Consider the following 115,343-nt stretch of genomic DNA (forward strand, 5'->3'; position numbering starts at 1 on the left):
ATGACTTTAACGATTTTGGACATTAGATTTTCCTCAGTACAAGTTAAACTAAAACTCCAGACAAACAACGCGTACCAAAGGTACGCGTTGCCGTTCTAACTTTTTTTACTTCGCCTGACGCTTCTGGTACTCGCTGGCGGCTTTCACGAAGCCTGCAAACAGCGGATGCCCGTCACGCGGCGTTGAAGTAAATTCCGGGTGGAATTGGCAGGCCACGAACCACGGATGGTTAGGCACTTCGATGATCTCGACTAACTGATCATCCCCGGAACGGCCCGCAACACGCAGACCCGCAGCTTCAATTTGTTTCAACAACATGTTGTTGACTTCATAGCGGTGACGATGGCGCTCGGTGATGACCGGCTCGCCGTACAGCTTGCGTACCACGCTATCGTCGGACAGCTGGCAGGCCTGTGCGCCAAGACGCATGGTGCCACCCAGATCGCTCTTCTCGGTACGGACTTCGACGTTACCGTCTTCGTCGCGCCATTCCGTAATCAGCGCCACAACAGGGTACTTACAGTCTGGCACAAATTCCGTAGAGTTCGCGTTTTCCATTCCCGCTACGTTGCGCGCAAATTCAATCAGCGCAACCTGCATACCCAGGCAGATACCGAGGTATGGAATATTGTTTTCACGCGCATAGCGTGCAGTGGCGATCTTGCCTTCAACACCACGGTAGCCGAAGCCGCCAGGGATGAGAATCGCATCCAGATCTTTGAGAATTTCGACGCCGCGCGTCTCCACATCCTGCGAATCAATCAGCTTGATGTTCACAGAGACGCGATTCTTCAGACCACCGTGTTTCAGCGCTTCGATAACTGACTTATAGGCATCTGGCAGTTCGATGTACTTGCCGACCATACCGATAGTCACTTCGCCGCCCGGATTGGCTTCTTCGTAAATCACCTGCTCCCATTCAGACAGGTTAGCTTCCGGACAGTTCAAGCTGAATCGTTTACAAATATAATCGTCCAGACCCTGTGATTTCAACAGGCCCGGAATTTTATAAATGGAATCGACATCTTTCATTGAAATAACGGCTTTTTCAGGCACGTTACAGAACAATGCAATTTTCGCACGTTCGTTCGCCGGAATCGCGCGATCGGAACGGCAAACCAGGATGTCAGGCTGAATACCGATGGAGAGCAGCTCTTTAACAGAGTGCTGAGTCGGTTTGGTTTTCACTTCACCTGCTGCCGCCATGTAAGGCACCAGCGTCAGGTGCATGAACAGCGCGTGCTCACGACCAATATCTACCGCCAGCTGACGAATCGCTTCGAGGAATGGCAGGGATTCGATATCCCCCACGGTACCGCCGATTTCAACCAGCACAACGTCATGCCCTTCGCCACCGGCAAGGACACGCTCTTTAATGGCGTTAGTGATGTGTGGGATGACCTGCACGGTCGCGCCCAGGTAGTCACCACGGCGCTCTTTACGCAGAACGTCAGAGTAGATACGACCAGTCGTAAAGTTGTTACGACGGGTCATTTTGGTACGGATGAAACGCTCGTAGTGGCCAAGATCCAGATCGGTTTCAGCGCCGTCTTCAGTAACGAACACTTCCCCGTGTTGGGTTGGGCTCATGGTGCCAGGATCGACGTTGATGTACGGATCCAGTTTCATCATGGTCACATTGAGGCCACGGGCTTCAAGAATGGCTGCGAGGGAGGCTGCGGCAATGCCTTTACCCAGAGAGGATACGACCCCGCCGGTCACAAAAATATAGTTCGTTGTCATGCTGAACCTGAGAAGTTAGGGTGAAACGATGGAATAACCAGGACGGGAAAGTAGTATACCCGAACACGACGAGCGCCACAAACTTTCATTCTCCGTCTCCATTCCAGGCCATGACAAACATAAGGAGTGAGAAAATAGCCCCTTTTGGGTAAATGTTTTTGACGCAAATCAAGCGCTTGTCATTTAAAAAATCACACAAATTGCGCTTGATCGCAAAATCTCGTTAGAGATCATGTTCCTGGCGTTTTACTTCCTGCCAGACTTCTTCCATCGCGTCGAGGTCAATCCCGCTCATTTCCAGGCCGCGCGAGGCCACAATCCGCTCAACTTCGCGAAAGCGTCGTTCGAATTTAATGTTCGCTTTTTGCAGGGCGGTTTCCGCTTTTACACCGAGGTGGCGTGAAAGGTTGACGGTTGCAAACAGCAGATCGCCCATCTCCTCTTCCAGCTTTGCTTCATCCACAACGGCCTGCTGCGCTTCATGCATCACTTCGTCGATCTCTTCGTGTACTTTTTCCAGCACCGGGCCGAGAGAGGTCCAGTCAAACCCTACCGCCGAGCAGCGCTTTTGAATTTTGTGCGCGCGCATCAGCGCGGGAAGGTTCAGGGGAATGTCGTCCAGCGCCGAGTGCTGGGATTTTTCAGCGCGTTCAGCGCTTTTTATCTGCTCCCAGCGCGCCAGCACTTCCGCACTGTTGCCTGCGGAGGCATCACCAAAGATATGCGGATGACGACGCTCCAGCTTGTCGCTGATAGCGGCGCAGATATCGTCAAAGTTAAAGCGCCCCTCTTCCTGCGCCATCTGCGCGTAGAACACCACCTGGAACAGCAGGTCGCCCAGCTCACCGCGCAGATCGTCGAAATCCTCGCGTGAAATGGCGTCCAGCACTTCGTAGGTCTCTTCCAGCGTGTAAGGCGCAATGGTGGCGAAAGTCTGCTCTTTATCCCACGGGCAGCCGTTTTCCGGATCGCGCAGGCGTTTCATGATGCCAAGCAGGCGGTCGATTTGAGTCATAACAGATTCCATTAAATGCCTGAGCCGGGTGGCGGCGTTGCCTTACCCGGCCTACAGAAGAGGATGTTTAGCCACCGTGCAGACGACGCGCGTCAATCACATCCGGCACCTGATTCAGTTTGCCGAGTACGCGGCCCAGCACCTGAAGGTTATAGATTTCGATAGTCATATCGATGGTGGCAAGCTGCTCGCGGGTATCGCTGCGGCTGGCAACGCCCAGCACGTTGACCTTCTCGTTGGCGAGAATGGTGGTGATGTCGCGCAGCAGGCCGCTGCGGTCGTTGGCAGTGACGCGCACCACCAGCGAGTAACCCGCCGAGTAGCTCTCCCCCCAGACGGCTTCCACGATACGTTCCGGCGCATGCGATTGCAGCTCTGCAAGCTGATCGCAGTCGGAGCGGTGAATCGAGATCCCACGCCCCTGGGTGATAAAGCCGACAATATCGTCTCCCGGGATCGGCTGGCAGCAGCGGGCAATATGGTGCATGAGGTTACCCACCCCTTCAACCACCACGCGGCCATTGTCCTTGCTGCGCTGCTGCGGAGCGTAGGTTTTCTGCTGGAGCTGTTTCAGCGCCGCCGCATCCTGCTCCGCTGCGCTTGGCTTGTTGAACTGCGCTTGCAGGAAGTTCACCATCTGGTTCAGGCGGATATCGCCGCCACCAATCGCCGCTAACAGTTCGTCGAGCTCGTTGAAGTTGTAGCGTGGCAGCAGGAACTTCTCCGCCTCTTTCAGGCTTATCCCGATATGTTCCAGCTCGTCGTCCAGGATCTGACGACCGGCAAGGATGTTCTTGTCACGATCCTGCTTGCGGAACCAGGCGTGGATTTTAGAGCGCCCACGGCTGGTGGTAACGTAACCGAGGTTCGGATTCAGCCAGTCGCGGCTTGGGTTTGGCTGCTTCTGGGTGATGATTTCAATCTGATCGCCCATCTGTAGCTGGTAGGTAAACGGTACGATACGTCCGCCGATCTTCGCCCCGATGCAACGGTGCCCCACATCGCTGTGGATGTGGTAGGCGAAATCGAGCGGCGTGGAGCCTGCCGGCAAATCAACCACGTCCCCTTTCGGGGTAAAGACGTAGACGCGATCGTCGAAGACCTGACTGCGCACTTCGTCGAGCATTTCGCCGGAGTCGGCCATCTCTTCCTGCCACGCAATCAGCTTACGCAGCCAGGCGATACGGTCCTCGTGACCGGAGCGACCTCCACCGGAGGTACCCTCTTTGTATTTCCAGTGCGCCGCCACGCCCAGCTCGGCGTCTTCGTGCATCTGTTTGGTACGGATCTGAATTTCCACCGTTTTGCCGCCAGGGCCGAGCACCACGGTATGGATAGACTGATAGCCGTTCGGTTTCGGGTTCGCGACGTAGTCATCGAACTCATCCGGCAGATGGCGGAAATGAGTATGCACTATCCCCAGCGCGGCATAGCAGTCCTGAAGACGCTCCGCCACGATACGCACCGCGCGCACGTCAAACAGCTCGTCAAAGGCGAGGTGTTTCTTCTGCATTTTGCGCCAGATGCTGTAGATGTGCTTTGGACGCCCGTAGACCTCGGCGCGCACATTCTCCTCTTTCATCGACTGGCGCAGCCCGCTGACAAATTCCTCGATATAGTGCTCGCGGTCAATGCGGCGTTCGTGCAGCAATTTTGCAATGCGTTTGTATTCCGCCGGATGCAGGTAGCGGAAGCAGTAATCTTCCAGCTCCCACTTCAGTTGCCCGATACCCAGACGGTTCGCCAGCGGCGCATAGATATTCGTACACTCTTTGGCGGCCAGGACGCGCTCGTCTTCCGGCGCATCCTTTACTTCACGCAGATGGGCAACCCGTTCGGCCAGCTTGATCACCACGCAGCGGAAATCATCTACCATCGCCAGCAGCATACGACGAACGTTATCCACCTGCTCGGAAGAGACAGAGTCAGTTTGCGCGGCTTTAAGCTGACGAATGGCTGCCATATCACGTACGCCGTGGATAAGCGCCACGACGGACTGGCCGACGCTTTCACGCAGGACGTCTTCCGTCACCACGTCGGCGTCCGCCAGGGGGAACAGCAGTGCGGCCTGTAGCGTTTCGATGTCCATGTTCAGCATGGAGAGAATTTCAACCATCTCCACGCCGCGCCACAACAGCAGTTCAGCGTCCGGATGCCCCTGCGTTGTGCGTAAACAATAGGCCCAGGTTTCGGTTAAGCGTTCACACGACTGCTGGCTGGAAATCCCCAGACTTGCGATCCATTTTTGAGGGTCAAACTCACCAGCTTTATTTAAATGTGCACTTCTTACCGCAACCATCGTCCTCTCCTTTAGGGACAAGGGCCTGTCGAAGTCGACAAGCCAAACTCATTAGATGTGCTCGAACAACACCATCGATTCCAGATGACCAGTGTGCGGGAACATGTCCAGCATTGCCAGACGCCGAATCTGGTAACCCCCGCTCAATAATGCTTCGCTGTCACGGGCAAGCGTCGCCGGGTTACAGGAAACATAGACCACGCGTTCAGGCGCGAGTTTAATTATATGCTGCATCACGCCCGGCGCACCTGCGCGCGCCGGATCGAGCAGGATCTTATCAAAGCCCTGCTTAGCCCACGGTTGCTGAGTGACATCATCCTCAAGATTTTGATGAAAGAATGTCACATTTTGCAAACCGTTCTGTTGGGCGTTCTCCTGGCCTTTCGCCACCAGCGCCTCAACGCCTTCCACTCCGACCACGCTTGCTGCTCTGCGGGCCAGCGGCAGGGTAAAGTTCCCCATGCCGCAGAACAGATCGAGCACCCGGTCAGTGGGCTGTACGTCGAGCCATTCCAGCGCGTTCGCCACCATCTGTTGGTTCACGCCGTCGTTGACCTGGATAAAATCCCGCGGGCTGAACGTTAAGCGTAGCCCGTGTGACGCATACCAGGGCGCTTCTCCGCTGACCTGCTCAAGTATCTCGCTTTGCGGCGCGAGGAAAAGCGCAAGCTCATGAGAATGCGAAAAGCGTTCCAGTTTTTCGCGATCCGCCTTTGACAGCGGCGCGGTGTGGCGCAGCACCATCAGCGGGCCACTGTTGGCCAGCACCAGTTCGACATGGCCGAGCGAACGCACGCCATCCAGCGATGCAAGACAGTGGTGCACGTCCGGGAGCAATGCCTCAAGATGGGGCACCAAAACAGGGCACTGCGTGACAGAGACGATATCGCTGGAGCCGGCTTTGCGAAACCCCATCTCCAGCCGCTCGGTTTTGGGCTGGTAGCTGAGGCTCAGGCGAGCGCGGCGACGGTAGCCCCAGGGCCGATCGGCAATGATGTCATTCACGTCGTGTCCGACCAGGCGGGCCAGCGCGCTGCTTTTACTTTTTTGCTGTAATTCAGTGCTGGCATGCTGTTGCTGGCAGCCACCGCAGACGCCAAAATGGGGGCAGCGAGGCGTCACGCGCTCCGGGCTATCATTAAGACGGCGCTTGACCTGACCGCGCGCATACTGACGTTTGTCTTCCGTCAGCGTAATATCTGCACGTTCTCCTGGCAGCAAACCTGTGATAAACAGTGTTTTACCCTTGTGACGCGCCACCCCCTGTCCAAAAGGATCGAGGTCAGAGGCTTCAACAGTTATGATCTGACGCGTCGTCACGCGTCGTTTTGCAGAGTAGAATTGCGCCATCGCCGAGATTGTTCTCAAATAAACATAATTAGCCTGATTGTCCCATAACGGAACTCCATGACCAACTACAGCCTGCGCGCGCGCATGATGATTTTGATCCTCGCTCCTACCGTTCTCATCGGTTTGCTGCTGAGCATTTTCTTTGTGGTGCATCGCTATAACGATTTGCAGAGACAGCTTGAAGATGCCGGGGCCAGCATTATCGAACCGCTGGCCGTCTCCAGCGAGTACGGTATGAACCTGCAAAACCGTGAATCCATTGGTCAGTTAATCAGCGTGCTGCACCGCCGTCATTCAGAGATTGTGCGCGCCATTTCCGTTTACGATGAGCATAACCGTCTGTTCGTCACCTCGAATTTCCATCTGGATCCCACGTCGCTGAAAATCCCGGATGGTACCCCCTTCCCGCGTCATCTTACGGTGTTGCGGCGAGGCGATATCATGATCCTGCGCACGCCGATTATCTCCGAAAGCTATTCACCCGATGAATCCGCCCAGTCCGATGCGAAGTCCAGCAATAATATGCTGGGATATGTGGCGCTGGAGCTGGATCTTAAGTCGGTACGGCTCCAGCAGTACAAAGAAATATTCATCTCCGGCGTGATGATGCTGTTCTGCATCGGCATAGCGCTGATCTTCGGCTGGCGACTGATGCGCGACGTCACGGGGCCTATCCGCAACATGGTGAATACCGTTGACCGGATCCGCCGGGGTCAGCTCGACAGCCGCGTGGAAGGCTTTATGCTCGGCGAGCTGGATATGCTGAAAAACGGCATCAACTCAATGGCGATGTCGCTGGCGGCTTATCACGAAGAGATGCAGCACAACGTTGACCAGGCCACCTCTGACCTGCGCGAAACGCTGGAGCAGATGGAGATCCAGAACGTGGAGCTGGATCTGGCGAAAAAACGTGCTCAGGAGGCGGCGCGTATTAAGTCTGAATTCCTGGCGAACATGTCGCACGAGCTGCGCACGCCGCTGAACGGGGTGATTGGCTTTACCCGTCTGACGCTCAAAAGCGAGCTTAACCCAACCCAGCGTGACCATCTGCATACCATTGAACGCTCAGCCAATAACCTGCTGACCATTATTAACGACGTACTGGACTTCTCGAAGCTGGAAGCGGGCAAGCTGATTCTGGAGAGTATTCCCTTCCCGCTGCGCAGCACGCTGGATGACGTGGTCACGCTTCTTGCCCACTCATCGCATGATAAGGGTCTGGAACTGACGCTCAATATTAAAAATGATGTGCCGGATAACGTCATTGGCGACCCGCTGCGCCTGCAACAGGTCATTACCAATCTGGTGGGCAACGCGATTAAGTTCACCGAGAGCGGCAACATCGACATTCTGGTCGAAAAAAGGGCGCTCAGTAATAACAAAGTCCAGATTGAAGTGCAGATCCGGGATACCGGCATCGGTATTCCGGAGCGCGATCAGACGCGTCTGTTCCAGGCTTTCCGCCAGGCCGATGCGAGCATTTCCCGTCGTCACGGCGGAACGGGCCTGGGGCTGGTGATCACCCAAAAGCTGGTGAAAGAGATGGGAGGCGATATCTCCTTCCACAGCCAGCCTAACCGGGGCTCAACCTTCTGGTTCCATATCAACCTTGATCTTAACCCGAACGTGCAGACCGACGGCCCGGTCACCGGCTGCCTGAAAGGGATGCGTCTGGCCTATGTGGAACCGAACGCCGCGGCGGCGCAGTGTACGCTGGATGTATTAAGCAGCACGCCGCTGGAGGTCATCTACAGCCCGACCTTCTCCGCGCTGGCGAACGATCATTACGATATCCTGTTGTTGGGGATTCCGGTGACGTTTACCGGAGAACTGACCATGCAGCAGGAACGCCTGGCGAAGGCGGCCTCAATGACGGACTACCTGCTGCTGGCGCTGCCGTGCCACGCCCAAATCAACGCCGAAGAGCTGAAAAACGACGGAGCGGCGGCGTGTCTGCTGAAACCCCTCACCGCCACACGGCTGTTACCTGCGTTGACTGAATATTGCCGTCTGACGCATCAGTCCCTGCCGCTGGAAAATGACGAACATAAGCTGCCGATGACGGTGATGGCCGTGGACGATAACCCGGCGAACCTGAAGCTGATTGGCGTGCTGCTTGAGGATCAGGTTCAGCACGTTGAGCTGTGTACCAGCGGCGCCGAAGCCGTGGAACAAGCCAAACAGATGCAGTTCGACCTGATCCTGATGGATATTCAGATGCCGGGCATGGATGGCATCCGCGCCTGCGAGTTGATTCGCCAGCTTCCGCACCAGCAGCAGACGCCGGTGATTGCCGTGACGGCGCACGCGATGGCGGGGCAAAAGGAGAAACTGCTGGGTGCGGGCATGAACGATTATCTGGCGAAACCGATCGACGAAGAGAAGCTGCACAGCCTGCTGCTGCGCTACAAGCCGGGGCACATTGGCGGGACATACACCATTACAGCTGAATCGCCGGAGATCAGCGTTAACCAGAATGCCACGTTTGACTGGCAACTGGCGCTGCGCCAGGCGGCAGGCAAACCCGATCTGGCCCGCGATATGCTGCAAATGCTGGTGGACTTCCTGCCTGAGATCCGTAACAAGGTTGAAGAACAGCTGGTGGGTGAAAACCCCGAAGGACTGCTGGAAGCTATTCATAAACTGCATGGCAGCTGCGGCTACAGCGGCGTACCGCGGTTGAAAAATCTCTGCCAGTTGCTTGAACAGCAGCTCCGCGCGGGTACGCCAGAATCCGATCTCGAACCGGAGTTCCTGGAGCTGCTGGACGAGATGGACAACGTGACGCGGGAAGCAATGAAGGTGTTGGGGAGCTAAGACCAAAGCCCGGTGGCGCTTCGCTTACCGGGCCTACAGGAGCACGAACGTTAACGCGACATCCCCTGCCCCATCTTTATCACCGCCGCAATATTCCTTGCGGCCATCTGTACATTCTGTTGCGCATTTTCCAGCGCATCCTCCAGCGAGCAGATGGTGTAAATCACGCTGAATACGGCATCCAGTCCGTGCTCATGCACCACGCCAACATCCGCCGTCAGGCTGCCGGCAATGCCAATAACCGGCTTGTTATAGCGTTTCGCGACTCTCGCCACGCCAACGGGCACTTTTCCGTGGATCGTCTGGCTGTCGATACGCCCTTCGCCCGTGATCACCAGATCGGCGTCCGCGACCTGTTCATCGAGATGCAGGGCATCGGTGACAATCTCAATCCCCTGACGGAGCTGTGCGCCGCAAAATGCATACAGCGCCGCCCCCATTCCGCCAGCCGCACCGCCGCCCGCCAGGTTTAAGACGTCAATATCCAGATCCCGGGCGATAATTTTTGCGTAATGCGCAAGCGCGTTGTCCAGCGTCCTGACCATCTCCGGCGTCGCCCCTTTCTGCGGACCAAATACCGCAGAAGCGCCAGTCTCGCCGATCAGGGGGTTGGTTACATCGCAGGCCACTTCAATTCGACAGTCTGCCAGCCGCTTGTCCAGCCCGCTAAGATCGATATGCGCAAGGCTTGTCAGTTCGCCGCCGCCCGGCCCAACGGGCTGCGCTTTCGCATCCAGCAGTTTTACGCCCAGCGCCTGCACCATGCCTGCGCCACCGTCATTGGTCGCGCTGCCTCCAATGCCAATAATGATATGCTTAACGCCCGCATCCAGCGCATGACGGATCAGTTCCCCAGTTCCCCAGGAGGTGGTGATTAACGGGTTACGCTTTGCAGGAGCAACAAGCTCCAGACCGCTCGCTGCCGCCATCTCGATAAAGGCGCTTTTCCCGTCTCCGGATAACCCGAAAAACCCTTCCACGCGTTCACCCAAAGGCCCGGTAACAGGAACATGGACAAGACGCCCATGCGTGGCTGCCACCATCGCTTCCACCGTCCCTTCGCCACCATCGGCAACCGGTAATTTGACATAGTGCGCTGACGGGAAAATTTCGCGAAAACCGACCTCTATCGCTGTCGCCACCTCCAGCGCGCTCAAGCTTTCCTTATACGAGTCCGGAGCGATAACAATTTTCATAAGCCATCCTTACGCATGTTAGTTACGTTAAGCATACACCACGTAAGGGATCACTCATGGGAGCGGTCCCAATGAGCTTATCGTACCATGCACGGACGTTTATTGTCGAATCTCCACTCTGGGATCAGGTATTGCATCGCCAGCGCGTCATCACGCGCGCCCAGGCCGTGTTTCTGGTAAAGCTCATGCGCTTTCATGACCTGGTCCATATCCAGCTCAACGCCCAGCCCCGGCGTAGCTGGAACTTGCACCATGCCGCCTTTGATTTCAAACGGCTGTTTGGTCAGGCGCTGGTTGCCCTCCTGCCAGATCCAGTGGGTGTCGATGGCGGTAATGTTGCCCGGCGCAGCGGCCGCCACGTGGGTGAACATCGCCAGCGAGATGTCGAAGTGGTTGTTGGAGTGGGAGCCCCAGGTCAGGCCGAACTCATGGCACATCTGCGCCACGCGAACCGAGCCCTGCATCGTCCAGAAGTGCGGGTCTGCCAGCGGAATGTCCACCGATTGCAGCGAGAGCGTGTGCCCCATCTGACGCCAGTCGGTCGCGATCATGTTGGTGGCGGTTGGCAGCCCGGTGGCGCGACGGAACTCCGCCATTACTTCACGTCCGGAGAACCCCTGCTCGGCGCCGCACGGATCTTCCGCGTAGGCCAGCACGCCTTTAAGCTGCTTACCGATTTTGATCGCCTCATCAAGCGACCAGGCACCGTTCGGATCCAGCGTGACGCGCGCCTGCGGGAAGCGCTTCGCCAGCGCGGCGATCGCCTCTGCTTCTTCTTCACCCGCCAGTACGCCGCCTTTCAGCTTGAAGTCATTAAAGCCATATTTTTCATACGCGGCTTCCGCCAGGCGCACCACCGCGTCCGGGGTCATCGCTTCATCGTGACGCACACGATACCAGTCGCATTTTTCGTCCGGCTGGCTCTGGTACGGCAGCGGGGTGAGTTTGCGGTTGCCGATAAAGAACAGGTAGCCGAGCATTTCCACTTCGCTGCGCTGTTGGCCGTCGCCCAGCAGGGAGGCGACATTGACGCCCAGATGCTGGCCCAGCAGATCCAGCATCGCGGCTTCAATGCCCGTGACCACATGGATAGTGGTGCGCAGATCAAACGTTTGCAGACCACGGCCACCCGCATCACGATCGGCAAAGGTCGTGCGCACGCGAGTCAGCACATTTTTGTACTCGCCCAGCGTTTTACCCACCACCAGCGGAATGGCGTCCTCCAGCGTTTTACGGATCTTCTCCCCGCCCGGGATTTCACCGACACCGGTATGCCCTGAGTTGTCCTTGATCACCACAATATTACGGGTGAAGAACGGCGCATGGGCGCCGCTCAGGTTCATCAGCATGCTGTCATGTCCCGCGACAGGAATGATCTGCATGGAGGTAACTACAGGGGTAGAAAATGTGCTCATCGTTCGATCCTTTTATCAGTGACGTCCAAATACAGGGCGCTTACGGTCAAATGTCCAGCCGGGGATAAGGTACTGCATCGGGCCTGCGTCGTTGCGCGCGCCGCCCGGCAATTTTTTATACGCTTCATGCGCCTTGTGGATCTGATCCCAGTCAAGCTCCACGCCCAGCCCCGGCGCATCCGGTACGGCAATTGTGCCGTTTTTGATTTCAAGTGGATTTTTGGTCAGGCGCGCTTCGCCTTCCTGCCAGATCCAGTGCGTATCGATGGCGGTCGGGTTGCCCGGCGCCGCCGCGCCAACGTGGGTAAACATCGCCAGCGAAATGTCGAAATGATTATTGGAGTGGCAGCCCCAGGTGAAGCCCCAGTCATCGCACAGCTGCGCCACGCGCACCGCGCCGGAAAGGGTCCAGAAGTGCGGGTCCGCCAGCGGTATGTCCACCGCATTCAGCATCACCGCATGGCCCATTTCGCGCCAGTTGGTGGCGATCATGTTGGTCGCAACCGGCACCCCGGTAGCGCGGCGGAATTCGGCCATCACCTCGCGGCCAGAAAAGCCCTGCTCGGCACCGCACGGATCTTCCGCGTAGGTCAGCACGTCGCCCAGCCCTTTGCACAGCGCGATAGCTTCATCCAGCAGCCAGGCGCCGTTCGGATCGACGGTGATGCGTGCCTCCGGGAAGCGTTTTTTCAACGCGCGCACGCTGTCAATCTCCTGCTCGCCCGGCAGAACGCCGCCTTTCAGCTTGAAGTCTTTAAAGCCGTAGCGATCCTGCGCCGCCTCTGCCAGGCGTACCACCGCCTCGCCAGAGAGCGCCTCCTGATGACGCAGGTGATACCACTCGTGGGTACCCGGCGAGCGTTCCAGATACGGCAGATCGGTTTTAGTCCGGTCGCCAACGTAGAACAGATAGCCCAGCACCGTTACCGCATCACGCTGTTTGCCTGGCCCCAGCAGTTCGCAGACCGGCACGTTCAGCGCCTTGCCCAGTAAATCGAGGAGAGCCGCCTCCAGCGCCGCCACCGCGTTAACGCGCAGTTCAAACGTCCAGGCACCTTTGCCGAAGGTATCAAAATCCGCCGACTGGTTGCCCTTATGCACCCGCTGAACCACCTTGTTGAGACGGGCGACCTCCTGCCCAACCACCTGCGGGATGGCGTCGACCAGCGTCTGGTAAATCACCTCTCCGCCAGGCGCTTCCCCGACGCCGGTGTTCCCTGCGCTGTCGGTCAGCACCACAATGTTGCGGGTGAACCAGGCGTTATGCGCGCCACCAATGTTGAGCAGCATGCTGTCCTGCCCCGCCACCGGGATGACCTTCATCTCCGTCACGATCGGGCGTGATTGCGTTGTCATCATCCGCGCTCCCCAACAGGTTTCAGTTCGATTCGTTTGATGTCACCCACCAGCACCAGGTAACTGAGTACCGCCACCAGCGCATGGACGCCTACATAAATCAGCGCACCATTGAAGGAGCCGGTGGTGCCGACGATGTAACCGATAGCGATTGGGGTGACAATGCCGGAAATGTTGCCAAACATGTTGAACAGACCGCCGCTCAGGCCGCTGATCTCTTTCGGCGCGGTATCTGCCATCACCGCCCAGCCCAGTGCGCCAATGCCTTTACCGAAGAAGGCCATCGCCATAAAGCCGATAATCATCCACTCCGCGCTGACGTAGTTACAGAACACCATGGTCATGGAGAGCAGCATGCCGAGCACGATTGGCGTTTTACGCGCAATATTCAGCGAACCGGTACGACGCATCAACCAGTCGGAGATGACCCCGCCAAGCACCCCACCCACGAAGCCGCAGATGGCCGGCACGGAGGCGACAAACCCCGCCTTCAGAATCGACATGCCGCGCGCCTGCACCAGGTAAACCGGGAACCAGGTGATGAAGAAGTAGGTTAAGGCGTTAATGCAATACTGGCCGAGATAGATACCGATCATCATTCGTGAGCCGACGAGTTGTTTGATCTGCCCCCATTTCTGGCTGAACGGGACCTTAGCTTTCTGGGTTTTCTGATCCATGTTGATCAGCGCCCCGCCTTCAGCAATGTAGTCCAGCTCTTTCTTGTTCACGCCCGGATGCTGGTTTGGTTCGTGGATCACTTTCAGCCAGATGAAGCTGATGACGATCCCCAGCCCGCCCATGAAGAAGAAGACGTGTGACCAGCCCACCTCATGCGTCAGCCAGCCCATGATTGGCGCGAAAATAACCGTCGCAAAGTATTGCGCCGAGTTAAAGATCGCTACCGCCGTACCCCTCTCCTGCGCCGGGAACCAGGCGGCCACAATACGGCTGTTGCCAGGGAACGATGGCGCTTCCGCTAAGCCCACCAGGAAGCGGAGGGTAAAGAGCGCAATGATAATGCCGAAGCCGCTAAAGATATCCACGAAGCCCTGTAACAGGGTAAACATCGACCAGATGAAAATGGACCAGAAATAGACCCGTTTTGAGCCAAAGCGGTCCAGCAGCCAGCCGCCAGGGATTTGGCCGATTACGTAGGCCCATGAAAATGCGGAGAAAACATACCCCATACCCACCGGATCAAGTCCGATGTCCTTTGCCATCTCAGAGCCGGCAATGGATAACGTGGCACGGTCGCCGTAGTTGAAAGAGGTGACGATAAACAGCATCACCACTATCCAGTAGCGGGCGTTGGTGCGCTTCTCAGCGCTGCTCGCCGCGTGGCTTAATGTACTCATTGTTGCACTCCTGAAACATAGCTTTCGCCTGGTTCATTCTGTACAGCACCTGTAGGGTAATCAGAATGAGAGATTTGTGTTTGGTTTTGGTACGGCCAGAAGCCGTTTTATAGTGACGGGAAAAGTATATGAAGGAGTGACCGGTTCTCTCACCGTGCAGGAACACAACATTGACGGGCGTGGGGAACGTGGTTTGGGGCATAAGCCCAAAGTGGTGGAAGATACTTCACGGAATTGAGGATAGGGTGCGGCTTCGTTGCCGGGTGGCGGCTTCGCCTTACCCGGCCTGGCGTTCGTTTAGTACAGGGTTAGTTCAGGAGCGTGGCCCAGTGTTCAACCCAGGGATTTGACTCGCTTTCTGGCTCAGGGTGTTCACCTGCATCAATCAGCAACATCTCTCCGACGCGCTGAGCGCTCTGTTCCTGCAACAGCGCGTCGAACTGCTTACCGCCGCCGCAGAAATTGGCGTAAGAGCTATCGCCGAGGGCAATGATGCCATAGTGAACATCTGGCTGATAACCAAGCTGGTCTTTAATGCCCTGGAAAAGCGGGACGATGCTGTCCGGTAGATCGCCCTGCCCGGTGGTGGAGGTCACCACCAGGATGTATTTATCTTTATATTTTTCCCAGTCCGCCAGCTCCGGATCTTCATAGACCGTTGCTTTATGGCCCTGGTTTACGAGGATTGCTTCCGCTTCCTCCGCCACCAGCAGCGAGTTGCCGTACATTGTCCCGACAAAAATGCCTACTTCAGCCATGCTTTGCTCCCGTAATTATTGCGCTTGCTGTTCATCCTGAACGTTGCCTGCGGCAAACTCAACCCTTTCATTTTCGGGGAGTTGTCCCAGCCAGCCAAACTGTGACAGCGCCTGCATCCAGACCTTGTCCAGCCCCGCGCGAATAGTCAGCGGTTCGCCGGTAAACGGGTGCGTCAGGCGTAGCTCGCTGGCGTGCAGCATCAGCCGGTTACAGCCAAAGTGCTCGGCCGCGCTGCGGTTCTGGCGCAGATCGCCGTGCTTGCTGTCGCCGATAATGGGGTGGCGCAGATGTGCAAGGTGACGGCGAAGCTGGTGCTTGCGCCCGGTTTTGGGCAAAAGCTCCACCAGACTGTATCGCGTGGTCGGAAATTTGCTGGTCGCCACCGGCAGTTCTGTGGTCGCCATACCACGATAGTCGGTCACCGCTGGCTGCGGGCCTTTATCTTCGCGGGCAAATTTATCGGCGATTTTATCCAGTTCCTCCACCAGGGGATAATCAAGCGTGGCGGAATCCATCAGCCAGCCACGCACGATGGCGTGGTAGCGTTTCTGGATCTGGTGCTGTTCAAACTGCTGCGCCAGCAGGCGCCCGGCCTCACTGGAAAGCCCCATCAGCAGAACACCAGAGGTTGGCCGATCGAGACGATGGGCAGTAAAAACGTGCTGACCGATTTGATCGCGCACGGTTTGCATGACCACCACTTTCTCATCGCGATCGAGCCAGCTACGGTGCACCAGCCAGCCGGACGGTTTATTCACCGCCACTAACCACTCATCCTGATAAAGGATCTCAAGCGTCATGCATCGTCACCGGCGAAAAGCGCATCCAGCTTCTCCAGCTCCACCAGCATCATGGCACGCGCCGGGTGGGTCGCTTCCAGCGCCATTTCGTAATAGGGAGAGACGGCAAAAGACGCGGGCAACGCGTGGCCACCTTCCAGCAGCGCATGCATACGCGGAATTAAGACCCACTGGAGCCACTCGAACGGGTCCAGCGTATCCAGACAAAACGGTTGGGTGCTGGCGAACGCGTCTGGCTGCGGCGCGTTATCCTGCCACAGCTGATGCTGGCGCATAAGGGCTTCGATGGCGTGCAACTGCGCACGAACGCTGTCATGATGCGACATATATACCTCAACTGAAAAACGGAATGGCGCGAAGCATAGCATTGCGGAAGACAGAAATAAAAAAGGGAGCACTGTAAAAACAGTGCTCCCGGTTCGTTTCGCAGCATTCCAGCTACAATACGTGCTCCCTGCTCATCCGTGACAACTTTTCCTGATGCCCGAAGGCCTGGTCATCCCTTTACCTTTTGCTTCCTGCTCACATCGTCCTGATGTGTAGGTTTCATCCTGAAACGTCCTGGCCATCCTGACCCACCGACCATCCTGACCGGCTCTCGTTCTCCTTCCTGGAGGTGTCCCTTACGCATCCTGCGTGATCCACTTTGCTTCATCCTGAAGCCTTCCTGCGGCGTCATCCTGACGTGTCCCTGGTAAGAAACGCCATCATCCTGATGTTCGTTTCTCGTGTCGGCATCCTGTCGACACAGATAGAATCCGCTATTCTGCTTCGTCTTACAACCCACCTTGTGAGCAATGTAAGCCAGGCGAAACGGGGGATTTCCTTTCAGAAAACCACTAACTTATTGAAAGAGAAGTTAATATTAATCTGAAATTCCTAAGACAATGCTAATTGTTTCGGCGATGTCTCACAGCGCGTGTAAGAGATCTCTCACACGCCCAGTAGCATCATGGATTACAGAAGAGGCTCAATTCGGGTAAGGAAATCCGCAAGTGAAGGCGCGAGAACGTCGCGATTGCGGGTGCCGAGCGTCTCTTTAATGACCTCGCCAGACAGGTTGCAGACAGAAATGACGTCCAGTTCACTGTCGAGCGTCGCAATAAAGAGAGTCGGAGAGAGCTTAAGCCGTTTTTGCGTGACCAGGTGACCAATGAGGTTTTCCTGAACGCGTTGCAGATCGTCTTCGCTCCAGGTTTGCAGCAGCGTCAGCGGCTGTCCTGCAAAACATGCAGTCATATCCCCGGCAAACTGCGTGGTATAAAATGCATGAAGCGCAGGTTGTATCACAAGGTCCATCGCGCGTTCAACAGCATTTACATTCTGCTCGCCCATGAACGGTTTCGGTTGCCAGATAACGTAATCATCCTGCGAAGCGATAATGCACGGTGACGGCACGCCATATAAGTCAGTACTTTGCGGCCACGTCCCCCGCTTTTCATGCCAGGCATCGCAATAGCGGGTCGTGAAGGACGTCAGGGCATTTGCAGTTTCGATATCCACCGATTTCTCTCTTCTTGTAAGACAGGATAAACTCAGCCCATAAGTGTACCTGTAAAGTGGCTATGAAACATGTCTTACGAAAATCATCAGGCGTTAACGGGCTTAACGCTGGGAAAATCGACCGATTACCGCGACACCTACGATGCAAGCCTGTTGCAGGGCGTGCCGCGCAGTCTGAACCGCGATCCGCTCGGGCTGCACGCTGACGCGCTGCCGTTTGTCGGCGGCGACATCTGGACGCTGTACGAACTCTCCTGGCTGAATGCGCGCGGTCTGCCGCAGGTGGCCGTGGGCCACGTTGAGCTGGATTACGCCAGCGTAAACCTGGTCGAATCCAAGAGCTTTAAGCTCTATCTCAACAGCTTTAACCAGACCAAATTTAACAGCTGGGACGAGGTGCAACAGACGCTTGAACGTGATTTAAGCGCGTGCGCGCAGGGGAACGTAACCGTCTCGTTATACCGTCTGCATGAGCTGGAAGGTCAGCCCATCGCCCATTTCCACGGCACCTGCATCGACGATCAGGACATTGAGGTGGAAAGCTATGAATTTAGCAGCGACTACCTGGAAAACGCGGCGGGCGGAAAAGTGGTCAACGAGACGCTGGTTAGCCATCTGCTGAAATCCAACTGCCTTATCACCCATCAGCCGGACTGGGGCTCGGTACAGATCCAGTACCGCGGCCCGCAGATTGACCGTGAAAAGCTGCTGCGTTACCTGGTGTCATTCCGTCATCACAACGAATTCCACGAGCAGTGCGTGGAGCGCATCTTCAACGACATCCAGCGTTTCTGCCAGCCCGAAAAGTTGAGCGTTTACGCCCGCTACACCCGTCGCGGCGGTCTGGATATCAACCCGTGGCGCACCAATACCGATTTTGTGCCTGCCACCGGACGACTTGTGCGCCAGTAAGATAAATATTTTCACAATATGCGGGCGGTATTCCGCCCGAAGTGTTGTGAAACGTCATAAGCCAGGGCTATTGTAATCAACAGGGAAAGACGATAATCGTCCCATAAGGAGCTCACTTGATTACACATATTAGCCCGCTTGGCTCTATGGATATGTTGTCGCAACTGGAAGTGGACATGCTTAAACGCACCGCCAGTAGCGACCTTTATCAACTGTTTCGTAACTGTTCACTTGCCGTACTGAACTCCGGAAGCCTGACCGACAACAGTAAAGAGCTGCTGTCCCGCTTCGAAAGTTTTGATATCAACGTGCTGCGCCGCGAGCGCGGGGTGAAGCTCGAAGTGATCAACCCGCCGGAAGACGCTTTTGTCGACGGGCGTATTATTCGCTCACTTCAGGCCAACCTGTTTGCCGTGCTGCGCGACATTCTGTTTGTTAACGGACAGATCAGCAATGCCGGACGTTTCCAGCATCTTGACCTGGAAAGTTCCGTTCATATCACCAACCTGGTCTTCTCCATTCTGCGTAACGCCCGTGCCCTGCACGTGGGCGAAGCGCCGAACATGGTCGTCTGCTGGGGCGGTCACTCCATTAACGAAACCGAATACCTGTATGCCCGCCGCGTAGGGACGCAGCTCGGCCTGCGCGAACTGAATATCTGTACCGGTTGCGGTCCTGGCGCGATGGAAGCGCCGATGAAAGGCGCGGCAGTAGGACACGCACAGCAACGCTATAAAGAAGGCCGTTTTATCGGCATGACCGAGCCATCGATCATCGCCGCTGAGCCGCCTAACCCGCTGGTTAACGAACTGATTATTATGCCGGATATCGAAAAACGTCTTGAGGCGTTTGTCCGTATCGCGCACGGCATCATCATCTTCCCGGGCGGCGTAGGCACGGCGGAAGAGCTGCTTTATCTGCTGGGGATCCTGATGAACCCGGCTAACAAAGATCAGGTTCTGCCGCTGATCCTGACCGGCCCGAAAGAGAGCGCCGACTACTTCCGCGTGCTGGACGAGTTTATCGTGCATACGTTGGGCGAAGATGCGCGCCGTCACTACCGCATTATTATTGACGATGCCGCAGAAGTGGCCCGTCAGATGAAAAAAGCGATGCCGCTGGTGAAAGAGAATCGTCGTGATACCGGGGATGCCTACAGTTTTAACTGGTCCATCCGTATCGCACCGGATCTTCAGATACCCTTCGAGCCGTCGCATGAGAACATGGCGAACCTCAAACTCTATCCGGATCAGCCGGTGGAAGTGCTGGCTGCCGACCTGCGTCGCGCCTTCTCTGGCATCGTGGCGGGGAACGTGAAAGAGGTAGGGATCCGCGCAATTGAAGAGTTCGGGCCGTATAAGATCCACGGTGACCCGGAGATGATGCGCCGCATGGATGACATGTTGCAGGGCTTTGTCGCTCAGCACCGCATGAAGCTTCCAGGCTCTGCCTATATTCCGTGTTACGAAATCATCAAGTAAAGCGACATTTCTCTCCTCTCAAGCCGGATCGTCATCCGGCTTTTTTATTAGTGATGCAATTCATAGCGATCTTCAATGTTATTAACAAATCTGACGCCTGCGCAAACGATTACCTCGATTTTGAAACCGTAAATAATCAGCCTTAATCGAAATTACCCGCCAGAAAATCCTAAAATCCCATTTCTTTACAGCGAAAGACACCTATCTCGCGGGTCGACCTTTTCGAAAACATGTCGTTAATGGTAGCCTTCGCGCCCGTAAATTCTCTTTGATGTTTTTTTAACAGATAAATGGTCTAAAGATACCCACATCACAAGTGGATTATTGCATTTGGGATCGCGATCACTGATAGATTCATAACTAGAATGTATCTTTCCGCCCGCCAATAGTTACGGGCAAAAATTATTAAAAAACCGTCACTGAACGAATTTCATATTACCGTCAGGCACTTTTTCATCGGATTTGACTAAAAACCTGACAATTTGCTTCCTCCAGGAGATACAGATGGAAACCACTCAAACCAGCACCGTTGCTTCGATTGAATCCCGAAGCGGTTGGCGCAAAACGGATACCATGTGGATGCTTGGCCTGTACGGCACAGCAATCGGCGCTGGTGTACTGTTCCTTCCTATCAACGCAGGTGTCGGCGGTATGATCCCGCTGATCATCATGGCCCTCATCGCTTTCCCGATGACCTTCTTTGCACACCGCGGCCTGACCCGCTTCGTGCTGTCCGGTAAAAATCCGGGCGAAGACATCACTGAAGTCGTTGAAGAACACTTCGGCGTCGGCGCAGGTAAGCTGATTACCCTGCTCTACTTCTTCGCGATTTACCCGATTCTGCTGGTGTACAGCGTTGCTATCACCAACACCGTTGAAAGCTTTATGATGCACCAGCTTCAGATGACCCCGCCGCCGCGTGCGATTCTGTCCCTGATCCTGATCGTCGGTATGATGACCATCGTGCGCTTCGGCGAGCAGATGATTGTGAAAGCGATGAGCGTGCTGGTGTTCCCGTTTGTTGCGGCTCTGATGGTGCTGGCTCTGTACCTGATCCCACAGTGGAACGGCGCTGCGCTGGAAACCCTGTCTCTGAGCAGCGCATCCACGACCGGCAACGGTCTGATGCTGACCCTGTGGCTGGCGATCCCGGTGATGGTATTCTCCTTCAACCACTCGCCAATCATCTCTTCCTTCGCAGTAGCGAAGCGTGAAGAGTACGGCAATGGCGCAGAGAAGAAGTGCTCCAGCATCCTGGCTCGCGCGCACATCATGATGGTACTGACCGTAATGTTCTTCGTGTTCAGCTGCGTGCTGAGCCTCTCCCCGGCGGATCTGGCGGCGGCGAAAGAGCAGAACATCTCTATTCTGTCTTACCTGGCAAACCACTTTAACGCACCGCTGATTGCGTGGATGGCGCCGATCATCGCGATTATCGCCATCACCAAATCCTTCCTGGGCCACTACCTGGGCGCACGTGAAGGCTTCAACGGCATGGTGATTAAATCTCTGCGTGGTAAAGGCAAGACCATTGAAATCAACCGTCTGAACAAAATCACTGCACTGTTCATGCTGGTGACCACCTGGGCGGTAGCCACCCTGAACCCAAGCATTCTGGGCATGATTGAAACCCTGGGCGGCCCGATTATCGCGATGATCCTGTTCCTGATGCCGATGTACGCGATTCAGAAAGTGCCTGCGATGCGCAAATACAGCGGCCATATCAGCAACGTGTTCGTTGTTGTGATGGGCCTGATTGCCATCTCCGCTATTTTCTACTCGCTGTTCAGCTAATACCTCCTGCGCCGTCTGCGGACGGCGCACTTCTCCCCTCTGACTGAAGCAATGGACGCATCATGATTAGCGTATTCGATATCTTCAAAATCGGTATTGGTCCTTCCAGCTCTCACACCGTCGGACCAATGAAAGCCGGTAAACAATTCACGGATGACTTGATTGCACGCGGCATTTTGCACGACATCACCCGCGTGGTTGTCGATGTATATGGTTCCCTTTCCCTGACCGGTAAAGGCCACCATACCGATATTGCCATTATCATGGGGCTGGCGGGTAATCTGCCGGATACCGTTGATATTGATGCAATACCTGGCTTTATCCAGGACGTGAACACCCACGGTCGTTTGCTGCTGGCGAACGGCGAGCATGAGGTTGAATTCCCGGTTGATCACTGCATGAATTTCCATGCGGATAACCTGTCGTTGCACGAGAATGGCATGCGCATTACCGCGCTGGCCGGCGACAAAGCGGTTTACAGCCAGACGTATTACTCCATCGGCGGCGGGTTTATCGTCGACGAGGACCATTTTGGTCAAAGCACCAATTCTGCTGTTGATGTGCCGTACCCTTACAAAAACGCGGCCGACTTACAGCGTCACTGCCAGGAGACAGGGCTTTCTCTCTCCGGCCTGATGATGAAAAACGAGCTGGCCCTGCACAGCAAAGAGGAACTGGAACAGCACTTCGCTAACGTCTGGGAAGTGATGCGCAGCGGCATTGAGCGCGGGATCACCACCGAAGGCGTGCTGCCGGGTAAACTGCGTGTTCCGCGTCGTGCGGCTGCGCTGCGCCGCATGCTGGTCAGCGCCGACAAAACCACCACCGATCCGATGGCCGTCGTCGACTGGATCAACATGTTCGCGCTGGCGGTGAACGAAGAGAACGCCGCGGGCGGCCGCGTCGTCACCGCACCAACCAACGGGGCGTGCGGCATTGTTCCGGCGGTCCTGGCGTATTACGACAAGTTTATCCGTGAAGTGAACGCAAACTCACTTGCACGCTACCTGCTGGTCGCCAGTGCGATTGGCTCACTGTACAAGATGAACGCCTCAATTTCTGGCGCGGAAGTAGGCTGTCAGGGTGAAGTGGGCGTAGCCTGCTCTATGGCGGCGGCGGGTCTGGCCGAATTGCTGGGCGCAAGCCCTGCGCAGGTTTGTATCGCGGCGGAAATCGGCATGGAACATAACCTGGGGCTGACCTGCGATCCGGTCGGCGGACAGGTCCAGGTGCCATGCATCGAACGTAACGCCATCGCCTCGGTGAAAGCAGTGAACGCGGCCCGTATGGCGCTGCGTCGTACCAGCGAACCGCGCGTCTGCCTCGACAAGGTTATCGAAACCATGTACGAAACCGGCAAAGATATGAATGCCAAATACCGCGAAACCTCCCGCGGTGGCCTGGCGATGAAGATCGTCACCTGCGATTAAGCCTCTCAGGAAGCCTCGTTTTGCGAGGCTTCTTCCTGTTTTCCCCACCATTCATAGTTTCATGCTGCGCTCAGTGTTACCCTTCACCCATTAGACAGAAGGGAGATTATCTGTGGCCGTTCATTTGCTTATCGTCGATGCTCTTAACCTGATTCGCCGTATTCATGCGGTACAGGGCACACCCTGCAAGGACACCTGTTTACACGCGCTGGAGCAGCTTATCCGCCACAGTGAACCCACCCATGCGGTCGCGGTTTTTGATGACGAAGCCCGCAACACGGGCTGGCGGCACCAGCGCCTGCCGGACTACAAAGCCGGGCGTGCGCCGATGCCGGACGATCTGCACGCAGAAATGCCCGCTATCCGCGCGGCCTTTGAGCAGCGCGGCGTTCCGTGCTGGGGCGCCCACGGTAATGAGGCTGACGATTTAGCCGCAACGCTGGCGGTTAAAGTCGCGAGCGCCGGACATCAGGCGACTATCGTTTCAACCGACAAAGGCTACTGCCAGCTGCTCTCCCCCACTATCCGTATTCGCGACTATTTTCAAAAACGCTGGCTGGACGCGCCGTTCATTGCCAGCGAGTTTGGCGTATCGCCTGAGCAACTGCCGGATTACTGGGGGCTGGCGGGGATCAGCAGCTCTAAAGTGCCGGGTGTCGCCGGTATTGGACCCAAAAGCGCCGCACAGCTGCTGACGGAGTTTCAGAGTCTGGAAGGGATGTACGCCCGGCTGAACGAGGTGCCGGATAAATGGCGCAAAAAGCTGGAGGCGCATAAAGAAATGGCGTTTATCTGCCGGGAGGTGGCGACGCTACAGACGGATTTACAACTGGACGGGAATTTACAGCAGTTAAGGTTAGAGCGTTAAAACAACTACACGATTTTGTAGGCCCGGTAAGCGCAGCGCCACCGGGCGTTACAAACGTTATCGCTCGTCGCGACGCCCCCCCACGGCCGCCCACCAGCGACGGATATGCACCGTCACTTCTTCGCGGTCGTGATAAAGCTGACGCGCCTGGATTTCCGCGTTAATCCCGTGTTCATCCAGCTGCTGCTGAATGTAGGCCAGGTTCTGCGACACCTCCTCATAGCGCTTTTTCATCGGCAGCTTGAGGTTGAAAATGGTCTCGCGACACCAGCCGTTCACCAGCCAGGAGGCCATCAGCGCGGCCACTTTCGCCGGTTTCTCAACCATGTCGCACACCATCCAGGAGATGTTGTTGCGGTTCGGGCGATAGCGGAAACCGTCTTCACGCAGCCAGGTGACCTGTCCGGTGTCCATCAGGCTTTGCGCCATTGGGCCGTTATCAACGGACGATACCCACATGTTGCGTTTCACCAGCTGATAGGTCCAGCCGCCCGGGCACGCGCCAAGGTCGACGGCATACATGCCGTTTGCCAGCCGTTCGTCCCACTCGTCCGCCGGGATAAAGACGTGAAACGCCTCCTCCAGCTTGAGGGTTGAACGGCTCGGCGCATCTGCCGGGAAGCGCAGACGCGGGATCCCCATAAAGAACGGCGAGTTATTGGTGGTATACGAGTAGCCTGCGTAACAACATCCTGGCGCAATAAAGAAGATATGCACGACTGGGCGCTTTGGCGTTTCGTAGTTTGTCAGCACACCCGCATCACGCAGCGCCGCGCGCAGCGGCACGGTGAACTTACGGCAGAACTTCATCAGCTCTTTGCTTTCGTTGGTGTCGGCCACTTCCACGCGCAAATCGCCGCCCTTCTCCACCACGCCCTGCAACAGGCCAACAATCGGCGTGATGCGATCTTCCGGCGGAAGATCTTTCAGCAGTTCACCCGCGACAAACATCTGACGGGCGAAAATCAATGAGCTGAACGGCAGTTCGCGCGCCAGCTTGTCGGCATCATCAGGCTGATAGCATTCAAATACCACATAGCCCGCGTTCTCTTTGACGCGAGCGAATCCAAAGACTTCACGCTTCGCCGCTTTATCGGTGATTTCCGCGGCGCACTCTTTCTCAAACCCCGGGCGACAATATAAAACAACCTTATTCATGAACAACGCCCTTGCGTTTCAGACGGATAGCTCCGATAAACATTAACACCCAACCCGCCAGGAAGCTGACGCCGCCGACAGGTGTAACAAACGCCCACAGGCGTAAATGCGACAGCGCCAGACAGTAAAGACTGCCGCTGAACAGTACGGTACCCAGCGCCAGAAAGACGCTGCTCCAGTAAAACCAGATGCTGATGCGGCGCTGCATCGCCACCGCCAGCCCAAAAATTGCCAGCGTGTGGAACGCCTGATATTCAAGGCCGGTCTGGATCCACCCCATCTCCACAACGCCCAGAGATTTGCTTAAGACATGCGCGCCAAACGCGCCCAGAGCTACAAAAATAAAGCCACTCACCGCGGCGAAAATCAGCATGAATCGGCTGGTCATGTTTAAGTCCTGAATTGATGCGTGCCCGGCACACAAACGTTATTGTTCATACCTGAAGCGGAATTTTTCTTGCTCGCTTGCCGCTTTCGCCAGTATCCACTGCCGGAAAGCGGCTATTTTACCCAGTTCTGCCTGACTGTCATGACAAACCAGATAAAATGCATTCTTGCTGACCAGTACATCGTTAAATGGGCAAACCAGACGGCCTGCCTCAATTTCGGACTGCGCCATAACGTTGTTTGCCAACGCCACGCCCTGCCCGTGAATGGCAGCCTGTAGCACCATCGCGCTGTGGCTAAAAATGGGCCCCTGCTGCACGTTTATATGATTAAGACCTAACTGGCGGGTATAAGTTTGCCAGTCGCGACGCGACGCATCGTGCAAAAGCGTATGTTGCGCCAGATCGGCGGGCGTTTTGAGCGCTTTATCCCCCGTCAGCAGCAGCGGTGAACAGACCGGCAACAGATATTCTGCGTATAATTTTTCCACACGCAAGCCCGGCCAGTTACCGCGACCGTAAAAAATCGCCACGTCCACATCATCTGCAAGCTTGTCTTCCTGACGGTCCACCGCCTGGATTCGGACATCGATTCCCGGATAAGTTGAGTTAAAGCTTGAGAGTCGCGGCACCAGCCACTGAATGGCAAAACTGGGCAATAAACTCACAGTCAGAGCGCCTTTTGCGCTCCGGGCCTGAAGCTTGCGAGTGGCTTCCGTCAGCTGGGAAAAAATCTCTTTAATATCCTGAAAATAGCTCTGCCCCTCTTCGGTCAACAGCAACGAACGGTTGCGTCGACGGAACAGCTTAAGCCCCAGAAAATCCTCCAGAGATTTGATTTGATGACTTACTGCGGCCTGTGTCACAAAAAGCTCATCGGCTGCGCGGGTGAAGCTGAGGTGGCGTGCTGCTGCATCAAAAACACGTAATGCATTTAGGGGTGGCAATCGCTTGGACATGGTTATCTGGCTTAGATGTTAACGAGATTTAACATATAGGAAACAACGTTTAACCTATTAGTTTTTTTTATCTGAGCCATTATAATTTGTCCGTTGAGGAACTACCAGCAAATACCTATAGTGGCGGCACTTCCTGAGCCGGAACGAAAAGCTTTTTTTGGAATGCGTGTTCTGAAGGGCTTTTGGCTTACGGTTGTGATGTTGTGTTGTTGTGTTTGCAATTGGTCTGCGATTCAGACCACGGTAGCAACGCTACCAATTTTTCACTTCCTGTACATTTACCCTGTCTGTCCATAGTGATTAATGTAGCACCGCCAACTTGCGGTGCTTTTTTTTCGCTTATCTAACTGTTAATGCTCGATTTCCTTCATCTCTTTCACGTCACTGCGGTTGATCTGCTGTTTGTTCCCGTTAGCATCTTTGTAAGAAATCATCCCGGTATCATTATCGGTTGTCGGTTTCCCTTCAGAGACGATAGATCGACCATCGTTGGTATGCATTACGTAGTTATTACCAGAACAGGCGCTCAGGGCAAAGGTCAACGCACAGGCAGAAATGATTGCAGCTGTCTTTTTCATGATTATCTCCTTTAGCAATTAATGCTATTCAAACCTCGATTTATAACAGGCTAAAACATCCGCCTAACACTATTTAGCATAACCTGCTTTTTCAGACTCGCCAGGATAAGCAGACAAATCTGATAGATATCAACTTCCTTGCCCTGCCGATGAATTTGCGCGACGATCGTAGAATCGATATGAGGAATTCCATGAACGCTTTCAGTCCTGCGCAGTTTCGCGCACAGTTTCCCGCGCTGGCCGATGCCGGCATTTATCTTGATAGCGCTGCCACGGCCCTTAAACCGCAGGCGGTGATTGAGGCAACCCGCCAGTTTTACAGCCTGAGCGCCGGGAACGTGCACCGCAGCCAGTATGCCGACGCGCAGCGCTTAACGGCGCAATACGAAGCCGCACGGGATCAGGTCGCGCGCCTGATCAATGCTGACAGCGGTAAGAACATCGTCTGGACGCGGGGCACCACCGAGGCCATTAACATGGTTGCGCAATGTTACGCGCGTCCGCTGTTGCAGGCCGGGGATGAGATCATCGTCAGCGAGGCGGAACACCACGCCAACCTGGTGCCCTGGCTGATGGTGGCCGAACAAACCGGGGCACAGGTTGTAAAGCTCCCGTTGGGTGCGGACTTCCTGCCTGACGTGGCGCGTCTGCCTGAGCTGATTACGCCGCGCAGCCGTATTCTGGCGCTGGGGCAGATGTCCAACGTCACCGGCGGCTGTCCGGATCTGGCTCGCGCCATTGAGATTGCCCATGCCAGCGGCGTGGTGGTGATGGTCGACGGTGCGCAGGGTGTGGTGCATTTTCCGGCTGATGTGCAGGCGCTGGATATCGACTTCTATGCCTTCTCAGGGCACAAATTGTACGGGCCAACCGGTATCGGCGCGCTGTACGGCAAACCTGAACTGCTGGCCCGGATGACGCCGTGGCTCGGCGGCGGCAAGATGATTACCGAAGTCACCTTCGACGGTTTTAAAACGCAGGATGTGCCCTACCGCCTGGAAGCCGGTACACCGAACGTGGCCGGGGTTATTGGCCTGAGCGCGGCGCTCGAATGGCTGGCAGAAACGGACGTGGTTCAGGCTGAAAGCTGGAGCCGGGGTCTGGCGACGCTGGCGGAAGAAGAACTGAAAAAACGTCCGGGTTTTCGCTCGTTCCGCGTGCAGGACTCCAGCCTGCTCGCCTTTGATTTCGCGGGCGTGCACCATAGCGACATGGTAACGCTACTTGCCGGATACGGCATTGCCCTGCGTGCCGGACAGCACTGCGCCCAGCCGCTGCTGGCGGCTATTGGCGTGAGCGGTACCCTGCGCGCCTCGTTTGCACCGTACAATACAAAAAGTGACGTCGATGCGCTGGTTTCCGCCGTCGACCGCGCCCTGGAATTACTGGTGGATTAATGACAAGTTCAGCTTTAGCCGGACACCCGTTCGGCACCGTTATTACTGAAGAGACGTTAAAACAGACCTTTGTCCCGCTCACGCAGTGGGAAGATAAATATCGTCAGCTGATCCTGCTGGGCAAACAGTTGCCTGCACTGTCAGACGAGCTGAAATTACAGGCGAAGGAGATCGCAGGCTGCGAGAACCGCGTCTGGCTTGGGTTTAGCGTATCCGGTGAGAAACTGCATTTCTTCGGCGACAGCGAGGGACGCATTGTTCGCGGTCTGCTGGCGGTGCTGTTGACCGCAATCGAAGGGAAAAGCGCCGCAGAGCTGCTGGCACATTCTCCGCTGGCGCTGTTTGATGAGCTGGGACTTCGCGCACAGCTTAGCGCCTCGCGCGGTCAGGGACTGATTGCGCTAAACGACGCGGTGCTGGATGCCGCCCGTCAGGCTCAGGCCTGACGTTCCGCCTTCGCCATCATCTTCTTCAGGGCGTGAGAGACCGCCACAAAGCCGAAGGAGGCGGTCACCATGGTGGCCGCTCCAAACCCAGAGGCACAATCCATCCGCTTTGGCCCTTCCGCCGTGCTTTTCATCGCACAAACTGAACCATCCGCCTGCGGGTAGACCAGCGCTTCGGTGGAGAACACGCAGTCGACGCCCAGCTTGCCCTTGCTGTTCTTCACCACATTGAAGTCGCTCTTCAGGCGTTCACGCAGCTTGGCAGCCAGCGGATCCTGAATGGTTTTCGCCAGATCCGCCACCTGGATCTGCGTCGGATCGATTTGCCCGCCCGCGCCGCCGGTCGTGACCAGCGGCACCTTGTAACGACGACAGTAAGCGATCAGCGCCGCTTTTGGCCGCACGCTGTCGATGGCGTCAATCACATAGCTGTAGCCTTTGCTCATGTACTCCGCGACGTTATCTGCCGTCACAAAGTCGTCGATCACCGTCACCCGGCACTCCGGGTTGATGAGACGAATACGCTCCGCCATCACCTCGGACTTCGCCAGACCGACGTTATCACGCAGGGCGTGGATCTGACGGTTAGTGTTAGTCACGCAGACATCATCCATATCAATCAACGTAATTGCGCCAATGCCGGTTCTCGCCAGCGCTTCTGCCGCCCACGAACCCACGCCACCAATGCCCACCACGCAGACATGCGCATCCGCGAACAGTTGCAGGGCTTTTTCACCATATAACCGTGCCGTGCCGCCGAAACGCTGGCGCCAGGCATCGCTGATTACCACAGACATAAAACCTCAGATGTAAAAAGGGTGAGGTATTCCTCACCCTGAACCGTAATCCGTCTTGCGCTCAGAATACCACAATCAGCCGCTGAATACGTTTCCGGTACCCGGCGCTGTCTTCAGCACCCACACGCGTCCGTAGTGGTTATACCAGCCTGCACGATGGCCGGCATCCGGGCCGATGCCCTGATAAATGTCGAAGTGCTGGCCTTTAATCGCCCCACCCACGTCCAGCGCCACCATCAGGCGTAATTCATACTTGCCGTTGAATTTGCCGTTGTTGTCGAGGAGTGGAACTTCCGCCAGCAGAGTGGTACCCGCCGGAATAATCGAACGATCCGATGCCACAGAAGCGCGGCCAATCAGCGGGACGGCGCTCGCCCCTTTCACCGGCGCAAAGTTCTGCGGTTTGAAGAAAACAAACGATGGGTTCTGCTCAAGCAGCTCACGCACTTCCGCTTCGCTGTGCTTTTCGCCCCATTCGCGGATAGCCTGCATCGACATATCTTCTCGTTTCACTTCGCCACGGTCGATCAGCACCTTACCGATGCTGCGATAGGCATGGCCATTTTTACCGGCATAGCTAAAGAAGTTCAGCGGCGAGCCGTCGCCAAAATCAATATAGCCGCTGCCCTGCACGTCCATAATGAAGTTGTCCATCAGCGAGTTGCTGTAGGCCAGAACATAATTTTCGCTCAGCGCGCCGGCGTAGATCTCGGCGCGGGACGGCAGACGACCGCGTTTCGGCGGCATACGGTAAATGGGATACTGGAACTCGCCCTGGCGCGTGTGTCGCGCCTGGACAACCGGGGTGTAGTAACCGGTAAACTGGACGTTACCGTAGTTATCCGCCCCCTCCATCTGCCAGGCATCGATACCAAACTGGCGCATATTGCGGGTATCACCGCCTGCACGCAGCCAGTCCTGCACGGCACTATAAACGTTGTTCTGTGCGCCATACAGGCGCGGCGACGCTTTGCGGATCTGGTACACCTGCTCGGAGAAATCCCCGGCATTGATTGGAGCACCCACGGCATCGGGCTGGTTAACTAAAGAGAAAGGCTGGGATAATTTCCCGTCTTTATACTGTTGACCGCGATCGGTCGGTTTGGAAGAGCAGGCCGCAAGAATCGCCACCATTGCGCCTGTCATCAGATACTTCGCCCAACGTCCTTTCATTATATCTCGTCTTTTAGTTGCCCAATTCCGCGAGATGAAGATAACAAACCCACCGTGTTAATGAAATGCAATCGCCTTCCCTTTGGCAAATTCTGCACAAAAAATAGTCCAAAGTGGCTTTTGCCGTTCATTTTGCATACAAAATAATGAATTATGTGAAAAAGGGGTTGCATCACAAACCTATCCGAGTATAGTGCGCTTCCACGGACGCGGGGTGGAGCAGCCTGGTAGCTCGTCGGGCTCATAACCCGAAGGTCGTCGGTTCAAATCCGGCCCCCGCAACCAATTAAAATTTGATGAAGTATCTTCTACGACTGTAGAAGTTTTTGCGAAGTAGTTCGAATCACAGCAAGGCGACGACGCAGTGAATCCTTAGGAGCTTACTCCAGTAAGTGACTGAGGTGAACGAGGAAAGTCAACGCAGATGTGGTTTGAAATACGAAGCAAAAAGACGGACGCGGGGTGGAGCAGCCTGGTAGCTCGTCGGGCTCATAACCCGAAGGTCGTCGGTTCAAATCCGGCCCCCGCAACCAATCAAATTTGAAGAAGTAAGTTTCTACAAGTGTAGAAAGACGGACGCGGGGTGGAGCAGCCTGGTAGCTCGTCGGGCTCATAACCCGAAGGTCGTCGGTTCAAATCCGGCCCCCGCAACCAACACTTCTTAAAACAATAAACACCCTGAAGGGTGTTTTTTTGTATCTGGCGTTTGTGAAAATGCCGGGCATGATACCCGGCTTAATGCCCTACCCCCGCCGCGCCAGCGTTTCCCCGTCTGAGAAGTAGGCCCGGATCCCCGCCAGAATCGACTCCGCCACTTCCTGCTGGAATTTAGCCGTCTTGAGCTTACGTTCCTCTTCCACGTTACTGATAAACGCGGTTTCGACCAGAATGGAAGGAATATCCGGCGCTTTCAGTACCGCAAATCCGGCCTGCTCGACGCTGTTTTTGTGCAGCTTGTTGACCCGGCCCAGTTTGCCCAGCACCGCTTTACCAAACTTCAGGCTGTCGGTAATAGTCAGCGACTGCACCATATCAAACATCGTATGGTCGACGTAACGGTCGCCACTTTTGCTCACACCACCGATTAAATCCGAGGCGTTCTGCGTGTCCGCCAGGTATCTCGCCGCGGTGCTGGTCGCCCCTTTTGTTGACAGGGCAAACACTGAGGATCCGCTCGGCTGGCGGCTGGTGAAGGCATCCGCATGAATAGAGACAAACAGATCCGCGCGCTGCTTTTGCGCTTTTGCCACGCGGACCTTCAGCGGAATAAAGACATCTTCGTTGCGCGTCATATAGGCGCGCATATTGCCCTCTTTGTCGATCAACGCCTTCAGACGACGGGCAATTTGCAGCACCACATCTTTTTCGCGGGTGCGATATTTCCCGACGGCGCCGGAATCTTCTCCGCCGTGGCCAGGATCGAGCATGATCACAATCGGGCGATCGCGCCCCGCCTTGCCAGGCTTTGGACCACTTTGCGCTGGCGGAACCTGGCTGTCGAGATCGCCTTTGTTGTAATCCTCAAGTAATGCCAGGAGCGGATCCTGAATATCCGTCGCATTCGCCGGATAGAGATCCATCACCAGACGCTCCTTAAAGGCGGCAACAGGCGCAAGGGCAAAGAGCTGCGGTTTCACGTTCTGCTTCAGCTCAAACACCATGCGCACGGTTTGCGGATCGAACTGCCCGACGCGCGCCGATTTGATAAACGGATCGTCGCCACGGATTTGTGCTGCCATGCCTTTAAGCACGGAGTTGAGGTTCACACCTTCGAGATCAACCACCACACGTTCAGGATTGCTGAGGGCAAATTGCTTGTATTTCAGCACGCGATTGGACTCGACCGTCACGCGCGTATAGGTCGACGACGGCCAGACGCGCACCGCGACTACCTGGCTTGTGGCGGCAAGACCCACCTGGCTGACGCTAAGCAACCACATCGCCCCGGCCCCTTTTAACAGGCGGCGGCGGCTTATTGCTGAATTGGATCCCGACATGCTTCTCCCGAGCAAGAAATCTGATTGATGAACAAAACGCCCAAATTGACCGAAAACTTTAACGAATGACGCATAAACTGTCATCTATAAAAGGGTAAACAATCATACGTTAACGCACGGATTACTTATTATTTTCTGTGGGTCGCAGAAAATTTAGGCTTGCACACGCGGCCAAGATCGAATAAAAATACATAAATTACGAATAAACATTCACTAAGGGTTGTGTCATGGTTAAGGAACGCAGAACCGAACTGGTCCAGGGATTCCGCCATTCTGTTCCCTATATCAACACCCATCGGGGAAAAACGTTTGTCATCATGCTTGGCGGCGAAGCCATTGAGCATGAAAACTTTTCCAGCATCGTCAATGATATCGGCCTGCTGCACAGCCTCGGCATCCGTCTGGTGGTGGTGTATGGCGCACGTCCGCAAATCGAAGCCAACCTGGCCGCCCATCACCATGAGCCGATCTACCACAAACACACGCGCGTGACGGATGCGAAAACCCTCGAACTGGTCAAACAGGCGGCGGGTCTGTTGCAGCTCGATATCACCGCCCGCCTGTCGATGAGCCTGAATAATACGCCGTTGCAGGGCGCGCACATTAACGTGGTGAGCGGCAACTTTATCATCGCTCAGCCGCTCGGCGTGGACGATGGCGTGGATTACTGCCACAGCGGTCGCATCCGCCGTATTGATGAAGACGCCATTCACCGCCAGTTAGACAATGGCGCGATCGTCCTGATGGGGCCCGTTGCCGTCTCCGTAACGGGTGAAAGTTTTAATCTGACCTCAGAAGAGATTGCCACCCAGCTGGCCATCAAGCTGAAAGCGGAAAAAATGATCGGCTTTTGCTCCTCGCAGGGTGTCGTGAACGATGAGGGCGTAATTGTGCCAGAACTTTTTCCGAATGAAGCCCAGGCGCGCGTGGAAGCGCTGGAAGCAGAAGGCGATTACTATTCCGGTACCGTGCGTTTTCTGCGCGGCGCCGTTAAAGCGTGCCGCAGCGGGGTGCGCCGCAGCCACCTGATCAGCTATCAGGAAGACGGTGCGCTGTTGCAGGAACTGTTCTCCCGGGACGGGATCGGTACGCAGATCGTCATGGAGAGCGCCGAGCAGATCCGCCGTGCCACCATCAACGATATCGGCGGCATTCTGGAGCTGATCCGTCCGCTGGAGCAACAGGGCATTCTGGTTCGCCGCTCCCGGGAGCAGCTGGAGATGGAGATCGACAAGTTCACCATCATTCAGCGCGATAACCTGACCATTGCCTGTGCGGCGCTTTATCCGTTCCCGGAAGAGCAGATTGGCGAAATGGCGTGCGTTGCCGTGCACCCGGATTACCGTAGCTCCTCGCGGGGGGAACTGCTGCTTGAACGCGTGGCGGCACAGGCGCGCCAGATGGGTCTGAGCAAGCTGTTCGTGCTCACCACGCGCAGCATTCACTGGTTCCAGGAGCGCGGCTTCACGCCGGTGGATATTGATTCCCTGCCGGAAAGTAAGAAAGAGATGTACAACTACCAGCGCCGCTCGAAGGTGTTAATGGCGGACCTGGGATAACAGTCACCCTCTCCTGTTGGAGAGGGCGTTCACTCAGACAGATTCAAATATCGCGCTTAATCCGCTTCTGCGCTCGGTACGGGTGGCAATAGCCTGGCTCAACACGCGCTCATCCGCATACAGCGACAGGCGCTGGCGCGCACGGGTAATGGCTGTGTAGACCAGTTCGCGGGTCACTACCGGCGACAGCTGTGTCGGCAGGATCAGCGCCGCATGGTTGAACTCGGAGCCCTGAGATTTATGTACCGTCATCGCCCATGCCGTTTCATGCTCTGGCAGGCGGCTGGGCTGGACGGACTTCACGCTACCGTCCGGTAGCTGGAACCAGACGCGCAGACCGTTACCACGATCGAGCGCAATGCCGATATCCCCGTTGAACAGCCCCAGCGCACTGTCGTTGCGGGAGATCATCACTGGCCGGCCTTCATACCATCGCGAATGCAGCTGACGGTTAATTTTGCGTTTCTGCACCAGCAACTGCTCCAGCCTGTCGTTCAGGCCCGTGACGCCAAACGGCCCTTCCCGCAATGCGCACAGAAGCTGGTATTCGCCAAATGCGGCGATGACCTGTCCGGGCTCACTGCGCTGCTGCACGCAGCTCAGAAAATGCTGGTATCCCTGGAGAGCCTCCTCAAGCATAGCCTGATACTCTTCCCCGCTTTGCAGCGATTTCTTTTCAATGTCAGTGAAGGTACCGTCAAACACCGTGCGCGTGGCGTGCCTGTCGCCACGGTTGACCGCCGCAGCCAGCTGGCCGATGCCGGAGTCGCTACCGAAACGGTAGCTTTTTTGCAGCAGGCAGAGGCTGTCACGCAGTGCGCCCGCGATCGGCGTGTGATCGGGTTCAAGCGAGCAACCGGTCAGACGGGCGAGCTCCTGCGCCCGCGCGGCGGTATAACCGTAACTGGCGTAGGTACAGATATCTCCCAGCACCGCCCCGGCTTCTACAGAGGCGAGCTGGTCGCGATCGCCCAGGAAAACCACCCGCGCATGGGGTGGCAGAGCATCAATCAGGCGCGACATCATGGTCAGGTCGATCATGGAGGCTTCATCCACCACCAGCACGTCCAGATGCAGCGGATTACCCGCATGGTAGCGCAGCCGCTGGCAACCCGGCTGCGCGCCGAGCAGACGGTGCAGAGTACTTGCTTCACCCGGGAAAAGCGCAAGCTGCTCCTGAGTGAGCGGCAGCTGTTGCATCGCGCCGCCCAGTGATTCGGTCAGACGCGCCGCAGCCTTCCCGGTGGGCGCCGCCAGACGAATACGGCATCGCTGCTCTCCTGAAAGCTGTATCAGGGCTGCCAGCAGCTTTGCGACGGTCGTTGTTTTCCCCGTTCCCGGGCCGCCGGATATCACCGAGATCCGCCGCGTCAGGGCGACGGCCGCCGCCACTTTCTGCCAGTCTGTGTCCTCACCGGAGTCAAACAGCCTGTCCAGCGTCTGGCGAAGCTGTGCTTCGTCGCAGGGAAGCGGCGCATTGGTCTCACTAAAGAAACGCGCTACCGTCAGTTCATTTCGCCACAGGCGGTTCAGGTATAAGCGCTCCCCCGTCAGGATCAGCGGTGCCTGGTTGTCTCCCGGCCCAACGGCTGACGATTCCCGCAAGATTTTCTGCCAGTCCACCTTATCTCCCAGCAGCGCAAAGCAGGACTGGAGGACAGGCGGCATTTTCTCGTCAACCACCAGACGCGAGAGCGGCAGACACACATGCCCCTCTCCGGCATCTATACTCAACAGGGCAGCGGCAAGCATCACGGCGGGCTGGTCAGCGGCAATCATCATGGCAAACTGCACGTCCAGCTGACGCAGCACGCGTTGCTCTACCGCATCCAGCAATAAGTCCTGCATCGTCATGCCATCTCCTCCGTGTTTGCTGCAAACAGGTTATCCATTTTATTAATCAATTCCGCATCCGGACGAGTGCTGAAGATCCCGGAGCGCGGATCGGCAGCATCAACCCCGCGCAGGAACAGGTAGATGACACCGCCAAAATGATCGTCGTAGCGATAATCCGCAATACGGTGGCGCAAATAGCGGTGCAGCGCCAGGGTATAGAGCTGATATTGCAGATCGTAGCGATGCATTTGCATGGCGGCCGCCATCGCCTGCTGGGTATAGGCTTCGCTGTTCTCGCCCAGCCAGTTTGATTTGTAATCCAGCAGGTAGTACCGTCCTTCGTGACGGAAGACCAGGTCGATAAACCCTTTCAGCATGCCCTGCACCTGACGGAAGTTCAGCGGCGGGCAACCGGCTGACAGCGGATCGTACTGACGGATAAGCGCATCGAGCGCGTCGGCCTTAAGCGGGCCTGCGACGGGCAGATAAAACTCCATCTCAACCTGCTTATTTTTGGCCGTTAACTGGCGAAGAGAGAAGCCCTGCGCCGTCAGCGGCGCCTGCAAAATGGCGTTGATCCAGTCAGTGAGAACGGGCTGCCAGTGCGCGTCATAGCCTCCGCTCTGCAACATCTTCAGCACCCACTCCTCACTGACAGGCTGGGTGAAATCAAGCTCTTCAAAAAGGCTGTGCAAAAAGGTGCCCGGCGACGCGCCGCGTGGGAACTGATGCGGAGTTAACGTCGGTTCAACCGGAACATCGCCTACCCCTGCGGCATCCACGTCCAGCTTCGGCATGAGATCCTGCGCAATACTTTGCCCGTGCTGTTGCAGGCCAGAATAGCTGGTGACGCGCCAGTCGTCGGCAAGCACCCGTGTGATCTGGCGCGCGTTAAGATCGGTCACGGGCTCTTGCGCCATTTCCCAGCGGCTGTTGTCTGGCAGAGAAGGGATATGCAGGGCGATATCGTCTCCGCAAAGCGACTCGATACAGAGGCGCAACCCCGCCGCATCTTTCGGCTCACCACGCTGAATAAGCCGCCCTAAGGCGCTTAAATGGAAATCGCTCTCCCCTGTTTTCTCCCCGCGACGGCGGAAAACCGGCGCGACGCCCAGGCTGCAATGCCAGACAGAACGGGTCAGCGCCACGTAAAGCAGGCGCAAATCCTCCGCCAGACGCTCCGCTTCCGCCAGCTCAACGCTGGTTTCCGCCTTGCTGAGATCGAGCACCGCATCGAAAGTCTCGCGGTCATGATAATAGGCCTGATCCTGAACGCGGTAGTTGGCGATAAAGGGCAGCCAGACCAGCGGATACTCGAGACCTTTCGATTTGTGAATGGTGACGATTTGCACCAGATGCTTATCGCTCTCAAGACGCATCTGCTGGCTTGAGGCGTTACTGTTTGGATCCGCGATTTGCTGCGCCAGCCAGCGCACGAGGGCATGTTCACTTTCAAGCTGGGTGCCGGCTTCCTGCAACAGTTCGCTGATGTGTAAAATATCGGTAAGACGCCTTTCACCGCCGGATGACGCCAGCATATTTTCGGCAATCTGACGCCGCGTCATCAATTCGCGCAGCATCGCCATGACGCCGCGTTTTTGCCAGCGTTCACGGTAATGGACAAACTCTTCAACCACCGCATCCCATGCGTTTTCGTCATGGTTGAGCTCATCAATATCGCGCGCGTTCAACCCCAGCATAGAGCTGGCCAGCGCGCTTCGAAGCGTATTTTCGCGCTCCGGCGCCAGTACCGCCTGAAGCAGCCAGAGCATTTCCTGGGCTTCCAGCGTGTCGAACACGCTGTCACGGTTAGAGAGATACACTGACGGAATATCCAGCAATGTTAGCGCATCGCGGATTAACGCCGCTTCCTGACGACTGCGCACCAGCACGGTAATATCAGAGGCTTTAACAGGATTTGCCTGTTCCCCCTTCCACAGCAGCGCCTCGCCGCGGTTGCCTGCGCTCAGCCAGTCACGGATTTGCGCGGCGCAGTGCTGGGCCATCGCCGCCTGATAATCAGCAACGCCATAGCCTTCCCCTTCAAGCAGCCAGAAGGTCATGGCGGGCTGCTCCGCGCCACTGACTTCGAAGCGCAGGGATGCGTTTTTTGGGGCGGATTTCACCGGCAGAAAAGGGATTTCCTTGAACATGAACGCCGTCTCCATACGGCTGAACAGCGCATTGACGCTCTCAACCATCCCCGGAGCGGAACGCCAGTTGGTGTCTAACGTGTAATGCGCGACAACTTCACTACGGGCTTTCATATAGGTGAAGATATCTGCCCCACGGAAGGCGTAAATCGCCTGTTTAGGGTCGCCAATCAACAACAGGGCAGTGTCGGGCTGCTGTCGCCAGATGCGGCGAAAAATGCGGTACTGCTGGGGGTCGGTGTCCTGAAATTCGTCAATCATCGCCACCGGAAAACGGGTACGGATCGCGCTGGCGAGCGCTTCACCATTCTCGCTGGACAGGGCTTCGTCCAGGCGGCTCAGCATGTCATCAAACCCCAGCTCGCCCCGGCGACGTTTTTCGCGCGCGACGGCCTGGCGGATCTCCGTCATGGCGCGGGTGATCATCAGGTCATTGAGCGTTAATGGCTCCGCAAGCAGCGCTTCAATCGCCACAAACAGGGGATGCTCAGGCACAATACCGTCGGCTTTGGTTCGCTCGGTCAAAAAGCGTTGCGAAAATTTTTCCAGTGCGTCCGGAAGCTGGTAACCCCGCGTCTCCTCCTGGGCCCAGGCGCTGATCTTTTCGATCCACTTCCCCTGGTTCCCACGGTTGAACTTGCGTCTGTCGATGCCTGAGTTTTCGATGATTGCATCAATTTCACCGACCGACTCATTCCACTTCTGCTTAAGCGCGGCAATTTTGGCGACGATCTTTTCATGGCGCGAGGCCAGCGTTTCATCGGCAGGCGGAGGAGATTTAATGACCGGCGCCTCGCCTTGCAGGTAACGGTCGATGGCGCGAAGAAGCTCTTCCGGACCTTTCCACAGGGCGTGAACCGCTTCGGCAATGTCGCGCTGCAACGGATAACAGTGTCGACGCCAGAAATCCGCACAGGCCTGATAGCGAAGCTCGGATTCATCTTCAATAAGCTGCTGCTCAAAGAGCATGCCGGATTCAAACGCATTCAGGCTCAGCATGCGCTGACAAAAACCGTGAATGGTGAAGACGGACGCTTCATCCATTTGCCGTTCGGCCAGCAGCAGCCATTGCGCAGCCTGTTGCTTATCCGCAATCTCGTCCAGCAGGCTCGCGTAGAGGGGGTTATCCGTCGTCTGACGCAGACAGGCGATGCGCAGCTCATGAATGTTGCTGCGAATACGGCCACGCAGCTCGGCAGTGGCCGCTTCGGTGAAGGTTACCACCAGCAGCTCTTCCACGCTTAACGGGCGCGAAAAAGCGGCGTTGCCGCCGAGCCCCAACAGCAGACGCAGATAGAGCGCGGCGATGGTATAGGTTTTTCCCGTTCCCGCTGAGGCTTCAATCAGTCGCTCACCCTGTAGAGGTAAACTTAGGGGATCAAGCGGCTCAGCGGTATGGGTCATTCTTTCTTACTCCAGGGCATTGTTTGTTGCAGCGCGCTGACGCTCTTCCAGACGGTCCACTCTTTTGATTTTACGTAGTCCGTTTTCCCGTTCTGGCTGCCAGAAACCTGAGACAGGATGGCCATACCCTGCGGTTTTACTACCGCCTGATGGAAGAAATCGGCAACCTTTTGTGGCGTCAGCTGTTTTATTTCGGCCACTATTTTATCACGCGAATCAAATTTCATATTACCGCGATCAAAATCTTTGCTCAGCTGCGAGGCCTCTTCACCCAGCGTCTGCGGCGGTTGCATCACCTGGGCGATAACCGCCTGCTGGATTTGGGCAAACTCTTCCGGCTTCATGGCGCGCAGTTTTGCTTCCGCCTGCGGGAAGAACGCCTGATAACGCTGCCACAGGTAAGCGGGTTGCTTGTCACTGCTTTGCAGAAGGAAGCCCAGCCCCCACTGACGGCCCACATTCATGGAGAAAGCGAACACCGCATAGCCCAACTGCTCTTCGGTCCGCAGCTGGTTGTAAAACCACGGCTGAATAATTTGACCAAGCACCGCACTCTGGGCAGAGCTGGTAAATTCGTCATAACCGACAGGGACAAACACCGCGGCCAGCGCGGAATCCGTGCTGCTTCCCGCTTTTTCGAAGATCACGTTCTGCTTTTTCTCTACCAGCACATCCTGGTTACGGCACCACTCATCGCCTTTTGAACCCAGTTGCGCACGGACGTTTTGCGCCAGTGTTTTAGCCTGATCTTCGCTCATATTCCCTACAACCAGGAACTCCGGACGGGTATTAGTTTTCAGCGCATCACGGTAAGCCAGCACCTCTTTTAAGGTGACTGAGGGCAATATCGCGCGGCGATCTTCGCGCTGGAAGTACGGAATTTGCGACAGCATCTGTGCTGGCATAATCGCCTGATCGTAGGCTTTACCCTTCTCGGCAGAATCCATCATCTGGGCATACCAGGACTTAGCCTGCTCGAGCTGTTCTTCCGTAGGCGTATAGCTGAAATAACCGTCCAGCAGCGCCTGGAACAGCTGCGGCAAACGCTGGGTATAGCCGTTGGCATTCACCATCAGGCCGTTATTGGCGTTGGTGGAGAAACTGATACCACCAACGGCAGCCTGGTTGCTGAGCTGATCGAGGGCAATACCGGCCAGATAATCATTAAGCGCAAACAGCACCTGGTTTCTGGCGCTGTCCATTGCTTTGGGGTTACGCAGCACCACGCTGACATCCGCTTTTGGCTCGTCGGCGAAATAGCGGCTTGGGGTATAGACCACGCGCAGCGTCGGCTCATCAACAATCAGCTCCGGGTGCGGATACGCCTTTGCGGGTTTGATCAGCGAGAAATCGTCCGGAATGTAGGGGTTAAGCTCCGGTAACTTCAGCGCAATTTCCCCCGCCTTTTTCTGCCAGCCCGCGAAGGTCTGTTCGCTGATTTTTTCAACCTGATACGGGGCATCAACGAAGTAGGCCATTTTGTTATGCGGTTCGTTCGGGCTGATATACCAGACGCGGGCATTCTGCGGAGTCATCATCGCCAGACGCGCTTTGAGCGCTCCGGCGTCAAACTGGTCGGCAATATTTACCGCATCCAGCGTATGTTCCACCGGCACGCGGATCATGGTATCTGCCAGCCACTCAACGTAGTCCATATCACGCGTGATAGAGGGATAGCGGAAATCGAGATCCAGCACGTGCGCCAGCTCGTCAAAGTAGCGTTTATCGACGCCTTTGTCGCGCAGCAGAGAGAGGTAACTGAAAATGGCCGCAACGACGTCGTCCCGGTGAGCCAGCCCTTTATCGGTCAGCGTCGCGGAGATGGCCAGCACGCCGCTATTCCCATTTACAACGGGATCGGAGTCAGCGCGAATACCTTCCACCAGCCCCTGCTTTTGCAGCCAGTCGGAGAGCGTACCCGGGCTGCGATTGCCGATAAGATACGTCACCAGCTCGTCGGTTTTGCTGCGGAACTGCGCAGTGTTGTTATCAATACGGAATTCAACGCGTAACACCTTGCGCGGCAAGGCCGGCACATAGTGAATAACAATGCCTTTTTGCGCGTCCGTGACAACTGGCACGTTAATCTGCGGCAGATCGATATTTTTATTTGGCACCCTGCCGTAGGTCTGCGCGGCCATGTTTGCCAGCGTCGGCAACGGTTTATTGCTGTAGATAACCGCTTTCATCAGATTGGCGGAATAGTATTTTTCACGAAACGCATGCAGCGCATCGAGCACCGGGCTACCTGGCTTGTCGCTCAGCGTTTCAAGGTTGCCGCCTGAGAAGCGCGAACCCGGGTGCGCCGGATTGATGGTTTCAGCACTAACCTGCGCCATGCGCATACCGTCTCGCGTGCGCGCCATCGTCAGTTCGGCGTTCACGGCATTACGTTCACGGTCAGCGTATTTTTTATCCAGCAGCGGTGCGGCGATGGCATCCGCCAGACGGTCCACTGCCCCATCAAGCGCATCATTTTCCACTTCCAGGTAAAACGCGGTGCGATACGGCGCGGTACTGGCGTTGTGGCTGCCGCCATGCATTTTCAGAAATTCGGACAGGCTGTCAGGCTGTGGGTATTTTTTAGATCCCATCAGCGTCATGTGCTCAAGGTAGTGCGCCAGTCCCGGATGGGCGTCAGGATCTTCCAGCGAACCCACCGGCACAACCAGCGCGGAGAGCGATTTCACCGCCTGAGGATCGGAAACCAGCAGTACGGTCATCCCGTTATCAAGACGAATCGCCTGATACTGACGGGTGTCCTTATCGCTCTTACGGATTGTTTCCTTGACAGGTTGCCAACCGGAATCGGCCTGAGTGACGGGAGCCCAAAGGGCGATAAACAAAACAAACGCTTTGAACAAGGTGCTGCCTGGCATTACGACCTCTTTATCACGGCTACATCATTAACAACGTGCGTGCTGGACACGCCAGCATCTCTTTCTTTGGGTACATCAGTCCGTGATAAGAGGTGCATCATAAATGAACACCTCATACTGCGCAATTTTTATACAGCACTCAGGACTGATTAAATTTGTATAACGGTAACAGGTAGCGTTGCGCCTCCTGGGTGATAATGTCGAAATATTCTGGCTCCAGCGTTCGCCATAAACGTTGATACCAGACATCGTCACCTTCGCCACGTACCATCATGTTCCCTTCGTAGGCCTGCAAAAACTTGCTGCGCGCTTTCTGGAGCGAAGCCTCATCCGTTAACATGGCATCATTCTGCGCGTCATAACAGGCTTTTATCCATGCCCCCCCACTTTCAGGCAGCAAAAGCAGGGGTTTGTTCATGCCCTGACGGTAACCTTCAATATAAAGCGACAGGTACGTCAACGCCTGCTCAGGCTCCATCCGCGGGAAGCGCCATTCGCCGTCCTTACGTACAAACAACCGGCTTTCACCTTCGTGACCACTCGCACTGTAGACAAGATGTTCGAGCCAGAGTTGCAGGCCATGTGAAACGCTGAGCATGGATGGGCGCCAACGCAGCAGCCCGTCAGACTGCACGTGCGTGAGCCAGCCGCTAAGGTGCATACCGTTACAATCGAGATCGATTTCAATGCTGCTCGCCGGCTGCCGACACGCGATAACGCGGTCAGCTAGCGCTCGCATCTCCTCGCACTGGGCATCCCAGACGATTTCGCCGAATGCACCATACGGAAGTAATCCCGACGCCCTGTAACGTCGAAACAGTTTACTGGCGTCTTCTTCGTCAACCAGCGCATTCAGAAGCTGGGAATTAAGCTTAAAACGCTCCAGCCCATCAAGAATAAACGGTTCCGCATCGGGGATTTCGCTCTCTTCAGAGCGGAAATTCACCTGCAAGCGTTGCTGGAAAAACGCCCGAACCGGGTGTGCCCAAAAGCGCTGTAGCTGCTCAAACGTGAGGGTGTCTATAGCGCGCGGTTCGAGCGCCTGAATAAAATCGGTTTGCGGCGTCCCCGCTTTCTTCGCGGCGGGAAGCCACTCGCGGGCATAGCTTTGCAGTTCATCAGGAACGTAGTTGACAGGATCGAACGGCATACGGCTATGGTGGCAAGTGATATGCGCTATCACCCGACGTTCGCTTTCGTCGCAGTTGCAGGCTTCATCGCCCGGCAGATAGTGGCTCTGTCCAATGTAGTCCACTAGCTCCTGCACCAGCACAGACGGGAAACGCTCGCTGTTATCCTGAATTGAACGTCCGATATAGCTGATATACAGCCTGCTTTGCGCAGACATCAGCGCCTCAAGGAAGAGATAACGGTCATCATCGCGGCGGCTGCGGTCACCCCGCTTCGGTTGTGCGCTCATAAGATCAAAGCCCAGAGGCGGCAGCGCACGCGGATAAATACCGTCGTTCATGCCAAGCAGACAGACCACTTTGAACGGGATTGAACGCATTGGCATCAGGGTACAAATATTCACCGGCCCCGCAAGGAAGCGCTGGCTGATGCGCTCCTGATCGAGACGTTGCGTCAGCTCATCACGCAGAAGCGAAAGGGGAACCGCCTCGTGATAGTGCGAATTAACCCCTTCATCAACGATGGCCTGCCACTGCTTCTCGATAAGCGCCATGGCGGCTTCAGTTTCGCTGTCCGGCAGGAAGAAATCATTCAGCATTTCGCGGCAAACTGGCAGCCACTCTTCGAGCGGGCGGGGCTGCATCAATGCACGGCGCCAGCGGTTGAGCTGCATAAGCAGCGAGGCTAAGTGACCAACCAGTTCCGCGATCAACCCACTGGATTCATCGTACGGCAGCACGTCATTCCATTCGCCGTGGATGCTCTCCATTGCATACCCCAGCAGCATGCGCGTCAGCCCAAACTGCCAGGTATGCTGGCCGGTTGCTGGCAGTTCGAACTCCTGGACGTTATCATCGTCGATACCCCAGCGGACACCGGATTCGTTGACCCACTGGCGCAGATAGCGCAACCCCTCTTCGTTAATGTTGAAACGTGCGGCCAGAACTGGCACATCCAGCAGTGCCAGCACATCCTCAGAGATAAACCGGCTATCAGGCAGCGAAAGCAGGCTGATAAAGGCCTGTAGCGCCGGGTGTGACTGACGAGCGCGACGGTCAGAGATTGCGTAGGGCAGATAGCGGTCGCCCGTTGCGCTGCCAAATACCGCCTGAATAAACGGGCTGTAGCTGTCGATATCCGCCACCATCACCACGATATCGCGCGGTGTCAGGGTTGGGTCGTCATGCAACATGGCCAGCAGGCGGTCATGAAGAATTTCAACTTCACGCTGTGGGCTGTGACAAACGTGGATCGCGATACTACGATCGTCAGGATCCAGTTTTCGCTTCTTATCGCTTCGCGCAAACTCCTCGGCAGTGATCCCGGCAACGGCACGGTTCTCTAAATCCAGAATATCAAGCTGAATATTGTGCAGCAGGCTATCCGGCGTAATATCGGCAAACGCATCCACATCTCCTTCTCCCGAGGAGGTGATATCTGAAAGCAGATAAATATAGTCACGTCCGAGCTTGCCCCACGAGGCAAGCAGCGGGTTCGGCAGGTTCTGAATCCCCTCTTCATCAAAAAGCTGCGCCGCGTTTTCACTGTCTTTAAACAGCGGCACCGCGCGTTCTTCAAAGAGACGTTTTCTCTGACGGGTGACCAGCCGTGAAAGCCAGCGCGGATCCTGAATATCCCCCCAATAGTGCCGACACGGGTTGGTAAAGAGGATATGGATATCAGTGTGCTTACCGAGCGCTTTTAGCGCGTTCAGGTAGACAGGCGGCAACGCGGAGATACCGCAAATGAACACGCGTGACGGCAAACGGGCTGGCCGTTCTGCGCTGTTCTCAAGTATCGAGATAAAGCGATCGTACAAGTTAGCACGGTGCCACTTAGGCTGACCGAGTTTCCCGGTATGCTCGACCAGCGCTTTCCAGAGCGGCGCCTGCCAGATTTGCGCTTCCGGTAACCCATCGACTAATTCTCCCGCTTCCCAGCGAATCAGCCAGTCTGCACGGTAAACCAGATACTGGTCATAGAGGTCGGCAGTACGTGAGGCCAGCTGGAAAAGTTTACGCTTGTCGGTGTCGTCATTCAGGTAGTGCCGCAGCATGGCAAACTCATCACGCGCCAGCATGTCCGGCAGCAGCGTCATCAGTTTCCAGGCCATGCTTTGTTTGTTGAAGGCGCTCTGCTCAGGGATGTCCGGCAGGACGCGAACAAACATCTCCCAGATAAAGCTCGCGGGCAGCGGAAAATCGATGTTCGCCGCAATGCCAAATTTCTGCGAAAGGGACATTTGCAGCCACTGCGCCATACCGGTGCTCTGCACCAGCACCATTTCTGGCTCAAACGGATCGTCAAGACGCTCTTGCTCAACGATATACTCCATCAGTGCTTCCAGCACATCCAGACGATTTGAGTGGTAAACCCTTAGCATAAACGCTCCCGACTAGCGGCTAACCGGGCAGTGCAGACGCGTTAACGCGCCCTGCCGCCCCATAGGAGAAATAAGTGTGACCGTGATGCTGACACATCCGGACTGTGTTGTCTGCCCCCGACTGACCTGCCAGCCCGGCGGGAGCGTTAATGTTGAGATCTGCGATTGATTCCACGCATGATGCCATAGCTGACGATACTGGCTAAGCGCCGCATACCGGGCTGCCAGCGCGCGATGATATCCGGATAACGCCGTCACAACCACAACCAGCAACATCATTGCCAGCAAAACCTCAACCATGCTAAATCCTTTTTGTCTGCTCAGGGTAACTGACATAGCGTACTTTCCTTAAGGGGGCAGAAATCACTCCAGCCGTGGGCGGAAAAGCGTATCTGCCCTTCCGCGATGTCCCCGCCTTGCCATAGCAACAGATCGTCATTGCCGGCAATAAGCAAAACACGCTCCCCAAACAACCTTACACAGACCCGCAAACGCTGTGTCTGTTTGCACTGAACCTCTGGCTGTAAAGCCCATTCCTGAACGCGCCCCCACTCCAGTGCAGATTGCACGGCAGCCTGCTGGCGAACAGACAAACTCTCGCCACTTACCAGCGTGCTAAAGGTTTGCAACTGCTGATTTAATCCGGTGAGGATCAGCGTGCCGAGCACCAGCAATAGCAGGACCAGCGCCAGCGATGACATGCCCCGCTGACGATTCACAGATTAAACCCCGTTACGGTATGGCGAGCCGAAAAGGGGGCGGTCAGTTCACCTTTACGGCGGGCACGCAGCTCGATACTGATGACCGGCGCAAAGCCAGCACGATCGGTTTTAGTGACCATAAATTGCTCTATCAGGACCCGATCCGGGTCGGTGAGCTTATCCCATCCCTTACCGTCACAGGATGTGGCGCCCCGCAGCGTTTCAAGCGATCCGGACTCAAGCCGGAATCCCGTACTGTCGTTTTCTGACGCGGTGCTATCCCACTGGCCGTTGCTGTTCGCATCCCATTGCACAATCGCACATCGTCCTTGCCTGCCGATGATCATCCCCTGTCCCTGGCAATGCCCTGCACAGTATCCTGCTCTCTGAAACTGTTTACCGACCGCGAACAGACGTTGCCAGACCTCATCCTGCAGCTCCTGCTGCCCGGATTGCAGTAAAACCCCCCGCTGTAGCCCCGGTAAAAAACGTGACGTGCTGAGTAACAGAATGCTGCTTATCGTCATCGCAATCAGCACTTCCAGCAGGGAAAACCCTTTTCGATTTACTGGCATGCACCTTCTCCTGCGGCATTACACAGCCTGATACGTCCGCCATTTGAGACAATAACCCACCACCCACCAGCGCGGCTCTGCACCCGGATATGTCCGGCCCACGCGGTATCTCTTAAACCGTAAAATCCCAGCGCAGGTGTTATGTCGCTTATCGTGACCCCTGGCCACATCGGCTTCATCACGAACGGTCCGCCGCTGTCACAACCGGTCACCGCTGAACTGGCCAGACAGTTCTTTTCACCGTCGTTATACAGCGCGATCCTGTGCTCGCTGTTGTGACGGTTGGCGTCATTGCGCAAAAACACCAGGTAATCCCGCACCTGGCAGGCGGTTTGCCAAAGCCGCTGCCGCTGCTGCCAGCTGTCCCAGCCATAGAGTCCTGTGGCGCTGAGGATCACTGCCAGCGAAACGGCGATAAGGGTTTCGATAAGCGTAAAGCCTTGTTCGTTTTTCATGGCGGGAGTGTGGAGGAATAGCAGAAAGGGTGCGAGCGTCAAACCAGAACTTTACGAGCCGCTTTCAGGAGAATTTCACCCGTTGCAACGCGTTGCATCATCTCTGGAAACAGGCTCGAAAAACAAAACGGGCGTGAAAAAAAACCGGCGCTAAAGAGCACCGGTTGTGTCAGGATTTGCCGTATCAGATGGCGACAGGAGCTTTAATGCCGGGATGCGGGTCGTAACCCTCAATCTCGAAATCATCAAAACGGTAATCGAAGATCGAGTCCGGTTTACGTTTGATCACCAGCTTCGGCAATGCACGCGGTTCGCGCGTCAGCTGGAGATGCGTCTGTTCCATATGATTGCTGTAGAGGTGGGTATCACCGCCCGTCCAGACAAAATCGCCCACTTCAAGATCGCACTGCTGCGCCATCATGTGCACCAACAGCGCGTAGCTGGCGATGTTAAACGGCAGGCCGAGGAACACGTCGCAGGAGCGTTGATAGAGCTGGCAGGAGAGCTTGCCGTCCGCCACGTAAAACTGGAAAAACGCGTGGCAAGGCGCCAGCGCCATTTTATCCAGTTCACCCACGTTCCAGGCAGAGACAATGATACGGCGCGAGTCCGGATCATTTTTCAGCTGGTTTATGACGGTCGTGATCTGGTCGATATGGCGGCCGTCCGGGGTAGGCCACGCGCGCCATTGCTTGCCGTAGACCGGACCCAGGTCGCCGTTCTCATCTGCCCACTCGTCCCAGATGGAGACATTGTTTTCATGTAGATAAGCAACGTTGGTATCGCCTTGCAGGAACCAGAGCAGTTCATGAATGATCGAGCGCAGATGGCAGCGCTTCGTTGTCACCAGAGGAAAGCCTTCTTGCAGATTGAAGCGCATCTGGTGGCCAAAAATGGAGAGCGTACCGGTGCCGGTGCGGTCGTTTTTCGGCGTGCCCTCGTCGAGCACTTTTTTCATCAATTCAAGATACTGTTTCATGATTCCTCAGGAAAGTTGTTGCTGTGGACGACGACGATACGCCCAAATCATCATAATGGCACCCGCGACAATCATCGGGATGGAGAGGATCTGCCCCATGCTGATGTACTGTACCCATTCACCGGTAAACTGCGCATCCGGCTGGCGGAAGAACTCGACGATGATACGAAACGCGCCGTAGCCAATCAGGAACAGACCGGAGACAGCCCCCATTGGACGCGGTTTGCGGATATAAAGATTCAGGATGATGAACAGCACCACGCCTTCCAGCGCCAGCTCATAGAGCTGTGACATATGGCGCGGCAGGACGCCGTAGGTATCGAAAATGGACTGCCACTCAGGATGCGAAGGCAGCAGCGCGATATCCTCTGCGCGGGAGCCCGGGAACAGCATGGTAAACGGCACGCTCGGATCGACACGCCCCCACAGCTCACCGTTGATGAAATTGCCCAGACGCCCTGCGCCCAGCCCAAACGGGATTAACGGCGCAATAAAATCAGCCACCTGGAAGAAGTTGCGTTTGGTGCGTCTGGCGAAGATCACCATCACGAGGATCACACCAATCAGTCCGCCGTGGAAGGACATACCGCCGTCCCAGACGCGGAACAGATAGAGCGGGTCGTTCAGGAATACCGGGAAATTATAGAACAGGACATAACCGATGCGACCTCCCAGGAATACGCCGAGGAAGCCGGCATAAAGCAGGTTTTCCACTTCGTTCTTCGTCCATCCACTGCCCGGACGACTGGCGCGACGGCCAGCAAGCCACATGGCAAAAACGAAGCCCACCAGGTACATCAGACCGTACCAGTGCAGCGCTACAGGTCCTATTGAGAAAATAACCGGATCGAATTCCGGAAAATGCAGATAACCACTGTTCATCTGTCACCACAAGATGTTGTTATTCCGCTGAAAGTGGACAGCGGGTGAATTGCATTCCCGCCGTTGGCAGGTGCTCCAAAGTTGCGAATCATAGCATAAGGCAGGCGCGGAGGATGCGCCTGAGATGTAAAAGATGTGTATAGGGTTTTACGCGCGCTGTTCTCCCTCACCCCATCCCTCTCCCTCAAGGGAGAGGGGTCGTCCGAGCAGTCATTATTTTGTGGGGATCAGCGGCCGCCGCGGATCAAACCGCCCATGCCGCGTCGCTCCATAAACGCAGCCACCTGATGGCGCACTTCGGCTGCCAGCTGTGCTTCCAGGCTACGCGCGGCCAGTTCGCGCGCCTCATCTTGTTCGATGTGACGTAACAGGTATTTCACACGCGCAACGGAACGTCCGTTCATTGACAGGTGACGGAAACCGAGACCAATCAGGATCGCCACGCACATCGGATCGCCGGCCATTTCACCGCACAGGCGCAGGTCGATATTATGCTGCTCGGCTTCGCGGGCGATCATCGCCAGGGCACGAAGCATCGCCGGGTGCAGGCTATCGTAGATGCTGGCAACACGCGTATTGTTGCGATCGACTGCCAGAATGTATTGCGTTAAGTCGTTGGTACCAACGGAGATAAAATCAACGCGGGTCGCCAGCTGCGGCAACATAAAGACCATCGAAGGCACTTCAAGCATCACGCCGATACGGGGTTTAGGGATCGCATAGCCGATCATCTCTTCCACTTCGCGCCCTGCACGTTCTATCAACCGCCGCGCTTCGTCGATCTCGTCAATACTGGTGACCATCGGCAGCAAAATGCTGAGATTCCCCGTGGCCGCGTTGGCACGCAGCATGGCACGAACCTGGATAAGGAAGATTTCCGGCTGATCGAGGGTTATGCGGATCCCACGCCAGCCGAGGCAGGGATTCTCTTCACTGATGGGCATATAGGGCAGTTGCTTATCCGCGCCGACGTCCAGGGTGCGCAACGTGACGGGTTTGTCATTAAACATCTGCAACATGCCCTGATACTGCGCCACCTGCTCCTCTTCTGACGGGAAGCCGCTTTGCAGCATAAACGGTATTTCAGTGCGGTAGAGGCCGATGCCATCGATGCGGCTGCCGAGCTTCTCTTCATGCTCGGGGCTTAAGCCAGCGTTGAGCATCACCTTCACCCGCTCACCGCTCTTGAGCTGCGCGGGCAGGTTGACGTCATCTTCCGCCAGCTTGCTTAATTCATTCTCTTCGCTGATAAGACGCTGGTACTCCTGAAGGAGAACCGGTTCAGGATCCACCAGCAACTCACCACGATATCCGTCCACCACCAGCGTACGGCGATGCAGTACGGAGGGCTGAATATCCGCCCCCATCACGGTCGGAATACCGAGCGCGCGCACCATAATGGCGGCATGGGAGTTAGCAGCGCCATCGCGCACCACCACGCCCGCCAGCCTGTCCTGCGGTAATTCAGCCAGCGTCGTCGCTGAGAGTTCATCGGCCACCAGCACAAACCGGTTCGGCCAGGCGTTCGCCCCCTGAATAGTATCATCGAGGTGGAACAGCAGACGTTGCCCAAGCGCGCGTAAATCGCCGGCGCGCTCTTTCAGATAACCGTCAGTCAGCACCGCAAACTGCTCAGCAAATTTTTCAATGACCTTTTTAACCGCCCATTCTGCCACCGAACCTTTATCGACCTCGGCAAATAACTCACGACGCAAACGCGCATCGGAAAGCAGGTGTGAGTAGAGATCGAAAATAGCCGCCGTCTCTTTTTGCGCGCCAGCGGCAAAGCGTTTGCTGTAGCGACGAAACTCATTCGCCGCCTCTTCCAGCGCAGCGGTAAGCCGTTCGCGCTCAAGCGCTTCATCCAGCGTCGAGGCTTCGTAGACCTGCTCCATCAGCGGGAGCGTGGCATCCATCCAGCCTTCGGCAATCGCGACGCCCGGCGAGGCCGGAAGCGCGCGGATGCGGGTATGACGATACTGCCCAAAAAGGGCTGCCAGCTGAGACTGGGAGAGGATAGCAGCCATCTGCGTTGCCAGCGTGACGAGGAAAGACTCCTCGCTTTCGTCGTACTGCCGCAACTCTCGTTGCTGGACAACAAGCACGCCAAGCAGTTGGCGGCGCTGAATAATAGGCACGCCAAGGAAAGCGCGGAACCGCTCCTCTTTGACGGAAGGGATATATTTGAAGCTGGGGTGTTTTTGCGCATCGGCAAGGTTGATTGGCTCCGCCAGTCGCCCGACCAGGCCAACAATACCTTCATCAAACGCGAGCGTGACGGTGCGTCCCCGTGGTTTTTTTAAACCGCGGGTTGCCATCAGGTAGTAGCAACGTCGGTCATGATCGGCCAGGTAGACCGAACAGACCTCGGTTTCCATCGCAAGACAGATGTCCGTCACCAGAATATTCAGCGCCTCGTTGAGGCGAGGCGCACTGGCAACCTTTTCAACTATTTCTCGCAAGCGGGTGAGCATGATTTGCGTAGCTTAACCTCTTTTACGTCGCCAGGCAGGTGCGCTCTGTGGCTTCGGAGGCGTCTCCTGAAGCTGCATCACGACACTTGCGAACTCTTTCATCACCCTACGATATACATCGCGCTTAAATGACACGACCTGACGAACCGGATACCAGTAGCTTACCCAGCGCCAGCCATCAAACTCTGGCGTGCTGCTGGTTTGCATATTGATATCTGAATCGTTGCCCACCAACTGCAAAAGAAACCACTTCTGTTTCTGGCCGATACAAACCGGCTTTGTGTCCCAACGCACCAAACGTTTCGGTAACTTGTAACGCAACCAGTTGCGGGTCGAAGCCAGAATACGAACATCTTTTCGGCTTAAACCAACCTCTTCAAACAGCTCCCGGTACATCGCTTGTTCTGGGGACTCTCCAGGATTGATCCCGCCTTGCGGGAACTGCCAGGAGTGCTGACCATATCGCCGGGCCCACATCACCTGGCCCTGACGATTACAAATTACTATTCCTACGTTTGGGCGGTAGCCATCGTCATCAATCACCGGACTACCCCAAACTAAATCTGATATATGAATGATTGTTTCACACTACAGGGAGGCGGTAAACCACTCTCTTACAGGCCTGCAACCTAATAACATTTGAATAACTCACAATTTAGTGAGGAGTTATAAACAGATGCGGGCGACAGAGACCATTTTTATTCACCTTTTCTGTGGATATAGTTGTGAAGAAGTGCGGAATTACCGATGAACAACCTTTTAACCCGACGAAACGCCAATTTACCCTGCCAATAATAAATCATTTAAATTCATAATATTATATTGGAATTAAGGGCGCCAGAGGCGATTAACGTGACGATCGTCACATCAAAGATCCTCCTGCTGATGAAAGATCGAACAGCGTCGGTTTTATCCACAGATTGTGCCAATAAGTTAGGCACAATTTGTGTGAAAATTCGATTTTCATCGCACGTCAAGGCTGTAAATTGAAACAGTAGTGGCAGTTATTCCCAGTTATCCCATTTTTCTGTGGATAACATGGTGTAAGATCCTGTTTATTGTCAGTGACCAGAATTGCACAACCTGTTTTTTAGCCGCGGCGCGACGGGCTATAGTCTAAAAAAGATGAAATAAATCATACGCATGGGATATTCACTCAGAAAAAGGTAAACTCTGTCCACAAGGGATAAAATATCAGCTCATTTTTTAATCAAAAGGTTGTTAGTATGCATTCTCTCGCCCCACTGCTCTCCCCTCCCGTCAGTGAAGCCCAGTTGCTCCAGCAGGCGCAACGTCTGGCAGGCTATTCACTGGGCGAGCTGGCCGTGATGGCGGGGTTGACGATACCCAACGATCTAAAGCGTGATAAGGGCTGGATCGGCGTGTTGCTGGAACGCTGGCTGGGCGCAAGCGCGGGCAGTAAACCTGAACAAGATTTTGCGGCGCTGGGGGTGGAACTGAAGACGATCCCCATCGATAGCCAGGGGCGGCCGCTGGAAACCACCTTTGTCTGCGTTGCGCCGCTCACGGGTAACAGCGGAGTGACCTGGGAAACCAGCCACGTCAGGCATAAGCTGAAGCGGGTGTTGTGGGTACCCGTTGAGGGCGACAGGCAGATCCCGCTGGCAGAGCGTCGCGTTGGCGCCCCGCTGCTCTGGAGTCCGAATGATGAAGAGGAGAGACTGCTTTCCCAGGACTGGGAAGAGCTGATGGACATGATTGTGCTGGGACAGGTTGAGCGGATCACCGCCCGGCATGGCGAAGTGCTGCAACTTCGTCCTAAAGCCGCCAATAGCAAAGCGCTCACTGAAGCGGTAGGCGCACAGGGCGAACCGATCCTCACGCTGCCGCGCGGTTTCTATCTTAAAAAGAATTTCACCGGGGCACTGCTGGCACGCCACTTCCTGTTGAAAACATAGTTTTTTACTAATTTTGCGCTCCGGCTAACATAATCTCCTCCTTTTTAAGATTTCCCCCCTTTCACCTGTCGTAATATCAGGTTATTACTACACTATGATTTGATACGAGCCAGGTGAGGATGAGAACGATGAAAAAATGGGCAGTAATTATCTCAGCAGTCGGTTTAGCGTTTGCGGTATCGGGTTGTAGCAGCGACTATGTCATGTCAACGAAAGATGGTCGTATGATCCTGACCGATGGCAAACCCGAAGTCGACGACGATACCGGTCTGGTGAGTTACCGCGATCGCGAAGGCAATCAAATGCAGATTAATCGCGACGAAGTCTCCCAGATCATCGAGCGTTAAACAGATAAAGGTCAGTAGCTTGCTGGCCTTTTTGATTTTTTCCTTCCCCTTTTGCCTTCCCTCTGCCATGTTTATATTCCTTTGTCGGGAGGTTCCTGACGCAGTCTGTATGTCAAAAAAAGGAAACCGGCTATGCATTATCATCGTATCCCCCACAGCGTTCTGGAGATCAGCCAACTGGGGTTGGGCACCATGACATTTGGTGAACAAAACAGCGAAGCCGATGCCCATGCACAACTCGATTACGCCGTCAGCCAGGGCATTAACCTGATTGACGTGGCGGAGATGTACCCCGTTCCTCCCCGCCCGGAAACACAAGGTCTTACTGAAACGTATGTCGGCAACTGGCTGGCGAAACGCGGCAATCGCGAAAAGCTGGTCATCGCCTCCAAAGTCAGCGGACCTTCCCGTAATAACGATGCCGGGATCCGCCCTAATCAGATCCTCGATCGCAAGAATATCCGTGCGGCGCTGGATGCAAGCCTCAAGCGCCTGCAAACCGACTATCTCGATCTTTATCAGGTGCACTGGCCGCAGCGTCCGACGAACTGCTTCGGTAAGCTTGGCTACACCTGGAACGAAAGTGCTCCGGCCGTTACCCTGCTGGAAACGCTGGAAGCGCTCACGGAGTGCCAGCGGGCGGGTAAGATCCGCTACATCGGCGTTTCCAACGAGACGGCGTTTGGCGTGATGCGCTATCTGCATCTGGCCGATAAACACGATCTGCCGCGCATCGTGACCATTCAGAACCCGTACAGCCTGCTGAACCGCAGTTATGAAGTGGGTCTGGCGGAGGTGACGCAGTACGAAGAGGTGGAGCTGCTCGCCTACTCCTGTCTGGGCTTCGGTACCCTGACGGGCAAATACCTGAACGGCGCGAAACCGGCTGGCGCGCGTAACACGCTTTTCAGCCGCTTCACCCGCTATAGCGGCGAGCAGACGCAAAAAGCCGTTGCGGCCTACGTGGATATCGCGAAACGCCACGGACTCGATCCGGCGCAGATGGCGCTGGCCTTCGTGCGTCGTCAGCCATTTGTGGCGAGTACCCTGCTCGGCGCAACGACGATGGATCAGTTGAAAACCAATATTGAGAGTTTCAATCTGAACCTGAGTGAAGAGGTATTAGCGGAGATAGAAGCGGTGCATCAGGTTTATACCTACCCGGCACCGTAATAAAAGCAAAACGGCAACGCACGTTGCCGTTTTTAGGGTTTTCACCCTCTCTCTGTGGGAGAGGGCCGGGGTGAGGGCATCAGGCAGCACAATTCAACGACGACGCTGCCAGACCCACAGCCCGCTAATCGCCAGCGCGAACAGCGCGCCGAATCCTACCCCGATTGCCACGACCGGCGCACCTGCTTTTACCGCCAGCGAGTAAATCCCCAGCATCAGCAACATCGCCATGTTTTCACCAAGGTTTTGCACCGCAATGGCGTTACCCGCCCCAACGGTCTGCTTGCCGCGCTCCTGCAACAGCGCGTTTAGCGGCACCACAAAGAAACCGCCTAACATGCCGATCAGCAACAGCAGGGCATAGGCAGGCAATATGGCATGTTGCAGGGAGAAGAACAGAACGCCGACGCCAATCAGGATCCCCGCAGACATGCAGCGCGCGACGGTTTCCAGCGTCACCAGTTTTGCCGCAGCCCCGGCCCCGACAACAATCCCGACGGCGACCATGGCATTCAGATAAGTCGGCGTGGCGTTGTCAGTAATGCCCAGCGCCACCGGCACCCACAGCACCAGCAGGAAACGCAGCGTAACGCCGGCCCCCCAGAACATGCTGGTGCCCATCAGCGAGAAGCGTGTTTCACCGTTACGCCACAGTACGCGGCAGGCGTTGAAGAAGCTGCCGGTCATGGGCCCGAAGCGCCAGGATTGCCCCGGACGCGCCACGGCCAGTTTGGGGATAAACAGGTTGGCGATCACCGCGCCACCGTACATCAGGGCGCAGATGCCAAGCGCGGCGAGCACATGCCAGTCTGCCAGTACGCCACCCGCCACCGAACCCAGCAGAATAGCCGCAATGGTGGAGGACTCCATCAGGCCGTTGGCCTTCACCAGCTTATCACCGGTGGTGAGCTCACCCAGAATACCGTACTTCGCCGGGGAGTAGGCTGCCGCACCAATGCCCACCAGTGTGTAGCCGACAAACGGGTTGATACCAAAGCAGATACTTGCCGCGCCCAGAAGCTTAAGGCTGTTGGCAAACATCATGACACGACCTTTCGGGAAGCTGTCCGCCACCTGGCCGACAAACGGCGCAAATACGATGTAAGCACCCACAAACACCATCTGTAGGATCGGCTGGCTCCAGTCGGGATAAAACTCAGCTTTCAGCAATGCCAGCGTGGCAAACAGCAACGCGTTATCGCCGAACGCGGAAAGAAACTGGGCGGCGATAACCGCCATCATGCCTTTCGACCAGATTGAAGTGTTAGTGTGCACTGACTCACGCATTTTGCTGTTCTGCCTCTTCAACCATGCCCTTCAGGGTCACGAAATCGGGTTTACCGCTGCCCAGCACCGGTAACTGTTTGAGGTAACGAATATCGCGGGGGACCGCCAGCTCGGGGATACCGTGTTCGCGTGCATACCTGAGCAGCGCGTCACGCTTCAGTTCACCGTCTGTCGTGAAGAGCACCAGCGCCTCGCCTTTACTGGCATCACTTTTCACCACGGTCGCATGCATTTTCTCTGCTGAGACTGCGGTCGCCAGCGTCTCGACCATTTCAAGAGAGACCATTTCCCCGGCGATTTTGGCGAAGCGTTTTGCGCGTCCCTGGATCTGCACGAAGCCCTGATCGTCGAAGCGCACGATATCGCCCGTGTCGTACCAGCCCGTTTCAACCTCGCCATTGACGTTCTCAGCCGTCGGCGCCTCAAGCACCCCCGGGTTTTCCACACGCAAATAGCCGTTCATGACGTTCGGCCCTTTCAGCTGAAGACGTCCGCCGTCTTCAATACCCGGCACCGCCAGCAGACGCGCGTCCAGCCCCGGCAGAATGCGGCCAACCGTTCCGGGTTTTGCCGCCATCGGAACGTTGATGGAGACCACCGGCGCGCACTCCGTCACGCCATAGCCTTCCAGAATGCGCAGGCCAAACTTGTCCTGCCAGATTTGGCGCGTGCTGTCCTGGAGTTTTTCCGCCCCCGCCACCACGTAGCGCACGCGGAAGAAATCATACGGGTTGGCGAAGCGCGCGTAGTTTCCGAGGAAGGTGGACGTCCCGAACAGCACCGTGCAGTTACGGTCATAAACCAGTTCCGGCACAATGCGGTAGTGCAGCGGGCTTGGGTAGAGGAACACCTCGGCACCGGTCAGCAGCGGCGTAAAGAGCCCCACGGTCAGACCAAATGAGTGGAACAGCGGCAGCGCCGACATAAAGCGATCGTTGGCGGTAAAGTCAGCAATGGTTTTAATCTGTTCGACGTTCGCCAGAATGCTTTTGTGACTGTGAACCACACCTTTCGGGTTGCCTTCAGAGCCGGAGGTAAAGAGGATAATGGCATCATCCTCCGGCTGCTGCTTAACCTGCGCCAGACGCGGCATCAGCAGGTGCGCGAAAATCCACAGCTTGTCGGCGGTCGTGACGTCTGCTTTCAGATCTTCCAGGAACACCCAGCGCACCTGCGTCAGCTGTTCCGGCAGGTGCCACAGCTTGCCTTTATCCAGGAACTGGCGGGAGGTAAAGACGGTGTTGATTTGCGCCGCGGTAATCGCGCTGGAGAGCCCTTTCACGCCCGCCGTGTAGTTCATCATCGCCGGAATGCGGCCCCGGGAGACGGCACCAAAGATCACCGCCGCGCTGATACCCGCGTTTGGCAGCATCAGGCCGATCTTTTCACCCTGTTTGCTGTATTTTTCCAGGATACGCCCGACAAACAGCGTTTTGGTCAACAGCTTACGGTAGGTATCCGGCGTAAAGTTGATGTCTTCAATGCAGTTTTTCTTCGCACCGTAGCGATACTGGGCCGACAGCAACGATTCATACAGCGTCTCGCGCGGGCGAACGGCCATGCGCGCTTCCATCATAATCTGGTGCAGCATTTCCCCGGCGATTTTACGGCGGTCGCGCGCACGCGGCGCCTCGGGCATCGGCAGTGACGTCGGCGGTAATATATGCAGCGTAATTTTCGGGAACAGACGCTGCTTCACCAGCCCTTTCAGACGACTGAAAAAGGTCAGCTCAGCCCCGTCGATGCGTAGCGGCACGACGGTGGCCTGAGACTTCGCCGCGACAAAACCGGCCCCATCGTAAATTTTCATCAGGGAGCCCGTCACTGAAATCCGCCCTTCCGGGAAGATAACCACCGGACGCCCCTGCCCAATCAGACGCACCAGATGTTTAATCATCATCGGTTTGGTTGGATCGAGCGGGACAAAATCAATCAGCGGTTTGAGCCAGCGCATGTACCATTTTTCACTGATGGAGCTGTACACCGCGAAGACGGGCCGCACGGGCAAAAACAGCGCCAGCAATACGCCATCAAGAAAAGAGACGTGATTCGGTGTGATAAGAACACGCTCGCCATAGAGTGCCTGCGTATCGCCAGTCACGCGGATGCGAAACAGGACACGAAACAGTGTGCGGAAGAACCCAAAAAGCATTTCAACTCCCTTTGCCAGCCAGTGTGAAAGGTATAAATGGTGGCAGATTACACGAGAAGTAGTGAGGGAGCGATAGCAAAAACAGAGGCGAAAAAAAACCTGCGCATCCGCGCAGGTTGGTGCAAGAGAAGAGTACGAAAACGTACCAGGAATTCTCACCAATCAATACCTCTGGGATCTTGATTGTGGCCTCCGGCGACAGGCTTCGCCAGCGGGAAAACGCAAGGGAATGAGCCGAAGTGCAACCAGGTGTGAATATTCTCTTTTGCTGTTACAGGTTGAACTTACAGGCAAAAAAAAACCTGCGTAAAACGCAGGTTGGTGTAAATCGTGTTAATCAACCGAAGTTGATTCCACCTATCAATACCTCTGGGATCTCGACTCTAGCAATTCATAACGCATCGTTGCTAACGGACAATCGCAACAGCCTGAGGCAAAGTGTAACTAAAGGTTCAGATTACCATTATTCAGACATGACTGGCCGTGTAACGATTACACCGCGAGGGATGTTCTGCTTCACGTTTGCAGAGGACGCTCACCCGCTCCCCTTGAATGCGCGCCGCTTTTCCGCAACACTAGTTAGTGTGTAAACGCTTACCCCTATAAGAAGGTATTGAATGGCGACAATTAAGGATGTGGCTCGTCTGGCCGGTGTTTCCGTCGCGACCGTCTCCCGCGTAATCAACAACTCCCCTAAAGCGAGTGATGCATCGCGCCAGGCCGTGCAGGACGCCATGGAAAACCTGAATTATCACCCTAACGCCAACGCGCGCGCCCTTGCCCAGCAGTCGACAGAAACCATCGGGCTGGTGGTCGGGGATGTATCCGATCCGTTTTTCGGTGCGATGGTCAAAGCCGTAGAACAAGTCTCTTATCACACCGGAAATTTCCTGCTGATTGGTAATGGCTACCACAATGAACAGAAAGAGCGCCAGGCCATTGAGCAGCTGATCCGTCATCGCTGTGCGGCACTGGTGGTCCATGCCAAAATGATCCCCGACGCCGAGCTGATCCATCTGATGAAACAGATGCCGGGGATGGTGATTATCAACCGTATTATTCCCGGTTTTGAAACCCGCTGCGTGGCGCTCGACGACCGTTACGGCGCATGGCTCGCAACCCGTCACCTGATCCAGCAGGGCCATACCCGAATTGGTTATCTGTGCTCCAACCACCCAATTTCCGATGCGGAAGATCGCCTTCAGGGCTATTACGACGCGCTGCGCGAAGCCGGTCTGCCCTGCAACGATCGTCTTGTGGCGTACGGAGAACCGGATGAGAGTGGCGGCGAGCAGGCGATGACCGAGCTGCTGGGACGCGGGCGGAATTTCACCGCCGTGGCCAGCTATAACGACTCCATGGCCGCCGGCGCAATGGGCGTGCTGAATGATAACGGGATCGACGTCCCGGCAGAAATTTCGCTGATTGGCTTTGATGATGTGCTGGTGTCGCGCTACGTGCGCCCTCGCCTGACAACCGTGCGCTACCCGATTGTAACCATGGCAACGCAGGCGGCAGAACTGGCGTTAGCGCTGGCCGAGCATCGCCCGCCGCCGGAAATTACTCACCTGTTCAGCCCAACCTTAGTGCGCCGTCACTCGGTGGTATCGCCCGCGGAAGCCGTGAGCGAACAGCGATAGAGATGGACGGTTTTATCCGGGTATTCCAGCGCATCGCCGATGTAGTGCCAGCCGTAACGTTCGTAGAAGTCGCGACAGGCAGACCAGAGATGAAGCTCGTGATACCCGGCGCGTCGCGCGTAGCCGATAACATGCTGCTGAAGTTTTCCCGCCAGCCCGTTTCCCCGGGCGGCTTCATCGACATACAGCGCAGCCAGCCAGGGGTGGAGATCCTGTCGGGAAATTAAATCGCAACGCCACAGCCCAACGGTGCCCAGCAGCTGGTCATCCTCAACGGCAATAAAGGTGAGCGGTAACTCGCCCGGCGTCAGGCTGTGCTCGACAATGCTCTGGAAAAAGGCACGCGGCATACCTTCACCAAACGCGTACCAGATCCAGTCGATCACCTGCTGTGTAAACTGCGGCGCAGCGTGAAGCGGCAGTATATTCACACCAGCTTCCCCTGGAAAAGAGGAACCGATTCGAAAAGGTAGCCGTCGAAATCGGGTGCGTCTTCGTCTGACAGCTCAAGCAGGCTCTTTTTGACGTTTTCAAGATGCTGGAACATCGCCTGCCACGCCCCCATCACGTCGCGGCGGCGGAGCGCAGCGAGAATGGTTTGCCTGTCGCCGAGCCATTTCAGCCGCCATGCGCGGCTGGCGATGTGGCCGTTGAATTGCTGCCACAGTGGGCTGCTGTCCATGTGATGCCAGACGCTTTCAACGGTCGCCAGCAGCATCTGGTTTTGTGTGGCCCCCGCCAGTACCAGGTGGAACATTTTGTTGTTGTCCTGGCTGCGATCGTCGGCGGCAATCGCCCGTTGCTCCTGCTCGATGATGCGGCGCAGGTTGTCGATATCCGCCCGCGTCGCCATTTTTGCGGCAAAGGCGGCAATGTTGCTTTCAAGCAACTGACGCGCCTGGAGAATTTCAAACGGCCCCACGTCACTGTTCAGAAAACGCTCTTCCTCGTTTTCATGCTCCTCCGGAATGCGCATCACGTACACGCCAGACCCCTGGCGAATATCCACCGTCCCCTGAAGCTCAAGCATCAGCAGCGCCTCGCGCACAATAGTGCGGCTCACGCCATACGTCTCGGCGATGTTGCGCTCCGGCGGCAGACGCGATCCCACGGGATAATGCCCCTGGATAATCTGCGCCCGTAAATCCTCGCCAATCTCCTGGTACTGTTTTTTTTCCGGCAGGATGACAGCCTTATCCACGTTTTCACCTGTGTTTTTCAGTTAATGCGCGGGCCGGACGTCCTCCCGGCCAGTTTGTGCGCTATTTTACCAGAAGGCTTACTTCCATTCATCGTCAACACTGAGCGTCAGCACACGCTCATCGCGCAGCTGGCGGAACCAGGACGCCGATTTCTTTGCCCGCCGTGCGCGATGGTTTTCAAGGTCGATCTCAATAAGCCCGTAGCGGTTTTTGAACGCGTTCATCGGCGAGACATTGTCGGTGAAGGCCCACAGCATATAACCGTGACAGTTTGCCCCCGCCTCCCGCGCCAGCAGCGTGTAGTAGAGATGTTCGCTGATAAACGCGATGCGGTACGCGTCATCGATAATGCCGTCGCGATTGCGAAACTGCGCTTCGTTCTCCACACCCATCCCGCTTTCCGCTACAAACCAGTCAATGTTGCGATAGTCGTTTTTAATCCGCATCGCCATGTCGTAAATAATGCGCGGGAAGATCTCCCAGCCGCGGGAGGTGTTCATCCTCCGCCCCGGCAGCTCGAACGGCTCGTAGTAATACGCCGGGTGGAACGGCGTCTCCGGGTGCCAGGCGCGGGACGGGGCTTTGACGCGATGCGGGTAATAGAGGTTAATGCCCAGCTCGTCGACGGTGTTGTCGGCAATCAGCGCCAGCTCGTCAGCCGTGTAGTCCCACTGCACCTGATGCTGCGCCAGCAGGGTAAAGAGCGCCTGCGGATAGCGCCCGTGCACCAGTGGGCCGAGAAAGACGCGGTTGTAGAACAGATCGTACATCTCTGCCGCTCGCACGTCATGCGGTGCGCGCGAGCGTGGATAGGTCACTTCCGGGTTAAGAATACAACCCACTGAGCCGTCATACCCTTTCTCGCGAAACAGCTTCACCACTTTCGCCGTCGCCAGCACTTTATGGTGGTTCCACTGCATCCAGGTGCTGGTGTTCTGCTCATAGGGCCAGCGCAGTGCGTCAAGGTAGACGCGCGTCTGGACCACAATCGGCTCGTTGAAGGTAAACCAGCGGGTGACTTTGCCGTGAAAGCGCTCAAACACTTTTTCCGCATAGCGAACGAACAGCTCGACGACGTGCTTCGACGCCCAGCCGCCGTAGGTTTCCAGCAGCACGCCCGGCAATTCGTAGTGTTCCAGGCAGATCATCGGCTCAATGCCCTGACGGTGCATTTCATCGAACAGCGCGTCGTAATAGGCGGCGTACTCTTCATCTACGGTGGCGTTTTCATAGTCGGTCAAAAAGCGCGACCAGTTGATCGAGGTGCGATAGTGCGTCAGGCCCGCCTGCTTCATCAGCGCCACGTCTTCACGGAAGCGATTAATAAAGTCGGTTGCCACCGCCGGGCCATAGCCGTTGTGCCAGACGTGACGATCGTTCTTGTACCAGAGATCGATCCACGAATCCTGCCCTGGCTTTTTGCCGCTCCAGCCCTCGGTCTGCCAGGCCGATGCCGCCGCGCCCAGCATAAAATCCTGCGGTATAGTTATCTGTTTTATGCTCATCCGGTCCTCATGCGTTATCGGTGGCTTGTTGCAGCGCGGCCTGCTCTGCGCGGCGTGAGGCAATTTTCACAAACGGCAGATAGATAATCACCGCGGTCACGATGCAGATAAACTGGGTGATCACCGCCCCCATGGAGCCCGCGGTTGACAGCCAGGCGTTGATCAGCGGCGGCGTGGTCCAGGGCACCATCACCACGGCTTTCCCGGCAAATCCGGTCACGGTGGCAAAGTAGCCAATCGAGCCCGTCACCAGCGGCGTGATGATGAACGGGATAGCCAGGATCGGGTTGAGCATGATTGGCATCCCGAAGATCACCGGCTCGTTGATATTAAAAATACCCGGGCCGATGGAGAGCTTAGCGATCTCCTTCATCTCTTTACGTTTGGTGGCAATCATGACGGCGATCAGCAGGCCGATGGTCAGGCCGGAGCCGCCGATGCTCATATAGACGTCCCAGAACGGCATGGTGATGATGTTTGGCACCTCTTTGCCCTGCTCGAACGCGCTCATGTTAACGGTGATTGCCCCCAGCAACAGCGGCTCGCGGATCGGCTTGATCATCTGGTTGCCGTGAATACCAATCACCCAGAACAGCTGGGCGACAAACATCAGCAGCAGGATCCCCGGCAGGCTTTGCACCACGCGCTCCAGCGGCTGTTGCACCACCTGGTAAACCGCGTCGTAGAGATACATGCCGGTAATCTGATGAAACACGAAGCCAAAGGTGGCGATGGCGGTGGTGGTGATAATGGCCGGGATCAGCGCAGAGAACGACGCGGCGACGTTCGGCGGCACCGTGTCCGGCATCCTGATTTTCAGCCCCTTGCGGTTTTCCAGCCAGCAGTAAATCTCCACTGACAGGATGGCGATAAACATGCCGAGGAACAGGCTGCGGGTATCGGAGAACTGGCGCAGCAGCACGTCTTTCACCACGTGCATCTCGCCGTCCACCAGCATTTCCACCGTGGTTGGCGTCACACAGATAAAGCAGATCACCGCCAGCAGGCCGGGGAACAGGGACTTAATGCCGTTAATACGCCCCAGCTCAATGCCGATTAAAAACACCGCACCGATGTTGAGAAAGTTAAGCGTGGCATAGTTGAGCGCGCTGGTGATCGGCTTTAACGCCGCCAGAAACGACAGCGACTGAAAGCTCGCCAGGCCGTTTTTCGGATCCAGCACCATATTGGAGATCAGTACCGAGAACGCCCCCACAATGATGACCGGCATTAAGGTAATAAACGCAGACTTGATCGCCTGGATATAGCGATAGCTGTTGAAGGTGGTGGCAAAACTGCCCAGAGCGTCGATCAGTTTTTCCTGAAATGCCATAGGGTAATACCTCAGTAAAAGGGCTTTTATTGAATAAGATGGACAGCCGGATACTATTGGTATGCCAAAAATAGCGCCCACAGGCGCTTTGTTCTGTGATTAAGCTCTCAATGAGGTAAGAGGTATTCCAGATTGCGATTTATCACCATTTTGGCATGCCAATGACAGGCATTTATCCCGCTGGCGAGGATCGTTACCGAAAAGCGTGATCGTTATGGGGTTTTGCCCTTCCCACGTCGCTTATGCGCCGGATGGTCTGTGTTAAACTGCAAACCATTACGTGGAAACAGGAATTTCGAATGGCAACAATGCTGGATGTCTCACTGCGTGCTGGCGTGTCGAAGGCCACCGTTTCGCGCGTGCTGAACGGCACAGGTCAGGTTAAAGAGAGCACGCGTCAGCAGGTATTTCGCGCGATGGAGGAGCTGGGCTATCGTCCGAACTTTCTCGCGCGTTCGCTGGCTAACCAGACCAGCAACAGCATTGGTCTTGTCGTCTCGACGTTCGACGGTTTTTACTTTGGTCGTTTGCTACAGCAGGCGTCACGGCAGACCGAAAAGCACGGAAAACAGCTGATTGTCACCGACGGTCACGACGCCCCTGAACAGGAAGAACAGGCGGTGCAGATGCTCGCCGACCGCAAGTGCGACGCCATCGTGCTGTACACGCGATACATGAGCGAAAAGACGATCCTGAAGCTGATCAACAGCGTGCAGACGCCGCTGGTGATCATTAACCGTGAAGTGAGCCAGGCGGCGGATCGCTGCGTCTTCTTTGAACAGCAGGACGCGGCCTTCAAAGCGGTGGATTACCTGATAAGCCAGGGTCATCGGGAGATCGCCTGTATCACCGTCCCGATCCACACCCCAACGGGTAAAGCGCGGCTGATGGGCTACCGTAAGGCGCTGGAGAAGCACGGTATTCGTCTCGACGAGCGGCGGATTAAATACGGCGATGCAGGCATGACGCGGGGTTACGAACTGTGCAAGGAGCTGATTGCGGAAAAGACATCGTTCAGCGCCCTGTTTGCCTGTAATGATGATATGGCCCTGGGCGCCTCCAAAGCATTACACCAGGCCGGGCTGAAGATCCCGCAGGATATTTCGCTGTTTGGTTTTGACGATGCCCCCAGCGCAAAGTGGCTGGAGCCTGCCCTGTCGTCGGTATATTTGCCGATCGACAACATGATCGTCACGGCAATCGACCAGGCGATCCGGCTGGCAAAAAACCAGCCGGTTGAAGCGATCCCGCCGTTCACCGGCACGCTGGTTTTACGCGATTCGGTGACAACAGGGCCGTGGTTTTATCAGACCAGCTCTAACGCCAGCAGCTCCTGAATGGTCTGGCGACGGCGAATCAGCCGCGCCACGCCGTTATCAAACAGCACTTCCGGCAGCAGCGGGCGGCTATTGTAGTTGGAAGACATAGACGCCCCGTACGCACCGGTATCATGCAGCACCAGATAATCTCCCGGTTTTACCTCTGGCAGCGAACGGGTTTCGACTTTCCCGCCTTCCTGCTGAGTAAAGACGTCACCGGATTCACACAGCGGGCCGGCAACAACGGTCTCGATGCGCGGCGCGTTGACCAGATCGCGGCCATCGGCGGCAAGCGCGGTAATGTGATGATAGCTGCCGTACATGGACGGGCGCATCAGGTCGTTGAAGCCAGCATCAATCAGCACAAAGTGACGGCTTCCCATCTCCTTCACGCTCCGCACCTGCGCCACCAGCACGCCAGCTTCGGCGACCAGGAAACGACCCGGCTCAATCTCCAGCTTCACCGCATGGCCCAGATGGGCAGCGATCCTGTCACGCGCGGCGCTCCACAGGCCGTAATAGTGATCCGTGTCGATCGCCTCTTCTCCTTCGCGGTAAGGGATCGAAAGCCCTCCCCCGGCGGAGATCGCCTCCAGATCCTGACCAAAATCGATAACCTGACGCACCATTGCGCCACAGACCTGCTCAAGATGGCCATAATCCACGCCGGACCCGATATGCATGTGAATGCCCACCAGCTTGAGGTTGTAGCGTTGTAAAACCTCCAGCGCCGCAGGCATATCGGCATACCAGATCCCGTGTTTACTGTTTTCGCCCCCGGTGTTGGTTTTCTGACTGTGGCCGTGACCAAAGCCCGGGTTGACGCGCAGCCAGACGCGATGGCCAGGAGAGACCTGCCCAAGCTGTTCCAGCATATCCACCGAACCAGCATTGACCGGGATTTGCAGCTCGTGCACGCGCGCCAGCGTGGCGTCGTCTATCAGGTCAGCGGTGAAGACGATCGCGTCGCTGTCGGCTTTCGGATCAAACCCGGCCGCCAGCGCACGTTCGATCTCACCCAGCGATACGGAGTCAACCTTCACGCCCTGCTCGCGCATCAGGCGCAGAATATGAATATTGGAGCAGGCCTTCTGCGCAAAACGCACCACGTCAAACTGATGCAGCGCGGCGATCTTCTCGCGGACAATCTGCGCATCGTAGACCCACACCGGACAGCCGAATTCGGCAGGCAGGCGCAGCAGGTTATCGGCGTTTAAATCGGTTTCGGTCTGGTTGAGCGGGCGTGGCATGGTCGTCTCCGGAAATCTGTTTTTTATCATTACGCCATAGCCTGAAGAGAATAAAAAATATCGTTTTATCGTGAGTCTATGCAAAAATGATATGGAACACGCTCAGCCATCAGGTGCCCTATGCCCGCCGTTAACCTACGCCATATCGAGATTTTTCATGCGGTGATGACCACCGGCAATCTCACTGAAGCCGCGCACATGCTGCACACCTCGCAGCCGACGGTCAGCCGCGAGCTGGCGCGTTTTGAGAAAGTGCTGGGGCTGAAGCTGTTTGAACGCACCCGCGGCAGGCTGCATCCAACGGTGCAGGGTTTACGTCTGTTTGAGGAGGTTCAGCGCTCCTGGTACGGGCTGGACAGGATCGTGAGCGCGGCAGAGAGCCTGAGGGAGTTCCGCCAGGGCGAACTGTCCATCGTCTGCCTGCCGGTCTTTTCCCAGTCATTCCTGCCGGTACTGTTACAGCCGTTTCTGGCCCGCTATCCGGAGGTCAGCCTGACCATCGTGCCGCAGGAGTCGCCGCTGCTGGAGGAGTGGCTTTCGGCCCAGCGCCACGATCTGGGTCTGACTGAAACCCTCGTCACGCCAGCGGGAACGGAACGCACGGAGCTGCTGTCGCTGGATGAGGTCTGCGTGCTGCCTGCCAGCCACCCGCTTGCCCACAAAACCGTGCTGACACCGGCGGATTTTCACGGTGAGAACTATATCAGCCTGTCGCAGACCGACAGCTACCGGCAGCTTCTGGATGGCCTGTTTGCCGAACATCAGGTGAAGCGGCGGATGGTGATGGAAACGCACAGTGCGGCGTCAATTTGCGCGATGGTGCGCGCGGGCGTGGGTATTTCGGTGGTGAACCCGCTCACGGCCATGGACTACGCCAGCAGCGGCGTGGTTCTGCGCCGTTTTAGCGTTTCCGTTCCCTTTACCGTGAGCCTGATCCGCCCGCTGCACCGGCCCGCCTCAGCGCTGGTTGATGCCTTTAGTGAACATCTGATTGCGCACGCGCGTCAGGTGGCGCTTCGCTTACCTGACCTGCAAAAACCTTTATGACAGCATAAACTCCACCGCATCCGCGGCATGGATGGCGGCGGTATCGAAGACCGGTATCGGGCTTCGGTCTGCAGGCACCAGCAGACCGATTTCGGTACAGCCGAAGATGACCCCTTCCGCTCCCTGCTGCGCCAGTTTCTCTATCACGCTGACGTACCAGGCGCGCGAAGCTTCGCTGAAGGTGCCCAGACACAGCTCATCAAAAATAATCTGGTTAATGTGCGCCCGGTCAGCCTCCTCCGGGAGCAGGCTTTCAATCCCGAACTGGCTGCTCAGCCGCCCGCGGTAAAAATCCTGTTCCATGGTGTAGCGCGTCCCCAGCAGCGCCACGCGCGTCATGCCGGCGGTACGTATGGCACGCCCGGTGGCATCCGCGATATGTAAGAACGGCAGCGAACAGCGGTCTTCAATGTGCGACGCCACCTTATGCATGGTGTTGGTACACAGCAGAATACCCTGCGCGCCCGCACGCTCCAGCCCGAGCGCGGCGTCCGCCAGTATCTGCCCCGCTTTGTCCCACTCCCCGCTCGACTGGCAGGCTTCTATTTCATGGAAATCCACGCTGTGCAGCAGCAGGCTGGCCGAATGCAGACCGCCCATACGCTGTTTAACGCCTTCATTAATCAGGCGGTAGTACGGGATCGTTGATTCCCAGCTCATGCCCCCTAACAGACCGAGCGTTTTCATCTTTCCTCCTGTGCGTTTCACCCAGTGAAGCAAACTTGTGATCGCCTTTCCAGTTATTTGGCTAAACGTTTCCTTTTCTCGGCGGGTGAGATAAGTTAATTGAAACAATGTTTCATTACATAACAGGGCGAAAATATGTTTATTTTCCATAAAGAGACCACGCTTGAGGATCTGGGCAACGGCGTGACGCGTCGTATTCTGGCGCACGACGGCAGGATGATGGCGGTGGAAGTGAATTTCGAGGAAGGCGCGATTGGCCCGATGCATAACCACCCGCATGAGCAACTCACCTACGTTCTCTCGGGGGAATTTGAGTTCACCATTGGCGAGGAGAAGCATGTGGTGACCGCGGGCGACACCCTCTATAAAGCGCCGCACGTGATGCACGGCTGCGTTTGCCTGAAACCCGGCACCCTGCTGGATACCTTTACGCCGGTACGCGAAGATTTCCTGAAATAAAAAAAGGCGCTCAGTTGAGCGCCTTTTTTGATGTTATTCCGTTACCGGCTCAGGAAGTTGTTCCGGCAGCGGGTTGCGGGTGCTCATAGCCTCGCGCAGCAGCACGCTGCCACAGGCGAACAGTCCACCCAGAATACACGCCAGCAGCACGATGAGGGCTTTGCCCGGGCCATCTTTTTTCACCGGCATAGAAGGTGAAAGCTGGTATTTGAACGGCTCCAGGCTCACATCTTCGAAGGAGAGTTTTTGCAGCTGTGCCAGATAGTATTCGCGGTTCTGGAAATCGGCGTTCAGCTCAGAAACGTCCTTGAGATTTTTTTCAATCTGCAATTTCTGCGCAATCCCGTCCGCACCGAGGGCGACGGAATAATCCGGATCGTCTTTCACCGCCTGTCCATTGCTGTAAACCGGCTTTTTGATCCCAGCCGCGTTCGCCACTTCCAGCGAGTAGTTCAGGCGTTGCAGGTTGGTATTGTGGATATTGGTCAGACGGACCCGATCCAACTCCAGCTGCTGCTGAACCGTTTTGGTTCTCAGGATCAGCTGATCGCGAATGTTTTGCATGGTCTCCTGCTCGACGATGCGGGAGATGTACTGAATGTAACCATTCAACACTTTCTGCGCATCCTCTGCCGTTGGGGCTGTGAAGCTTAACGTCCAGGAGAGGTATGGTGCTTTATCGGCATTTTTTTCCTGCGTGTTATCAACAGCCTTCATCTTTTCGGCAATATTGACCACCGCGCGGTGCAGCTCCAGCGGGTCAACCTCAGCGCCATCGAGCTGAGCCATCACGTAAGGTGAGCTCTTCATGTACTCTTCAAGCAGAGACTGGGACTGAAACTTTTTGATAAACAGATTAAACACATCCGCACGGGTAATTTTCACGTCGACATCAAGCACCTGGAGCGCCACCATCATCTGGCGCAGCGAACTCCACTGCGTCTGTTCCGCGGGCGTAATGACCGCTTTACTGGTCCATTTTTGCGGTATCAGAAAGGCGATTGCCAGGCCGACCAGTGCAAATGCAAAGACAATGGTGATGATGCGTTTTTTTGCTGCCAGCAGGACGTCCAGCAGACCCAGAAGATCTATTTCTTTAGCGCTGACCGCCGGGGGAGCATAGTGAGGAAAATTGAGATCCGTATGTTTTTTGAAATCCATCGCTGACATAACTGTTCTTCTTTTAAGGATGCAGTGAAATTCTGCCTGACTGGTTCCGGTGTAACAAATCATACAAGAATGTAAGAATTATCTGAATGACGAATTGGTACATCTGTAGACCTGCTATCAGATCTGGTAGTTAGCCACGCTGCGTGACTATTGTTATTCCTGCTCCCCTTTTGCTTCATTATCTCTTCCTCATGGGCCGCGGCGAACGTCCGTGGAAAGTCAAAAATGCCACCTCCCTCACTATATTGAAACAGCGTTTCGACGCTGATCACATTTCCACCATTAAGCGAATGACGCAGAAATAAATCGCAATAATATAAAATAAAACGATGTTTTAGTATCCAAGAACACCGGTTCAGCTCTTTTGAAACCCGAAGCGCTTACACCACGACGAAAGACAAAAAAGCGTTAAAAAACAAACGTAGGTTTTGCCGTTGCCAGACGTTGCACCCTGAATTTCAGCTCCCATGCCGCGCATCGCAGGCCTGGGAAAATGTAACAAAGCAGATTTCGTATTAAACCATTGATTGCCAGGTAGGTATGTATGAATGAAAACAAGCTGCTGGGGCTCGCATGGATATCACCCTATATCATCGGGCTGATACTCTTTACGGCATTCCCCTTCGTCTCATCGTTTTTCCTCAGCTTTACGGATTACGATTTGATGAGTCCGCCGGTGTTTAACGGCATCGAAAACTATCGCTACATGTTTACCGAAGACACGCTCTTCTGGAAATCCATGGGCGTGACCTTTGCCTATGTATTTTTAACCATCCCGCTAAAGCTCGCCTTTGCATTAGGAATTGCCTTTGTCCTGAACTTTAAATTACGCGGCATCGGCTTTTTCCGAACGGCCTACTATATTCCGTCGATCCTCGGCAGCTCCGTCGCCATTGCCGTATTGTGGCGCGCCTTATTTGCCATCGATGGCCTGCTGAACAGCTTTATCGGCGTTTTTGGCTTTGATCCGGTGAACTGGCTGGGCGAGCCGTCGCTGGCGCTGATGTCCGTTACCCTGCTGCGCGTCTGGCAGTTCGGTTCCGCGATGGTCATCTTCCTGGCCGCGCTGCAAAACGTACCGCAGTCCCAGTATGAAGCGGCAATGATCGATGGCGCATCGAAATGGCAGATGTTCATGAAGGTGACCGTGCCACTGATTACGCCGGTGATCTTCTTCAACTTCATCATGCAGACCACGCAGGCGTTCCAGGAATTTACCGGGCCGTACGTGATTACCGGCGGCGGGCCAACCTATTCGACCTATCTGTTCTCGCTCTACATCTACGACACCGCCTTTAAGTATTTCGATATGGGCTATGGCGCGGCGCTGGCGTGGATCCTGTTCCTGGTGGTGGCCGTCTTCGCCGGTATCGCCTTTAAGTCGTCGAAATACTGGGTGTTCTACTCCGCCGATAAAGGAGGCAAAAATGGCTGATATTCAACAACTCTCCACGGCAAGAAGCGTCGCCGAACGCGAAGTGGCCCGCACGCTGCGCAGAGAGAAAATCAACGCCTCCGTTCGCTATGTGATTCTGCTGGTTGTCGGCCTGCTGATGCTTTACCCGCTGGTGTGGATGTTCTCCGCGTCGTTCAAACCGAACCACGAGATCTTCACCACATTGAGCCTGTGGCCTGCCCACGCCACCTGGGATGGTTTCGTAAACGGCTGGAAAACCGGCACCGAGTACAACTTCGGCCATTACATGCTGAACACCTTTAAGTATGTGATCCCGAAAGTGATCCTGACCATTATCTCCTCCACCATCGTGGCGTACGGCTTTGCCCGCTTCGAGATCCCGTGGAAGAAGTTCTGGTTCGCCACGCTCATCACCACCATGCTGCTGCCCAGCACCGTGCTGCTGATCCCGCAGTACCTGATGTTCCGTGAAATGGGCATGCTCAACAGCTATATGCCGCTGTACCTGCCGCTGGCCTTCGCCACTCAGGGGTTCTTCGTCTTCATGCTGATCCAGTTCCTGCGCGGCGTCCCGCGTGACATGGAAGAGGCGGCGCAGATTGACGGCTGTAACTCCATTCAGGTGCTGTGGTACGTGGTAGTGCCGATCCTGAAACCGGCCATTATCTCCGTCGCCCTGTTCCAGTTCATGTGGTCCATGAACGACTTTATCGGGCCGCTGATTTACGTCTACAGCGTGGATAAATACCCCATCGCACTGGCGCTGAAAATGTCCATCGATGTCACCGAAGGCGCGCCGTGGAACGAAATTCTGGCAATGGCGAGCATCTCCATTCTGCCATCCATCATTGTCTTCTTCCTGGCACAGCGCTACTTCGTACAGGGCGTCACCAGCAGCGGAATTAAAGGTTAAGAGGGAAATACCATGGCTGAAGTTATTTTCAACAAGCTGGAAAAGGTCTACTCCAACGGCTTTAAAGCGGTACACGCTATCGATCTTAAAATTGCTGAAGGGGAATTCATGGTGATCGTCGGCCCATCCGGCTGCGCCAAATCCACGACCCTGCGCATGCTGGCGGGGCTCGAAACCATCAGCGGCGGCGAGGTGCGCATTGGCGACAAGATCGTGAACAACCTCGCGCCGAAAGAGCGCGGCATTGCAATGGTGTTCCAGAACTATGCCCTCTATCCGCACATGACGGTGCGCGAGAATCTGGCCTTTGGTCTCAAGCTGAGCAAACTGCCGAAAGATCAGATTGAGTCTCAGGTGAATGAAGCTGCCAAAATTCTTGAACTGGAAGAGCTGCTCGACCGCCTGCCGCGCCAGCTTTCCGGCGGCCAGGCGCAGCGCGTGGCGGTAGGCCGTGCGATTGTGAAAAAACCGGATGTATTCCTGTTCGATGAGCCGCTTTCAAACCTCGACGCCAAACTGCGCGCTTCGATGCGTATTCGTATTTCCGACCTGCACAAGCAGCTGAAGAAATCCGGAAAACCGGCGACCACCGTTTACGTGACACACGACCAGACCGAAGCGATGACCATGGGCGACCGCATCTGCGTGATGAAGCTCGGCCATATCATGCAGGTGGATACGCCGGACAACCTCTACCACAAGCCGAGGAACATGTTCGTGGCGGGCTTTATCGGCGCGCCGGAGATGAATATACGTAAAAGCGTGCTGGTCGAAAAAGCGGGCCAGCTGCACATCGCCATTGGCGATGAAACCATGCCGCTGAACGCGGAGAAGCAGGAGAAAGTCGCGGCCTACGCGGGTCAGGAGATTTACTACGGCGTGCGTCCGGAATTTGTGTCGCTCTCTGATGAGCCCTTCCCGAACGGCGGCTGTAGCGGGGAGATGGTGCGCGTTGAGAACATGGGCCACGAATTCTTTGTGTACCTGAAGGTCGCGGACTACGAACTGACCGCCCGAATCCCGTCCGATGAAGCTAAACCAATGATTGATAAGGGGCTTCATCGTAAGGTGTATTTCACGTTTGAGATGAACAAGTGTCATATTTTTGACGCAAAAACTGAACAGAACCTCTCTCTCTGATGGAGTGATAAAAATGAAAAAAGTGCTTTTAAGCGCAGCAATCTCCGCGACCCTGGGTCTTACCGCTTTGCCATCGATGGCGCAGAATGTGGATTTACGGATGTCCTGGTGGGGCGGCAACGGCCGTCACCAGGTCACCCTGAAAGCGCTGGAAGAGTTCCATAAGCAGAACCCGGACATCAACGTGAAAGCGGAATACACCGGCTGGGATGGTCACCTCTCCCGTCTGACCACCCAGATTGCGGGCGGCACCGAGCCGGACGTAATGCAGACGAACTGGAACTGGCTGCCGATCTTCTCGAAAACCGGTGACGGCTTCTACGATCTGAACAAGATGAAGGACGTGATTGACCTGTCGCAGTTCGATCCCAAAGAGCTGCAAACCACCACCGTGGACGGCAAGCTGAACGGCATTCCGATCTCGGTGACGGCGCGCGTGTTCTACTTCAATGACGAAACCTGGAAAAAAGCGGGTATTGCGTACCCGAAAACCTGGGACGAGCTGATGGCGGCCGGTAAAACCTTCGAGAGCAAGCTCGGCAAGCAATACTATCCGGTGATCCTGGAGCATCAGGATACGCTGGCGCTGCTGAATTCGTACATGATCCAGAAGTACAACATTCCTGCGGTGGATGAGAAAACCAAAAAGTTCAGCTACACAAAGGAACAGTGGGTAGAGTTTTTCCAGACCTACAAAAAGCTGATCGACAGCCACGTCATGCCGGACACCAAATACTATGCCTCGTTCGGTAAGAGCAACATGTATGAAATGAAGCCGTGGATCCAGGGTGAATGGGGCGGCACCTACATGTGGAACTCCACCATCAACAAATATTCCGACAACCTGAAGCCACCGGCGAAACTGGAGCTGGGCAACTACCCAATGCTGCCGGGCGCCACCGACGCAGGTCTGTTCTTCAAACCGGCGCAGATGCTGTCGATTGGTAAGACGACCAAAAACCCGGAGGCGGCAGCGAAGCTGATTAATTTCCTGCTCAACAGCAAAGAAGGGGTCGATACGCTGGGTCTTGAGCGTGGCGTACCGCTGAGCAAAGTAGCGGTGCAGTATCTGACCGAAGACGGCACCATTAAAGAGGACGATCCTTCCGTGGCAGGCCTGCGTCTGGCGCAGTCGCTGCCGGCGAAACTCACCGTCTCGCCATACTTTGACGACCCACAGATTGTGGCGCAGTTCGGTACTTCTTTGCAGTATATCGACTACGGGCAGAAAACCGTGGAAGAGACGGCCGCTGACTTCCAGCGTCAGGCGGAGCGTATTTTGAGACGTGCGATGCGGTAAAAACAAAGCCGGGTGGCGCTTCGCTTACCCGGCAATGACATTACACGCCGATATTACGTAGTTTCTCCCCTTTCATCAGCTTGCGTTCAATATGCTCCAGGGTCACGCCTTTGGTTTCCGGGATCAGCCAGAATGTCACGCCGATAAACGCCACGTTCAGCACCGTATAGAGCCAGAAGGTGCCTGCCGCGCCAATCGCATCCAGCAGCGTCAGGAAGGTCGCGCCAATGATCATATTCGACACCCAGTTGGTGGTGGTGGAACAGGTGATACCAAAGTCGCGGCATTTCAGCGGCTGAATTTCAGAGCACAGGATCCACACCACCGGTGCGGCGCTCATCGCGTAACCGGCGATGCACATCATGGTCATGCCAACGGAGAGCCAGGAGAGGCCGCTTGACGCCGTGCCGTTATCGAACTGCATCAGGCAGTAACCAAGGATCAAGGTGCCGAGCGCCATTACGCTAAAGCCAATTTTCAGGGCCGGTTTACGTCCGGCCTTATCGACGGTGAACACCGCGATAAAGGTGGCGAACATAAAGGTCAGCCCCACCACCAGCGTGGCGATCATCTGCTGTTCGGTGGTGGTAAAACCAGCCATTTTAAAGATGCGTGGGGCGTAATACATGATGATGTTCATCCCCGTGAACTGCTGCATCGCCTGTAACAGCATGCCGAGGAACACCGCGCGGCGCACGTTGCGGTTCGCCTTAAACAGGGACCAGCCGCCCTGCTTCAGCTTCAGGCTTTCGCGGATTTCGTTCAGCTCTTCACGCGCTTTTTCAGACGTGTCGCGCAGCATGCGCAGCACCTCTTCCGCCTCCACGTGACGCCCTTTTTGCGCCAGCCAGCGCGGGCTGTTCGGCAGGAAAATGACTAACACAATCAGCAGCACCGCAGGCAGCGCCAGCACGCCAAGCATTGCCCGCCAGTTGCCGCTGTAGCTGAAGTACGTATCCGACAGGAACGCCAGCACGATACCGAGCGTCACCATCAGCTGGTACATGCTGATCATCTTCCCGCGCACGTTTTCGCTCGCCATTTCGGAGAGGTAAAGCGGCGCGGTGTAGGACGCGATACCTACCGCCACGCCCAGCAGCACGCGGGAAAGCAGCAACACTTCAACGTTGGTGGCAAACGCCGAACCAAGAGAGCCAGCAACAAACAGGATCGCCCCGACCATCAGGCTGTATTTGCGCCCGAGACGGAACGACAGCCAGCCGTTAAACAGTGCGCCGATGGCCGCACCCAGCATCATGCTGCTCACCACCCACTCTTGCAGGCGGTTGCTTAACGTAAAGTGGTCGGTAATAAAGGGCAGTGCGCCCGCGATAACGCCGATATCCAGACCAAACAGTAAACCGGCTACGGCGGCCGCAACAGAAACAAACTGGTTCATGCGTCGGGTATCGCGCAGCGCAGCGGGCATAATGGTAGAGTCATTTACAGATGTCATAGTTTCCTGCCTCAACAGCGAAATTCGTTAAGTGAAATTACGAGATACCGGAAGAAAGTGTCAGGCCGGAAATGGTGAAGATATGGATTATTTCGCTACGACACACCGATCTGTGATGGACATTACAGTTTCAAATCAGGATGGTTTAACCTTATTTTTGATTAATTAGTTAATATTTAAGCAATAAATGTGTGACACCCGTCATTCATTCCATTTCAGTATGGATTTTTCATCTTTAAGGATATGGATAAAGCCAATTTTGGCGCAAAAAAAACCTCTACCCGAGGGCAGAGGTTCTTTATTCGGGCTGACTTAACGTGCCAGCCAGCCGCCGTCTACGGCAACGGTGTAGCCGTTAATGTAGTCCGAAGCCGGGGACGCCAGGAATACAACCGGGCCCATCAGATCGCTCGGCAGACCCCAGCGACCCGCTGGAATACGCTCCAGGATTGCCGCGCTGCGCTCTTCATCCGCACGCAGCTGCTGGGTATTGTTGGTGGCCATGTAGCCCGGCGCAATCGCGTTGACGTTGATGTTGTGCTGCGCCCACTCGTTCGCCAGCAGACGGGTCACGCCCATCACGGCACTCTTCGATGCGGTGTAAGACGGCACGCGGATGCCGCCCTGGAAAGAGAGCATGGAGGCAATATTAATGATCTTGCCACCTTTCCCCTGAGCAATGAAGTGCTTCGCAGCCGCCTGGGACATAAAGAACACGCTCTTGATGTTCAGATTCATCACGTCGTCCCAGTCCGTTTCGCTGAAGTTAATCGCGTCTTCACGACGGATCAGGCCGGCGTTGTTGACCAGAATATCGATATGCCCAAACTCCGCCACCGCGCGATCCAGCAGCTCAGGGATCGCATCGATTTTGCGCAGGTCCGCGGTCAGGCTCAGGAAACGGCGGCCCAGCGCGGTGACGCGCTCGATGGTTTCCGTTGGCTCAACGATGTTAATCCCGACGATATCGCAGCCCGCTTCCGCCAGACCTAACGCCATACCCTGCCCCAGCCCGGTGTCACAACCGGAAACCACAGCCACTTTACCTTGCAGAGAAAATGCATCCAGAATCATGTTTGTTCCTTAATCGTTCAGCGCCTGTCAGCAACAGGCAGATGTATGCTTAACTGCCTGCGACTAGCGCAGATCCTTAACAGCGACGTGGTCCATGTCATCAAAGACCTGGTTTTCACCGACCATCCCCCAGATAAAGGTATAGGCTTTCGTTCCCACGCCAGAGTGGATGGACCAGCTCGGCGAAATGACTGCCTGCTCGTTGTGCATAACGATATGGCGCGTCTCCTGCGGCTGTCCCATCATGTGGAACACGCAGGCGTCTTCATCCATGTTGAAATAGAAGTAGACTTCCATGCGGCGCTCGTGGGTATGGCACGGCATGGTGTTCCACAGGTTGCCCGGCGCAAGCTCGGTCAGCCCCATGCTGAGCTGGCAGGTTTCCAGCACATCCGGAACAAAGTATTTGTTGATGGTGCGACGGTTGCTGGTGAGGTTATCGCCAAGGGTCACCGGGGCAACGTCCGCTGGCGTGACTTTTTTGGTTGGGTAAGTCGTATGAGCCGGGGCGCAGTTGTAGTAAAACTTCGCCGGTTTGCTGGCATCAATGCTGGCGAACACCACCTCTTTCGCGCCTTTGCCGACGTACAGCGCGTCGCGGTGACCAATTTCGTAGCACTGGCCATCGACGGTAATGGTGCCCGGCCCGCCGATGTTAATCACGCCCAGTTCACGGCGTTCGAGGAAGTAGCTCACGCCCAGCTGTTTGCCCACTTCACCGCCCACGGAGACGGTTTTCGCCACCGGCATAATCCCGCCCACAATAATGCGGTCAATATGGCTGTAGACCATGGTGTACTTGTCGGCTTCGAACACTTGCTCAACTAAAAACTCACTGCGCAGCCCCTGAGTATCCAGCATTTTAGCGTGCGCACTGTGGATGCTTTGTCTGACGTCCACGTAAACCTCCAGAATTGATCGTGCCCGAAGGCAAAGATAAATAACGAAACAACGTTCCGTTTTAGTGATGAACACATATTATCCCCTGACAACGGGGTTTTCAATTGCATTTAAAACAACGTTTCATTTTTCCTGCCTGTTTATGCCAGAAATGGTGTTTCGATCACGATAAATCTTTAAGACCCTCAATCTGGTTAATGAAAATGAGAAAGTGCGCTGTCAGTCACACATAATGAAACAACGTTTTGATAATTTATCACCTAGTTTTCAACCTACATTACGCGTTCAAAGGAGTGCATTATGGCTAAAGGTATGCGGGTCAAGCTGAACTATGAGGTCAGCCGCGATCCGGATACAGGCGTGGAAGTCACCCGCCTGACCCCACCGGAAGTAACCTGTCATCGCAACTACTTTTACCAGAAGTGCTTCTTTAACGATGGCAGCCACCTGCTGTTCGCCGGGGAGTTCGACGGTCACTGGAACTATTACCTGTTGGATCTGAAAAACGCCGAAGCGGTACAGTTGACCGAAGGCGCGGGCGATAATACCTTTGGCGGGTTCCTCTCTCCGGACGATAAATCCCTCTACTATGTGAAGAACGATCGCACCCTGCTGGAGGTGGATTTACAGACGCTGGCAGAGCGCGAAGTGTACCGCGTTCCGGAAGAGTGGGTCGGCTACGGCACCTGGGTCGCGAACAGCGACTGCACCAAACTGGTGGGTATTGAGATTGCCAGACGTGACTGGACGCCACTCAACGACTGGAAAATTTTCCACGACTTCTTCCACAAAGGGCCGCACTGCCGCCTGCTGCGCGTTGATCTGAAAACGGGTGAAAGCACCACCATTCATGACGAGAAGATCTGGCTGGGACATCCGATTTATCGCCCGTTCGATGACAATACCGTGGCCTTCTGTCATGAAGGGCCGCACGACCTGGTCGACGCCCGCATGTGGCTGATCAACGAAGATGGCAGCAACGTGCGGAAAGTGAAAACGCACGCGGAAGGTGAAAGCTGTACACATGAATTTTGGGTGCCGGACGGGTCCGCGCTGATCTACGTCTCTTATCTGAAAGGTCAGCAAGGGCGTACCATCTCCCGCTTCAACCCGGACACCGGCGTGAATGAAGCGGTAATGAACATGCCCGCCTGTTCGCATCTGATGAGCAACGTTGACGGCAGCATGCTGGTTGGCGACGGTTCCGGTACGCCTGTTGACGTGAAAGACACCGGCGGCTACACCATTGATAACGATCCTTATCTGTATGCCTTTGACGTGGCGAAGAAAGCTTATTACCGCATCGCCCGTCATGACACCTCATGGGCTACGGTGGCGAACAGCCGCCAGGTAACCCACCCGCATCCGTCCTTCACGCCCGACGAAAAAGCGGTGCTGTACAGTTCCGATAAAGACGGCAAACCGGCTCTCTATATCGCGAAACTCCCCGAGCAACCTGAAATGTTGCATGCCTGAATGAGTTAGTGTTTCTGTAACTGGCCTTGCCCTCCGATTCGGAGGGCTTTTTTTTGGGTGATTGCGCGGCGCTTTTTGCCGGGTGGCGCTTCGCTTACCCGGCCTACGAAAAAATGGATTGGAAAGAATGTGTAGGCCGGGTAAGCGTTAGCGCCACCCGGCGGTTTTTAGCGAAGGAACTGAATTATCAGAAGGAGTACGCCACACCTAAACGGAAACGGGTCTGGCGTTCGTCCGTGTCTTTAACCCCCACGTTCCCCACCTCCACATACGGTGCCCAGTTTTTATCCCATTTGTAGGCCAGTTTGGCGTTATATTCGTTGGAATAATCTTTATTATTATTTCGGGCCACGCCTTCAGAACTTTTCGCGTAAACATAGTTCAGCTCGGTACGCCAGTGACCTAATACCCAACCGACCCACGCATCGCCTCGGTTAACTTTATCATCGTCCTTATTTGAGCTTGACGGGTAGCGAGTATATTCGTAACGGTAACGCGCAGCCACGTAGAAGCCATTATCGAAGCTATATTGCACATGCAGATTCGGTTTATAAATGGTGCGACTGTCTGTGCTTTCAATCGTAAACGCAGGGGTCAGGGCGATATTGTCTGTCGCTTTCCAGCGCCAGCTAATCTGATCTTCGTGACCGTTCCCCACTACATCCGCGAATGGCTGATCTGCCTTGTCCCCGCCTGATTTCCACTTCGCCTCGACTGAAAAACCGAAGCCATTATCAAAGCGGTGCGAGACGGCAACACGGTCGGCATTCGAGCCGCTGTCAATATATTCGTGACGCAGATCGACGGTAACGGCACTAGCCGCAAAAGAGGCACTAATAAGGGAAGCAAGGAGCAGAGATTTCTTAAACATGAAAAAACCCTCAATTAAAATAACGTTTCGTTTTTATGAAACTTGAGTTTATTTTTTATGCACCGTTATTTTAGTGACAAGGATCGAAATTATTTGTTTCATTTTTTTTGGCAAAGATCGACGTGAACCCCATCAACAAAAAAAGGGCATTAACCGTAAATTTCAGGGGGAAGATCACATTAAGCACTTCACAAAGCAAATAATTAACCGCGCAATAATTATTGCGGGCTTCAGAAAGAACGCAGAAGTGTTAAAAAAGGATTCTGCGGACACAAAAAAACCTCCCGTGGGAGGTTTTCTGTGCACAGAGAGGGGAAACTACCGTTCGATAGCCAGGGCCACCCCCTGCCCTCCGCCAATACAGAGCGTTGCGATCCCTTTTCGGGCGTTACGCTTTTTCATTTCGTGGACCAGCGACACCAGAATGCGGCAGCCGGAGGCGCCAATGGGATGACCCAGCGCAATTGCACCGCCGTTGACGTTGACCCGCAGCGGATCCCATTCCAGCATTTTCCCGACCGAGATCGCCTGTGCAGCAAAGGCTTCGTTGACCTCAATCAGATCCACATCGCTCAGTTCCCAGCCCGCCCGCTCCAGGCAGCGGCGCGTGGCATAGACCGGGGCGATCCCCATTAACGCAGGATCAACACCCACGCTGGCAAACGCTTTGATGCGCGCCAGCACCGGCAGCGCCAGCTCCTGGGCTTTGCTTTCACTCATCATCATCACCGCCGCCGCACCGTCGTTAATGGATGAGGCGTTGCCTGCCGTTACAGAACCGAGCGTTTCAAAGGCCGGATCGAGTTTTGCCAGCCCTTCTGCGCTGGCATCGGTGCGCGGCTGCTCGTCGGTATCGACGATGAGCGCTTCGCCGTTCTGGCGCTGGGTACTGACCGGGACAATTTCATCGCGAAAACGCCCGGAGTCGATCGCTGCACGCGCTTTTTGTTGTGAGCTGAGGGCATATGCATCCTGAAGCTCGCGGCTGATACCGTATTCCCGCGCCAGGTTTTCCGCCGTTACGCCCATATGGTAGTCGTTGAAGGCGTCCCACAGCCCGTCGTGAACCAGACTGTCAAGCAGCTGACTGTTCCCGAGCTGCGCGCCGGTCCGGCTGTCGGTCAGGACGTGCGGGGCGCGGCTCATATTCTCCTGCCCGCCGGCAATAACCACGTCCGCTTCACCGCACTGGATGGCCTGCGTCGCAAGATGGAGCGCTTTCAAACCTGAACCACAGACGTCGTTGATGGTAATTGCCGAAACGGTATTGGGCAGGCCCCCCTTCAGCGCTGCCTGGCGCGCAGGGTTTTGTCCCGCGCCAGCGGTCAGCACCTGGCCAAGGATCACCTCATCAATTTCATGTGCGGCAATCCCGCTGCGTTCCACCAGCGCTCTTACCACCACGCTGCCGAGATCAACCGCAGAGTGACGCGCAAGCGCTCCCTGAAAACAGCCGATAGCCGTACGTAACGCACCCACTATAACGACATCTTTCATCACGACCTCTGTGCAAAATGACATGACGATAGTAGAGGATTGTTATCAACAATTGACGCAAATGTTTAAAATTAGTGAGTTTAGTCACAGGATTATCGTGCGTCCTGCAAGTACTGGCGCAGCCAGCTTCCGGCGACGCCGGGCGGGGTTCGTTTGTTCCATACCAGATCGATGGCAATCGACCTCGGCCAGCCCGGCACGTTCAGCTGCACCAGCGATTTCGACGCGGCAAATTCGTCGACCAGCGCGCAGGGTAACGCGCACCAGCCAAAGCCCTGTACCGCCATACTCAGCAGTAACAGGTAATTCGGCGCAGACCAGACCGGCCCGCGCGCAAGGGGCGCTTCCCGTTCAAGATAGGTACTCAGCCGCAGCTCGCGCCAGCCATGCAGCTCGTCCGCCTGCGTCTCATGTTGCCCTGCCAGAGGATGTCCGGCAGAAACGTAAATAGCCATCCTTGTCTGCATAGGCAGACGGGTCGCGCCAATATCGGTCGGGTAGCTGTCGCGCGCTTCCGTCAGGCCAATTTGCGCCCGCTCCTTTTGCAGCAGATCGATCACGTCCTCCTCTTCACCAATCAGGCACTCAAATTCCGTGTGCGGAAAACGCTGGTCGAACTGGCTCATCATCTGTTCCAGCACGGCCGGGTTAAGCGTATCGGAGAGAACAAAGGTAAAACGCGCCTCCGTTTGCGCGGTTAAAGATACGGCCAGCTCATCCAGGCGCGCGCTGGCGGCGAGTATCGACTGGACATAGCCCAGCACCTGTTCACCCTGGGCGGTCAACACCGGGTGACGCGCCGAGCGATCGAACAGCTCAAAGCCAAGGTCAGCTTCAAGGTTGGCGATGGAGGTGCTGATGGTGGACTGGCTTTTACGCAGCCGCCGTGCCGCAGCAGAAAACGAACCTGCGGCGACAGTTTCAACAAACGCGGTCAGTGCTTCGGGAGAATAACGCATGATGTATCTACTTTATCGATGGATACCATCTTTTATATATCACCTTAAACGATAAGAATAGACCGCATCAACGCCCATACTGGCGTCAATATGAGGTAAATATGCAACATCAGGATGCACTCCAACGTAAATTGCCGGAGCGGATCTTCCATGCCGTCTGTTTTGAAGGCATTGCTACGGCGATCCTCGCCCCGACGGCCGCGTGGCTAATGCAGCGCTCGGTGGTTGAAATGGGGGGTCTCACCATAATTCTGGCGACCACGGCAATGCTCTGGAACATTATCTATAACTTTGGCTTCGACCGTTTCTGGCCCGTCCAGCGGGTGAAGCGCACGGCGAAAGTGCGCGCCCTGCATGCGCTGGGTTTTGAATGCGGTTTTATTGTGATTGGCGTAACCATCGTTGCCGCCGTGCTGGGCGTGACGCTGCTCCAGGCCTTTACGCTGGAAATTGGTTTCTTCCTGTTCTTCCTGCCGTACACCATGCTCTACAATTGGGCGTACGACACCCTGCGGGAGAAAATCATCAAGCGCCGCCAGCAACGCCGCGCCCTGGCAAGCGAATAACCTTCCGGCCGGAGACCTGCTCCGGCCCACCCCTGCGAAGCAACGGCGACCTCAACGCATAATTATGGTAAATTGCACTCCTTTTTGTTCGTTTTATAGTTGATACGTTGCTCTAATGTCGAAAATTTGGTCAAAAGAAGAGACTCTCTGGAGTTTCGCCCTCTACGGCACTGCCGTGGGCGCAGGAACCCTGTTCTTGCCCATTCAGCTCGGCTCTGCTGGCGCGATTGTCCTGCTGATCACCGCCCTTGTGGCGTATCCCTTAACCTACTGGCCGCATAAAGCGCTGGCGCAATTTATTCTGTCGTCGAAGACGAAAGGCAACGAAGGGATCACTGGTGCCGTTTCCCATTACTACGGCAAAAAGATCGGCAACCTCATTACCACGCTCTATTTTGTGGCTTTCTTTGTGGTGGTTCTGATTTACGCGGTGGCGATAACTAACTCACTCACTGAACAGCTGGCGAAACGGATGACGGTGGATACCGGCATGCGGATGCTGGTGAGTTTTGGCGTGGTGCTGATTCTGAATCTGATCTTCCTGATGGGGCGGCACATCACCATTAAGGTGATGGGTTTCCTTGTTTTTCCGCTGATCGCCTATTTCCTGTTTGTCTCGCTGTATCTGACGGGCAGCTGGCAGCCGTCGCTTCTGACGAGCCAGATGGCCTTCGACCAGCATACGTTGCACCAGGTGTGGATTTCGATCCCGGTGATGGTTTTCGCTTTTAGCCATACTCCGATCATCTCGACTTTCGCCGTGGACCGTCGCGAGAAATACGGTGAAGAGGCGATGGGTAAATGCAAAAAAATCATGAAAGTGGCGTATCTGATCATCTGCCTCAGCGTGCTGTTCTTTGTGTTCAGCTGCCTGCTTTCGATTCCACCGTCGTATATCGTGGCGGCAAAAGAGGAAGGGGTGACGATCCTGTCCGCGCTGTCGATGATGCCTTCGTCCCCGGCATGGCTGGGCATTTCCGGCATTATCGTGGCAATTATAGCGATGTCGAAATCGTTCCTCGGCACCTATTTTGGCGTGATTGAAGGGGCAACGGAAATTGTGAAATCGTCTCTGAATCAGGTGGGTGTGAAAAAAAGTCGCGCCTTTAACCGCGCGGTTTCGATTCTCGGCGTGTCGCTGATTACCTTTGCGGTCTGCTGCATCAACCCGAATGCGATCTCGATGATTTACGCCATCAGCGGTCCGCTTATCGCCATGATCCTGTTCATCATGCCGACGCTGTCGACGTACCTGATCCCGTCGTTAAAACCGTACCGCTCCATCGGTAACCTGCTGACGCTGATTGTGGGTGTGCTGTGTGTGTCGGTGATGTTTGTCGGTTGAGTGTGCTGCCCGGCGCAATGCCGGGCATCTGTTTTACGCCCGAATATCGTCATACTCCCGCGTATTATCAAACTCATGCTTCGCAAACGGACACAGCGGGATAATTTTACGGTTCTCCCCGCGCATCTTCTCTACCACCTTCGCCACCAGCTGTTTACCCACACCCTGCCCTTTCAGGCTTGGATCTACATCGGTGTGCTCAATGATGCTCAGATGCTCGCCGGTTGGGACAAAGACAATCTCCGCTACCTGATTGCCTTCGGCGTCGTTGACGTAAAACTTGTTATGGCCTTCAAGAATTTCCATGGTTCCTCACTTATTTTTGGCGGTACTTCAGCGCACCGCTCGGGCAGGTATCAATTACGCGCACAACCGTTTCTGCATCTACTTCATCCGGCGCGATCCATGGTTTACGCTTCAGGTCGAACAGCGCCGCGCTGCCGCGCACGCAGTTGCCCGAGTGTTTGCAGATCCCGGTATTGAAGTAAACATCAATTTTCTCACCGGTGTAGGCCCGGTACCCCGCATCCAGTAGCTCCTGACCCATGATATTGCCTCTGTAATTATTGTGGTGACAAAAGAAGCATACCCTCAGCCGATCCGCCTGACCACGTCAAAAACGAGGTTTGGCCACCCTCTTTTCAACACGTTATTTCGCCAGACACTTAAGATTATTCCGAATACAGAAGCACCCGTTGCGACGATATATTTTTGCGTTGTGTCAACTCTTGTAATAATTCACGCCACGTTCACATTAGGATTATTAGCTAAGCGAACTCCCAACATCCAGATTTATTTCTCCCTAACCAGTGGATTTACCGTCCGTTTTTAAAGTTCGTAACGAAGCGGTATTTCCTGAACACCTGCAAAACTACCGCAAAACAACCCAGACATGAAATTTGACTCTTCTCACATAACGACTAATGTTAATTCCTGAACGACAACTGATACGAATTACTTATCGTATCTCCTGACATAAACGCAACATGAGGGTTGATATATGGCAGAGCAACATCGTGGTGGTTCCGGTAATTTCGCTGAAGACCGTGAAAAGGCATCAGAAGCTGGACGTAAAGGCGGCCAGCACAGCGGCGGTAATTTCAAAAACGATCCGCAACGCGCATCTGAAGCGGGTAAGAAAGGGGGCCAGAACAGTCACGGCGGAGGCCGTAAATCTGATAACTCCTGATCTTATTTAAAGCTCTTATAAATATACCGAGAGCATGCTGCGGGCCCGTCGGCTCGCAGTACCTTCCCTTTATTTCACTGGAGCGAAAATATGAATATGAAAACTGTTGAAGATGTATTTATTCACCTGTTATCCGACACCTACAGCGCTGAGAAGCAGCTGACCCGCGCTCTAAGCAAGTTAGCTCGCGCCGCATCCAGCGAGAAGTTGAGTGCCGCGTTCACGGCCCACCTCGAAGAGACTCAGGGACAAATCGAGCGTATCGATCAGATTATTGAGCAGGAATCCGGCCTCAAACTGAAGCGCATGAAATGCGTTGCGATGGAAGGCTTAATTGAAGAAGCCAACGAAGTTATTGAGAGCACTGAAAAAAATGAAGTGCGTGACGCTGCATTAATTGCCGCAGCACAAAAAGTCGAGCATTACGAGATTGCCAGCTACGGCACCCTGGCCACCCTGGCTGAACAATTAGGCTATAAAAAAGCCGTTAAACTTCTTGCCGAAACGCTGGAAGAAGAAAAAGAAACCGATCTCAAATTAACCGATCTGGCTGTCGGCAATATTAATCAAAAAGCCCAGAAAGGATAAATATTAATTTGATGAGCATCAGCAACAAAAATTAACCAGATAATAAATCACAGGAGTTAATTATGAATCATGTAGAACACTACCATGATTGGCTACGCGATGCCCATGCGATGGAAAAGCAAGCCGAATCCATGCTGGAATCTATGGCCAGCCGTATTGATAATTATCCCGACTTACGTGCACGAATTGAACAACACGTTAATGAGACTAAACACCAAATTACCGTGCTGGAAGAAATTCTCGACCGCAATGATATTTCCCGTTCGGTCATAAAAGATTCCATGAGCAAAATGGCGGCGCTCGGCCAGTCCATTGGCGGCATGTTCCCTTCCGACGAAATTGTTAAAGGCTCCATCAGCGGCTACGTTTTTGAGCAGTTTGAAATTGCCTGCTACACCTCTCTGCTGGCTGCGGCCAAACAAGCGGGCGATACCGCCTCCATTCCTGCCATTGAGTCCATTCTGGAAGAAGAGCGCCAGATGGCTGACTGGCTGCTCCAGCATATTCCACAGACGACGGAACAGTTCCTGCTGCGCTCCGATGCGGACGGTGTTGAAGCGAAAAAATAACGAAAGAGGGAGAAACTATGTTTCGACACGTAAAACAGCTGCAATACACGGTACGCGTAGCCGAACCGAATCCGGGACTGGCCAATCTTCTGCTTGAGCAGTTTGGCGGGCCACAGGGCGAACTTGCCGCGGCATGTCGTTACTTTACGCAAGGATTGAGCGACGACGATCCCGGTCGTAAAGATATGCTGATGGATATCGCGACCGAGGAATTAAGTCACCTGGAAATCATCGGCACCCTGGTGGGTATGCTGAATAAGGGTGCGAAAGGTGAACTGGCGGAAGGCGTTGAAAATGAAGCGGAATTGTACCGCTCCATGACCGAGAACGGCAACGACAGTCATATCACCTCCCTGCTCTACGGCGGTGGTACTCCACTGACCAACTCCGGGGGCGTACCATGGACGGCGGCGTATGTGGATACTATTGGCGAGCCCACCGCCGATCTGCGCTCTAACATTGCGGCCGAGGCGCGCGCCAAAATTATCTACGAACGGCTTATTAACGTAACGGACGATCCGGGTGTTAAAGATGCGCTGGCGTTTTTAATGACGCGTGAGGCAGCACACCAGCTCTCGTTTGAGAAGGCGCTCCAGTCGATCCGTAACAATTTCCCACCGGGTAAATTGCCGCCAATCGAAGAGTACACTAATAAGTACTACAATATGTCTGAGGGGGGAGAAGTTCGCGGCAGCTGGAACAGCGATAAGCACTTCGAGTACGTGGAATCTCCTCAGCCCGCGGTCGATGGCGGTGACGGCGGCGCAAGCGTAACGCTCACGACAGAGCAGGAAACGCTGGTCAAAGCGATGTGCGCACGTACGAAATCCGACCCTAACGCCGATCCGCTTACCGGTGCCGAGCTTGGCGCAGGTAAGAAAAAACCGTAACCGGTTTTGCCAGGCAGCCTGAGGCTGTCTGGCAATGCCTTGTGCGCTATCAGTTCCAGAGGTACGGAGCATGTTCGAGCTTGATGCGTTTCATCTGGCCAGGATACAGTTCGCCTTTACCGTCTCTTTTCATATTCTCTTCCCGGCGATCACCATCGGGCTTGCGAGCTATCTGGTGGTTCTCGAAGGCATGTGGCTTCGCACAAAAAATGATGTCTGGCGCTCGCTATACCATTTCTGGCTAAAAATTTTCGCCGTCAACTTTGGTATGGGCGTGGTTTCCGGGCTGGTGATGGCTTACCAGTTTGGGACTAACTGGAGCGGCTTTTCCCAGTTCGCGGGCAGCATAACCGGCCCTTTGCTCACCTATGAAGTCTTAACCGCCTTCTTCCTGGAAGCCGGTTTCTTAGGCGTGATGCTGTTCGGCTGGAACAAGGTTGGCCCCGGCCTGCACTTCTTTGCCACCTGCATGGTGGCGCTGGGCACGCTGATGTCCACCTTCTGGATCCTCGCCTCTAACAGCTGGATGCACACCCCGCAGGGCTTCAGTATTCAGAACGGTCAGGTCATTCCCGAAGACTGGCTGGCCATTATCTTTAACCCCTCATTCCCTTACCGACTGATCCATATGTCCATCGCCGCCTTCCTGTGCAGCGCCTTGTTTGTGGGCGCGTCCGGGGCATGGCATCTGCTGCGCGGTAACGATACGCCCGCGATCCGCAAGATGTTCTCCATGGCCATGTGGATGGCGCTGCTGGTCGCGCCCATTCAGGCCGTGGTTGGGGATATGCACGGGCTGAATACGCTTGAGCACCAGCCTGCCAAAATCGCCGCGATTGAAGGCCACTGGGAAAACCCGCCCGGCGAGGCCACCCCGCTGCTGTTGTTTGGCGTACCGGATATGGAAGAGGAACGCACCAAATACGGGCTTGAAATTCCCGCGCTCGGCAGCCTGATCCTGACGCACAGCCTGGATAAACAGGTCCCGGCGCTGAAGGATTTCCCGAAAGAGGACCGCCCTAACTCGCTCATCGTCTTCTGGTCTTTCCGCATTATGGTCGGCATGGGGCTGCTGATGATTACCCTTGGCATACTGAGCGTCTGGCTGCGCTATCGCCGTCGACTCTATCACTCACGGCCATTCCACTGGTTTGCCCTCTGTATGGGGCCTGCCGGATTACTCGCGCTGCTCGCCGGGTGGGTCACCACCGAAGTGGGCCGCCAGCCGTGGGTCGTTTACGGCTATCTGCGCACGATAGATGCGGTGTCTCTGCACAGCACGTTGCAGATGAGCATCAGCCTGCTGGCCTTTATCGTGGTCTACTGTTCGGTATTTGGCGTGGGATATGTGTATCTCGCCCGGTTGATTAAAAAAGGTCCGCAGCCTGTGGGCACGCTAACGTCTAATACATCGGGCACCCCTGCCCGTCCGCTGTCCGCCGCCGAGTCTGTTCCGGAAGAGGAGAAGATCTGATGGGCGTCGATATCCCGGTCATCTGGTTTGCCATTATTGTCTTCGCCACGCTGATGTACATCATCATGGACGGTTTCGATCTCGGTATCGGCATGCTGTTCAGCTTTGTGGGTGATGCCAAAGAGCGCGACGTGATGGTGAACAGCGTCGCCCCGGTCTGGGACGGAAATGAAACCTGGCTGGTTCTCGGCGGCGCAGGGTTGTTCGGCGCGTTTCCGCTGGCCTACGCGGTAATAATCGATGCCCTGACCATCCCGCTGACGGCCATGCTGATCGGGCTTATTTTCCGCGGCGTGGCATTTGAGTTTCGCTTTAAGGCGACCCCTTCCCACCGCAAATTCTGGGACTATTCTTTTGCTGGCGGTTCCCTACTTGCAACCTTCAGCCAGGGGATCGTGGTTGGCGCGATGATCAACGGCTTTGACGTGGAAGGGCGTCGCTTTGTGGGCTCCTCGCTGGACTGGTTCACCCCGTTTAACCTGTTCTGCGGGCTGGGCTTAATTGTCGCCTATACCCTGCTGGCCACCACGTGGCTGATCATGAAAAGCGAAGGCGCGCTGCAAAACCGGATGCGCGAGCTGACCCGCCACGTTCTGCTGGCGCTGATTGCCGTCATTGCGGTGGTAAGTATCTGGACCCCGCTCGGCTGGCAGTTTGTCGCCGAGCGCTGGTTTACTCTGCCTAACTTCTTCTGGTTCCTGCCGGTTCCGGTTCTGGTGGCGGTATTCAGCCTGTGGATCTGGCGGCTGACGCGTAATCCCGACAGCCATGCCCGTCCGTTCCTGTTAACGCTGGGCCTGATCTTCCTCGGCTTTAGCGGCCTGGGCATCAGCCTGTGGCCACACATAATTCCGCCGCACATCACCCTGTGGGAAGCCGCCGCGCCGCCTGCCAGCCAGCTGTTTATGCTGATCGGCACGCTGTTAATCATCCCGGTGATCCTGGTTTATACCGCCTGGAGCTATTACGTCTTCCGGGGCAAAGTGTCTGATACCGAAGGTTATCACTAAGGATTACTATGGCAGGCTGGCATACACGCGCCATTATTTACCAGATAGATACTGCCCTGTTTTACGATCTGAACGGCGATGGCTGTGGCGACATCGCCGGGATCGCCGCGAAGCTACGCTACATCCGCCGGATGGGCGCGACGGTTATCTGGATCACTCCGTTTTACCTCACGCCTTTTCTCGATGAAGGCTATGACGTGAGCGACCATTTGCAGGTCGATCCCCGCTTCGGCAAGCTCAACGATATCATCGCCTTTATTGAACAGGCGCGGGAGCTGGGGATGCAGGTCATTATTGAGCTGCTGATCCAGCATACCTCGGATGCGCATCCCTGGTTTCAACAGGCCCGCCGCAACCCTCAATCACCCTATCGTGACTATTACCTGTGGTCCGACACGGACGACGACGATACGCCGCCGATGTTCCCCGGCGTGGAGAAGAGTATCTGGGCATGGGACGACGAGGCGGGGCAATACTATCGGCATATGTTTTATCACCACGAGCCGGATCTCAATCTGGCCTCCCCTGCGGTGCTGAAGGAGGTTGAGAACATCATCATCTTCTGGCTAAAGCTCGGGGTGTCGGGCTTTCGCCTGGATGCGGCGTCGCACCTGACAAAACAGGCCGGACGTGGGGATGAAAAACGCGGCCTGTGGATCCTGGAGCATCTGCGCCGTCTTATCGAGCAGCGTAACCCGGATGCAATCCTGCTCGGCGAAGTCGACGTGGAGGTCGAGGCCTACAAAGATTATTTTGGTCAGAACGACCGGCTCAACCTGGTGCTGAATTTCTGGCTCAATAAGTACTTCTACGTCAGCCTTGCGGAGAAAAGCGCACGACCGCTGCACAACGCGGTGAAGAAGATGATTGTGCCGCCGGACTCCTGCTGCTTCGCCAACTGGCTGCGCAATCATGATGAGCTGGATCTGGAAGGGATAGGAAATAAAGCGAAGCAGACCGTCATTGATGCCTTTGCCCCTGACGAAGAGATGAGCGTGTATCAGCGAGGGATCCGCCGCCGTCTGGCGCCGATGCTTAATGGCGATCGTAAGCGGCTGGCCTTTTGCCATGCGGTCTTGTTTTCGCTGCCGGGCGTACCGGTCATGCGCTACGGGGATGAGATTGGCATGGGAGAGGATTTGGAACTGGAGGAGCGTTACGCCGTACGCACCCCGATGCAGTGGGCCGGATCGCAAGGCGGCGGTTTCTCAGACGCCGACCCGGAAACTTTTATCGCCCCGATGATTGACCGCGGCCCGTACCGCTATCAAAAAATCAACGTGGCGGATTCGCTGTTGCACCGCAACTCACTCCTGCACTGCATTATCGATATCGCCAATACGCGCTCGGAGTTCCCTGAGATCGGCGTCGCGCCGTTTCGTCTTATTAATATCGACAGCGATGCGGTGCTGGGGATCTATTACGAAACCGACACGCGCAGCATTCTGACCTTCGTTAACTTCAGCGATAAGCCCGTTAATTTTACTGCCAGAGGGATCCGGCATGCGACCTGGACCGCCTGCCTGGCGGACAAACGCTACAACGACGCGCTGGTGTGCGGCAAAACCGTCGCGCTTAACCTCAGCGGCTATGGCTACCGCTGGTTCTGGACCGATCGTACCGCACTGCGCTGATTATCGTCTCCGCGAGAGCAGAAGACACGCCACGATCGCACCCGTGACGGCGAGGGAGCCGAGCAGCACTTTCCCCGGCATGCCGGAGGTAACGGTGGTGGCGCGCTCTTTTGCTTCGTCGGTGAAGTGCCCGTGGATTTTATGCAGATCGTTAACCGGCTGATCCAGATAGTCCTGACGGTCATCCGCATTTAGCGTATCGGTCATCTGCCCTTCCCAGGCCTTTTTAACCATCAGCCGATCCAGAAAGCCGGGGAAAAGGAATTGCCCGACAATCGACTGGACGGTGCTGCTGCCCACCCACAGTTCCCGCACCGGTTTCTGGGCCACCTTAAAAATAGCGCTGGCAGCCACTTCCGGCTGAAACACGGGAGGAACCGGGCGCATCGCCCAGGCAAATTTATTTCTCGCCCACTCGAACTGCGGCGTGTTGAGGCCCGGCATCTGTACCATGGCGATCTGCACCCGGCTGTTTTCATGCATCAGTTCGGTGCGCACGGCATCGGTAAATCCGCGGATCGCGGCTTTCGCCCCGCAGTAGGCTGACTGCAAGGGAATGGAGCGGTAGGCCAGCGCGGAGCCAACCTGAATAATCGTTCCGCGATCGCGTGGGGTCATTAACTCCAGCGCGGCGCGGGTACCGTTAACATAGCCCAGATAGGTCACCTCGGTGACGCGGCGAAACTCCTCAGGCGACATGGTGCGAAACGGCGCCAGCATCCCGCCCATGGCGTTATTCACCCACACATCGATGGCTCCAAGCCGGTATTCAATCTCGTTAGCAGCATCGGTCACCGCCTTGCTGTCCGCCACGTCGGCCTGAACGGCACAGGCATTGATCCCGAAACGGCGCAACTCCTCTTCTGTGGAGCGCAGGCTCTGCTCATCGCGGGCAATGATGCCCACATCGTAGCCCGCTTTGGCAAAGTGCAGCGCCGTGGCCTTCCCCACGCCCGCCGTACCGCCGGTAATAACGATGACAGCCATAGCCTTTCCCCTTGTTTCAGACGTTATCCCAGCCGGAGAGTATTTCGATCAGTTCAGACAGGGAATAACGCACCGCTTTATCCACCACATCCTGACATTCACCGGAAAACAGCACGGTGCGGGTTTCCGTCTGTCCGCGAATATTCCAGCCGAAGCAGACCGTACCGGCTGCGGTGCCATCGTCTCCGCCTTCCGGTCCCGCATAGCCGCTGATGGCAAGGCCAATATCCGCCTCGGCAATTTCGCGAATTTTAGCGGCCATCTCGGTCACCGTTTGTTCACTGACGGCGGTGAAGCGCTCAATGGTTTCGTGCCGCACGCCGAGGATCCTCTCCTTCGCCGCATCGCTGAACACCACCATGCCAACGTCATAAAATTCCGCCGTGTTCTCTTCGGCACAAAGCGCAACCGCAAGATTGCCGCCGGTACAGGACTCTGCGGTAGTTAACCGCAAACCTCTGTCCGTAAGCTGAGTGGCGAGCTTTTTCGTCAGCTCGCTGATGGTGCTGTTACTGTCGTGAATAAGATTGCTCATCGCGTTGCCCTTAATTTTCGTCAGGAATAATAGAAATATGACCATTACGCTCAAGAATAGCGTATTTTATCTCCTTCAATTCTGTAATACCGTGATTCTGGCGGGCTGATACCAATATATCATCACAGGATACATCGACCTTTTTCAGTTTATCGGCAAGGGGGACACCGTTCTCCACCAATATCACCGGCGTGCCATCAAGAATATTCTCAACAGTGGAAAAATATTTTTTCAGGAGGCCAAAAATAATATCCACCACCACCAGCGTTGTTATTGTAATCATCGCACCGGTGACGGAAAAATCTTCGCCAAGCAGCGCCTGCTGTGTCGCTTCACTGATAATTAAGAGCAAAATAAGGTCAAAACTGGTCATTTGTAGCAGGGCGCGCCGCCCGGCAACTTTAAACACAATGACCAGAAACAGGTAAATTGCCAGGGCACGAAAAACCATGTCCATATTCGACTCCTAGGGGTAAATAAACTGCCAGAAACGGATATCTGGCTCGTTGTTTACGCGGATGATGTTTGTCCACTTCCCTGCTTTTGACGGCGTGATGAATAATAGAACGGTAAATTTATCGGTCTGTTGTAAACGATCGTAGACGAGAAACAGGGTATTCCCCCGGCTGTACATGCTGTCCGGTTGTGGCCAGACGCTGCCGGGCTCATACGCGTCGCTGCTTTCGCTGGTCAGGCTGAAGGTATATTTCCCCTCAGACGTCACCGGAAACGTCAGCGCCATCCGCGATTCGGTCTGGCGGCGACCGAAGCGCTCATAGCTCAGGGTCAGGGATTTTGCATCGTTTGTTTTCTCCACGTCACTGACCACACCGCTTGAAAACAGCCCGGCAATTGCCGCCACGATAATAGCTAACAGCACAATAAAACCCACCTGACGAAATGCGTACTCAAACGTCAGTAAACGATAACTCTCTTTTATCCCAGGCACTTTTTCATTTTTTGGTTCCATGGCAGTCGTCACCGTTTCGCTTAATTGCCGAAATTTTTGATTTCTCTGTGAAAATGCTTTTAAGACTTATCACATTTGCCACATAAAGAAATAGCAACAATACTTAATAAGTCAAGACATCCAAAATGAAGGATATCAGATGAAATTATCAGTGATTTCAGCTTTGTTAATATTAATTATCCCTACTGCCTGGGCAGATAATAACGGCGGGTTACAAAAGGGTGACGCGCCGCCACCGCCGCATGCGTTGGACAGCGGTTATCGTGGTACCGATGATGCGCGCATTATGACCATTACTCAGGCGAAAGAGATGCATGATGGCGCCTCTATTTCACTGCGCGGCAATCTTATTGATGGCAATGGCGATAAATACGTATTCCAGGATAAAACCGGGAAAATCGACGTTATTATCCCGAAAGCCGTATTTGACGACAGAACCGTGGAACCTGACAACATGATCAGTATTAGCGGCTCGCTCGATAAAAAATCATCCCCACCCGTAGTCCGGGTCAGCCACTTGCAAAAATAATTCAGCGAAGCGTTAACGCTGTAACTATCCATCAAATCTCACCCCTAACAAGGAGTTAGCTATGAGTGATAATGAACAACGTACGAACGCTTACCCAACGCCACCTTTCCCGAAGCAACCCCAGACGCCGCCGGGCCTGTCCTCAGAAATGGAACCCGTACCCGACCACGGCGAGAAGAGCTACAAAGGGCATGGACGTCTTGCCGGTAAGAAGGCGCTAATTACCGGGGGCGATTCCGGCATCGGACGCGCGGTAGCCATTGCCTATGCCCGCGAAGGGGCAGATGTCGCCATTAACTATTTGCCGGAAGAGGAAGAAGACGCAGCGGAAGTCATCGCCCTGATTAAAGCGGAAGGACGGAACGCCGTCGCGCTTCCGGGCGATGTGCGCGACGAAACTTTTTGTCAGAACCTGGTGGAGCAGGCCGTCTCAAAACTGGGCGGGCTGGATATCCTGGTGAATAACGCAGGCCGCCAGCAGTATCGTGAGTCGCTGGAAGAACTGACTACGGAAGATTTTGACGCGACCTTTAAGACCAACGTCTATGCGCCTTTCTGGATCACAAAGGCGGCGTTGCGCCACATGAAAGCCCCTGCATCCATTATTAACACCTCCTCCGTTCAGGCGGTTAAACCGAGCGCCGTACTGCTTGACTATGCGCAGACCAAAGCCTGTCTCGCGGTGTTTACCAAAGCGCTGGCGAAACAGCTGGGTCCGAAAGGGATCCGCGTGAACGCGGTAGCGCCCGGACCTTACTGGACCGTGCTCCAGCCCAGCGGTGGGCAGCCACAGGAAAAAGTGAAACATTTTGGCGAGAGTACCCCTCTGGGACGCCCGGGACAGCCCGTGGAGATCGCACCGCTGTATGTCACTCTGGCCTCGGATGAGTGTTCATACACCTCCGGGCAGGTCTGGTGTTCAGACGGCGGCGACGGCGTCATTTGACGAAAAAGGCTGCGAAAGCAGCCTTTTTTACTTTTAAGGGGTGACGACAGGAAACCAGAAGCCGAAGCTCTCCATGCAGCGCAGCATTTCGTTCACCTTCGCGGCATTGCCGACGATCGTCACCTCTCCTGCCTGTTGCGCCTTTTTCAGCGTGGTCTCTTTGAGGATGATTTTATTCAGCGTTTCGCGGCTGAGCGTCATGGCTACCATGGTACTCTTTTTAATCAGCCTGTCGCCCGCCCAGCTGCCGTAGTCGATCCCCAGGCCGTAATTACCGTAAAGCCCGATCCCGGCATAAAGATCATCGTTTATCTTCTGGCTATAAAAGGCGCTGGCATTCGGGATGGTTTTCATCACATCGCCGGGGCTTTGATGGGCATCGTTATCCAGCTGGTTGTCGATGGAGCCATCCATAACCTGTAACCCACCGGTGACCATATGATCCGGTAAGCGCGTCATGCCAGCCGGGTTGGTCATGATTGTCGAGGCGTCCTTCGCACGAGCCGCCTGCCCTGCTCCGGCAAGCGCGGTATCTTCGGTGCCGGCTTCATAAAAATAGAGGGCGCTGGCATGGGCACTGGAGACAGCTAATACGCCAGCGCACAGGAGGAGTCGTGTTTTCATCTGTGGTCCGGGAAATAAAAAATTTGCCGACAGATATAACAGGGGCGATTGATTACGTAAAAAGAAAGAGGGTTTAATTTTAAATTATGCGCGGTTCAGCCCCTCTTAATATCTCTGACAATTCAGCGACGTCCGGAATACGACGCCGCTACGTCCTGCACCTGTAATACGCTCAGGTACAGGACGATAAAATCCAGCAACTTTTATACATGTTTATTAGGACTTACTTATAATGCTCCAGATTGGTTTCCGGGCCCGTTCTGGCAATTTCCTGAGCTTTGCCGAAACTTTCAATCAGGCACTTATATTCCGGACAGACATGCTCTGCCAGGATCTCAGCAAAGCGAGAACCTTCCTCGCGGTTCCAGGTTCTCATTAATTCAGCGACAATGGCAAACGTATCGGTAGGGATCGCCCCCGCCTGAGCCACGCGCGCGATGGTGGTATCGGTCGCGATTTTGGACCAGTTCCCCGAGGCATCCACAACACAGTAAACCTTATACCCCTCGTGGACAGCGCTAACCGCAGGGAACGCCATGCAGACGCTGGTGAGCGTGCCGGCAATAATCAGGGTCTTTCTGCCCGTCTTTTCCACTTCCTTCACAAACGCCGGATTATCCCAGGTATTAATCTGCCCGGTGCGTGGAACATACACGGCATGGGGTGCATATTTGTGAATTTCCGGGATGAGCGGGCCATTGGGACCGTCAGGAACAGAGGCCGTGGTGATCACCGGGATATTTAAAAGCGTGGCAACTTTGGCTATCGCTGTCACATAATTACGAAGGTCTGGTACAGGCACATCACGTACCGTGTTGAATAAGCCACTCTGATGGTCGATGAGTAAAATTACAGCGTCATCAGTATCAATCATACCGTTTGTAGCAGCCATATTTCTTTCCTCATGATTTCTTTTACATTGCCGTCAACTCTCCCGGCTCCGCGATTTTACATGCACATGGTCAGGGTATAATGCATTGATAAATCATAATGAATAGTAGTTCGATCCGGTCTGAATACCGCATCATTTCAGGACAATTTCTGGCACGGTACGCTGAGCCATCGACGCTGACGGAAAGCCCTCGTGAGGAGAAAAAATCTTTACAATGCCGTTATGCGGCCATTCGTATTCGTTCGGCTGAAGGCAAGCGTTACTCACTACTGGGATCGCCCTTATCCTCCCGCATGGATTCGATAAACTCCCGTTGCTCCTCTGTGAGTTCAAGCTCATCCAGCAAGCGATCTAACTCTTCTTCAGGTGATTCCTTTTGGTTCTTTCTCTTCCCGGTAGCCATACTCACCCTTGAGTTATTAGGATTAATCTCAGGGTATCCAGGGTACAGGAAATGTGCAACTTAGCGTGTTATGCCATGGGTGATTCCTTGTTTAGCAAAAGAAGGCTTTTTACTACGAAAAGAGAGCTTTGTGCCTGTTGCAATAAAGCGAGGCAAATTGCAGCGTAAGCAAAGCGGTGTGACGCAGTGGCAACACCAGAATATTTCATGCAGATCCAGTGAAATTATTAGGCGGTTAATCGTTCCACTCAGCGGATCTATAATAGAGCCGGGGATATTTTAAGCAGGAGGAAGTAAACTGGGAGGATAAAGAGACGGGACACCCACGGGGGTGGGTTGTGAAAGTATTTCCTATGGTCTTCGACCTTATTGCACCTAAAATGACCAGACACATTTTGGGAAGGAGTCTTTAATGGATATTGCGTTGCTTAACAGGGGCTGGAACAGAACATGGTCAGATACCATGGTGAATCTAGAGGCCCGGAAACTCGTCGAAACAGCAAACCGGCTGTCAGCATTCTATTTGCAAGATGGTCTTACACGTATCAAGTTTGTCGAAGAGATAAAACAGGTTGTAGATAAAGAATTTGAAACAGCACGACGAGCTAAAACCGATGAAGAATGCATTGCATGCATCAAAAATCTGCGTGCTGAAACAGATAATCTACACGAACAAGAACGCCTGTTAAGAACCAGAGCCGCACAGCTTTACGCGAAGGTCGAGTTTGTTAAGGAAAATAATAAAATCGTCGGTTATGTTATATCCGCCGTAAACGTGGTGCTATCAGGCGTGGTTCTCTTTGGTGGCTTTATGATGTTATCCACTATGGGGCCGATTGGTATGCTGGCTGGGGCAGTACTGATTGCCGATGGAATGAACGGATTAACGAAAGAAGTGCTCAACTTTGATCAGCCAGAAGGACATAAATCCTCGCAAGGTATCATTGCTGACTCCGCGATGCATACGGCCCAGTTCATGGGATTTAATCCTAACACGGGCTTGGCTCTCTATAATGGTGTTACTCTCGGTGCCAGTGTGTACAGCATTGTAGGACTCGCTCGAAAAACTGGAGCCTGGAGATTATTTCGCTGGCTTCCACACGATTACTATCGCAAAGTCAGCACAATGAGCACTCCTAAGCTAACAATGAAGATTGTCGGTTATGGTGTTAAAGCAAAAGTGATTTTCGATCTATTGACAACCGAAAATGGAACCAGTTAATCCTTGATAGTTTTTCGGTAACGCCAGGATTTATAGGAAATTACCGGCGGCTGCGCGAAGGACATAATGGCAACCCCAAAGATCATCGCCAGCCCCCATGCAACTGCTCTATCAGGTGAGCTGAAGACGATAAGTAGCAGTAGGATTAAGGCACACACAGCCACCACTCCCGCCAAGGTAACAAATCGCCTAGCGAGGTCATTTATGGCCTCTCCAAGCGTTCCTCCATATTTTTCAATGTTGCTTTTTATCTTCTGCAATTCGGGCTGCGTAAACCCTGAACGTAACAAAGCCTCATCAGTCACTTTCATATCGTCTCGTCCCTTATCTCCCAGAAGTGTTTTCCCAATCGCTGATTGTGCAAGCAATCATACTGATGAACTTTACAGCAATCCACATGATGTTTGTCCAATGAATCAGATTTCAGACAATAGAAGCCATAAAGCCCCGTTGGTGATACAGCAACAAGTGGAGCCGTTAGGCGACAACATCAGACTGTCAGAGGGATCACACCTTATCAGGATAACCGTGTACCCTTGCGGGAGCGTGGCTGAAACGCTGATAGATCCTACATGTCGTTTGTAGGTACGTTATCACCATAAACCTGTTTTCGGGAGTTATGCCAGATATGCGGCTTTTAGTTCGTTGTTGTGCTGTCGCGGTAAGAAACTGGAACCACCGCCAGCGTGGATGATATGTTTCCTTGTACTACAGACCCTGTCACGCGACGCCAGATACGGGCATAGAACATTGGGTAGTTTTAGTTGTACCTGCTAAAGCGGAGCAAAGTAACTAACTGATAAATTATAACTTGTTAATTTATGAGGAGACTGGAGCGGGCGAAGGGAATCGAACCCTCGTATAGAGCTTGGGAAGCTCTCGTTCTACCATTGAACTACGCCCGCTTTGAGGTGCGTAAGGCATTATAGACCTTACGCCTCTTCATACAAGCCTTTACCCCACTAAGTGGCGATTAAATAATCACTTAGCACTTCGGCTTACTGCCCTGCGCCGGAAGATAACGCTGCGGATCGATGGCTGTGGCCTTATAGCGGATCTGGAAGTGCAGCTTCACCGTATCCGTCCCGGTACTGCCCATGGTCGCAATCTTCTGCCCCGCCTTCACGTTCTGCCCGTTATTGACCAGCATCGTGTCGTTATGCGCATAAGCAGTAATGTAGTCCTCACCATGCTTAATCATGATCAGGTTACCGTATCCACGAAGCTGGTTACCGACATAGACCACCTTCCCGGCCCCTGAAGCGTAAACCGGCGTGCCGCGTGCGGCAGCGATATCAATACCTTTATTGCCACCTTCCGAGAGCGAGTACGGCGCAACCACTTTTCCGCTTGCAGGCCAGATCCAGCAGCGCTGACCGACCGGCGGCCAGGATGATTTAGGCACCTGATAGGATGGCGTGACTTTGGCTGTTTTACGCGTTGAGGACTTTTTCCCTGAGGAAGAACCGCCGTTAACCTTGAGCTTCTGCCCTACCTCAATAGTATACGGTGGAGAAATATTATTCAGGCGCGCCAGCTCCTTCACGCTGGTTCCCGTGGCGCGTGAGATGCGGTAGAGCGTGTCCCCGCGCTTAACGGTATAGACTGCACCGGAATAACTGCCCATATCCGAAGATTTACTCCCCGAGCATCCTGCTACAAGTAGCGTCAGCGTCAGGCAGAAAACGGCAATGATCGGGTTTCTCGTCAGGCTTCCTGCAAACAAAACAGCTCCTCGGTCAGCGTGAATGGCGCACTATGATAGCAGCCCAAACTGATGCGGGTCATGCCCTTTTCCGCTCTGTGGGCCAAACCGTTCGCATAAGAATGCAGTATAATAATTCCGCTGATGGTGCTGAACCATTAAGCATTTTGGCACTGGAGCATCAATGAGTATTCAAGAACACGTTATTTTGGTAAATGACCAGGGAAAAGTGATTGGCACTCAGGAGAAGTACGCCGCGCACACGTCACACACCCCGCTACACCTGGCCTTCTCTTCATGGCTGTTTAACGCTAACGGAGAATGTCTGATCACCCGTCGCGCCTTAAGTAAAAAAGCCTGGCCCGGCGTATGGACCAACTCCGTTTGCGGTCATCCACAGGCCGACGAAGCGACAGAGCAGGCGATTATCCGCCGCTGCCGCTTTGAAGTCGGCGCCGAAATCACAGACATCACCCCCATTGCCCCGGAGTTCCGCTACCGTGAAGCCGACCCGTCAGGGATCGTTGAAAACGAAATCTGCCCGGTCTATGCCGCCCGCGTAACGAATACCCTCGCAATCAATGACGATGAAGTGATGGAGTATCAGTGGGTGGAGCTGGACGCGCTATTCCGCGCGCTGGACGCCACACCGTGGGCATTTAGCCCGTGGATGGTGCAAGAAGCGAACACTGCGCGTGAAAAACTCAGCGCCTTCGCGGCGCAATAAAAAAGCCCCGGCGATAAACGCACGGGGCTTTTTTTACGTCTTAACGGCTTATTTCACCGGACGCATCGCCGGGAACAGGATCACGTCGCGAATGGTGTGGCTGTTGGTGAACAGCATCACCATACGGTCGATACCAATACCCAGGCCAGCCGTCGGCGGCAGGCCGTGCTCCAGCGCGGTCACGTAGTCTTCGTCGAAGAACATCGCTTCGTCATCGCCTGCCGCTTTCGCGTTAACCTGATCCTGGAAGCGCTGCGCCTGATCTTCTGCATCGTTCAGCTCGCTAAAGCCGTTACCGATTTCGCGGCCCCCGATGAAGAATTCGAAGCGGTCAGTGATTTCCGGGTTCTCGTCATTACGACGCGCCAGCGGAGACACTTCCGCCGGGTATTCGGTGATGAAGGTAGGCTGAATCAGGTGCGCTTCGGCCACTTCTTCGAAGATCTCGGTCACGATACGGCCCAGACCCCAGCTCTTCTCAACCTTAATACCGATGCTTTCAGCGATCGCTTTCGCAGAGTCGAAGTTATCCAGATCCGCCATATTGGTTTCAGGACGGTATTTCTTGATCGCTTCGCGCATGGTCAGTTTTTCGAACGGCTTGCCGAAGTCGAACACCTCTTCACCGTAAGGTACCTGGGTGGTGCCCAGAATGTCCTGCGCCAGGGTGCGGAACAGGGATTCGGTCAGCTCGATCAGATCTTTGTAATCCGCATAGGCCATATAGAGTTCCATCATGGTGAACTCTGGGTTATGACGTACGGAGATACCTTCGTTACGGAAGTTACGGTTGATCTCAAACACGCGGTCAAAACCGCCGACCACCAGACGCTTCAGGTACAGTTCCGGCGCGATACGCAGGTACATGTCCAGGTCCAGGGCGTTGTGATGGGTGATGAACGGACGAGCGGAGGCTCCGCCTGGGATCACCTGCATCATCGGGGTTTCTACTTCCATAAAGTCGCGGTTAACCATGAACTGGCGAATGCCGGCCATGATCTGGGAGCGAATTTTGAAGGTCTTACGGGATTCATCGTTAGAGATGAGATCCAGGTAACGCTGACGATAGCGCGCTTCCTGATCCTGCAAACCGTGGAACTTGTCCGGCAGCGGGCGCAGGGCTTTGGTCAGAAGACGCAGCTCGGTGCAGTGGATAGACAGTTCACCGGTCTTGGTTTTGAACAGTTTACCTTTAGCGCCCAGGATGTCGCCCAGGTCCCACTTCTTGAACTGCTCGTTGTAGATGCCTTCCGGCAGGTCGTCACGAGAGACGTACAGCTGAATGCGGCCGCCAACGTCCTGTAAGGTCACGAAGGACGCTTTACCCATGATACGACGGGTCATCATGCGGCCCGCCACGGACACTTCAACGTTCAGCGCTTCCAGCTCTTCGTTCTCTTTACCGTCGAAGTCTGCGTGCAGTTGGTCTGAGGTGTGGTCACGACGAAAATCGTTCGGGAACGGCACGCCCTGCTCGCGCAGCGCTGCCAGCTTCTCGCGGCGGGTTTTCAGTTCGTTGTTAAGATCGACTACCGCGTCAGCGCCCTGTGCTTGTTGTTCAGACATGTTGGTTCCTCATAACCCTGCTTTCAAACTTGCTTCGATAAATTGGTCCAGGCTGCCGTCCAGCACCGCCTGCGTGTTACGGGTTTCAACCCCGGTGCGCAGGTCTTTGATGCGGGAGTCATCAAGGACGTAAGAACGGATCTGGCTGCCCCAGCCGATATCGGACTTGTTGTCTTCCATCGCCTGCTTCTCAGCATTTTTCTTCTGCATCTCCAGCTCATAAAGCTTCGCTTTCATCTGCTTCATGGCCTGGTCTTTGTTCTTATGCTGGGAACGGTCGTTCTGGCACTGTGTTACCAGCCCGGTTGGAATGTGGGTAATACGCACCGCAGATTCCGTACGGTTAACGTGCTGACCACCCGCGCCGGATGCGCGGTAAACGTCGATACGCAGGTCCGCCGGGTTGATGTCGATATCGATATCTTCATCCACTTCCGGGTAGACAAACGCGGAGCTGAAGGAGGTGTGACGACGGCCGCCGGAATCGAACGGGCTCTTACGCACCAGGCGGTGAACGCCGGTTTCAGTACGTAGCCAGCCGTAGGCGTAATCGCCAATAATCTTGATAGTGACGGATTTGATACCCGCCACTTCACCTTCGGATTCTTCGATAATCTCGGTTTTGAAACCGCGCGCTTCCGCCCAGCGCAGGTACATGCGCATCAGCATGCTCGCCCAGTCCTGTGCTTCGGTACCGCCAGAACCTGCCTGAATATCGAGATAGCAGTCAGCGCTATCGTATTCGCCGGAGAACATGCGACGGAATTCCAGCTGCGCCAGCTTCTCTTCCAGCACGTCGAGCTCTGCCACGGCTTCGTTAAAGGTTTCTTCGTCGTCGGCTTCGACAGCCAGCTCCAGCAGCCCAGAAACATCTTCCAGACCCTGCGCCATTTGATCCAGCGTATCTACGATGGCTTCGAGGGAAGAACGCTCTTTACCCAGCGCCTGCGCGCGCTCAGGTTCGTTCCAGACGTCCGGCTGTTCCAGCTCGGCGTTTACTTCTTCGAGACGCTCTTTCTTGGCATCGTAGTCAAAGATACCCCCTAAGAACGTCAGAGCGCTCCGTGAGGTCCTGAATGCGGTTTTTTACCGGATTAATTTCAAACATGGTCTGTTTTCTTTTATGAGCTTGTCAAAATGCGGTGATAAGAGCGGGATTGTACCGAATCCACGCCCTTTTTTATAGAGATTACTGACGCTAAATTGGCCAGATATTGTCGATGATGAGCTGAAGGGAGCGGTTACCACGGAACTCGTTAATATCCAGCTTATAGGCCAGCTCAACCTCGCGCACGCCGTTGTCCGGCCAGATGGAGGTATCAACGTTAAAGGCGATGCCGTCGAGCAGCGGTCCGCCGCCGACCGGTTCCACCATCACTTTGAGATGGCGTTCGCCCACGATGCGCTGTTGCAACAAACGAAAACGTCCGTCGAAAAGCGGCTCCGGAAACATCTGCCCCCACGGGCCGGCATCGCGCAGCATCTGCGCCACCTCCATGGTCATTTCAGCCGGTGAAAGCTCACCGTCAGAAACCACTTCACCCTGCAACAGAGCCGGATCGATCCACTCGGTGACCAGTTCGCCAAACAGACGCTGGAACTCGTCGAACTTCGCCTCTTCCAGCGACAGGCCTGCCGCCATCGCGTGACCGCCGAACTTAATCATCAGGTTCGGATGCAGCGTATCCAGACGCTCCAGCGCATCGCGCATATGCAGCCCCTGAATGGAACGACCGGAGCCTTTCAGCGTGCCGTCCCCGGCGGGGGCGAACGCGATCACCGGGCGGTGGAAACGCTCTTTAATACGCGACGCCAGAATGCCCACCACGCCCTGGTGCCATTCGGGGTGATACATCGCCAGCCCGCCCGGCAGGGTGTCACCGCTGCGCTCCAGCTTTTCGCACAGGGTCAGTGCTTCGGCCTGCATCCCCTGCTCAATCTCTTTACGGGTCTGGTTGAGTGCGTCCAGCTCACTGGCCAGCACGCGCGCTTCGCCGATGTTGTCACACAGCAGCAGCGCGACGCCAACCGACATATCGTCCAGCCGCCCCGCCGCGTTCAGGCGCGGGCCGAGGGCAAAGCCTAAATCGCTTGCCGCGAGCTTCAGCGGATCGCGGTTGGCAATTTCCAGCAGCGCCTTAATCCCCGGACGGCATTTACCTGCCCGAATGCGGCTCAAGCCCTGCCAGGTGAGAATACGGTTATTGGTATCAAGCGGCACCACGTCCGCCACGGTTCCCAGCGCCACCAGATCGAGATACTCCGCGAGGTTCGGCACGGCAATCCCGCGCGATTCGAACCAGCCCTTATCACGCAGCAACGTGCGTAACGCCAGCATCAGATAAAACGCCACCCCTACTCCGGCCAGCGATTTCGACGGGAAATCGCAGTCGCGCAGGTTCGGGTTAATGATGGCTTCGGCGGCAGGCAGAGTTTCGCCTGGCAGGTGGTGATCGGTGACCAGTACCGGGATCCCCAGCGCATGGGCATGATCGACCCCCGCATGAGAAGAGATCCCGTTATCCACGGTCATGATCATCTGTGCGCCACGGGCATGGGCCTGATCGACCACTTCCGGGCTGAGGCCGTAGCCGTCTTCAAACCGGTTCGGCACCAGGTAAGCCACGTTATCGCAGCCCAGCGCACGCAGGCTGAGTACGCTCAGCGCGGTACTGGTTGCGCCGTCGGCATCGAAATCGCCCACCACGACAATCCGCGTGCCTTCCCGGAACGCGTTGTAGAGCATTTCAGTCGCTTGTTCGATGCCACTCAGCGCTTGCCAGGGCAGCATGCCTTTGACGCTGCGCTCAAGATCGCTTGCCGTACGCACGCCACGGCTGGCGTACAGCCGCTTTAGCAGCAGCGGAAGCGTGTCTGGTAAATCCGCGGTTTCACCCGCATCGCGGCGGCGCAGTTTTATCGGGGCTTTCACGCGAATTATTTACCACCCATCTGTTTCTGGTGCTCGTCGAGGAACGCTTTCATCTCTTTTGGCCCCTGGTAGCCCGGCACCACATAGCCGTTACTCAGCACAATGGCTGGCGTACCGCTCACGCCAAACTGTACGCCCAGCGCGTAATGGTTAGCGATGTCGATATCGCAGGACGCGGGCTTCACGCCTTTGCCGTTCATCGCGTCATCAAAGGCCTTGTTGCGGTCTTTCGCACACCAGATCGCTTTCATATCCTGCTCAGGCTGGCTCTGCACGCCAGCACGTGGGAAAGCCAGGTAACGCACGGTAATGCCCAGCGCGTTGTAGTCTTTCATCTCTTCATGCAGCTTGTGGCAGTAGCCGCAGGTGATGTCGGTGAAGACGGTAATAACGTGCTTTTCCTGCGCCGCTTTGTAGACAATCATCTCTTTTTCGAGCGCGTTCAGGTTTTTCATCAGCAGCTGGTTGGTGACGTTCACCGGCTGCGCGCCGCTCACGTCGTACATGGGTCCCTGAATGATGTGCTTACCGTCTTCGGTCACGTACAGCACGCCGCTGTTGGTCAGCACCGTTTTCATGCCAGCCACCGGCGCTGGCTGGATCTCGCTGCTGGCGACGCCGAGTTTCGTCAGAGACTGTTTAATGGCGGCATCATCCGCATGGGCAAAACCGGAAACCGAAGCTGCCAGCAGGGTGAACAGCGCTAAAGACTTTTTCATATATGTTCCTGTAACAATTCGTCGGCACTCACGCGCGAGGGTGGTGCTGTTGGTGTAGCTGCCGCAGGCGTTCCGTCGCGACATGGGTGTATATTTGCGTCGTTGAAAGATCGCTGTGTCCAAGCAACATCTGCACCACGCGTAAATCAGCGCCGTGGTTTAACAGATGCGTCGCGAAGGCGTGACGCAAAACGTGCGGCGACAGCTTCTCACTGTCAATACCCGCCAGTGTGGCGTAATGTTTAATGCGATGCCAGAACGTTTGTCGCGTCATCTGCTGCGCGCGCTGGCTCGGGAACAATACATCTATGGAGACGCCGTTCAGCAGCCACGGACGCCCGTGTTCCAGATACGTCTCCAGCCAGTAGACCGCCTCTTCACCCAGCGGCACCAGCCTTTCTTTGTTCCCTTTACCGATAACGCGCACCACGCCCTGACGCAGGCTGATATCGCTCATCGTCAGGCCCACCAGCTCGGAAACGCGCAAGCCCGTGGCATACAATAGTTCAAGCATGGCTTTATCGCGTAACTCCAGCGGAAGGTCAACTGCGGGCGACTGTAATAATCTCTCAACTTGTGCTTCGCTGAGATCTTTTGGCAGCCGCTGAGGCAGTTTAGGCGATGCCAGCAGTGCGCTGGGGTCATCCGCGCGAATCTTCTCGCGGTACAGGTGCTGGAACAGGCGGCGCATGGCGCTCAGCAGACGCGCGGAGCTGGTGGCTTTGTACCCCCCTTCCATCCGCTCAGCCAGCAACCCTTGCAGGTCATCGCTTTGCGCGCTTTCAAGCGTCAGCCCCCGATGCGCCAGCCACTCGACCAGCAGCGTGAGATCCCGACGATAGGCGCTGAGCGTATTTTCAGCGAGGTTTTTCTCCAGCCACAGCGCGTCGAGAAACTGTTCGATGAGTGCGAGATCCTTTTCCACATCAGCCCCTTCGGTTCTGCAATCTGGCCATTATGCCTGATTGCCATCGGTTTCTGGTACACTACGCGCAAAGTCATAGCAAGAATTGAGATAGTTACGCGATGAATATTGGTCTGTTCTATGGTTCCAGCACCTGCTACACCGAAATGGCGGCGGAGAAAATTCGTGACATCATTGGCCCGGAACTGGTGACGTTGCATAACCTGAAAGATGACGCGGTTGCCTTGATGGAGCAGTACGATGTGCTGATTCTGGGTATCCCTACCTGGGACTTTGGTGAGATTCAGGAAGACTGGGAAGCCATCTGGGATCAGCTCGATTCAGTCAATTTTGAAGGCAAAATCATTGCGATGTATGGCATGGGCGACCAGTTGGGCTACGGGGAGTGGTTCCTCGACGCGCTCGGCATGCTGCATGACAAACTGGCGCCAAAGGGCGCGACGTTTATCGGCTACTGGCCTACGGAAGGCTATGAGTTCACCAGCCCAAAACCCGTCATTGCCGACGGCCAGCTGTTTGTCGGGCTCGCGCTGGATGAAACCAACCAGTACGATCTCAGCGACGAGCGCCTCCAGACCTGGTGCGAACAAATTCTGGGTGAGATGGCCGAGCAGTTTAGCTGATTTATTCCTGCGTCGGCTGTTGCACGATTAGCCGGCGCAGATCCCGCCACTCCGCGGGATCCATACTGTCTGCGGCCAGCCACAGGTGCTGGCGACGGTTGTCCTCGACCCGACGCAGCCGTAGCATCATCCCGGTGTTAAGCATCCACGGCGTCCCCATCATCTCCCACTCTTTTCCCTGCCAGCGCAGGCGAGAATCCATCAGCAGCTTAATTTCACCCTGACGGGCGTTGATTCGACGCTGGCTGCGCACGCTATCAAACACCACAAACGACAGCAAAAGCAGCCACAGAGGGGTATAGCTTAGCGGCCACGGCACCAATAACACCATTGCCGCGACCAGACCGTGGAGCAGTAAGGACATCCACTGTGAGCGCCACGAGACGCGAAGATCAGATTGCCACAGGACCACGTTCCTGATTCCGTGTTTGAATTAATTGCACCATCCGTTGCAACTCGGTGTCGGCGGGCTTGCCGTGATTCATCAGCCAGTTGAATAAATCCGGATCGTCAGACTCAAGCAGACGGACAAACAGGCGCTTATCGTCATCGCTTAAGCTGTCGTACTCATACTCGAAGAAAGGCATGATGGAGATATCAAGTTCACGCATGCCGCGACGGCACGCCCAGTGAATACGGGCCTTGTTGTTAATATCCATGTTCTGTTTCCTGCATTACGTTTGGCACAGTCGGTATCCCGTTTGGTATTCATTATTGCTCTCCGGGAACACCTGCTAGTGTAACGTGTTTTTGACCGTTTCTTTACTGGAATATTGTGAACCTCGAGCAGGCTCCCTGAATAATCCTTATAAAGACAGCGGATTACACTATTTTGCGTAGCGCCACGCATAACCGCGTAATGGCACGAATGGCCTGCTGAAAGCGCTTGCATTGAATACAGTCTCTTTTACCATTAGGTATTATCAAAGCGTTAAGCAATTCAGGACATCACTATGGCATTTACACCATTTTCTCCTCGCCAGCCCGCCGCCTCTGCGCGTCTGCCGCTGACGCTGATTACTCTTGATGACTGGGCACTGGCGACACTGACCGGTGCGGACAGTGAAAAATACCTGCAAGGCCAGGTCACGGCGGACGTGGCGCAGTTGACTGAGCACCAGCATCTGCTGGCCGCGCATTGCGATCCAAAAGGCAAAATGTGGAGCAACCTGCGTCTGTTCCGCCGTCAGGACGGATTCGCCTTTATTGAGCGCCGCAGCCTGCGTGACGCCCAGCTTAAAGAGCTAAAAAAATACGCGGTCTTTTCTAAAGTCACCATCGCCCCGGACGATGAACACGTTCTGCTGGGGGTCGCGGGTTTCCAGGCGCGTGCAGCGCTGAAAAACCTGTTTGCCGAGCTACCGGATGCTGAAAAACAGCTGGTCAGCGAGGGAGCAACCTCCATTCTGTGGTTCGAACACCCGGCGGAGCGCTTCCTGCTGGTAACCGACGAAGCAACGGCGGAACGCGTCACTGACGCCCTGCGCGGTGAGGCACAGCTCAACAACAGCCAGCAGTGGCTGGCGCTGAACATCGAAGCGGGCCTGCCGGTCATTGACGCGGCAAACAGCGCGCAGTTTATCCCGCAGGCGACAAACATCCAGGCGCTGGGTGGTATCAGCTTTAAGAAGGGCTGCTACACCGGTCAGGAAATGGTGGCGCGTGCGAAATTCCGCGGCGCGAACAAACGCGCCCTGTGGACGCTGGCTGGTCACGCCAGCCGTGTGCCGGAAGCGGGTGAAGATCTTGAAATGAAGATGGGCGAAAACTGGCGCCGTACCGGCACCGTGTTAGCCGCCGTCCAGCTCGATGATGGCCGCCTGCTGGTGCAGGTTGTCATGAATAATGATATGGAGCCCGACAGCGTGTTCCGCGTGCGTGATGATGCAAACACGCTCAGCATTGAGCCGCTGCCGTATTCACTGGAAGATTGATGCTGTATCGCCCGGTGTTGATATTCACCCTCTCCCTGTGGGAGAGGGTCGGGGTGAGGGCATCAGACCGCACCTTACAAAAAAACTACACCTGCCCAACATACAGATAAATTGCCAGGAAGTGACACACGCTGCCGCCCAGCACAAAGCCGTGCCAGATGGCATGGTTGTACGGAATACGCTTGCAGACGTAGAAAATCACGCCCAGCGAGTAGACCACACCGCCCACCGCCAGAAGCGTCACGCCCCCCACCGCCAGCTTAATGGCTAACTGATACACCACAATCAGCGACAGCCAGCCCATTGTCAGATAGGTAACCAGCGACAACACTTTAAACCGGTGCGCAATGGTCAGCTTAAACAAGATCCCCAGCAGCGCCAGGCTCCAGATCACAATCATCAGGCCACGCGACAGCGGTGAGTTGAGCCCCACCAGCAAAAACGGCGTATAGGTACCCGCAATAAGAAGATAGATAGCGCAGTGGTCAAATTTCTTGAGCCATATCTTCGCCCGTTGATGCGGAATCGCGTGATACAGCGTTGAGGCAAGGAAAAGCAGGATCATACTCCCGCCATACAGGCTGTAGCTGGTAATGGCCATCGCGCTGGCGTTGGTATCCACTGCCTGTACCAGCAATAACACTAAGCCGACAATCCCAAAAACCAGGCCAATGCCATGGCTTATACTGTTGGCTACTTCCTCAGCCAGCGAATATCCCTGTGCGATTAATGGTCTGCTCACCATACTTAACTCCGGGAAAACAAAAGATGATTATTCATCGCCAGTCTATGCTAACTGAGAATGATTCCAGTGAACACCTGTTAGCTAAAATAAATCTATAATCAAGATTTATCCTTATAAATCAGTGTAATGAAAAATAAATCCACCGCACAGGTGTAAATGATTTCATTAACACCTGAGTAATCAAGGAGATAAATCCGTCTCCCGCCCTTCGTCATCATGGTATGCTTCAGGAATAGTGTCCGACAGCGAGTTTAGCCATTGTGAGTATGTTCAGCCATTCCGCCATTGCCAGCCTCAACAATCTGGAAATGATGGTCTACAACTATGTCATTAAGAACCGCGATAAAGTGATGTACATGACCATCCGCGAGCTGGCGGATGCTGCTGGGGTCTCCACTACCACTATCCTGCGCTTCTGCCGCAAGCTCAACTGCGATGGTTACTCGGAATTTCGGGTGCGCTTTAAACTCTATCTGGAGCAGAACGAGCCGCAGCAGGCGAATTTTGGTGCCAGTGAAATTATCAGCTTCTTTAAAAGCGTAAATAACGAAGAGTTTGATGCGCTATTAGATAAAGCCGTCGATATTATTTTATCATCTGAACGAATTATTTTTGTCGGTGCGGGCACCTCCGGATCGCTGGCAAAATATGGCGCACGTTTCTTTTCAAATATCGGCAAATTCAGTAACCATATCGACGATCCTTATTTCCCGGTCACTAACGACATGGCTAAAAATGCGCTGGCCATTGTACTCTCCGTCTCCGGCGAAACCGAGGAGATCCTGCGCTTCGCCAGCCAGTTCAGCCTGCACCACTGCAAGGTGCTCTCCGTCACCAGCCATGAACATTCTCGTCTCGCAAAGCTGGCGGACTTTAACCTCTCCTGGCATGTCCCGCAAACGCGTATTGGCGGCGTTTACGATATCACCACGCAAATTCCCGTCATCTATATTCTGGAATCATTAGGCCGAAAACTGGCGAAGAAATTAACAGAATAAAACATCTTGTTTTTTTGATGTGACAAATTACAATTTCCACAAATTGTTATATCGTGACATTTAATTCCGCTTTGCTAGACTCGAAATCAATAAGTCCTGAATTGAGAATAGCAAAGATGAAAAAACTCACCTTACCGAAAGATTTTTTATGGGGCGGCGCGGTGGCGGCGCACCAGGTTGAAGGCGGCTGGAACAAAGGCGGCAAAGGGCCAAGCATCTGCGACGTGCTAACCGGCGGCGCACACGGCGTTCCGCGTGAAATCACGCAGGAAGTGATTGAAGGCAAATATTACCCGAACCACGAAGCCGTCGACTTCTATGGCCATTACAAAGAAGACATTAAGCTGTTTGCCGAGATGGGCTTCAAATGTTTCCGTACCTCCATCGCCTGGACGCGCATCTTCCCGAAAGGCGACGAAACTCAGCCAAACGAAGAGGGGCTGAAGTTTTACGACGACATGTTCGATGAACTGCTGAAGTACAACATCGAGCCGGTGATCACCCTCTCCCACTTTGAAATGCCGCTGCATCTCGTTCAGGAATATGGCGGATGGACCAACCGTAAAGTGGTCGATTTCTTTGTGCGCTTCTCGGAAGTGGTATTTGAGCGCTACAAAAATAAGGTCAAATACTGGATGACCTTCAACGAAATCAACAACCAGCGCAACTGGCGTGCGCCGCTGTTCGGCTACTGCTGCTCTGGCGTGGTCTATACCGAGCACGACAACCCGGAAGAGACCATGTACCAGGTGCTGCACCACCAGTTCGTGGCCAGCGCGCTGGCGGTGAAAGCCGCACGCCGCATTAACCCGGAGATGAAAGTCGGCTGCATGCTGGCGATGGTGGCGCTCTATCCTTACTCCTGCAAGCCAGAGGACGTCATGTTTGCTCAGGAATCCATGCGCGAGCGCTACGTCTTTACCGACGTGCAGCTGCGCGGCTACTACCCGTCTTACGTGCTGAACGAGTGGGAGCGCCGTGGGTTCTCCATCAGGATGGAAGCGGGCGACGAGCAGATCCTGCGTGAGGGCACCTGCGACTACTTAGGCTTCAGCTACTACATGACCAACGCGGTCAAAGCGGAAGGCGGCACCGGTGACGCCATTTCCGGCTTCGAGGGCAGCGTGCCGAACCCACACGTCAAGGCGTCCGACTGGGGCTGGCAGATTGATCCGGTAGGCCTGCGCTATTCGCTGTGCGAACTGTACGAACGTTATCAGAAGCCGCTGTTTATCGTCGAAAATGGTTTCGGCGCCTACGACAAGGTGGAAGAGGACGGCAGCATCAACGATGACTATCGCATCGACTACCTGCGCGCCCACGTGGAAGAGATGATGAAGGCGGTGACCTGGGATGGGGTGGATCTGATGGGCTACACGCCGTGGGGCTGCATCGACTGCGTCTCCTTCACCACCGGCCAGTACAGTAAGCGCTACGGCTTTATCTACGTCAACAAGCACGACGACGGTACCGGTGACATGTCCCGCTCCCGTAAGAAGAGCTTTGAGTGGTATAAAACCGTCATTGCCAGCAACGGCGAAACGCTGTAATGGCTCGCCCTCTCTGCAAGCGGAGAGGGCAAACCGCTTATCTTCCAGACACTTCTTTACAGCTTTTGCGTTGCCAAAATATGTTCGCCCGATAATATAGGCGTCCTGAATATTTGAGGCGAACATGATCAAGCGACAACGCAACGCTATCCTGCTTGTAGCCCTGGCCTGCCTGGTGGTGCTGATATGCACCGCCCAGCGGATGGCCGGGATGCACGCGCTTGTCATGAACGTCACCGCCACGAGCCAGTCTGTCCAGCAGGGGCAGGAGAGTACCGACGCACCGGTAACCCCGTGTGAGCTTAGCGCCAAGTCGCTGATGTCGGTCCCGCCTGTTTTGTTTGAAGGCGCCCTGATTGCCGTCACCCTGCTGCTGGCGTTGCTGGCAGCCAGCCCGCCGCGCCGCGAACGGCAGTGGCCTCCCCGCGTTATCTCCCCGCCCCGGTTAAGGGTGCATCTGCGATTATGCGTCTTCCGTGAATGAGCCTTCGCCTGTTACTTCAGGTTAATTCATCATTTACGGAGATAATTTATGTTTACTGTATTCAGGCGACTGCTGGTCTGCCTGCTTTGGCTATGGCTGCCCCTCAGCCAGGCTGCCGACAGCGGCTGGCTGCGCGCCGCCGATAATCAGCACGCCAGCGTCAGGCTGCGTGCG

106 protein-coding genes and 4 tRNA genes (2 of these 110 running past the window's edge) are annotated in these 115,343 nt (G+C 55.2%); 43 read left to right on the forward strand and 67 right to left on the reverse strand.

Features of this window, described 5'->3' with window-relative positions:
* The 5 genes from eno to rlmD form a co-directional block, all read right to left on the reverse strand.
* Positions 1-23, reverse strand: partial view of a phosphopyruvate hydratase gene (gene eno / locus SK53_RS12455; RefSeq protein ID WP_006811784.1) — the start only. It extends 1,276 nt beyond the left edge of the window; the window shows 23 of its 1,299 coding nt (coding positions 1-23); the start codon lies at positions 21-23; its stop codon lies off the left edge, out of view.
* A gap of 82 nt (positions 24-105) precedes the next feature.
* Positions 106-1,743, reverse strand: coding sequence for a glutamine hydrolyzing CTP synthase (gene pyrG / locus SK53_RS12460; RefSeq protein ID WP_003862718.1), 1,638 nt, complete (start codon positions 1,741-1,743; stop codon positions 106-108).
* Positions 1,744-1,966: 223 nt separating this feature from the next.
* Positions 1,967-2,758, reverse strand: coding sequence for a nucleoside triphosphate pyrophosphohydrolase (gene mazG / locus SK53_RS12465; protein WP_003862720.1), 792 nt, complete (start codon positions 2,756-2,758; stop codon positions 1,967-1,969).
* 67 nt (positions 2,759-2,825) lie between these two features.
* Positions 2,826-5,057 carry a GTP diphosphokinase gene (gene relA, locus SK53_RS12470; protein ID WP_003862722.1) on the reverse strand — a complete coding sequence of 744 codons (2,232 nt, stop codon included), beginning with the start codon at positions 5,055-5,057 and terminating at the stop codon, positions 2,826-2,828.
* A 51-nt stretch (positions 5,058-5,108) separates the two neighbouring features.
* A complete protein-coding gene (gene rlmD, locus SK53_RS12475) occupies positions 5,109-6,407 on the reverse strand; it encodes a 23S rRNA (uracil(1939)-C(5))-methyltransferase RlmD (protein WP_048209536.1) in 1,299 nt (432 codons plus the stop codon).
* 57 nt (positions 6,408-6,464) lie between these two features.
* Between rlmD and barA the strand changes: the two genes are divergently transcribed.
* Positions 6,465-9,224 (forward strand): two-component sensor histidine kinase BarA, encoded by a 2,760-nt coding sequence (gene barA / locus SK53_RS12480; RefSeq protein ID WP_003862726.1) that lies wholly within the window; start codon positions 6,465-6,467, stop codon positions 9,222-9,224.
* 50 nt (positions 9,225-9,274) lie between these two features.
* Here the strand turns inward: barA and SK53_RS12485 are convergent, their stop codons facing one another.
* The 8 genes from SK53_RS12485 to syd form a co-directional block, all read right to left on the reverse strand.
* Entirely contained in the window at positions 9,275-10,420 is a 1,146-nt protein-coding gene (locus tag SK53_RS12485) for a glycerate kinase (protein ID WP_032610054.1), read from the reverse strand.
* Between the two features lie 77 nt (positions 10,421-10,497).
* Complete coding sequence (gene gudD / locus SK53_RS12490; RefSeq protein ID WP_003862731.1) at positions 10,498-11,835, reverse strand: glucarate dehydratase; 1,338 nt, start codon at positions 11,833-11,835, stop codon at positions 10,498-10,500.
* 15 nt (positions 11,836-11,850) lie between these two features.
* Complete coding sequence (locus tag SK53_RS12495; RefSeq protein ID WP_048209711.1) at positions 11,851-13,191, reverse strand: enolase C-terminal domain-like protein; 1,341 nt, start codon at positions 13,189-13,191, stop codon at positions 11,851-11,853.
* Complete coding sequence (gudP, locus tag SK53_RS12500) at positions 13,191-14,546, reverse strand: galactarate/glucarate/glycerate transporter GudP (RefSeq protein WP_003862734.1); 1,356 nt, start codon at positions 14,544-14,546, stop codon at positions 13,191-13,193. Before gudP ends, SK53_RS12495 begins: the two co-directional genes overlap by 1 nt.
* A 308-nt stretch (positions 14,547-14,854) precedes the next feature.
* Entirely contained in the window at positions 14,855-15,304 is a 450-nt protein-coding gene (locus tag SK53_RS12505) for a flavodoxin (protein ID WP_023295346.1), read from the reverse strand.
* Positions 15,305-15,319: 15 nt separating this feature from the next.
* Positions 15,320-16,105, reverse strand: a complete 786-nt coding sequence (truC, locus tag SK53_RS12510) for a tRNA pseudouridine(65) synthase TruC (RefSeq protein ID WP_045337384.1) — start codon at positions 16,103-16,105, stop codon at positions 15,320-15,322.
* Positions 16,102-16,431, reverse strand: coding sequence for a YqcC family protein (locus tag SK53_RS12515; protein WP_003862740.1), 330 nt, complete (start codon positions 16,429-16,431; stop codon positions 16,102-16,104). The genes truC and SK53_RS12515 overlap by 4 nt, the downstream gene beginning before the upstream one ends.
* Before the next feature lie 631 nt (positions 16,432-17,062).
* Positions 17,063-17,608: a SecY-interacting protein gene (syd, locus tag SK53_RS12525; protein WP_003862744.1), complete on the reverse strand. Its 546-nt coding sequence runs from the start codon at positions 17,606-17,608 to the stop codon at positions 17,063-17,065.
* 69 nt (positions 17,609-17,677) lie between these two features.
* On the opposite strand from syd, the gene queF reads away from it, so the two are divergent.
* The 5 genes from queF to xni all read left to right on the forward strand — a co-directional run bounded on the left by queF (position 17,678) and on the right by xni (position 24,093).
* Positions 17,678-18,520 (forward strand): NADPH-dependent 7-cyano-7-deazaguanine reductase QueF, encoded by an 843-nt coding sequence (gene queF, locus SK53_RS12530; RefSeq protein WP_023323687.1) that lies wholly within the window; start codon positions 17,678-17,680, stop codon positions 18,518-18,520.
* A gap of 116 nt (positions 18,521-18,636) precedes the next feature.
* Positions 18,637-20,001 (forward strand): nucleotide 5'-monophosphate nucleosidase PpnN, encoded by a 1,365-nt coding sequence (gene ppnN / locus SK53_RS12535; protein ID WP_003862748.1) that lies wholly within the window; start codon positions 18,637-18,639, stop codon positions 19,999-20,001.
* Between the two features lie 504 nt (positions 20,002-20,505).
* Positions 20,506-21,795, forward strand: a complete 1,290-nt coding sequence (locus tag SK53_RS12540) for an HAAAP family serine/threonine permease (protein WP_045343893.1) — start codon at positions 20,506-20,508, stop codon at positions 21,793-21,795.
* Between the two features lie 62 nt (positions 21,796-21,857).
* A complete protein-coding gene (locus SK53_RS12545) occupies positions 21,858-23,225 on the forward strand; it encodes an L-serine ammonia-lyase (protein WP_003862751.1) in 1,368 nt (455 codons plus the stop codon).
* 112 nt (positions 23,226-23,337) lie between these two features.
* Positions 23,338-24,093 carry a flap endonuclease Xni gene (gene xni / locus SK53_RS12550; protein WP_003862753.1) on the forward strand — a complete coding sequence of 252 codons (756 nt, stop codon included), beginning with the start codon at positions 23,338-23,340 and terminating at the stop codon, positions 24,091-24,093.
* A 57-nt stretch (positions 24,094-24,150) separates the two neighbouring features.
* Here the strand turns inward: xni and rlmM are convergent, their stop codons facing one another.
* From rlmM to SK53_RS12570, 4 genes are all read right to left on the reverse strand, one after another.
* A complete protein-coding gene (gene rlmM, locus SK53_RS12555) occupies positions 24,151-25,251 on the reverse strand; it encodes a 23S rRNA (cytidine(2498)-2'-O)-methyltransferase RlmM (RefSeq protein WP_003862754.1) in 1,101 nt (366 codons plus the stop codon).
* Positions 25,244-25,639, reverse strand: a complete 396-nt coding sequence (locus tag SK53_RS12560; protein WP_003862756.1) for a DUF423 domain-containing protein — start codon at positions 25,637-25,639, stop codon at positions 25,244-25,246. Before SK53_RS12560 ends, rlmM begins: the two co-directional genes overlap by 8 nt.
* A gap of 39 nt (positions 25,640-25,678) precedes the next feature.
* Entirely contained in the window at positions 25,679-26,596 is a 918-nt protein-coding gene (gcvA, locus tag SK53_RS12565) for a glycine cleavage system transcriptional regulator GcvA (RefSeq protein WP_003862758.1), read from the reverse strand.
* Positions 26,597-26,946: 350 nt separating this feature from the next.
* Positions 26,947-27,174, reverse strand: coding sequence for a YgdI/YgdR family lipoprotein (locus SK53_RS12570; RefSeq protein WP_015571738.1), 228 nt, complete (start codon positions 27,172-27,174; stop codon positions 26,947-26,949).
* A gap of 191 nt (positions 27,175-27,365) precedes the next feature.
* Here SK53_RS12570 and csdA point away from each other — a divergent pair, with 191 nt between their 5' ends.
* Both csdA and csdE read left to right on the forward strand, forming a co-directional pair.
* Positions 27,366-28,571: a cysteine desulfurase CsdA gene (gene csdA, locus SK53_RS12575; RefSeq protein ID WP_048209538.1), complete on the forward strand. Its 1,206-nt coding sequence runs from the start codon at positions 27,366-27,368 to the stop codon at positions 28,569-28,571.
* Positions 28,571-29,017 (forward strand): cysteine desulfurase sulfur acceptor subunit CsdE, encoded by a 447-nt coding sequence (csdE, locus tag SK53_RS12580; protein WP_003862762.1) that lies wholly within the window; start codon positions 28,571-28,573, stop codon positions 29,015-29,017. Before csdA ends, csdE begins: the two co-directional genes overlap by 1 nt.
* On the opposite strand, the gene tcdA is transcribed toward csdE, so the two are convergent.
* Both tcdA and mltA read right to left on the reverse strand, forming a co-directional pair.
* The gene (tcdA, locus tag SK53_RS12585; protein ID WP_006811804.1) at positions 29,008-29,814 is read right to left on the reverse strand and encodes a tRNA cyclic N6-threonylcarbamoyladenosine(37) synthase TcdA; all 807 of its coding nucleotides are present in this window, start codon (positions 29,812-29,814) and stop codon (positions 29,008-29,010) included. The two genes, csdE and tcdA, sit on opposite strands and share 10 nt — an antisense overlap.
* Positions 29,815-29,889: 75 nt before the next feature.
* The gene (gene mltA, locus SK53_RS12590) at positions 29,890-30,987 is read right to left on the reverse strand and encodes a murein transglycosylase A (RefSeq protein WP_003862765.1); all 1,098 of its coding nucleotides are present in this window, start codon (positions 30,985-30,987) and stop codon (positions 29,890-29,892) included.
* Between the two features lie 208 nt (positions 30,988-31,195).
* Between mltA and SK53_RS12595 the strand changes: the two genes are divergently transcribed.
* The 3 genes from SK53_RS12595 to SK53_RS12605 all read left to right on the forward strand — a co-directional run bounded on the left by SK53_RS12595 (position 31,196) and on the right by SK53_RS12605 (position 31,641).
* Positions 31,196-31,272 (forward strand) — tRNA-Met (locus SK53_RS12595).
* 171 nt (positions 31,273-31,443) lie between these two features.
* Positions 31,444-31,520, forward strand: a tRNA-Met gene (locus tag SK53_RS12600).
* Between the two features lie 44 nt (positions 31,521-31,564).
* Positions 31,565-31,641, forward strand: a tRNA-Met gene (locus SK53_RS12605).
* Between the two features lie 89 nt (positions 31,642-31,730).
* On the opposite strand, the gene amiC is transcribed toward SK53_RS12605, so the two are convergent.
* Positions 31,731-32,984, reverse strand: a complete 1,254-nt coding sequence (amiC, locus tag SK53_RS12610; protein WP_003862766.1) for an N-acetylmuramoyl-L-alanine amidase AmiC — start codon at positions 32,982-32,984, stop codon at positions 31,731-31,733.
* A gap of 227 nt (positions 32,985-33,211) precedes the next feature.
* Between amiC and argA the strand changes: the two genes are divergently transcribed.
* The gene (argA, locus tag SK53_RS12615; RefSeq protein WP_003862767.1) at positions 33,212-34,543 is read left to right on the forward strand and encodes an amino-acid N-acetyltransferase; all 1,332 of its coding nucleotides are present in this window, start codon (positions 33,212-33,214) and stop codon (positions 34,541-34,543) included.
* A gap of 33 nt (positions 34,544-34,576) precedes the next feature.
* Here the strand turns inward: argA and recD are convergent, their stop codons facing one another.
* The 12 genes from recD to rppH all read right to left on the reverse strand — a co-directional run bounded on the left by recD (position 34,577) and on the right by rppH (position 52,938).
* A complete protein-coding gene (gene recD, locus SK53_RS12620) occupies positions 34,577-36,397 on the reverse strand; it encodes an exodeoxyribonuclease V subunit alpha (protein WP_048209540.1) in 1,821 nt (606 codons plus the stop codon).
* Complete coding sequence (recB, locus tag SK53_RS12625; RefSeq protein WP_048209541.1) at positions 36,394-39,936, reverse strand: exodeoxyribonuclease V subunit beta; 3,543 nt, start codon at positions 39,934-39,936, stop codon at positions 36,394-36,396. Before recB ends, recD begins: the two co-directional genes overlap by 4 nt.
* Positions 39,933-42,815 carry a pitrilysin gene (ptrA, locus tag SK53_RS12630; protein WP_048209543.1) on the reverse strand — a complete coding sequence of 961 codons (2,883 nt, stop codon included), beginning with the start codon at positions 42,813-42,815 and terminating at the stop codon, positions 39,933-39,935. Before ptrA ends, recB begins: the two co-directional genes overlap by 4 nt.
* A gap of 139 nt (positions 42,816-42,954) precedes the next feature.
* Positions 42,955-46,329 (reverse strand): exodeoxyribonuclease V subunit gamma, encoded by a 3,375-nt coding sequence (recC, locus tag SK53_RS12635; protein WP_048209548.1) that lies wholly within the window; start codon positions 46,327-46,329, stop codon positions 42,955-42,957.
* 12 nt (positions 46,330-46,341) lie between these two features.
* Positions 46,342-46,665, reverse strand: coding sequence for a prepilin-type N-terminal cleavage/methylation domain-containing protein (locus SK53_RS12640; protein ID WP_003862776.1), 324 nt, complete (start codon positions 46,663-46,665; stop codon positions 46,342-46,344).
* On the reverse strand, positions 46,650-47,048 hold the full coding sequence (locus tag SK53_RS12645) for a DUF2509 family protein (protein ID WP_003862778.1): 399 nt from the start codon (positions 47,046-47,048) through the stop codon (positions 46,650-46,652). The genes SK53_RS12640 and SK53_RS12645 overlap by 16 nt, the downstream gene beginning before the upstream one ends.
* Positions 47,045-47,605 carry a prepilin peptidase-dependent protein gene (locus tag SK53_RS12650; RefSeq protein WP_045342377.1) on the reverse strand — a complete coding sequence of 187 codons (561 nt, stop codon included), beginning with the start codon at positions 47,603-47,605 and terminating at the stop codon, positions 47,045-47,047. Before SK53_RS12650 ends, SK53_RS12645 begins: the two co-directional genes overlap by 4 nt.
* Positions 47,596-48,060, reverse strand: coding sequence for a prepilin peptidase-dependent protein (locus SK53_RS12655; protein WP_003862783.1), 465 nt, complete (start codon positions 48,058-48,060; stop codon positions 47,596-47,598). Before SK53_RS12655 ends, SK53_RS12650 begins: the two co-directional genes overlap by 10 nt.
* Before the next feature lie 184 nt (positions 48,061-48,244).
* A complete protein-coding gene (gene thyA, locus SK53_RS12660; protein ID WP_003862785.1) occupies positions 48,245-49,039 on the reverse strand; it encodes a thymidylate synthase in 795 nt (264 codons plus the stop codon).
* A gap of 6 nt (positions 49,040-49,045) precedes the next feature.
* Entirely contained in the window at positions 49,046-49,921 is an 876-nt protein-coding gene (lgt, locus tag SK53_RS12665) for a prolipoprotein diacylglyceryl transferase (protein WP_003862787.1), read from the reverse strand.
* Between the two features lie 227 nt (positions 49,922-50,148).
* Positions 50,149-52,395, reverse strand: a complete 2,247-nt coding sequence (gene ptsP, locus SK53_RS12670; RefSeq protein ID WP_003862789.1) for a phosphoenolpyruvate--protein phosphotransferase — start codon at positions 52,393-52,395, stop codon at positions 50,149-50,151.
* Between the two features lie 12 nt (positions 52,396-52,407).
* Positions 52,408-52,938, reverse strand: coding sequence for an RNA pyrophosphohydrolase (gene rppH, locus SK53_RS12675; RefSeq protein ID WP_003862791.1), 531 nt, complete (start codon positions 52,936-52,938; stop codon positions 52,408-52,410).
* Between the two features lie 683 nt (positions 52,939-53,621).
* Between rppH and mutH the strand changes: the two genes are divergently transcribed.
* The 3 genes from mutH to SK53_RS12690 all read left to right on the forward strand — a co-directional run bounded on the left by mutH (position 53,622) and on the right by SK53_RS12690 (position 55,834).
* Positions 53,622-54,314, forward strand: a complete 693-nt coding sequence (mutH, locus tag SK53_RS12680; protein ID WP_003862792.1) for a DNA mismatch repair endonuclease MutH — start codon at positions 53,622-53,624, stop codon at positions 54,312-54,314.
* Between the two features lie 128 nt (positions 54,315-54,442).
* Positions 54,443-54,661 (forward strand): YgdI/YgdR family lipoprotein, encoded by a 219-nt coding sequence (locus SK53_RS12685; RefSeq protein WP_003862794.1) that lies wholly within the window; start codon positions 54,443-54,445, stop codon positions 54,659-54,661.
* A gap of 132 nt (positions 54,662-54,793) precedes the next feature.
* Entirely contained in the window at positions 54,794-55,834 is a 1,041-nt protein-coding gene (locus tag SK53_RS12690) for an NADP(H)-dependent aldo-keto reductase (protein WP_048209552.1), read from the forward strand.
* A gap of 93 nt (positions 55,835-55,927) precedes the next feature.
* On the opposite strand, the gene lplT is transcribed toward SK53_RS12690, so the two are convergent.
* Positions 55,928-57,121: a lysophospholipid transporter LplT gene (gene lplT, locus SK53_RS12695; protein ID WP_048209554.1), complete on the reverse strand. Its 1,194-nt coding sequence runs from the start codon at positions 57,119-57,121 to the stop codon at positions 55,928-55,930.
* The gene (gene aas / locus SK53_RS12700; RefSeq protein WP_023314771.1) at positions 57,114-59,273 is read right to left on the reverse strand and encodes a bifunctional acyl-ACP--phospholipid O-acyltransferase/long-chain-fatty-acid--ACP ligase; all 2,160 of its coding nucleotides are present in this window, start codon (positions 59,271-59,273) and stop codon (positions 57,114-57,116) included. The genes lplT and aas overlap by 8 nt, the downstream gene beginning before the upstream one ends.
* Before the next feature lie 617 nt (positions 59,274-59,890).
* Here aas and galR point away from each other — a divergent pair.
* The gene (gene galR, locus SK53_RS12705; RefSeq protein ID WP_003862806.1) at positions 59,891-60,913 is read left to right on the forward strand and encodes an HTH-type transcriptional regulator GalR; all 1,023 of its coding nucleotides are present in this window, start codon (positions 59,891-59,893) and stop codon (positions 60,911-60,913) included.
* Here galR and SK53_RS12710 read toward each other — a convergent pair.
* The 4 genes from SK53_RS12710 to SK53_RS12725 all read right to left on the reverse strand — a co-directional run bounded on the left by SK53_RS12710 (position 60,868) and on the right by SK53_RS12725 (position 64,953).
* A complete protein-coding gene (locus SK53_RS12710) occupies positions 60,868-61,344 on the reverse strand; it encodes a GNAT family N-acetyltransferase (protein ID WP_003862808.1) in 477 nt (158 codons plus the stop codon). The genes galR and SK53_RS12710 overlap by 46 nt on opposite strands.
* Positions 61,341-62,114, reverse strand: a complete 774-nt coding sequence (locus SK53_RS12715) for a GntR family transcriptional regulator (RefSeq protein ID WP_003862809.1) — start codon at positions 62,112-62,114, stop codon at positions 61,341-61,343. The genes SK53_RS12710 and SK53_RS12715 overlap by 4 nt, the downstream gene beginning before the upstream one ends.
* A gap of 78 nt (positions 62,115-62,192) precedes the next feature.
* The gene (locus SK53_RS12720) at positions 62,193-63,620 is read right to left on the reverse strand and encodes a glycoside hydrolase family 1 protein (RefSeq protein WP_048209556.1); all 1,428 of its coding nucleotides are present in this window, start codon (positions 63,618-63,620) and stop codon (positions 62,193-62,195) included.
* 7 nt (positions 63,621-63,627) lie between these two features.
* Positions 63,628-64,953 (reverse strand): PTS sugar transporter subunit IIC, encoded by a 1,326-nt coding sequence (locus tag SK53_RS12725; RefSeq protein WP_003862812.1) that lies wholly within the window; start codon positions 64,951-64,953, stop codon positions 63,628-63,630.
* 299 nt (positions 64,954-65,252) lie between these two features.
* Between SK53_RS12725 and SK53_RS12730 the strand changes: the two genes are divergently transcribed.
* Complete coding sequence (locus tag SK53_RS12730) at positions 65,253-66,290, forward strand: LacI family DNA-binding transcriptional regulator (protein ID WP_023314776.1); 1,038 nt, start codon at positions 65,253-65,255, stop codon at positions 66,288-66,290.
* Here the strand turns inward: SK53_RS12730 and lysA are convergent.
* Positions 66,260-67,522: a diaminopimelate decarboxylase gene (gene lysA, locus SK53_RS12735; protein WP_003862815.1), complete on the reverse strand. Its 1,263-nt coding sequence runs from the start codon at positions 67,520-67,522 to the stop codon at positions 66,260-66,262. The genes SK53_RS12730 and lysA overlap by 31 nt on opposite strands.
* 120 nt (positions 67,523-67,642) lie before the next feature.
* Between lysA and SK53_RS12740 the strand changes: the two genes are divergently transcribed.
* Positions 67,643-68,569: a LysR family transcriptional regulator gene (locus SK53_RS12740; protein WP_023295367.1), complete on the forward strand. Its 927-nt coding sequence runs from the start codon at positions 67,643-67,645 to the stop codon at positions 68,567-68,569.
* Here the strand turns inward: SK53_RS12740 and SK53_RS12745 are convergent.
* A complete protein-coding gene (locus tag SK53_RS12745; RefSeq protein ID WP_048209559.1) occupies positions 68,564-69,256 on the reverse strand; it encodes an aspartate/glutamate racemase in 693 nt (230 codons plus the stop codon). The genes SK53_RS12740 and SK53_RS12745 overlap by 6 nt on opposite strands.
* A gap of 135 nt (positions 69,257-69,391) precedes the next feature.
* On the opposite strand from SK53_RS12745, the gene SK53_RS12750 reads away from it, so the two are divergent.
* Positions 69,392-69,715 (forward strand): cupin domain-containing protein, encoded by a 324-nt coding sequence (locus tag SK53_RS12750; protein ID WP_003862821.1) that lies wholly within the window; start codon positions 69,392-69,394, stop codon positions 69,713-69,715.
* A 33-nt stretch (positions 69,716-69,748) separates the two neighbouring features.
* Here the strand turns inward: SK53_RS12750 and wzz(fepE) are convergent, their stop codons facing one another.
* The gene (gene wzz(fepE), locus SK53_RS12755) at positions 69,749-70,885 is read right to left on the reverse strand and encodes an LPS O-antigen length regulator Wzz(fepE) (protein WP_023314779.1); all 1,137 of its coding nucleotides are present in this window, start codon (positions 70,883-70,885) and stop codon (positions 69,749-69,751) included.
* Positions 70,886-71,429: 544 nt separating this feature from the next.
* Here wzz(fepE) and SK53_RS12760 point away from each other — a divergent pair.
* The 4 genes from SK53_RS12760 to SK53_RS12775 are packed head-to-tail and all read left to right on the forward strand — an operon-like array spanning position 71,430 to position 75,655.
* A complete protein-coding gene (locus SK53_RS12760; RefSeq protein WP_003862825.1) occupies positions 71,430-72,320 on the forward strand; it encodes a carbohydrate ABC transporter permease in 891 nt (296 codons plus the stop codon).
* The gene (locus SK53_RS12765; RefSeq protein ID WP_003862827.1) at positions 72,313-73,215 is read left to right on the forward strand and encodes a carbohydrate ABC transporter permease; all 903 of its coding nucleotides are present in this window, start codon (positions 72,313-72,315) and stop codon (positions 73,213-73,215) included. Before SK53_RS12760 ends, SK53_RS12765 begins: the two co-directional genes overlap by 8 nt.
* Before the next feature lie 12 nt (positions 73,216-73,227).
* Positions 73,228-74,355 (forward strand): ABC transporter ATP-binding protein, encoded by a 1,128-nt coding sequence (locus tag SK53_RS12770; RefSeq protein WP_045332840.1) that lies wholly within the window; start codon positions 73,228-73,230, stop codon positions 74,353-74,355.
* Positions 74,356-74,368: 13 nt separating this feature from the next.
* Positions 74,369-75,655 carry an ABC transporter substrate-binding protein gene (locus tag SK53_RS12775; protein WP_003862832.1) on the forward strand — a complete coding sequence of 429 codons (1,287 nt, stop codon included), beginning with the start codon at positions 74,369-74,371 and terminating at the stop codon, positions 75,653-75,655.
* A gap of 40 nt (positions 75,656-75,695) precedes the next feature.
* Here the strand turns inward: SK53_RS12775 and SK53_RS12780 are convergent, their stop codons facing one another.
* The 3 genes from SK53_RS12780 to kduI form a co-directional block, all read right to left on the reverse strand.
* The gene (locus SK53_RS12780; protein ID WP_045895010.1) at positions 75,696-77,111 is read right to left on the reverse strand and encodes an arabinose-proton symporter AraE; all 1,416 of its coding nucleotides are present in this window, start codon (positions 77,109-77,111) and stop codon (positions 75,696-75,698) included.
* Between the two features lie 312 nt (positions 77,112-77,423).
* Positions 77,424-78,185 carry a 2-dehydro-3-deoxy-D-gluconate 5-dehydrogenase KduD gene (gene kduD, locus SK53_RS12785; protein ID WP_003862835.1) on the reverse strand — a complete coding sequence of 254 codons (762 nt, stop codon included), beginning with the start codon at positions 78,183-78,185 and terminating at the stop codon, positions 77,424-77,426.
* Positions 78,186-78,248: 63 nt separating this feature from the next.
* Positions 78,249-79,085, reverse strand: a complete 837-nt coding sequence (kduI, locus tag SK53_RS12790; RefSeq protein ID WP_003862837.1) for a 5-dehydro-4-deoxy-D-glucuronate isomerase — start codon at positions 79,083-79,085, stop codon at positions 78,249-78,251.
* 300 nt (positions 79,086-79,385) lie between these two features.
* Between kduI and SK53_RS12795 the strand changes: the two genes are divergently transcribed.
* Positions 79,386-80,561: an oligogalacturonate lyase family protein gene (locus tag SK53_RS12795; RefSeq protein WP_023323699.1), complete on the forward strand. Its 1,176-nt coding sequence runs from the start codon at positions 79,386-79,388 to the stop codon at positions 80,559-80,561.
* 187 nt (positions 80,562-80,748) lie between these two features.
* Here the strand turns inward: SK53_RS12795 and SK53_RS12800 are convergent, their stop codons facing one another.
* The 3 genes from SK53_RS12800 to SK53_RS12810 all read right to left on the reverse strand — a co-directional run bounded on the left by SK53_RS12800 (position 80,749) and on the right by SK53_RS12810 (position 83,888).
* Complete coding sequence (locus SK53_RS12800; RefSeq protein WP_048209561.1) at positions 80,749-81,432, reverse strand: oligogalacturonate-specific porin KdgM family protein; 684 nt, start codon at positions 81,430-81,432, stop codon at positions 80,749-80,751.
* Between the two features lie 318 nt (positions 81,433-81,750).
* A complete protein-coding gene (locus SK53_RS12805; protein WP_003862843.1) occupies positions 81,751-82,929 on the reverse strand; it encodes an acetyl-CoA C-acetyltransferase in 1,179 nt (392 codons plus the stop codon).
* 92 nt (positions 82,930-83,021) lie between these two features.
* The gene (locus tag SK53_RS12810; protein WP_003862845.1) at positions 83,022-83,888 is read right to left on the reverse strand and encodes a LysR family transcriptional regulator; all 867 of its coding nucleotides are present in this window, start codon (positions 83,886-83,888) and stop codon (positions 83,022-83,024) included.
* Between the two features lie 101 nt (positions 83,889-83,989).
* Here SK53_RS12810 and SK53_RS12815 point away from each other — a divergent pair, with 101 nt between their 5' ends.
* Positions 83,990-84,454: a multidrug/biocide efflux PACE transporter gene (locus tag SK53_RS12815; protein WP_022651793.1), complete on the forward strand. Its 465-nt coding sequence runs from the start codon at positions 83,990-83,992 to the stop codon at positions 84,452-84,454.
* 115 nt (positions 84,455-84,569) lie between these two features.
* The gene (locus SK53_RS12820) at positions 84,570-85,799 is read left to right on the forward strand and encodes an amino acid permease (protein ID WP_003862847.1); all 1,230 of its coding nucleotides are present in this window, start codon (positions 84,570-84,572) and stop codon (positions 85,797-85,799) included.
* A 33-nt stretch (positions 85,800-85,832) separates the two neighbouring features.
* Here the strand turns inward: SK53_RS12820 and SK53_RS12825 are convergent, their stop codons facing one another.
* Both SK53_RS12825 and yjdI read right to left on the reverse strand, forming a co-directional pair.
* Positions 85,833-86,105, reverse strand: a complete 273-nt coding sequence (locus SK53_RS12825; protein WP_003862848.1) for a GNAT family N-acetyltransferase — start codon at positions 86,103-86,105, stop codon at positions 85,833-85,835.
* Positions 86,106-86,115: 10 nt separating this feature from the next.
* A complete protein-coding gene (gene yjdI / locus SK53_RS12830; RefSeq protein WP_048209563.1) occupies positions 86,116-86,346 on the reverse strand; it encodes a 4Fe-4S mono-cluster protein YjdI in 231 nt (76 codons plus the stop codon).
* A 453-nt stretch (positions 86,347-86,799) separates the two neighbouring features.
* Here yjdI and SK53_RS12835 point away from each other — a divergent pair, with 453 nt between their 5' ends.
* From SK53_RS12835 to SK53_RS12865, 7 genes are all read left to right on the forward strand, one after another.
* Entirely contained in the window at positions 86,800-86,988 is a 189-nt protein-coding gene (locus SK53_RS12835; protein ID WP_022651794.1) for a con-10 family general stress protein, read from the forward strand.
* A 90-nt stretch (positions 86,989-87,078) separates the two neighbouring features.
* Positions 87,079-87,576, forward strand: coding sequence for a YciE/YciF ferroxidase family protein (locus tag SK53_RS12840; RefSeq protein ID WP_003862851.1), 498 nt, complete (start codon positions 87,079-87,081; stop codon positions 87,574-87,576).
* Between the two features lie 62 nt (positions 87,577-87,638).
* Positions 87,639-88,145 carry a ferritin-like domain-containing protein gene (locus SK53_RS12845; RefSeq protein ID WP_003862853.1) on the forward strand — a complete coding sequence of 169 codons (507 nt, stop codon included), beginning with the start codon at positions 87,639-87,641 and terminating at the stop codon, positions 88,143-88,145.
* Positions 88,146-88,162: 17 nt separating this feature from the next.
* Positions 88,163-89,035 carry a manganese catalase family protein gene (locus SK53_RS12850; protein ID WP_048209565.1) on the forward strand — a complete coding sequence of 291 codons (873 nt, stop codon included), beginning with the start codon at positions 88,163-88,165 and terminating at the stop codon, positions 89,033-89,035.
* A 70-nt stretch (positions 89,036-89,105) separates the two neighbouring features.
* Positions 89,106-90,509, forward strand: coding sequence for a cytochrome ubiquinol oxidase subunit I (locus SK53_RS12855; RefSeq protein ID WP_048209567.1), 1,404 nt, complete (start codon positions 89,106-89,108; stop codon positions 90,507-90,509).
* A complete protein-coding gene (cydB, locus tag SK53_RS12860; RefSeq protein WP_015571779.1) occupies positions 90,509-91,519 on the forward strand; it encodes a cytochrome d ubiquinol oxidase subunit II in 1,011 nt (336 codons plus the stop codon). The genes SK53_RS12855 and cydB overlap by 1 nt, the downstream gene beginning before the upstream one ends.
* Before the next feature lie 8 nt (positions 91,520-91,527).
* Complete coding sequence (locus SK53_RS12865) at positions 91,528-93,153, forward strand: alpha-amylase family protein (protein ID WP_048209569.1); 1,626 nt, start codon at positions 91,528-91,530, stop codon at positions 93,151-93,153.
* Here SK53_RS12865 and SK53_RS12870 read toward each other — a convergent pair whose 3' ends face one another.
* Genes SK53_RS12870 through SK53_RS12885 form a run of 4 tightly spaced genes read right to left on the reverse strand, consistent with a single transcriptional unit; the run spans position 93,154 to position 95,645 of the window.
* A complete protein-coding gene (locus SK53_RS12870; RefSeq protein ID WP_048209571.1) occupies positions 93,154-94,140 on the reverse strand; it encodes an SDR family oxidoreductase in 987 nt (328 codons plus the stop codon).
* Positions 94,141-94,156: 16 nt separating this feature from the next.
* Positions 94,157-94,675 carry a 2-oxo-tetronate isomerase gene (locus SK53_RS12875; RefSeq protein ID WP_003862863.1) on the reverse strand — a complete coding sequence of 173 codons (519 nt, stop codon included), beginning with the start codon at positions 94,673-94,675 and terminating at the stop codon, positions 94,157-94,159.
* 10 nt (positions 94,676-94,685) lie between these two features.
* Positions 94,686-95,132, reverse strand: coding sequence for a DUF421 domain-containing protein (locus SK53_RS12880; protein WP_006811854.1), 447 nt, complete (start codon positions 95,130-95,132; stop codon positions 94,686-94,688).
* 9 nt (positions 95,133-95,141) lie between these two features.
* The gene (locus tag SK53_RS12885; protein WP_032660240.1) at positions 95,142-95,645 is read right to left on the reverse strand and encodes a hypothetical protein; all 504 of its coding nucleotides are present in this window, start codon (positions 95,643-95,645) and stop codon (positions 95,142-95,144) included.
* 139 nt (positions 95,646-95,784) lie between these two features.
* On the opposite strand from SK53_RS12885, the gene SK53_RS12890 reads away from it, so the two are divergent.
* Positions 95,785-96,174 (forward strand): YdeI family stress tolerance OB fold protein, encoded by a 390-nt coding sequence (locus SK53_RS12890; protein ID WP_003862868.1) that lies wholly within the window; start codon positions 95,785-95,787, stop codon positions 96,172-96,174.
* Between the two features lie 61 nt (positions 96,175-96,235).
* The gene (locus SK53_RS12895; protein WP_003862870.1) at positions 96,236-97,120 is read left to right on the forward strand and encodes an SDR family oxidoreductase; all 885 of its coding nucleotides are present in this window, start codon (positions 96,236-96,238) and stop codon (positions 97,118-97,120) included.
* Positions 97,121-97,153: 33 nt separating this feature from the next.
* Here the strand turns inward: SK53_RS12895 and SK53_RS12900 are convergent, their stop codons facing one another.
* The 3 genes from SK53_RS12900 to SK53_RS23775 form a co-directional block, all read right to left on the reverse strand.
* Positions 97,154-97,744, reverse strand: coding sequence for an outer membrane protein transport protein (locus SK53_RS12900; protein WP_075262532.1), 591 nt, complete (start codon positions 97,742-97,744; stop codon positions 97,154-97,156).
* A gap of 223 nt (positions 97,745-97,967) precedes the next feature.
* The gene (locus tag SK53_RS12905) at positions 97,968-98,636 is read right to left on the reverse strand and encodes an isochorismatase family protein (protein ID WP_032610080.1); all 669 of its coding nucleotides are present in this window, start codon (positions 98,634-98,636) and stop codon (positions 97,968-97,970) included.
* A gap of 259 nt (positions 98,637-98,895) precedes the next feature.
* Positions 98,896-99,039, reverse strand: a complete 144-nt coding sequence (locus tag SK53_RS23775) for a hypothetical protein (protein WP_015571788.1) — start codon at positions 99,037-99,039, stop codon at positions 98,896-98,898.
* A 412-nt stretch (positions 99,040-99,451) separates the two neighbouring features.
* Between SK53_RS23775 and SK53_RS12915 the strand changes: the two genes are divergently transcribed.
* The gene (locus tag SK53_RS12915) at positions 99,452-100,261 is read left to right on the forward strand and encodes a DUF4225 domain-containing protein (protein ID WP_048209574.1); all 810 of its coding nucleotides are present in this window, start codon (positions 99,452-99,454) and stop codon (positions 100,259-100,261) included.
* On the opposite strand, the gene SK53_RS12920 is transcribed toward SK53_RS12915, so the two are convergent.
* The 3 genes from SK53_RS12920 to actS all read right to left on the reverse strand — a co-directional run bounded on the left by SK53_RS12920 (position 100,258) and on the right by actS (position 101,987).
* Positions 100,258-100,572: a hypothetical protein gene (locus tag SK53_RS12920; RefSeq protein WP_003862882.1), complete on the reverse strand. Its 315-nt coding sequence runs from the start codon at positions 100,570-100,572 to the stop codon at positions 100,258-100,260. The genes SK53_RS12915 and SK53_RS12920 overlap by 4 nt on opposite strands.
* A gap of 520 nt (positions 100,573-101,092) precedes the next feature.
* Positions 101,093-101,166 (reverse strand) — tRNA-Gly (locus SK53_RS12925).
* A gap of 80 nt (positions 101,167-101,246) precedes the next feature.
* Entirely contained in the window at positions 101,247-101,987 is a 741-nt protein-coding gene (actS, locus tag SK53_RS12930) for an amidase activator ActS (protein WP_022651807.1), read from the reverse strand.
* A 163-nt stretch (positions 101,988-102,150) separates the two neighbouring features.
* On the opposite strand from actS, the gene idi reads away from it, so the two are divergent.
* Complete coding sequence (idi, locus tag SK53_RS12935; protein ID WP_003863454.1) at positions 102,151-102,693, forward strand: isopentenyl-diphosphate Delta-isomerase; 543 nt, start codon at positions 102,151-102,153, stop codon at positions 102,691-102,693.
* A gap of 48 nt (positions 102,694-102,741) precedes the next feature.
* Here idi and lysS read toward each other — a convergent pair whose 3' ends face one another.
* From lysS to xerD, 5 genes are all read right to left on the reverse strand, one after another.
* Positions 102,742-104,259 carry a lysine--tRNA ligase gene (gene lysS / locus SK53_RS12940; protein ID WP_003863452.1) on the reverse strand — a complete coding sequence of 506 codons (1,518 nt, stop codon included), beginning with the start codon at positions 104,257-104,259 and terminating at the stop codon, positions 102,742-102,744.
* A gap of 9 nt (positions 104,260-104,268) precedes the next feature.
* Positions 104,269-105,367, reverse strand: a protein-coding gene (prfB, locus tag SK53_RS12945) for a peptide chain release factor 2 (RefSeq protein WP_096147815.1) whose coding sequence is annotated in 2 segments (ribosomal slippage) — positions 104,269-105,291 and positions 105,293-105,367 — 1,098 coding nt in all. Because the reading frame shifts where the segments join, the coding sequence is not laid out codon by codon here.
* Positions 105,368-105,457: 90 nt separating this feature from the next.
* Positions 105,458-107,191 carry a single-stranded-DNA-specific exonuclease RecJ gene (gene recJ / locus SK53_RS12955; RefSeq protein WP_023314793.1) on the reverse strand — a complete coding sequence of 578 codons (1,734 nt, stop codon included), beginning with the start codon at positions 107,189-107,191 and terminating at the stop codon, positions 105,458-105,460.
* Between the two features lie 5 nt (positions 107,192-107,196).
* Complete coding sequence (gene dsbC, locus SK53_RS12960) at positions 107,197-107,910, reverse strand: bifunctional protein-disulfide isomerase/oxidoreductase DsbC (RefSeq protein WP_003863443.1); 714 nt, start codon at positions 107,908-107,910, stop codon at positions 107,197-107,199.
* A 28-nt stretch (positions 107,911-107,938) separates the two neighbouring features.
* Complete coding sequence (gene xerD / locus SK53_RS12965; protein WP_003863442.1) at positions 107,939-108,835, reverse strand: site-specific tyrosine recombinase XerD; 897 nt, start codon at positions 108,833-108,835, stop codon at positions 107,939-107,941.
* A 101-nt stretch (positions 108,836-108,936) separates the two neighbouring features.
* Between xerD and fldB the strand changes: the two genes are divergently transcribed.
* Positions 108,937-109,458, forward strand: coding sequence for a flavodoxin FldB (fldB, locus tag SK53_RS12970; RefSeq protein WP_003863440.1), 522 nt, complete (start codon positions 108,937-108,939; stop codon positions 109,456-109,458).
* Position 109,459: 1 nt separating this feature from the next.
* On the opposite strand, the gene SK53_RS12975 is transcribed toward fldB, so the two are convergent.
* Both SK53_RS12975 and sdhE read right to left on the reverse strand, forming a co-directional pair.
* Positions 109,460-109,870 (reverse strand): protein YgfX, encoded by a 411-nt coding sequence (locus SK53_RS12975; protein WP_003863439.1) that lies wholly within the window; start codon positions 109,868-109,870, stop codon positions 109,460-109,462.
* Positions 109,851-110,117 carry an FAD assembly factor SdhE gene (gene sdhE / locus SK53_RS12980; RefSeq protein WP_003863437.1) on the reverse strand — a complete coding sequence of 89 codons (267 nt, stop codon included), beginning with the start codon at positions 110,115-110,117 and terminating at the stop codon, positions 109,851-109,853. The genes SK53_RS12975 and sdhE overlap by 20 nt, the downstream gene beginning before the upstream one ends.
* A 294-nt stretch (positions 110,118-110,411) precedes the next feature.
* Between sdhE and ygfZ the strand changes: the two genes are divergently transcribed.
* A complete protein-coding gene (ygfZ, locus tag SK53_RS12985) occupies positions 110,412-111,392 on the forward strand; it encodes a tRNA-modifying protein YgfZ (RefSeq protein WP_022649306.1) in 981 nt (326 codons plus the stop codon).
* An 85-nt stretch (positions 111,393-111,477) separates the two neighbouring features.
* Here ygfZ and SK53_RS12990 read toward each other — a convergent pair whose 3' ends face one another.
* Entirely contained in the window at positions 111,478-112,137 is a 660-nt protein-coding gene (locus SK53_RS12990; RefSeq protein WP_003863433.1) for a PAQR family membrane homeostasis protein TrhA, read from the reverse strand.
* Positions 112,138-112,403: 266 nt separating this feature from the next.
* Between SK53_RS12990 and SK53_RS13000 the strand changes: the two genes are divergently transcribed.
* The 4 genes from SK53_RS13000 to SK53_RS13015 all read left to right on the forward strand — a co-directional run.
* A complete protein-coding gene (locus SK53_RS13000) occupies positions 112,404-113,135 on the forward strand; it encodes a MurR/RpiR family transcriptional regulator (protein WP_023314798.1) in 732 nt (243 codons plus the stop codon).
* A 116-nt stretch (positions 113,136-113,251) separates the two neighbouring features.
* Positions 113,252-114,685 (forward strand): 6-phospho-beta-glucosidase BglA, encoded by a 1,434-nt coding sequence (bglA, locus tag SK53_RS13005; RefSeq protein WP_003863430.1) that lies wholly within the window; start codon positions 113,252-113,254, stop codon positions 114,683-114,685.
* Between the two features lie 124 nt (positions 114,686-114,809).
* Entirely contained in the window at positions 114,810-115,169 is a 360-nt protein-coding gene (locus SK53_RS13010; RefSeq protein ID WP_003863427.1) for a hypothetical protein, read from the forward strand.
* A gap of 48 nt (positions 115,170-115,217) precedes the next feature.
* Positions 115,218-115,343 carry the 5' portion of a protein-disulfide reductase DsbD family protein gene (locus SK53_RS13015; protein ID WP_003863425.1) on the forward strand. It continues 1,884 nt past the right edge of the window, so the window shows 126 of its 2,010 coding nt (coding positions 1-126); it begins with the start codon at positions 115,218-115,220; its stop codon lies beyond the right edge, outside the window.

This window comes from Enterobacter sp. MGH119 (assembly GCF_001037675.1).
GTDB lineage: Bacteria > Pseudomonadota > Gammaproteobacteria > Enterobacterales > Enterobacteriaceae > Enterobacter > Enterobacter hormaechei_C.

Coding starts and splice junctions, on each gene's coding strand:
- pyrG (WP_003862718.1), bottom strand. CDS start 1,743: ATGACAACGAACTATATTTTTGTGACCGGCGGGGTCGTATCCTCTCTG.
- mazG (WP_003862720.1), bottom strand. CDS start 2,758: ATGACTCAAATCGACCGCCTGCTTGGCATCATGAAACGCCTGCGCGAT.
- relA (WP_003862722.1), bottom strand. CDS start 5,057: ATGGTTGCGGTAAGAAGTGCACATTTAAATAAAGCTGGTGAGTTTGAC.
- rlmD (WP_048209536.1), bottom strand. CDS start 6,407: ATGGCGCAATTCTACTCTGCAAAACGACGCGTGACGACGCGTCAGATC.
- barA (WP_003862726.1), top strand. CDS start 6,465: ATGACCAACTACAGCCTGCGCGCGCGCATGATGATTTTGATCCTCGCT.
- SK53_RS12485 (WP_032610054.1), bottom strand. CDS start 10,420: ATGAAAATTGTTATCGCTCCGGACTCGTATAAGGAAAGCTTGAGCGCG.
- gudD (WP_003862731.1), bottom strand. CDS start 11,835: ATGAGCACATTTTCTACCCCTGTAGTTACCTCCATGCAGATCATTCCT.
- SK53_RS12495 (WP_048209711.1), bottom strand. CDS start 13,191: ATGACAACGCAATCACGCCCGATCGTGACGGAGATGAAGGTCATCCCG.
- gudP (WP_003862734.1), bottom strand. CDS start 14,546: ATGAGTACATTAAGCCACGCGGCGAGCAGCGCTGAGAAGCGCACCAAC.
- SK53_RS12505 (WP_023295346.1), bottom strand. CDS start 15,304: ATGGCTGAAGTAGGCATTTTTGTCGGGACAATGTACGGCAACTCGCTG.
- truC (WP_045337384.1), bottom strand. CDS start 16,105: ATGACGCTTGAGATCCTTTATCAGGATGAGTGGTTAGTGGCGGTGAAT.
- SK53_RS12515 (WP_003862740.1), bottom strand. CDS start 16,431: ATGTCGCATCATGACAGCGTTCGTGCGCAGTTGCACGCCATCGAAGCC.
- queF (WP_023323687.1), top strand. CDS start 17,678: ATGTCTTACGAAAATCATCAGGCGTTAACGGGCTTAACGCTGGGAAAA.
- SK53_RS12540 (WP_045343893.1), top strand. CDS start 20,506: ATGGAAACCACTCAAACCAGCACCGTTGCTTCGATTGAATCCCGAAGC.
- SK53_RS12545 (WP_003862751.1), top strand. CDS start 21,858: ATGATTAGCGTATTCGATATCTTCAAAATCGGTATTGGTCCTTCCAGC.
- rlmM (WP_003862754.1), bottom strand. CDS start 25,251: ATGAATAAGGTTGTTTTATATTGTCGCCCGGGGTTTGAGAAAGAGTGC.
- SK53_RS12560 (WP_003862756.1), bottom strand. CDS start 25,639: ATGACCAGCCGATTCATGCTGATTTTCGCCGCGGTGAGTGGCTTTATT.
- gcvA (WP_003862758.1), bottom strand. CDS start 26,596: ATGTCCAAGCGATTGCCACCCCTAAATGCATTACGTGTTTTTGATGCA.
- SK53_RS12570 (WP_015571738.1), bottom strand. CDS start 27,174: ATGAAAAAGACAGCTGCAATCATTTCTGCCTGTGCGTTGACCTTTGCC.
- csdA (WP_048209538.1), top strand. CDS start 27,366: ATGAACGCTTTCAGTCCTGCGCAGTTTCGCGCACAGTTTCCCGCGCTG.
- csdE (WP_003862762.1), top strand. CDS start 28,571: ATGACAAGTTCAGCTTTAGCCGGACACCCGTTCGGCACCGTTATTACT.
- tcdA (WP_006811804.1), bottom strand. CDS start 29,814: ATGTCTGTGGTAATCAGCGATGCCTGGCGCCAGCGTTTCGGCGGCACG.
- mltA (WP_003862765.1), bottom strand. CDS start 30,987: ATGAAAGGACGTTGGGCGAAGTATCTGATGACAGGCGCAATGGTGGCG.
- amiC (WP_003862766.1), bottom strand. CDS start 32,984: ATGTCGGGATCCAATTCAGCAATAAGCCGCCGCCGCCTGTTAAAAGGG.
- argA (WP_003862767.1), top strand. CDS start 33,212: ATGGTTAAGGAACGCAGAACCGAACTGGTCCAGGGATTCCGCCATTCT.
- recD (WP_048209540.1), bottom strand. CDS start 36,397: ATGACGATGCAGGACTTATTGCTGGATGCGGTAGAGCAACGCGTGCTG.
- recB (WP_048209541.1), bottom strand. CDS start 39,936: ATGACCCATACCGCTGAGCCGCTTGATCCCCTAAGTTTACCTCTACAG.
- ptrA (WP_048209543.1), bottom strand. CDS start 42,815: ATGCCAGGCAGCACCTTGTTCAAAGCGTTTGTTTTGTTTATCGCCCTT.
- recC (WP_048209548.1), bottom strand. CDS start 46,329: ATGCTAAGGGTTTACCACTCAAATCGTCTGGATGTGCTGGAAGCACTG.
- SK53_RS12640 (WP_003862776.1), bottom strand. CDS start 46,665: ATGTCAGTTACCCTGAGCAGACAAAAAGGATTTAGCATGGTTGAGGTT.
- SK53_RS12650 (WP_045342377.1), bottom strand. CDS start 47,605: ATGCCAGTAAATCGAAAAGGGTTTTCCCTGCTGGAAGTGCTGATTGCG.
- SK53_RS12655 (WP_003862783.1), bottom strand. CDS start 48,060: ATGAAAAACGAACAAGGCTTTACGCTTATCGAAACCCTTATCGCCGTT.
- thyA (WP_003862785.1), bottom strand. CDS start 49,039: ATGAAACAGTATCTTGAATTGATGAAAAAAGTGCTCGACGAGGGCACG.
- lgt (WP_003862787.1), bottom strand. CDS start 49,921: ATGAACAGTGGTTATCTGCATTTTCCGGAATTCGATCCGGTTATTTTC.
- ptsP (WP_003862789.1), bottom strand. CDS start 52,395: ATGCTCACCCGCTTGCGAGAAATAGTTGAAAAGGTTGCCAGTGCGCCT.
- mutH (WP_003862792.1), top strand. CDS start 53,622: ATGCATTCTCTCGCCCCACTGCTCTCCCCTCCCGTCAGTGAAGCCCAG.
- SK53_RS12685 (WP_003862794.1), top strand. CDS start 54,443: ATGAAAAAATGGGCAGTAATTATCTCAGCAGTCGGTTTAGCGTTTGCG.
- SK53_RS12690 (WP_048209552.1), top strand. CDS start 54,794: ATGCATTATCATCGTATCCCCCACAGCGTTCTGGAGATCAGCCAACTG.
- lplT (WP_048209554.1), bottom strand. CDS start 57,121: ATGCGTGAGTCAGTGCACACTAACACTTCAATCTGGTCGAAAGGCATG.
- aas (WP_023314771.1), bottom strand. CDS start 59,273: ATGCTTTTTGGGTTCTTCCGCACACTGTTTCGTGTCCTGTTTCGCATC.
- galR (WP_003862806.1), top strand. CDS start 59,891: ATGGCGACAATTAAGGATGTGGCTCGTCTGGCCGGTGTTTCCGTCGCG.
- SK53_RS12720 (WP_048209556.1), bottom strand. CDS start 63,620: ATGAGCATAAAACAGATAACTATACCGCAGGATTTTATGCTGGGCGCG.
- SK53_RS12725 (WP_003862812.1), bottom strand. CDS start 64,953: ATGGCATTTCAGGAAAAACTGATCGACGCTCTGGGCAGTTTTGCCACC.
- SK53_RS12730 (WP_023314776.1), top strand. CDS start 65,253: ATGGCAACAATGCTGGATGTCTCACTGCGTGCTGGCGTGTCGAAGGCC.
- lysA (WP_003862815.1), bottom strand. CDS start 67,522: ATGCCACGCCCGCTCAACCAGACCGAAACCGATTTAAACGCCGATAAC.
- SK53_RS12740 (WP_023295367.1), top strand. CDS start 67,643: ATGCCCGCCGTTAACCTACGCCATATCGAGATTTTTCATGCGGTGATG.
- SK53_RS12745 (WP_048209559.1), bottom strand. CDS start 69,256: ATGAAAACGCTCGGTCTGTTAGGGGGCATGAGCTGGGAATCAACGATC.
- SK53_RS12750 (WP_003862821.1), top strand. CDS start 69,392: ATGTTTATTTTCCATAAAGAGACCACGCTTGAGGATCTGGGCAACGGC.
- SK53_RS12760 (WP_003862825.1), top strand. CDS start 71,430: ATGAATGAAAACAAGCTGCTGGGGCTCGCATGGATATCACCCTATATC.
- SK53_RS12765 (WP_003862827.1), top strand. CDS start 72,313: ATGGCTGATATTCAACAACTCTCCACGGCAAGAAGCGTCGCCGAACGC.
- SK53_RS12770 (WP_045332840.1), top strand. CDS start 73,228: ATGGCTGAAGTTATTTTCAACAAGCTGGAAAAGGTCTACTCCAACGGC.
- SK53_RS12775 (WP_003862832.1), top strand. CDS start 74,369: ATGAAAAAAGTGCTTTTAAGCGCAGCAATCTCCGCGACCCTGGGTCTT.
- SK53_RS12780 (WP_045895010.1), bottom strand. CDS start 77,111: ATGACATCTGTAAATGACTCTACCATTATGCCCGCTGCGCTGCGCGAT.
- kduD (WP_003862835.1), bottom strand. CDS start 78,185: ATGATTCTGGATGCATTTTCTCTGCAAGGTAAAGTGGCTGTGGTTTCC.
- SK53_RS12795 (WP_023323699.1), top strand. CDS start 79,386: ATGGCTAAAGGTATGCGGGTCAAGCTGAACTATGAGGTCAGCCGCGAT.
- SK53_RS12800 (WP_048209561.1), bottom strand. CDS start 81,432: ATGTTTAAGAAATCTCTGCTCCTTGCTTCCCTTATTAGTGCCTCTTTT.
- SK53_RS12805 (WP_003862843.1), bottom strand. CDS start 82,929: ATGAAAGATGTCGTTATAGTGGGTGCGTTACGTACGGCTATCGGCTGT.
- SK53_RS12810 (WP_003862845.1), bottom strand. CDS start 83,888: ATGCGTTATTCTCCCGAAGCACTGACCGCGTTTGTTGAAACTGTCGCC.
- SK53_RS12815 (WP_022651793.1), top strand. CDS start 83,990: ATGCAACATCAGGATGCACTCCAACGTAAATTGCCGGAGCGGATCTTC.
- SK53_RS12820 (WP_003862847.1), top strand. CDS start 84,570: ATGTCGAAAATTTGGTCAAAAGAAGAGACTCTCTGGAGTTTCGCCCTC.
- SK53_RS12825 (WP_003862848.1), bottom strand. CDS start 86,105: ATGGAAATTCTTGAAGGCCATAACAAGTTTTACGTCAACGACGCCGAA.
- yjdI (WP_048209563.1), bottom strand. CDS start 86,346: ATGGGTCAGGAGCTACTGGATGCGGGGTACCGGGCCTACACCGGTGAG.
- SK53_RS12835 (WP_022651794.1), top strand. CDS start 86,800: ATGGCAGAGCAACATCGTGGTGGTTCCGGTAATTTCGCTGAAGACCGT.
- SK53_RS12840 (WP_003862851.1), top strand. CDS start 87,079: ATGAATATGAAAACTGTTGAAGATGTATTTATTCACCTGTTATCCGAC.
- SK53_RS12845 (WP_003862853.1), top strand. CDS start 87,639: ATGAATCATGTAGAACACTACCATGATTGGCTACGCGATGCCCATGCG.
- SK53_RS12850 (WP_048209565.1), top strand. CDS start 88,163: ATGTTTCGACACGTAAAACAGCTGCAATACACGGTACGCGTAGCCGAA.
- SK53_RS12855 (WP_048209567.1), top strand. CDS start 89,106: ATGTTCGAGCTTGATGCGTTTCATCTGGCCAGGATACAGTTCGCCTTT.
- cydB (WP_015571779.1), top strand. CDS start 90,509: ATGGGCGTCGATATCCCGGTCATCTGGTTTGCCATTATTGTCTTCGCC.
- SK53_RS12865 (WP_048209569.1), top strand. CDS start 91,528: ATGGCAGGCTGGCATACACGCGCCATTATTTACCAGATAGATACTGCC.
- SK53_RS12870 (WP_048209571.1), bottom strand. CDS start 94,140: ATGGCTGTCATCGTTATTACCGGCGGTACGGCGGGCGTGGGGAAGGCC.
- SK53_RS12875 (WP_003862863.1), bottom strand. CDS start 94,675: ATGAGCAATCTTATTCACGACAGTAACAGCACCATCAGCGAGCTGACG.
- SK53_RS12880 (WP_006811854.1), bottom strand. CDS start 95,132: ATGGACATGGTTTTTCGTGCCCTGGCAATTTACCTGTTTCTGGTCATT.
- SK53_RS12885 (WP_032660240.1), bottom strand. CDS start 95,645: ATGGAACCAAAAAATGAAAAAGTGCCTGGGATAAAAGAGAGTTATCGT.
- SK53_RS12890 (WP_003862868.1), top strand. CDS start 95,785: ATGAAATTATCAGTGATTTCAGCTTTGTTAATATTAATTATCCCTACT.
- SK53_RS12895 (WP_003862870.1), top strand. CDS start 96,236: ATGAGTGATAATGAACAACGTACGAACGCTTACCCAACGCCACCTTTC.
- SK53_RS12900 (WP_075262532.1), bottom strand. CDS start 97,744: ATGAAAACACGACTCCTCCTGTGCGCTGGCGTATTAGCTGTCTCCAGT.
- SK53_RS12905 (WP_032610080.1), bottom strand. CDS start 98,636: ATGGCTGCTACAAACGGTATGATTGATACTGATGACGCTGTAATTTTA.
- SK53_RS23775 (WP_015571788.1), bottom strand. CDS start 99,039: ATGGCTACCGGGAAGAGAAAGAACCAAAAGGAATCACCTGAAGAAGAG.
- SK53_RS12915 (WP_048209574.1), top strand. CDS start 99,452: ATGGATATTGCGTTGCTTAACAGGGGCTGGAACAGAACATGGTCAGAT.
- SK53_RS12920 (WP_003862882.1), bottom strand. CDS start 100,572: ATGAAAGTGACTGATGAGGCTTTGTTACGTTCAGGGTTTACGCAGCCC.
- idi (WP_003863454.1), top strand. CDS start 102,151: ATGAGTATTCAAGAACACGTTATTTTGGTAAATGACCAGGGAAAAGTG.
- lysS (WP_003863452.1), bottom strand. CDS start 104,259: ATGTCTGAACAACAAGCACAGGGCGCTGACGCGGTAGTCGATCTTAAC.
- dsbC (WP_003863443.1), bottom strand. CDS start 107,910: ATGAAAAAGTCTTTAGCGCTGTTCACCCTGCTGGCAGCTTCGGTTTCC.
- fldB (WP_003863440.1), top strand. CDS start 108,937: ATGAATATTGGTCTGTTCTATGGTTCCAGCACCTGCTACACCGAAATG.
- sdhE (WP_003863437.1), bottom strand. CDS start 110,117: ATGGATATTAACAACAAGGCCCGTATTCACTGGGCGTGCCGTCGCGGC.
- ygfZ (WP_022649306.1), top strand. CDS start 110,412: ATGGCATTTACACCATTTTCTCCTCGCCAGCCCGCCGCCTCTGCGCGT.
- SK53_RS12990 (WP_003863433.1), bottom strand. CDS start 112,137: ATGGTGAGCAGACCATTAATCGCACAGGGATATTCGCTGGCTGAGGAA.
- SK53_RS13000 (WP_023314798.1), top strand. CDS start 112,404: ATGTTCAGCCATTCCGCCATTGCCAGCCTCAACAATCTGGAAATGATG.
- bglA (WP_003863430.1), top strand. CDS start 113,252: ATGAAAAAACTCACCTTACCGAAAGATTTTTTATGGGGCGGCGCGGTG.
- SK53_RS13010 (WP_003863427.1), top strand. CDS start 114,810: ATGATCAAGCGACAACGCAACGCTATCCTGCTTGTAGCCCTGGCCTGC.